At 59.8% G+C, this 115,343-nt stretch carries 100 protein-coding genes, 1 tRNA gene and 1 pseudogene (2 of these 102 running past the window's edge); 50 read left to right on the plus strand and 52 right to left on the minus strand.

The features are described 5' to 3' along the window. From hslU to ICY20_RS10585, 6 genes are all read left to right on the plus strand, one after another. On the plus strand, positions 1–923 hold the 3' portion of the coding sequence (gene hslU, locus ICY20_RS10560; protein WP_159960227.1) for an ATP-dependent protease ATPase subunit HslU. The gene continues 415 nt to the left of window position 1, outside the view; 923 of the gene's 1,338 nt are visible here — the last part of the coding sequence; its start codon lies off the left edge, out of view; its stop codon occupies positions 921–923. Positions 924–1,071: 148 nt separating this feature from the next. Then, a complete protein-coding gene (locus tag ICY20_RS10565) occupies positions 1,072–1,449 on the plus strand; it encodes a gamma-butyrobetaine hydroxylase-like domain-containing protein (protein ID WP_159960229.1) in 378 nt (125 codons plus the stop codon). Positions 1,450–1,700: 251 nt separating this feature from the next. Continuing rightward, on the plus strand, positions 1,701–3,380 hold the full coding sequence (gene phaC / locus ICY20_RS10570; RefSeq protein ID WP_159960231.1) for a class II poly(R)-hydroxyalkanoic acid synthase: 1,680 nt from the start codon (positions 1,701–1,703) through the stop codon (positions 3,378–3,380). A gap of 149 nt (positions 3,381–3,529) precedes the next feature. Next, the gene (phaZ, locus tag ICY20_RS10575; protein ID WP_159960233.1) at positions 3,530–4,375 is read left to right on the plus strand and encodes a poly(3-hydroxyalkanoate) depolymerase; all 846 of its coding nucleotides are present in this window, start codon (positions 3,530–3,532) and stop codon (positions 4,373–4,375) included. A gap of 88 nt (positions 4,376–4,463) precedes the next feature. Next, on the plus strand, positions 4,464–6,146 hold the full coding sequence (gene phaC / locus ICY20_RS10580) for a class II poly(R)-hydroxyalkanoic acid synthase (RefSeq protein WP_159960235.1): 1,683 nt from the start codon (positions 4,464–4,466) through the stop codon (positions 6,144–6,146). A gap of 27 nt (positions 6,147–6,173) precedes the next feature. Beyond that, the gene (locus tag ICY20_RS10585) at positions 6,174–6,794 is read left to right on the plus strand and encodes a TetR/AcrR family transcriptional regulator (protein ID WP_159960237.1); all 621 of its coding nucleotides are present in this window, start codon (positions 6,174–6,176) and stop codon (positions 6,792–6,794) included. Between the two features lie 41 nt (positions 6,795–6,835). Here the strand turns inward: ICY20_RS10585 and ICY20_RS10590 are convergent, their stop codons facing one another. After that, the gene (locus tag ICY20_RS10590) at positions 6,836–7,528 is read right to left on the minus strand and encodes a response regulator transcription factor (RefSeq protein ID WP_228758377.1); all 693 of its coding nucleotides are present in this window, start codon (positions 7,526–7,528) and stop codon (positions 6,836–6,838) included. A gap of 361 nt (positions 7,529–7,889) precedes the next feature. Between ICY20_RS10590 and ICY20_RS10595 the strand changes: the two genes are divergently transcribed. The 6 genes from ICY20_RS10595 (at position 7,890) to ICY20_RS10620 (ending at position 14,344) form a co-directional block, all read left to right on the plus strand. Next, positions 7,890–8,471, plus strand: a complete 582-nt coding sequence (locus ICY20_RS10595; protein ID WP_159960239.1) for a fimbrial protein — start codon at positions 7,890–7,892, stop codon at positions 8,469–8,471. Positions 8,472–8,561: 90 nt separating this feature from the next. After that, on the plus strand, positions 8,562–9,338 hold the full coding sequence (locus tag ICY20_RS10600) for a fimbrial biogenesis chaperone (RefSeq protein ID WP_159960241.1): 777 nt from the start codon (positions 8,562–8,564) through the stop codon (positions 9,336–9,338). 8 nt (positions 9,339–9,346) lie between these two features. Continuing rightward, entirely contained in the window at positions 9,347–10,114 is a 768-nt protein-coding gene (locus ICY20_RS10605) for a fimbrial biogenesis chaperone (RefSeq protein ID WP_159960243.1), read from the plus strand. Positions 10,115–10,287: 173 nt separating this feature from the next. Beyond that, positions 10,288–12,852, plus strand: a complete 2,565-nt coding sequence (locus ICY20_RS10610; RefSeq protein WP_194937444.1) for a fimbria/pilus outer membrane usher protein — start codon at positions 10,288–10,290, stop codon at positions 12,850–12,852. A gap of 2 nt (positions 12,853–12,854) precedes the next feature. After that, positions 12,855–13,799, plus strand: coding sequence for a fimbrial protein (locus ICY20_RS10615; protein WP_159960247.1), 945 nt, complete (start codon positions 12,855–12,857; stop codon positions 13,797–13,799). A gap of 17 nt (positions 13,800–13,816) precedes the next feature. Continuing rightward, positions 13,817–14,344, plus strand: a complete 528-nt coding sequence (locus ICY20_RS10620; RefSeq protein ID WP_194937445.1) for a fimbrial protein — start codon at positions 13,817–13,819, stop codon at positions 14,342–14,344. A gap of 71 nt (positions 14,345–14,415) precedes the next feature. Here ICY20_RS10620 and ICY20_RS10625 read toward each other — a convergent pair whose 3' ends face one another. The 3 genes from ICY20_RS10625 to ICY20_RS10635 all read right to left on the minus strand — a co-directional run bounded on the left by ICY20_RS10625 (position 14,416) and on the right by ICY20_RS10635 (position 16,167). Further along, entirely contained in the window at positions 14,416–15,351 is a 936-nt protein-coding gene (locus ICY20_RS10625; RefSeq protein WP_194937446.1) for a phasin family protein, read from the minus strand. 12 nt (positions 15,352–15,363) lie between these two features. Then, positions 15,364–15,786: a phasin family protein gene (locus ICY20_RS10630; RefSeq protein ID WP_159960253.1), complete on the minus strand. Its 423-nt coding sequence runs from the start codon at positions 15,784–15,786 to the stop codon at positions 15,364–15,366. Positions 15,787–15,891: 105 nt separating this feature from the next. Then, positions 15,892–16,167: a polyhydroxyalkanoic acid system family protein gene (locus ICY20_RS10635; protein ID WP_116627463.1), complete on the minus strand. Its 276-nt coding sequence runs from the start codon at positions 16,165–16,167 to the stop codon at positions 15,892–15,894. Positions 16,168–16,311: 144 nt separating this feature from the next. Between ICY20_RS10635 and ubiE the strand changes: the two genes are divergently transcribed. The 12 genes and pseudogenes from ubiE to ICY20_RS10690 all read left to right on the plus strand — a co-directional run bounded on the left by ubiE (position 16,312) and on the right by ICY20_RS10690 (position 26,388). Next, on the plus strand, positions 16,312–17,082 hold the full coding sequence (gene ubiE / locus ICY20_RS10640; protein WP_159960255.1) for a bifunctional demethylmenaquinone methyltransferase/2-methoxy-6-polyprenyl-1,4-benzoquinol methylase UbiE: 771 nt from the start codon (positions 16,312–16,314) through the stop codon (positions 17,080–17,082). Further along, entirely contained in the window at positions 17,082–17,705 is a 624-nt protein-coding gene (locus tag ICY20_RS10645) for a ubiquinone biosynthesis accessory factor UbiJ (protein WP_159960257.1), read from the plus strand. Before ubiE ends, ICY20_RS10645 begins: the two co-directional genes overlap by 1 nt. Next, positions 17,702–19,306 (plus strand): ubiquinone biosynthesis regulatory protein kinase UbiB, encoded by a 1,605-nt coding sequence (gene ubiB, locus ICY20_RS10650; protein WP_194937447.1) that lies wholly within the window; start codon positions 17,702–17,704, stop codon positions 19,304–19,306. Before ICY20_RS10645 ends, ubiB begins: the two co-directional genes overlap by 4 nt. A 41-nt stretch (positions 19,307–19,347) precedes the next feature. After that, positions 19,348–19,740, plus strand: coding sequence for a phosphoribosyl-AMP cyclohydrolase (gene hisI, locus ICY20_RS10655; RefSeq protein WP_135310692.1), 393 nt, complete (start codon positions 19,348–19,350; stop codon positions 19,738–19,740). Between the two features lie 2 nt (positions 19,741–19,742). After that, positions 19,743–20,075 (plus strand): phosphoribosyl-ATP diphosphatase, encoded by a 333-nt coding sequence (locus ICY20_RS10660; protein WP_159960259.1) that lies wholly within the window; start codon positions 19,743–19,745, stop codon positions 20,073–20,075. A 25-nt stretch (positions 20,076–20,100) separates the two neighbouring features. Beyond that, on the plus strand, positions 20,101–20,379 hold the full coding sequence (locus tag ICY20_RS10665; protein WP_017738835.1) for a twin-arginine translocase TatA/TatE family subunit: 279 nt from the start codon (positions 20,101–20,103) through the stop codon (positions 20,377–20,379). Between the two features lie 10 nt (positions 20,380–20,389). Further along, complete coding sequence (tatB, locus tag ICY20_RS10670; protein ID WP_194937448.1) at positions 20,390–20,791, plus strand: Sec-independent protein translocase protein TatB; 402 nt, start codon at positions 20,390–20,392, stop codon at positions 20,789–20,791. Further along, the gene (gene tatC / locus ICY20_RS10675; RefSeq protein ID WP_068933827.1) at positions 20,788–21,576 is read left to right on the plus strand and encodes a twin-arginine translocase subunit TatC; all 789 of its coding nucleotides are present in this window, start codon (positions 20,788–20,790) and stop codon (positions 21,574–21,576) included. Before tatB ends, tatC begins: the two co-directional genes overlap by 4 nt. Further along, positions 21,573–22,280, plus strand: coding sequence for a 16S rRNA (uracil(1498)-N(3))-methyltransferase (locus ICY20_RS10680; RefSeq protein WP_159960265.1), 708 nt, complete (start codon positions 21,573–21,575; stop codon positions 22,278–22,280). The genes tatC and ICY20_RS10680 overlap by 4 nt, the downstream gene beginning before the upstream one ends. A 192-nt stretch (positions 22,281–22,472) precedes the next feature. Then, positions 22,473–23,441 (plus strand): annotated as a pseudogene (locus tag ICY20_RS28410) (methyl-accepting chemotaxis protein); the annotation flags it as partial. A 144-nt stretch (positions 23,442–23,585) separates the two neighbouring features. Continuing rightward, positions 23,586–24,299: a methyl-accepting chemotaxis protein gene (locus ICY20_RS28415; RefSeq protein WP_407692621.1), complete on the plus strand. Its 714-nt coding sequence runs from the start codon at positions 23,586–23,588 to the stop codon at positions 24,297–24,299. Positions 24,300–24,480: 181 nt separating this feature from the next. After that, positions 24,481–26,388, plus strand: a complete 1,908-nt coding sequence (locus ICY20_RS10690) for a methyl-accepting chemotaxis protein (RefSeq protein ID WP_194937450.1) — start codon at positions 24,481–24,483, stop codon at positions 26,386–26,388. Positions 26,389–26,403: 15 nt separating this feature from the next. Here the strand turns inward: ICY20_RS10690 and ICY20_RS10695 are convergent, their stop codons facing one another. The 19 genes from ICY20_RS10695 to hutU all read right to left on the minus strand — a co-directional run bounded on the left by ICY20_RS10695 (position 26,404) and on the right by hutU (position 49,969). Further along, complete coding sequence (locus ICY20_RS10695) at positions 26,404–27,138, minus strand: amino acid ABC transporter ATP-binding protein (RefSeq protein WP_159960271.1); 735 nt, start codon at positions 27,136–27,138, stop codon at positions 26,404–26,406. Then, positions 27,131–28,090 carry an amino acid ABC transporter permease gene (locus ICY20_RS10700; RefSeq protein ID WP_122485612.1) on the minus strand — a complete coding sequence of 320 codons (960 nt, stop codon included), beginning with the start codon at positions 28,088–28,090 and terminating at the stop codon, positions 27,131–27,133. The genes ICY20_RS10695 and ICY20_RS10700 overlap by 8 nt, the downstream gene beginning before the upstream one ends. 131 nt (positions 28,091–28,221) lie before the next feature. Beyond that, positions 28,222–29,019 carry a transporter substrate-binding domain-containing protein gene (locus tag ICY20_RS10705; RefSeq protein ID WP_194937451.1) on the minus strand — a complete coding sequence of 266 codons (798 nt, stop codon included), beginning with the start codon at positions 29,017–29,019 and terminating at the stop codon, positions 28,222–28,224. 219 nt (positions 29,020–29,238) lie between these two features. Beyond that, on the minus strand, positions 29,239–30,039 hold the full coding sequence (locus ICY20_RS10710; RefSeq protein ID WP_159960273.1) for a transporter substrate-binding domain-containing protein: 801 nt from the start codon (positions 30,037–30,039) through the stop codon (positions 29,239–29,241). 185 nt (positions 30,040–30,224) lie between these two features. After that, positions 30,225–32,795 (minus strand): glucans biosynthesis glucosyltransferase MdoH, encoded by a 2,571-nt coding sequence (mdoH, locus tag ICY20_RS10715; protein WP_159960275.1) that lies wholly within the window; start codon positions 32,793–32,795, stop codon positions 30,225–30,227. Then, on the minus strand, positions 32,788–34,467 hold the full coding sequence (locus tag ICY20_RS10720) for a glucan biosynthesis protein G (RefSeq protein WP_228758402.1): 1,680 nt from the start codon (positions 34,465–34,467) through the stop codon (positions 32,788–32,790). Before ICY20_RS10720 ends, mdoH begins: the two co-directional genes overlap by 8 nt. 324 nt (positions 34,468–34,791) lie before the next feature. Next, the gene (gene dtd / locus ICY20_RS10725) at positions 34,792–35,229 is read right to left on the minus strand and encodes a D-aminoacyl-tRNA deacylase (protein ID WP_159960279.1); all 438 of its coding nucleotides are present in this window, start codon (positions 35,227–35,229) and stop codon (positions 34,792–34,794) included. Then, positions 35,226–36,197: a prolyl aminopeptidase gene (pip, locus tag ICY20_RS10730; protein WP_194937453.1), complete on the minus strand. Its 972-nt coding sequence runs from the start codon at positions 36,195–36,197 to the stop codon at positions 35,226–35,228. The genes dtd and pip overlap by 4 nt, the downstream gene beginning before the upstream one ends. A 103-nt stretch (positions 36,198–36,300) precedes the next feature. Beyond that, complete coding sequence (locus tag ICY20_RS10735; RefSeq protein ID WP_194937454.1) at positions 36,301–37,230, minus strand: alpha/beta hydrolase; 930 nt, start codon at positions 37,228–37,230, stop codon at positions 36,301–36,303. Between the two features lie 186 nt (positions 37,231–37,416). After that, a complete protein-coding gene (locus ICY20_RS10740) occupies positions 37,417–38,352 on the minus strand; it encodes a choline ABC transporter substrate-binding protein (protein WP_159960285.1) in 936 nt (311 codons plus the stop codon). Between the two features lie 198 nt (positions 38,353–38,550). Then, positions 38,551–39,351, minus strand: coding sequence for an N-formylglutamate deformylase (gene hutG / locus ICY20_RS10745; protein WP_194937455.1), 801 nt, complete (start codon positions 39,349–39,351; stop codon positions 38,551–38,553). 10 nt (positions 39,352–39,361) lie between these two features. Continuing rightward, the gene (gene hutI / locus ICY20_RS10750) at positions 39,362–40,567 is read right to left on the minus strand and encodes an imidazolonepropionase (RefSeq protein ID WP_194937456.1); all 1,206 of its coding nucleotides are present in this window, start codon (positions 40,565–40,567) and stop codon (positions 39,362–39,364) included. 144 nt (positions 40,568–40,711) lie between these two features. Beyond that, positions 40,712–42,244, minus strand: a complete 1,533-nt coding sequence (gene hutH, locus ICY20_RS10755) for a histidine ammonia-lyase (RefSeq protein WP_194937457.1) — start codon at positions 42,242–42,244, stop codon at positions 40,712–40,714. 24 nt (positions 42,245–42,268) lie between these two features. Then, positions 42,269–43,777, minus strand: coding sequence for a histidine ammonia-lyase (gene hutH / locus ICY20_RS10760; RefSeq protein ID WP_194937458.1), 1,509 nt, complete (start codon positions 43,775–43,777; stop codon positions 42,269–42,271). A 143-nt stretch (positions 43,778–43,920) separates the two neighbouring features. Beyond that, a complete protein-coding gene (locus ICY20_RS10765) occupies positions 43,921–44,745 on the minus strand; it encodes a quaternary amine ABC transporter ATP-binding protein (protein WP_194937459.1) in 825 nt (274 codons plus the stop codon). Further along, positions 44,742–45,593: an ABC transporter permease gene (locus ICY20_RS10770; protein ID WP_028615386.1), complete on the minus strand. Its 852-nt coding sequence runs from the start codon at positions 45,591–45,593 to the stop codon at positions 44,742–44,744. The genes ICY20_RS10765 and ICY20_RS10770 overlap by 4 nt, the downstream gene beginning before the upstream one ends. 72 nt (positions 45,594–45,665) lie before the next feature. Beyond that, positions 45,666–46,631 (minus strand): ABC transporter substrate-binding protein, encoded by a 966-nt coding sequence (locus ICY20_RS10775; protein WP_194937460.1) that lies wholly within the window; start codon positions 46,629–46,631, stop codon positions 45,666–45,668. 69 nt (positions 46,632–46,700) lie between these two features. Beyond that, on the minus strand, positions 46,701–48,149 hold the full coding sequence (locus ICY20_RS10780; RefSeq protein ID WP_159960299.1) for a purine-cytosine permease family protein: 1,449 nt from the start codon (positions 48,147–48,149) through the stop codon (positions 46,701–46,703). 149 nt (positions 48,150–48,298) lie between these two features. Continuing rightward, positions 48,299–49,969 carry a urocanate hydratase gene (gene hutU / locus ICY20_RS10785; protein ID WP_159960301.1) on the minus strand — a complete coding sequence of 557 codons (1,671 nt, stop codon included), beginning with the start codon at positions 49,967–49,969 and terminating at the stop codon, positions 48,299–48,301. 459 nt (positions 49,970–50,428) lie between these two features. On the opposite strand from hutU, the gene ICY20_RS10790 reads away from it, so the two are divergent. Further along, complete coding sequence (locus tag ICY20_RS10790; protein WP_194937461.1) at positions 50,429–50,827, plus strand: hypothetical protein; 399 nt, start codon at positions 50,429–50,431, stop codon at positions 50,825–50,827. Between the two features lie 42 nt (positions 50,828–50,869). Here ICY20_RS10790 and ICY20_RS10795 read toward each other — a convergent pair whose 3' ends face one another. Together ICY20_RS10795 and hutC are read right to left on the minus strand one after the other, a co-directional pair. Continuing rightward, positions 50,870–51,427: a HutD/Ves family protein gene (locus ICY20_RS10795; protein WP_194937462.1), complete on the minus strand. Its 558-nt coding sequence runs from the start codon at positions 51,425–51,427 to the stop codon at positions 50,870–50,872. Beyond that, positions 51,424–52,134: a histidine utilization repressor gene (hutC, locus tag ICY20_RS10800; protein WP_200846461.1), complete on the minus strand. Its 711-nt coding sequence runs from the start codon at positions 52,132–52,134 to the stop codon at positions 51,424–51,426. Before hutC ends, ICY20_RS10795 begins: the two co-directional genes overlap by 4 nt. A gap of 147 nt (positions 52,135–52,281) precedes the next feature. Between hutC and ICY20_RS10805 the strand changes: the two genes are divergently transcribed. Further along, a complete protein-coding gene (locus tag ICY20_RS10805; RefSeq protein WP_194937464.1) occupies positions 52,282–53,646 on the plus strand; it encodes a formimidoylglutamate deiminase in 1,365 nt (454 codons plus the stop codon). 115 nt (positions 53,647–53,761) lie between these two features. On the opposite strand, the gene ICY20_RS10810 is transcribed toward ICY20_RS10805, so the two are convergent. The 6 genes from ICY20_RS10810 to ICY20_RS10835 all read right to left on the minus strand — a co-directional run bounded on the left by ICY20_RS10810 (position 53,762) and on the right by ICY20_RS10835 (position 62,914). After that, on the minus strand, positions 53,762–54,331 hold the full coding sequence (locus ICY20_RS10810) for a lipocalin family protein (RefSeq protein ID WP_159960309.1): 570 nt from the start codon (positions 54,329–54,331) through the stop codon (positions 53,762–53,764). Positions 54,332–54,361: 30 nt separating this feature from the next. Next, positions 54,362–54,616 carry a hypothetical protein gene (locus ICY20_RS10815; protein ID WP_159960311.1) on the minus strand — a complete coding sequence of 85 codons (255 nt, stop codon included), beginning with the start codon at positions 54,614–54,616 and terminating at the stop codon, positions 54,362–54,364. Between the two features lie 176 nt (positions 54,617–54,792). Further along, positions 54,793–55,803: a class 1 fructose-bisphosphatase gene (locus tag ICY20_RS10820; protein ID WP_049710454.1), complete on the minus strand. Its 1,011-nt coding sequence runs from the start codon at positions 55,801–55,803 to the stop codon at positions 54,793–54,795. Positions 55,804–55,899: 96 nt separating this feature from the next. Beyond that, positions 55,900–57,249 carry a DUF3999 domain-containing protein gene (locus ICY20_RS10825; protein ID WP_194937465.1) on the minus strand — a complete coding sequence of 450 codons (1,350 nt, stop codon included), beginning with the start codon at positions 57,247–57,249 and terminating at the stop codon, positions 55,900–55,902. Next, the gene (locus tag ICY20_RS10830; protein ID WP_194937466.1) at positions 57,249–60,293 is read right to left on the minus strand and encodes a DUF2339 domain-containing protein; all 3,045 of its coding nucleotides are present in this window, start codon (positions 60,291–60,293) and stop codon (positions 57,249–57,251) included. Before ICY20_RS10830 ends, ICY20_RS10825 begins: the two co-directional genes overlap by 1 nt. Before the next feature lie 170 nt (positions 60,294–60,463). Further along, the gene (locus tag ICY20_RS10835; protein WP_159960315.1) at positions 60,464–62,914 is read right to left on the minus strand and encodes a glycogen/starch/alpha-glucan phosphorylase; all 2,451 of its coding nucleotides are present in this window, start codon (positions 62,912–62,914) and stop codon (positions 60,464–60,466) included. A 240-nt stretch (positions 62,915–63,154) separates the two neighbouring features. Here ICY20_RS10835 and ICY20_RS10840 point away from each other — a divergent pair, with 240 nt between their 5' ends. After that, positions 63,155–63,589, plus strand: coding sequence for a YkgJ family cysteine cluster protein (locus ICY20_RS10840; protein ID WP_017734855.1), 435 nt, complete (start codon positions 63,155–63,157; stop codon positions 63,587–63,589). A 193-nt stretch (positions 63,590–63,782) separates the two neighbouring features. On the opposite strand, the gene typA is transcribed toward ICY20_RS10840, so the two are convergent. Then, positions 63,783–65,603, minus strand: a complete 1,821-nt coding sequence (gene typA / locus ICY20_RS10845; RefSeq protein ID WP_032890153.1) for a translational GTPase TypA — start codon at positions 65,601–65,603, stop codon at positions 63,783–63,785. Between the two features lie 139 nt (positions 65,604–65,742). Beyond that, complete coding sequence (gene thiI, locus ICY20_RS10850; protein ID WP_159960317.1) at positions 65,743–67,197, minus strand: tRNA uracil 4-sulfurtransferase ThiI; 1,455 nt, start codon at positions 67,195–67,197, stop codon at positions 65,743–65,745. Between the two features lie 334 nt (positions 67,198–67,531). Here thiI and glnA point away from each other — a divergent pair, with 334 nt between their 5' ends. The 4 genes from glnA to ntrC all read left to right on the plus strand — a co-directional run bounded on the left by glnA (position 67,532) and on the right by ntrC (position 72,352). After that, positions 67,532–68,938 (plus strand): type I glutamate--ammonia ligase, encoded by a 1,407-nt coding sequence (gene glnA, locus ICY20_RS10855; protein WP_064054085.1) that lies wholly within the window; start codon positions 67,532–67,534, stop codon positions 68,936–68,938. Positions 68,939–69,108: 170 nt separating this feature from the next. After that, entirely contained in the window at positions 69,109–69,534 is a 426-nt protein-coding gene (locus ICY20_RS10860) for a cupin domain-containing protein (RefSeq protein ID WP_194937467.1), read from the plus strand. A 299-nt stretch (positions 69,535–69,833) separates the two neighbouring features. Beyond that, positions 69,834–70,919, plus strand: coding sequence for a nitrogen regulation protein NR(II) (glnL, locus tag ICY20_RS10865; RefSeq protein WP_159960321.1), 1,086 nt, complete (start codon positions 69,834–69,836; stop codon positions 70,917–70,919). Beyond that, positions 70,916–72,352 (plus strand): nitrogen regulation protein NR(I), encoded by a 1,437-nt coding sequence (ntrC, locus tag ICY20_RS10870; protein WP_048723367.1) that lies wholly within the window; start codon positions 70,916–70,918, stop codon positions 72,350–72,352. Before glnL ends, ntrC begins: the two co-directional genes overlap by 4 nt. 534 nt (positions 72,353–72,886) lie before the next feature. Here ntrC and ICY20_RS10875 read toward each other — a convergent pair. Further along, the gene (locus ICY20_RS10875; protein ID WP_159960323.1) at positions 72,887–73,327 is read right to left on the minus strand and encodes a hypothetical protein; all 441 of its coding nucleotides are present in this window, start codon (positions 73,325–73,327) and stop codon (positions 72,887–72,889) included. Here ICY20_RS10875 and ICY20_RS10880 point away from each other — a divergent pair. After that, positions 73,326–73,781: a tRNA (cytidine(34)-2'-O)-methyltransferase gene (locus ICY20_RS10880; protein WP_003171120.1), complete on the plus strand. Its 456-nt coding sequence runs from the start codon at positions 73,326–73,328 to the stop codon at positions 73,779–73,781. The two genes, ICY20_RS10875 and ICY20_RS10880, sit on opposite strands and share 2 nt — an antisense overlap. Positions 73,782–73,907: 126 nt before the next feature. Here ICY20_RS10880 and secB read toward each other — a convergent pair whose 3' ends face one another. Genes secB through ICY20_RS10895 form a run of 3 tightly spaced genes read right to left on the minus strand, consistent with a single transcriptional unit; the run spans position 73,908 to position 75,088 of the window. Continuing rightward, complete coding sequence (secB, locus tag ICY20_RS10885; protein WP_003171119.1) at positions 73,908–74,387, minus strand: protein-export chaperone SecB; 480 nt, start codon at positions 74,385–74,387, stop codon at positions 73,908–73,910. Positions 74,388–74,421: 34 nt separating this feature from the next. After that, positions 74,422–74,673: a glutaredoxin 3 gene (grxC, locus tag ICY20_RS10890; RefSeq protein WP_122485639.1), complete on the minus strand. Its 252-nt coding sequence runs from the start codon at positions 74,671–74,673 to the stop codon at positions 74,422–74,424. A 1-nt stretch (position 74,674) separates the two neighbouring features. Then, positions 74,675–75,088: a rhodanese-like domain-containing protein gene (locus tag ICY20_RS10895; RefSeq protein WP_159960325.1), complete on the minus strand. Its 414-nt coding sequence runs from the start codon at positions 75,086–75,088 to the stop codon at positions 74,675–74,677. Positions 75,089–75,238: 150 nt separating this feature from the next. Between ICY20_RS10895 and gpmI the strand changes: the two genes are divergently transcribed. The 5 genes from gpmI to ICY20_RS10920 all read left to right on the plus strand — a co-directional run bounded on the left by gpmI (position 75,239) and on the right by ICY20_RS10920 (position 82,110). After that, entirely contained in the window at positions 75,239–76,765 is a 1,527-nt protein-coding gene (gene gpmI, locus ICY20_RS10900) for a 2,3-bisphosphoglycerate-independent phosphoglycerate mutase (RefSeq protein ID WP_159960327.1), read from the plus strand. 260 nt (positions 76,766–77,025) lie between these two features. Further along, positions 77,026–78,321 (plus strand): murein hydrolase activator EnvC family protein, encoded by a 1,296-nt coding sequence (locus ICY20_RS10905; protein WP_159960329.1) that lies wholly within the window; start codon positions 77,026–77,028, stop codon positions 78,319–78,321. A gap of 30 nt (positions 78,322–78,351) precedes the next feature. After that, positions 78,352–79,668 carry a S41 family peptidase gene (locus ICY20_RS10910; RefSeq protein WP_159960331.1) on the plus strand — a complete coding sequence of 439 codons (1,317 nt, stop codon included), beginning with the start codon at positions 78,352–78,354 and terminating at the stop codon, positions 79,666–79,668. 1 nt (position 79,669) lies between these two features. Then, positions 79,670–80,455: a divergent polysaccharide deacetylase family protein gene (locus ICY20_RS10915; protein WP_159960333.1), complete on the plus strand. Its 786-nt coding sequence runs from the start codon at positions 79,670–79,672 to the stop codon at positions 80,453–80,455. Positions 80,456–80,520: 65 nt separating this feature from the next. Further along, positions 80,521–82,110 (plus strand): trypsin-like peptidase domain-containing protein, encoded by a 1,590-nt coding sequence (locus ICY20_RS10920; RefSeq protein WP_194937468.1) that lies wholly within the window; start codon positions 80,521–80,523, stop codon positions 82,108–82,110. Positions 82,111–82,303: 193 nt separating this feature from the next. Here the strand turns inward: ICY20_RS10920 and ICY20_RS10925 are convergent, their stop codons facing one another. The 7 genes from ICY20_RS10925 to ICY20_RS10955 all read right to left on the minus strand — a co-directional run bounded on the left by ICY20_RS10925 (position 82,304) and on the right by ICY20_RS10955 (position 88,159). Continuing rightward, complete coding sequence (locus ICY20_RS10925) at positions 82,304–83,059, minus strand: substrate-binding periplasmic protein (protein ID WP_159960337.1); 756 nt, start codon at positions 83,057–83,059, stop codon at positions 82,304–82,306. Positions 83,060–83,126: 67 nt separating this feature from the next. Beyond that, positions 83,127–83,897: an imidazole glycerol phosphate synthase subunit HisF gene (gene hisF / locus ICY20_RS10930; protein ID WP_003171107.1), complete on the minus strand. Its 771-nt coding sequence runs from the start codon at positions 83,895–83,897 to the stop codon at positions 83,127–83,129. Positions 83,898–83,906: 9 nt separating this feature from the next. Further along, positions 83,907–84,644 carry a 1-(5-phosphoribosyl)-5-[(5-phosphoribosylamino)methylideneamino]imidazole-4-carboxamide isomerase gene (gene hisA, locus ICY20_RS10935; protein ID WP_003187784.1) on the minus strand — a complete coding sequence of 246 codons (738 nt, stop codon included), beginning with the start codon at positions 84,642–84,644 and terminating at the stop codon, positions 83,907–83,909. A gap of 39 nt (positions 84,645–84,683) precedes the next feature. Next, positions 84,684–84,941, minus strand: a complete 258-nt coding sequence (locus ICY20_RS10940; RefSeq protein ID WP_159960339.1) for a DUF2164 domain-containing protein — start codon at positions 84,939–84,941, stop codon at positions 84,684–84,686. Continuing rightward, positions 84,942–85,580: an imidazole glycerol phosphate synthase subunit HisH gene (gene hisH / locus ICY20_RS10945; protein ID WP_159960341.1), complete on the minus strand. Its 639-nt coding sequence runs from the start codon at positions 85,578–85,580 to the stop codon at positions 84,942–84,944. Further along, complete coding sequence (gene hisB, locus ICY20_RS10950; protein ID WP_003218037.1) at positions 85,580–86,173, minus strand: imidazoleglycerol-phosphate dehydratase HisB; 594 nt, start codon at positions 86,171–86,173, stop codon at positions 85,580–85,582. Before hisB ends, hisH begins: the two co-directional genes overlap by 1 nt. A 324-nt stretch (positions 86,174–86,497) precedes the next feature. Continuing rightward, on the minus strand, positions 86,498–88,159 hold the full coding sequence (locus tag ICY20_RS10955; RefSeq protein WP_159960343.1) for an OFA family MFS transporter: 1,662 nt from the start codon (positions 88,157–88,159) through the stop codon (positions 86,498–86,500). Positions 88,160–88,485: 326 nt separating this feature from the next. Here ICY20_RS10955 and ICY20_RS10960 point away from each other — a divergent pair, with 326 nt between their 5' ends. The 5 genes from ICY20_RS10960 (at position 88,486) to ICY20_RS10980 (ending at position 93,657) form a co-directional block, all read left to right on the plus strand. Continuing rightward, positions 88,486–90,693, plus strand: coding sequence for an AsmA family protein (locus ICY20_RS10960; protein WP_194937469.1), 2,208 nt, complete (start codon positions 88,486–88,488; stop codon positions 90,691–90,693). After that, the gene (gene mutY / locus ICY20_RS10965; RefSeq protein ID WP_194937470.1) at positions 90,690–91,757 is read left to right on the plus strand and encodes an A/G-specific adenine glycosylase; all 1,068 of its coding nucleotides are present in this window, start codon (positions 90,690–90,692) and stop codon (positions 91,755–91,757) included. Before ICY20_RS10960 ends, mutY begins: the two co-directional genes overlap by 4 nt. Next, a complete protein-coding gene (locus ICY20_RS10970; RefSeq protein WP_135289115.1) occupies positions 91,754–92,026 on the plus strand; it encodes an oxidative damage protection protein in 273 nt (90 codons plus the stop codon). Before mutY ends, ICY20_RS10970 begins: the two co-directional genes overlap by 4 nt. A 103-nt stretch (positions 92,027–92,129) precedes the next feature. Beyond that, positions 92,130–92,205 (plus strand) — tRNA-Phe (locus tag ICY20_RS10975). Between the two features lie 291 nt (positions 92,206–92,496). Further along, positions 92,497–93,657, plus strand: coding sequence for a Fic family protein (locus ICY20_RS10980; RefSeq protein WP_194937471.1), 1,161 nt, complete (start codon positions 92,497–92,499; stop codon positions 93,655–93,657). An 11-nt stretch (positions 93,658–93,668) separates the two neighbouring features. Here ICY20_RS10980 and ICY20_RS10985 read toward each other — a convergent pair whose 3' ends face one another. From ICY20_RS10985 to relB, 4 genes are all read right to left on the minus strand, one after another. Continuing rightward, positions 93,669–95,261: an ArnT family glycosyltransferase gene (locus tag ICY20_RS10985; RefSeq protein ID WP_194937472.1), complete on the minus strand. Its 1,593-nt coding sequence runs from the start codon at positions 95,259–95,261 to the stop codon at positions 93,669–93,671. An 87-nt stretch (positions 95,262–95,348) separates the two neighbouring features. Further along, positions 95,349–96,314, minus strand: a complete 966-nt coding sequence (locus ICY20_RS10990) for an arsenic resistance protein (protein WP_159960356.1) — start codon at positions 96,312–96,314, stop codon at positions 95,349–95,351. A gap of 81 nt (positions 96,315–96,395) precedes the next feature. Beyond that, entirely contained in the window at positions 96,396–96,665 is a 270-nt protein-coding gene (locus tag ICY20_RS10995) for a type II toxin-antitoxin system RelE/ParE family toxin (RefSeq protein WP_159960379.1), read from the minus strand. Continuing rightward, positions 96,655–96,846 (minus strand): type II toxin-antitoxin system RelB family antitoxin, encoded by a 192-nt coding sequence (gene relB / locus ICY20_RS11000; protein ID WP_159960358.1) that lies wholly within the window; start codon positions 96,844–96,846, stop codon positions 96,655–96,657. Before relB ends, ICY20_RS10995 begins: the two co-directional genes overlap by 11 nt. Positions 96,847–97,189: 343 nt before the next feature. On the opposite strand from relB, the gene ICY20_RS11005 reads away from it, so the two are divergent. Beyond that, complete coding sequence (locus ICY20_RS11005) at positions 97,190–97,603, plus strand: hypothetical protein (RefSeq protein WP_194937473.1); 414 nt, start codon at positions 97,190–97,192, stop codon at positions 97,601–97,603. Positions 97,604–97,720: 117 nt separating this feature from the next. Here ICY20_RS11005 and gabP read toward each other — a convergent pair whose 3' ends face one another. Then, positions 97,721–99,112 (minus strand): GABA permease, encoded by a 1,392-nt coding sequence (gabP, locus tag ICY20_RS11010; protein WP_194937474.1) that lies wholly within the window; start codon positions 99,110–99,112, stop codon positions 97,721–97,723. 556 nt (positions 99,113–99,668) lie between these two features. On the opposite strand from gabP, the gene ICY20_RS11015 reads away from it, so the two are divergent. The 5 genes from ICY20_RS11015 to ICY20_RS11035 all read left to right on the plus strand — a co-directional run bounded on the left by ICY20_RS11015 (position 99,669) and on the right by ICY20_RS11035 (position 103,874). Further along, on the plus strand, positions 99,669–100,442 hold the full coding sequence (locus tag ICY20_RS11015) for an ABC transporter ATP-binding protein (protein ID WP_124419064.1): 774 nt from the start codon (positions 99,669–99,671) through the stop codon (positions 100,440–100,442). A gap of 13 nt (positions 100,443–100,455) precedes the next feature. Next, complete coding sequence (locus ICY20_RS11020; RefSeq protein ID WP_159960362.1) at positions 100,456–101,208, plus strand: ABC transporter substrate-binding protein; 753 nt, start codon at positions 100,456–100,458, stop codon at positions 101,206–101,208. 74 nt (positions 101,209–101,282) lie between these two features. Next, a complete protein-coding gene (locus tag ICY20_RS11025) occupies positions 101,283–101,978 on the plus strand; it encodes an ABC transporter permease (RefSeq protein WP_159960364.1) in 696 nt (231 codons plus the stop codon). Between the two features lie 38 nt (positions 101,979–102,016). Then, entirely contained in the window at positions 102,017–102,706 is a 690-nt protein-coding gene (locus ICY20_RS11030; protein WP_122485672.1) for an ABC transporter permease, read from the plus strand. Further along, positions 102,687–103,874: a methyltransferase gene (locus tag ICY20_RS11035; protein WP_159960366.1), complete on the plus strand. Its 1,188-nt coding sequence runs from the start codon at positions 102,687–102,689 to the stop codon at positions 103,872–103,874. The genes ICY20_RS11030 and ICY20_RS11035 overlap by 20 nt, the downstream gene beginning before the upstream one ends. Positions 103,875–104,102: 228 nt before the next feature. On the opposite strand, the gene bcsQ is transcribed toward ICY20_RS11035, so the two are convergent. Then, positions 104,103–105,077 (minus strand): cellulose biosynthesis protein BcsQ, encoded by a 975-nt coding sequence (gene bcsQ / locus ICY20_RS11040; RefSeq protein ID WP_194937475.1) that lies wholly within the window; start codon positions 105,075–105,077, stop codon positions 104,103–104,105. Positions 105,078–105,344: 267 nt separating this feature from the next. Between bcsQ and lapG the strand changes: the two genes are divergently transcribed. Then, positions 105,345–106,061, plus strand: a complete 717-nt coding sequence (lapG, locus tag ICY20_RS11045; protein WP_194937577.1) for a cysteine protease LapG — start codon at positions 105,345–105,347, stop codon at positions 106,059–106,061. An 11-nt stretch (positions 106,062–106,072) separates the two neighbouring features. Beyond that, positions 106,073–108,019 (plus strand): cyclic di-GMP receptor LapD, encoded by a 1,947-nt coding sequence (lapD, locus tag ICY20_RS11050; RefSeq protein WP_194937476.1) that lies wholly within the window; start codon positions 106,073–106,075, stop codon positions 108,017–108,019. Positions 108,020–108,065: 46 nt separating this feature from the next. Here lapD and ICY20_RS11055 read toward each other — a convergent pair whose 3' ends face one another. Together ICY20_RS11055 and ICY20_RS11060 are read right to left on the minus strand one after the other, a co-directional pair. Continuing rightward, on the minus strand, positions 108,066–108,404 hold the full coding sequence (locus ICY20_RS11055; protein ID WP_159960372.1) for a tryptophan synthase subunit beta: 339 nt from the start codon (positions 108,402–108,404) through the stop codon (positions 108,066–108,068). A gap of 121 nt (positions 108,405–108,525) precedes the next feature. Further along, on the minus strand, positions 108,526–115,343 hold the end of the coding sequence (locus tag ICY20_RS11060; protein ID WP_194937477.1) for a retention module-containing protein. Its footprint extends 13,501 nt past the window's final position; the window shows 6,818 of its 20,319 coding nt (coding positions 13,502–20,319); its start codon lies beyond the right edge, outside the window — the gene reads right to left on this strand; its stop codon occupies positions 108,526–108,528.

Consider the following 115,343-nt stretch of genomic DNA (forward strand, 5'->3'; position numbering starts at 1 on the left):
GCATGGGTTTCAACGAAGACGCTGCACCGGCCACAGATTCCAACACCCGCCAGCTGTTCCGCAAGCGCCTGCGTGAAGGCCAGTTGGACGACAAGGAAATCGAGATCGAAGTTGCCGAAGTGGCTGGCGTTGATATCTCTGCGCCACCTGGCATGGAAGAAATGACCAGCCAGTTGCAGAACCTGTTCGCCAACATGGGCAAGGGCAAGAAGAAAAGCCGCAAGCTCAAGGTGAAGGAAGCGTTGAAACTGGTGCGCGACGAAGAAGCCGGGCGCCTGGTCAATGAGGAAGAACTCAAGGCCAAGGCCCTGGAAGCAGTCGAGCAGCATGGCATCGTGTTTATCGACGAGATCGACAAGGTGGCCAAGCGCGGCAACTCCGGCGGCGTCGATGTGTCCCGCGAAGGCGTACAGCGCGACCTGCTGCCACTGATCGAAGGCTGCACCGTCAACACCAAACTGGGCATGGTCAAGACCGACCACATCCTGTTCATTGCCTCGGGTGCGTTTCACCTGAGCAAGCCAAGCGACCTGGTGCCTGAGCTGCAAGGCCGCCTGCCAATTCGCGTGGAGCTCAAGGCGCTGACCCCGGGCGACTTCGAGCGCATCCTCAGCGAGCCACATGCATCGCTGACCGAGCAGTACCGTGAGCTGTTGAAAACCGAAGGCCTGGGCATCGAGTTTCAACCGGACGGTATCAAGCGTTTGGCGGAGATCGCCTGGCAGGTTAACGAGAAGACCGAGAACATCGGTGCACGTCGTTTACACACCTTGCTGGAGCGTTTGCTGGAGGAAGTGTCCTTCAGTGCTGGCGATTTGGCCGGGGCGCAGAATGGCGAAGTGATCAAGATCGACGCTGAATACGTCAACAGCCACTTGGGCGAATTGGCGCAGAACGAAGATCTGTCGCGGTACATTCTGTAAGCCACACGCAGAACTGCTTTGCTCTAATGTGGGAGGGGGCTTGCTCCCGATGGCGGTCTGTCAGATAGAGATATGCTGACTGACACACCGCTATCGGGGGCAAGCCCCCTCCCACATTTTTAAGCCGGTTTCTTCAGGGTTATCTCCAATGTCCAAATTTCCTACTGCCGTAAACCTGCACAAAACCTCCAACACCCTCGGCCTCACCTACGGGCCCAACGAGGTGTACCAACTCCCCGCCGAGCTGCTGCGCACCCACTCGCCTTCCGCTGAGGTGCAAGGCCACGGCAAACCCATCCTGCAATTCGGCAAGCTCAACGTTAAGTTGACCAAGGTAGAACCCGCCGGTCAGTACGCACTGAAATTGACCTTCGACGACGGTCACGACAGCGGGCTGTTCACCTGGGACTACCTCTACCAACTGGCCGTGCGCCAGGATGCACTGTGGGCCGATTATCTGGCCGAACTTAAAGCCGCTGGCAAAACCCGCGATCCGAGTGAGTCGGTCGTGCGGCTAATGCTCTAGCCCAAGCGTCTTGCTCTTTAGAGGGCATTTTCTAATTTCATCTGTTTGAATGCCCTGTCGCGAGGCCAATGATCGGCCCGCTTGCGAAAAAAATTAAACTCGGGTAACCAATGGAACTGGCAAGTTCCCTGCATTTGACGATGCGGTATTAACGGTCACCCGAGTCGCAGTACCTGGCTTGTGTCGTGTATCGAAACCTGGTGCACAGAGCGGTAGCCGGTACTCGTCTTTCGGACAATGGAGCGTCGTAGATGAGTAACAAGAACAACGATGACTTGAAACGCCAGGCCTCGGAAAACACCCTGGGGCTCAACCCGATCATCGCGTTACGTAAAAAGGATTTACTCGCCTCGGCGAAGATGGTGCTGACCCAAGCCATCAAGCAACCGTTGCACAGCGTCAAGCACGTCGCCCACTTTGGCGTCGAATTGAAGAATGTAATGTTCGGCAAATCCCAGCTGGTGCCGGAAAACGACGACCGTCGCTTCCACGACCCGGCCTGGAGCCAGAACCCGCTCTACAAGCGCTACCTGCAAACCTACCTGGCGTGGCGCAAGGAACTGCACGACTGGATCGGCGACAGCAACCTGTCACCCCAAGACATCAGCCGCGGCCACTTCGTGATCAACCTGATGACCGAAGCCATGGCCCCCACCAACAGCGCGGCCAACCCGGCGGCGGTCAAACGCTTCTTTGAAACCGGCGGTAAAAGCCTGCTCGACGGTTTGTCCCACCTGGCCAAAGACATGGTGCACAACGGCGGCATGCCGAGCCAGGTCAATATGGGCGCCTTTGAAGTGGGCAAGAGCCTGGGCACCAGCGAAGGTGCGGTGGTGTTTCGCAACGACGTGCTGGAGCTGATCCAGTACAAGCCAATCACCGAACAGGTGCACGAGCGCCCGCTGTTGGTGGTGCCGCCGCAGATCAACAAATTCTATGTCTTCGACCTGAGCCCGGATAAGAGCCTGGCGCGCTTCTGCCTGCGCAATGGTCAGCAGACGTTTATCGTGAGCTGGCGCAACCCGACCAAAGCCCAGCGCGAGTGGGGCTTGTCGACCTACATCGAGGCGCTCAAGGAAGCGGTGGATGTAGTGACCGCGATCACCGGCAGCAAAGACATCAACATGCTCGGCGCCTGCTCCGGTGGCATCACCTGCACTGCACTGCTGGGCCACTACGCCGCGCTCGGGGAAAAGAAGGTCAACGCCCTGACCCTGCTGGTGAGCGTGCTGGACACCACCCTGGACACCCAGGTCGCGCTGTTCGTCGACGAGCAAACCCTGGAGGCGGCCAAGCGCCATTCCTACCAGGCTGGCGTGCTGGAGGGCCGTGACATGGCCAAAGTGTTCGCCTGGATGCGCCCCAACGACCTGATCTGGAACTACTGGGTCAACAACTACCTGCTGGGCAACGAGCCGCCGGTGTTCGACATCCTGTTCTGGAACAACGACACCACACGCTTGCCGGCCGCCTTCCATGGCGACCTGATCGAACTGTTCAAAAACAACCCACTGGTACGTGCCAACGCACTGGAAGTGTGCGGCACGCCCATCGACCTCAAACAGGTCACGGCGGATATTTATTCACTGGCCGGCACCAACGATCACATCACACCCTGGCAGTCTTGCTACAAGTCGGCGCAGTTGTTTGGCGGCAAGGTGGAGTTTGTGTTGTCCAGCAGCGGGCATATCCAGAGCATCCTCAACCCGCCGGGCAACCCCAAGGCACGTTACCAGACCAGCGACAGCCTGACGGCGAAACCACTGGAATGGCAGGAGAATGCGACCAAGCACACCGACTCCTGGTGGCTGCACTGGCAGGTGTGGCAGGCGGAACGGGCGGGTAAGTTGAAGAAGGCGCCGACGACATTAGGTAATAAAACGTACGTCGCAGCCGAAGCGGCGCCGGGTACCTATGTACACGAACGCTAAATTGAAATGAGATCAAAATGTGGGAGCGGGCTTGCTCGCGAATGCGGTGTGTCAGTCAACACATCTGATACTGATACACCGCTTTCGCGAGCAAGCCCGCTCCCACATTTAGACCGCATTCCGGCTGTCACACTTCACAGGGCTTGAGCATGCCGCAACCGTTCATCTTCCGCACCATCGACCTGGATGGCCAGACCATCCGCACGGCGGTGCGCCCGGGCAAGCCTCACTTGACGCCGCTGCTGATCTTCAACGGCATCGGCGCCAACCTTGAGTTGGTGTTCCCGTTCGTCCAGGCCCTGGACCCGGACCTGGAAGTGATCGCCTTCGATGTGCCGGGCGTGGGCGGTTCATCCACACCTAAACGGCCCTATCGTTTTCCCGGATTGGCCAAGCTGACCGCCCGCATGCTCGACTATCTCGACTACGGCCAGGTCAATGCCGTGGGCGTGTCCTGGGGCGGCGCACTGGCGCAACAGTTTGCCTACGACTATCCGGAGCGCTGCAAGAAACTGATCCTGGCGGCCACGGCAGCGGGTGCGGTGATGGTGCCGGGCAAGCCGAAAGTCCTGTGGCTGATGGCCAGCCCGCGCCGCTATATCCAACCGTCTCATGTGGTGCGTATCGCGCCGATGATTTATGGCGGCTCGTTCCGTCGCGACTCGAACCTCGCCGCTGAACACGCCAGCAAAGTGCGCTCGGCTGGCAAGCTCGGTTACTACTGGCAGTTGTTCGCCGGGCTAGGCTGGACCAGCATCCATTGGCTGCACAAGATCCGCCAGCCCACCCTGGTGCTGGCCGGCGATGACGACCCGTTGATCCCCTTGATCAACATGCGCGTGCTGGCCTGGCGCATCCCCAATGCGCAGTTGCACATCATCGATGACGGTCACTTGTTCCTGATCACCCGGGCCGAAGCCGTTGCGCCGATCATCATGAAGTTTTTGCAAGAGGAGCGCATGCGTGCAGTGATTCATCCGCGCCCGGCAGTGTAAGGACCGCACCGCCGCGCAACTTGCCAGGAACCGACTATGGTTCTGAATTGGCGTGCCTGTTGTTGCCTTGACGAAGGAGTGTTGGCTCATGCGAGAAAGACCCGTGACGAACCCGGCGCCCACCCCCGCTGCGTTCATCAATGCGCAAAACGCGATCACCGGCCTCAGGGGAAGGGACTTGCTCTCGACCCTGCGCAGCGTCGCCGCCCACGGCCTGCGCAACCCGGTGCACACCGCACGGCATGCCTGGGCCTTGAGCGGTCAGCTGGGCCGAGTGCTGCTGGGTGAGACGGTGCATGAGCCCAACCCCCACGACAGCCGCTTCACCGACCCCACCTGGAAACTCAACCCACTGTACCGCCGCAGCCTGCAAGCCTATTTGAGCTGGCAGAAACAGACGCGCCACTGGATCGATGACAGCTCCCTGAGCGCCGATGACCGGGCCCGCGCGCACTTTGCCTTCGCCCTGCTCAACGACGCTGTTTCACCGTCCAATACCCTGCTCAACCCGCTGGCCATCAAGGAACTGCTCAACTCTGGCGGCAACAGTGTGGTGCGCGGCGTGAGCAATCTGTTTGAGGACTTGCTGCACAACAACGGCCTGCCGCGCCAAGTGAGCAAGCACGCCTTCGAGGTGGGCAAAACCGTCGCCACCACCCCGGGCTCGGTGGTGTTTCGCAATGAACTGCTGGAGCTGATCCAGTACAAACCCATGAGCGAAAAACAGTACGCCAAGCCGCTGCTGGTGGTGCCGCCGCAGATCAACAAGTACTACATTTTTGACCTGAGCCCGGCCAACAGTTTTGTGCAGTACGCGCTTAAAAACGGGCTGCAAACGTTTATGGTCAGTTGGCGCAACCCGGATGTGCGTCATCGCGAGTGGGGCCTTTCCACCTACGTTGCCGCGCTGGAAGAAGCGCTTAACGTGTGCCGGGCGATTACCGGTGCCCGAGAGGTCAACCTGATGGGTGCCTGTGCCGGCGGCCTGGCCATTGCTGCGCTGCAGGGTCACCTTCAGGCCAAGCGCCAGCTGCGGCGTATCTCCAGCGCGAGCTATCTGGTCAGCCTGCTGGACAGTCAGATGGACAGCCCCGCCGCCCTGTTCGTCGATGAACAAACCCTGGAAGCGGCCAAGCGTCGCTCCTACCAGCAAGGTGTACTGGACGGCCGCGACATGGCCAAGGTCTTCGCCTGGATGCGCCCCAATGACTTGATCTGGAACTACTGGATCAACAACTACCTGCTGGGCAAAGAACCGCCAGCCTTCGATATTCTGTACTGGAACAACGACAACACGCGCCTGCCCGCCGCGCTGCATGGCGACCTGCTGGACTTCTTCAAACATAACCCGCTGAGCCACCCCGGCGGCCTGGAAGTGTGCGGCACCCCCATCGACTTGCAGAAGGTCACGGTAGACAGCTTCAGTGTGGCCGGCATCAACGACCACATCACGCCGTGGGATGCGGTGTACCGCTCCACCCAATTGCTGGGCGGCGACAAGCGCTTCGTGCTGTCCAACAGCGGGCATATCCAGAGCATCCTCAACCCGCCGGGCAACCCCAAGGCCAACTACGTCGAAAACCCCAAGCTGAGCAGCGACCCCCGCGCCTGGTACTACGACGCCAACCACGTCGAAGGCAGTTGGTGGCCGCAATGGCTGGAGTGGATCCAGCAACGCTCGGGCGCACAACGCGAGACCCTCACCGCCCTGGGCAACCAGAATTACCCACCGATGGAAGCAGCGCCGGGCACCTACGTGCGCGTGCGTTGAGCTCAACGATCAGATTAAGAAGACTGGATGAAGACCCGCGACCGTATCCTTGAATGTGCCCTGCAGTTGTTCAATCAGAAGGGCGAGCCAAACGTGTCGACCATGGAGGTGGCCAATGAAATGGGGATCAGCCCCGGCAACCTCTACTACCACTTCCATGGCAAGGAGCCGTTGGTGCTTGGGCTGTTCGAGCGCTTCCAGAACGAGCTGGCGCCGCTACTCGACCCACCGGCGGATGCGCAACTGGAAGCCGAGGATTACTGGCTATTCCTGCACCTGATTATCGAGCGCATGGCGCATTACCGATTTCTGTTCCAAGACCTGTCGAACCTCGCCGGGCGTCTGCCAAAACTGGCCAAGGGCATTCGCAACCTGCTCACGGCGCTCAAGCGAACCCTGGCTTCGTTACTGGCTCGGCTCAAAGCAGCAGGGCAATTGGTCAGCGGCACCCAGGCGCTGGGGCAGTTGGTGGAACAGATCACCCTGACGTTACTGTTTTCTTTGGACTACCAGCGGATACTCGACCGTGCAGGCGAAGTGCAAGTAGTGGTGTATCAAATCATGATGCTGGTGGCACCGCACTTGTTACCGCCGGCTCGGGAAGCAACGGAGCGATTAGCCTTGCGCTATTTGGATGACCAACACTAACACTCAATCAAACAGGAAGTTTCTTACATCAATAACACCCATCAGGGCTCCCCAAACTGCCGAGTAAACTTAAAAAGCTCACTGTCACTTCGAATACCCAACTTCCTGTAAGCCGATTGCTTTTGTGTGCTTATCGTACTTGCGCTGCGCGAAAACTTGGCCGCAATAGAATTGACGGACATCCCATCCAGAAAACAACGCAATACCTCCTGCTCTTTTGGAGTGAGGCACGCATTCAACTGCAACGGCACTGAAAACTCCACTTTCGATTTCATCTTCGCAATATCAAGAACCGGCTGCATCCCCTGTAATGGCGGCAACATACAGGGTTGTAAATAAATTCGACCTTGGGCCACCGTTCGGATAGCCGTAATCAATTCAGTCAGTTTTTGGGTTTTGCCCAAGACCCCCCAACTCCCCGCCTTCAACGCCATGGAAATAGTTGCAGGCGTGTAGTGAGAGGTGACAACCACAGGCCTGCACTTACTGAAACGTCGATTAAGCGCTTGGATCAAGCTGAGGCCGTCAATATCCGAAGGGCCGAGGATAAAATCCATGACGACCACATCTACAGGCCGCAAGGCGAGCGCCTCCATCAATTCCCTGCCCGTGCCAAAGGAACCAATCACATCGAGATCGGCCTCCTCGTTAAGGCCCAACTCGATGCCCTGTCGAACCATCTCGTGGTCATCTAACAACATGACGGTATAAACATTGGAGTTTGAAATAGGCATAAAAAACCCGCAGAGATGAACACAGCCGACCGCTTACAACCTTAAAGTTGTTGCGAGCACGTATATCTCAGCCACACCCTGGGATCAATACAGAAAAACAACACGCTGTATTCTTTCAGCATTGTCTTACGGCAACATCCCACACAGAAAAAAGAACACTCTATTTTTGAAAAACCCTGAATCAAATCAGGAGGCTTTCGAACAATCACGAGATAAAACTCGCTACTTCTCTATAGGCAACACCCGCTTACAAGAGACAGATTATGTACCCCGCCACTCTCTAGAGACGCGCAAAACAATGACAGGTGTAACAACTTGACTTGCGGCGGGCCACACCGATTACTCACACCATGGGAACACTATGAAATTCAATGCTCTCTCCACCCTTGCGGCAGCGCTTTCGCTGGCTGCCGTGGTATCGCAACCCGTGTACGCAGCAGCAGATGGCATCATCAATTTCACCGGCTTGGTCAACGATGTGACCTGCACCATCGAAGGCTCGCCACCGGGTACGGGTGCCGTGGTCAAGAACGTTAACCTGGGCGGCGTCTCTGCCGCACGCCTGGCGAATGCGGGGGATCGCGCCAACCTGACCGGTTTCACCATTCGCATTGGCGGGCCAGGCGAGGGCAGTTGCACCAACGGGCGTACTGCCATGGTTGCATTCGACCCAACCAGCCCGGCCATTGACGTGGCAACCGGTCGCTTGAACATCGACGGCTACAACGACCCATCCGACGCCACCAACGCCAAGAACGTACAGGTAGAAGTCACCAACCGTGACGGCTCGCCTATCAACGTTTACACCGAAAAATCCGCAGGTGTGGTCATCGTCGATAACCAGGCAGTCATCCCACTGGCCGCACAGATGTACGCCAGCGGCCCTGCCACCGAAGGTGCGGTCAACACCCGCGTAGGCTTTCTGGTCGTCTACGCCGATTAAGGGGCGAGCAAGCCTGTACTGACGGGCTTTGCACGCAATGGGCCTGCGCCTGCCGCGCAGGCCCCCCTTGATTCGAAGAGACCTCAAACCATGAAAAAAATGGCCTGCCTCGCGCTTGCCACCTGTGCTGTTGGATGGTTATCGCTGCAAGCGCTTACCGCCCATGCAGGCGTCATTATTTACGGCACCCGCGTGATTTACCCTGCCGAACAGCAGGAGGTTGTCGTGCGCCTGGAAAACAAGGGCAGCCGACCGGCGCTGGTACAAACCTGGCTGGACAGCGGTGATCTGCGCTCCACGCCTGCTACGGCACAGACGCCGTTCACCCTTTCACCGCCAATCTTCCGGATTGAACCCAGTCAGCAACAGGCACTGCGCCTGCGCTATTCCGGCGAACCGGTGCCTACAGACCGCGAAAGCCTGTACTGGCTGAACGTACTGGAAGTGCCACCACGTTCAGCCGACGCCGAGCAGAACAACCAAATCGAATTGGCATTTCGTAGCCGCTTGCGGGTATTCCTGCGCCCTGCATCACTGCCCTACCCCGTTGCCAGCGCCCCGGCAAAAGTGCAATGGAAACTGGTGGATCACGAGCAAGGTTTCGCCCTGCAAGCAACCAACCCCACCCCGTACCACATTTCACTTACAGCAGTTGATTTGCTGAACGATGGCAAACGGTTCAGCAAGGCGGCAAACAAGGAAGCCAACGACGGCCTGCTATTGCCAGCCGGTGACGTGAAACTGTTTGCGCTACCCCTGCTACGCAGCCGCCCAACTGGCACGACCAAAATCGAATTCACCACCGTCAGCGACTTCGGTGCCCGCGTGCGCCACTCAGTTGGCCTTACCTCTTCGTCCGCAAGATGATCGACTGTATGAAAGCCATTTTCACGCCACACCTGTCAGCCAAACTCATAACCTGTGCATTTGCACTGCTCGGTGCCGTCGCCGTGCAAGCAAGCGTTGTCATCAACAGCACACGCGTTGTTTACCCGCAGAACGACAAGGAAGTGACGATCAGGCTTGAAAGCAAGAACCAGGCGCCGGTTCTGGTACAGACATGGCTGGACAGCGGCGACGAGCACTCAACGCCGGAACTGGCCGCAGTGCCCTTTGTTGCCACCCCGCCGATCGTGCGAATGGAGCCGGGCAGTCAACAAGTCATACGCCTTGCCTATACGGGGGAGAATTTACCGTCAACGCAAGAAAGCCTGTTCTGGTTCAACCTGTTGGAAGTGCCCGCGCAATCGCCTGGTGCCCAACAAAGTAACCAATTGCAGCTCGCCTTCCGCTCGCGGATCAAACTGTTTTTCCGCCCATCGAACCTGCCACACGCAGTCGAGGCCGCCCCCGCAAAGCTGCAATGGCGTCGAGTACCGAGCGAGCAGGGCCAAGCACTGGAAGTGTACAACCCGACCCCTTATCACGTGACATTCGAGCACGTCGAAGTGCTGGAGTCAGGCGTGCGCCATGCCCGTGAGCCCGGCACTTCCAACAGCGAGAACATGGTGATTCCCGGTGGCCGCAACCGGTTTGAGCTGCCCAGCCTGAAATCGCCGCCAAGTACCGCAGCAACCGTAGAGTTCCAGACGCTCGACGACTTTGGCGTCAAGGTTCCCCACAGCGCGAAGGTTTCGTTATGACCCACAAAATCTGCGGCCATCCGCCCTGGTTTCCCACCGCTTAGCCATCGCCTGCTCAAGCAGGTTGAACCTATCAATTTTCGCGATCGCACACGTTTGGTAGATGCCCACTTTCGGGGCAGGGGCTCTGCATGCCGCCATTCGGACAGTACCTATTTCTGGGAACGGTAAACATGAGTTTGAACACCCCCGACAGGGTTAGAAATGGGGCCCTGAAACGCCATCGTCTGACACTCATGGCACGTAGCTTGTTGTTGTTGAGCGGCACTCACGCCATGGGCGTCCATGCAGTAGAAAATGTCCAGTTCAACCCGGCTTTCTTTCCCGATGGCGGAGGCGGTTTACAGGTTGATATTTCAAAATTCAACCAAGGCAACGTTGTGCTGCCCGGTAGCTACCGAACCGACGTTCACCTCAACGGCCAGTGGATTGGGCGTGAAACATTGTCCTTCACAGCGATTGAAGGCCAGAAAACGGCCCAATTGTGCCTGGAACGCGAAGCACTGCTCAGGTTTGGTATTGACCTGGATGCGGTCGAACAGCAATCGGTAGCAGCCGGCAACGCCGCGCCAGCGCCGTTTGAAAGCTGCGCAGACATCTCGACCTACCTGCCTGGCGCCAGCAGCCAATTCGACTCTGGCGAAAACCGCCTGGACCTACAGGTTCCGCAAATATTCCTGGCGCGCAAAGTGCGGGGCTACGTCGACCCTCGCCATTGGGATGGCGGAGTCGACGCCGCCTTTGTGCGCTATAACGCCAATACGTTTTCTACACGAACGAACGGGCGCTCAATCGGCTCTCATTACCTGGGCCTCAACACCGGGCTAAACCTGGGCGATTGGCACTGGCGCCACAATGGCAGCTACAGCCAGACCGACACCGCCGCTGGCTATCAAAGTAGCGCCACCTACGTGCAGCGTGACCTGAGCACACTAAAATCCCAACTGATGGTGGGCGAGATCTACACCCCCGGCGAGCTGTTCGACAGCGTACGCCTGCGAGGCGCCAGCCTGTTCAGCGACGACCGGATGCTACCGGACTCCCAGAACGGTTTCGCACCCGTGGTACGCGGTATCGCCGAGACCAACGCCCGAGTGACCGTACGCCAGCGCGGCGTATTGCTGGAAGAAGTGTCCGTAGCGCCTGGCCCGTTCGTGCTTAACGATTTATTCCCCACCGGCTATGGCGGCGACCTGAACGTCACGGTCACCGAGGCGGATGGGCGCCAGCGTGAGTTCATCGTACCGTTCGCCGCCAACGCTAACCTGTTACGCCCCGGCAGTAGCCGTTACTCATTGAGTGTCGGCCAACTGGATGAAATTGGCCTGCGCCATCCCCCCACAATGATGCAAGCGACTTACCAGCATGGCCTCAGCAACCTGCTGACGGGCTACACCGGCACGATGATCGGCGACGACTACCGTTCGCAGTTGCTGGGCGCGGCGTTCAACACCCCGTTGGGTGCACTCTCTTTCGACCTGACCAACTCCAGCGCCAACCTGCCGGGGCACGGCTCCCGTGACGGGCAAAGTCTGCAGTTTCGCTACAGCAAAAACTTTGCGGATACCGGAACACACTTCGCTCTCGGTGCGTACCGATACTCTACCGAAGGCTTCCTGACGGCTGGCGATGCAGCAAGGGTTCGCGACCACGCTATCGATGGGCTTAGCCTCGACAGCCTGTCACGTGTGCGCGACAGGATGGACATCAGCCTCAACCAGAGCGTGGGCAATGGTGCGGTGTACCTGACCGGCTCGTCGCAAAACTATTGGAACCGTACGAGTGGCAATCTGACCTTTACCGCCGGTTACAGCAATTCCTGGAATGGCATCCACTACACCGTCAGCGCACAGCAAACGCGTGACCTGCTGAGTGACCGGGTCGACAAGCAAGTGGACCTGACCTTAAGCCTCCCACTCGGCAGCAGCCCACGGTCACCTACCCTGACCACTACGGCCTACCGCGGCGACCAGAGCAGCGGCGAACGCCTGAACCTGGGCGGCAGCCTGGGCGAGCGCAGCGAATTCAGCTACGGCGTGGGCGCCAGTCGCACCCACGGCAGCGGCACCGCCACCAGCGCCGACATGAAATACCAGGCCAGCCATGGTGTGCTATCGGCCGGCTACGGCCAAAGCAACGCTTACCGCTCGACATCACTTGGCATTACCGGCGGCATCGTCGCCCACGCCGGCGGCGTGACCTTCGCCCCGGAGCTGGGCGATACCATCGGTATCGTCGAAGCGCCCGCGGCTCAAGGCGCTCGGATCAATGGCAACCACAGCGCCCAGGTTGGGAAAAGCGGCTTCGCGGTAGTGCCTCATCTGAGCCCATACCGCCAAAACGTCGTCGAGCTGGACCCCAAGGATCTTTCCGTCGACGTGGAACTCAAGACCGCCGCGCAAAACGTCGCCCCTCGCGCAGGCTCAGTGGTGAAGTTGCAATTTGAGACCGTCAGCGGCCAGGCCGTGCTGATTACGGCACGGCTCGCGGACGGTAACCCGCTGCCGTTTGGGTCGGATGTTTTTGATGAAGACGGGGCCAGTGTCGGAATTGTCGGCCAGGGCGGGAAAGCGTTTGTACGCGTGCCGCGTGAGCAAGGGCTATTGACCGTCAAGTGGGGAGCCGCTGCCAACGCATCTTGCCAATTGCAGTACAGCCTGACGCAGGAATCGACGGCTGATGCCCCTCAACGTTTGCGCAACCTGAACGCAGGCACTTGCGAAACAAATAAGGATTGAAGATGAAACACTCCATCAAACTCCTTTCAACACTGCTCACGCTTGGTCTGCCGGGCGTTGTTCAAGCGGCGTGTGATAGTTACATGAACTCTGAGCATGGCCTCACTTTGCCAGCCACCATTACCGTACCCGACAGCCTTCCTTTGGGCGCTGAAATCATCCGGCAGCCCTTCAGTGGCGTTGTTCCTGGTCGGTTCATGAATTGCCCAACTACCACCATCGCAACGGTTTATGGCCGTTACAGCGGAATGCTGAATCCAACCCCACCCGGCACCTGGCGCACCGAAGCGCCGGGCGTTGGAATTGTTATCAGAATCACCGACGCCCGCCCATCGACCAATGCCTATGCGTTCACCAGTGGCCAAACAACACTGCCTGTTGGAAGACACCCCATTTTCACGAATGCCGAGGCGATCTTCGTCAAAACCGGGCCAGTGACAGACGGGGTAGTACCAGCAGGTAACATCTTCTACTACAACTTGCGCAATGCCGGCCCCCCAGTGGGACATTTTCGGCTGAACATCAACAACTCGGTACGCTTCGTCAGGCCAGCCGCCACGTGCGACCTGGCCGCTGGCGACGTCAACCGCACCATTACGCTGCCCACCATCAAAGTCAGTGCTTTAAGAGACGCCGTCTACGCGGGCACACACAACTTCGATCTGACAGCCAACTGCACCAATGCAGCCAACGTCACCTTCCGCTTTACCGGCACCCCCGCCCCCGGAAACAGCGCGCTCTTTGCCAATACGGGCACTGCCAGCGGCATCGGTTTGTGGCTGTCTACACGCGGCCATGCGGCGACTATTGCTCCCAATAGTACCCGCCAAGTTGGTGTTTCCAGTAATCGCGCAATCTTGCCGCTCAGCGTTGCCTATCACCGAAACGGCACCGTCAGCCAAGGCACGCTCGTCAGTACCGCTACCGTGAACATTACCTATAACTAAACCCTGAGGAGTACCGGATGAAAGTTCAAGCAATGCCACTGCTGTTGGCAATCACCGCAAGCTTGGTGGTCAATACAGCCCACGCCGCCACCACAGGAACTTTGCAGTTTAGAGGACAGGTCAATGCTGGCACATGCAATCTAGCTTCAGGCGATGTGAACCGCACCGTTACACTGCCAACTATTAAAATTTCAGACTTTGGGGCACTACCCTATACAGGCGCTTTGAACTTCGAGATTTCTGCCGACTGCGAATCGGATATTCGCAATGTCACATTTCTGTTCGCAGGTACTGCCTCCGCCGGAAACCCCGCGCTGTTTGCCAACACAGGGTCGTCAGGAGGCACTGCCCTTTGGCTGAAACACCGCGCCACACCTCTTTACACCATCCCGGCCAACGGTACGGCTGCCCAGCGTAGCCGCACGATTGCCACCAGCGCCAGCAAGGCCGTGCTGCCACTCACCGTGGAATATCACAAGACTGGCGCCGCCGTTACCCAAGGCACTCTGGTCAGTGCCGTGACGGTTTCGATTACTTACAACTAAGCCACACATTACGAGCACACAAAAAAACGCCCGACCTTCACAGGCCGGGCGTTTTTTGTGCCCCGAAAAAATCAGGACTGACTGGAGGACGTCGGCGTTACCGGCGATGCAGTCGGGGAAGCAGCAGGCGTCGGCGGTGTCACCGAGTTGGCTGTTGAAGCGGTGGGGGCAACGGCGGTTTTGGCTACCGCAGCAGGCTTCGGCGCAGCGGGCTTTTTAACGGCCACTGGCTTCTTGACGGCGGGTTTTACTGCTGCCTTGGGCACTGCCGGTTTAGCAGCGGGTTTAGCAGCAACCGGCTTGGTAGCAGGTTTCGCTGCGGCGGTTTTAGCCGCAGGTTTGGCAGCAGCTTTTGTCGCAGGTTTGGCTGCTGGCTTGGCAGCCGCTTTTACCAAGGGCTTGGCTGCGGCCTTGACGGCCGGTTTGGCCGCTGCGGTTTTAGCCGCAGGCTTGGCAGCCGGTTTAGCGCCAGCTTTTGCCGCAGCTTTGGCTACTGGCTTGGCAGCCGCTTTTACCAAGGGCTTGGCCGCGGCCTTGGCAGCCGGTTTGGCCGCTGCGGTTTTAGCCGCGGGTTTGGCAACAGGTTTTGCTGCGGCCGTTTTCACGGGAGCCACTTTAGCGCCGGTGAGTTTCTCGATTTGCTTGGTCAGGGTATCGACCTTGCTGTGCAGCGTCTTCAGCTCTGCTTTGCTAGGCACGCCCAGTCGCGAGATGGCACTGTTGAGGCGCTTGTCGAAAGTCTCTTCCAACTTGCCCCAGGTGTCAGAAATGCTCGACTTGGCGGAACCGGCAGTTGCCTTGGCCGCTTCAACTTTTTTACCCACTGTGGTTTTGGTCAACTTCTCGGCCTTCTCGCCGTCCTTGACCAAAGTCTCGAAGTATTTACCGCCGTCACTGCTAACCTTCGAGTACACGCCTAAACCAGCAAGCCAGATCTTACGGGAATATTTTTCAACTTCCCCGACCCACGAGCTGCCTTCTTTCTGAGTAGTCTTTTTAACAGCCATCCCGATGTCTCCTTAGTGTTTACGCGCGACACGTTCTAGCAATGTCGTCAGCTCTTCGAGCTTAGCAGAGAGTGTCTCAACGTCATGTTTAGACGCAATGCCGATTCGATTCAAGGCACTGGCAACACGAGTATCAAAAGCTTTTTCAACTTTATCCAGCTGAACTTCTACCAGGCCTTTGACGGAGGAGACATTACTCTTTACTTGGTCAATCTGACTGTTGGCGGCCTCAAGTTGTTCAACTGCAACTTTTTTACCTTTACTTTCAACATGTTGACCAGCTTTAACGAGATCCTTGAAGTACTCGCTGCCCTCGCTTCCGACCTTGGCGTAGGCACCGAGGCCGGCCAGCCAAATCTTGCGGGCGTAGGATTTAACGTCACTCAGGGCAGTGGTTGGGGCGTCGATTTTTTTCTTCAAGATAACTTTGGCCATGGTGCACCTCACGCAGAATAGGGTGGAGGAACGGCCCGCAGGAGTTGAGGGCTTGGGCACAAAGTAGGTTGAAAAATTAGAATCGGCACCCTAAGAGCAGGTTAATCAGGCCAACGCCTTATCCAGAGCTTTCTCGATTTCAGACTTGATGGTGCCACTCATGGCCGACATCAACAGCCCCAATTCCACATCAATGCGCAGCGAATCATCGGCCACTAGTACGGTGCCTTTAACCCCCGAACGCTTGAGGTTCAAGGTATCGCCAGACCACGACGGCTCCAGACCATATTGCTCCTTAAGCTTTTGCGCCAACTTATCGGCCTTTGCCCGCGCGCCTTCTTTACCCAGGGAATGTGCACGCTCAACGGTTATACGGGCCATTGCAATGACTCCTCTTTATAGCGGTTTGGATACCTTCGATGCGGCAAAAGGTCTCGGTGGCCGCCCATCTTACCTTCAGCCTTGCCAAGACAAAGCAGGCCTTGGGGATTATCATGTGCCGCATTCTCTTTTGGTGACAGCGATATGACTGATCAGCGCAAAGGCAGCGATGCCGAACCCACCACTCACTTCGGCTTCAAGAACGTCCCGGAAAGCCAAAAGGCTGAAAAAGTCGCTGAGGTGTTCCACTCCGTCGCGGCCAAGTACGACCTGATGAACGACGTGCTCTCGGGTGGCATGCACCGCCTGTGGAAGCGCTTCACCATCGAGTTGTCGGGCGTACGCACCGGCAACCGCGTGCTCGACATCGCCGGCGGCACGGGCGACCTGGCGGCCAAGTTCTCCAAGCTCGTCGGCCCCACCGGCCAAGTCGTGCTGGCGGATATCAACGGCTCCATGCTCAAGGTCGGTCGCGACCGCCTGCTGGATAAAGGCGTGGCCGGCAATATCGAGTTCGTCCAGGCCGACGCTGAAAAGCTGCCGTTCCCCGACAACCATTTCGACTGTGTAACCATCGCCTTCGGCCTGCGCAACGTCACCCACAAGGAAGACGCGATCCGTTCCATGCTGCGCGTGCTCAAGCCGGGTGGCCGCCTGTTGGTGCTGGAGTTCTCCAAGCCGACCAACGCCATCATGTCCAAGGTCTACGACACCTACTCCTTCGCCTTCATGCCGTTGATGGGCAAGCTGATCACCAATGACGCCGAGAGCTACCGCTACCTGGCCGAATCGATCCGCATGCACCCCGACCAGGAAACCCTGAAGTCGATGATGGTAGACGCCGGTTTCGACCGCGTGACCTACCACAACATGACCTCCGGCATCGTCGCCCTGCACCGCGGCATCAAGCCCTGATGTTGCTCGCCGGCCTTCTCGCCAGCGTTGAGCACGGCCTCAACCGTGTGCTGCGCCTGGACAGCACGGCCCTGGCGCGGCTCGCGCACCTCAACGGCAAGATCATTGCCGTCGACTGCCGCAGCCCTGCCTTACAGCTGTTCATCCTGCCCAGCGATGAAGGCCTGCTGCTCGCCAGCGAATGGGCCGCCGAAGCCGATTGCACCCTGCGTGCACCGGCCTCAAGCCTGTTGCACCTGGCTCTGAGCCGCAACAAGACGGCGATCCTGCACAGTGCCGAAGTGGAGCTCGAAGGCGACAGTTCAGTGTTGATGGACCTCGCCGCCGTACTGCAAGACCTGGAACTGGATTGGGAATACGAGCTGTCACGTTGGGTCGGCCCGGTGGCCACTCAGTTGATCAGCGGGCACCTGCGCAGCCGCTCGCGTTGGTACCAGCAAGGCTTCGCCAGCCTCAACCAGAACCTCGCCGAATACCTGAGCGAAGAATCGCGCACCCTGGTCGGACAACGGGAAGCGCAAGCGCGCTTTCGTGAACTCGACAAGGCCAAAATCGACCTGGAACGCCTTGAGGCACGCTTCGAGCGCCTGAGCCGTTCCCTTGATCCAAGCGATAACGCATGAAGCTGCTCGCCGTCCGCCGTTTGTTTCGTATCCAGCGCGTCGTAATCCGCTACCAACTCGATGACCTGCTGTTTGCCCTGCCGCTGCCCTGGTTCTTGCTGGCGGTACGCTATGTGCTGCCATGGCGTTGGTTCCCGCGTAAAAAGCTGGAGCTCAACCGTGGCGCGCGCCTGCGCCTGGCGCTGCAGGACCTGGGGCCGATCTTCATCAAGTTCGGGCAGATCCTGTCCACGCGCCGCGACCTGTTGCCCGAAGACATTGCCGACGAGCTGATGCTCTTGCAAGACCGCGTGCCACCGTTCGATCCGCAGCTGTCGATGAAGCTCATCGAAGAACAGCTGGGTAAAAAGATCAGCGAGGTGTTCAGCCGCTTCGATGTCGAACCGCTGGCTTCGGCCTCGGTTGCGCAAGTTCACGCGGCGCAACTCAAGACCGGCGAAGAAGTGGTAGTGAAGGTCATTCGCCCCGGCCTCAAGCCAATCATCGGCCAGGACCTGGCGTGGCTGTTCATCCTCGCCCGCGCCGCCGAGCGCTTCAGCGCCGATGCACGGTTGCTGCACCCGGTGGACGTGGTCGCCGACTACGAAAAAACCATCTACGACGAACTCGACCTGTTGCGCGAAGCCGCCAACTCCAGCCAGCTCAGACGCAACTTCGAAGGCTCGCCCCTGCTGTACGTGCCGCAAGTGTATTGGGACTGGTGCCGCCCGAAAGTGCTGGTGATGGAGCGCATCTACGGTGTGCAGGTCACCGACCTCGCCACCCTGGCCGACCAGCGCACCGACATGAAGATGCTCGCCGAGCGCGGTGTAGAGATCTTCTTCACCCAGGTATTTCGCGACAGCTTCTTCCACGCCGACATGCACCCGGGCAACATCTTCGTCAGCACCGTGACCCCGTGGAGCCCGCAGTACATTGCGATCGACTGCGGCATCGTCGGCAGCCTGACCCCGGAAGACCAGGACTATCTGGCGCGCAACCTGTTTGCCTTCTTCAAGCGCGACTATCGCCGTGTGGCGCAGTTGCACATCGATTCGGGCTGGGTGCCGGCCGAGACCAAGCTCAACGAGTTCGAAGCGGCGATCCGTACGGTGTGCGAGCCGATCTTCGAAAAACCGTTAAAAGATATTTCCTTCGGCCAGGTGCTGATGCGCCTGTTCCAGACCGCACGACGCTTCAACATGGAAGTGCAGCCGCAGCTTGTCCTCTTGCAGAAAACCTTGCTGAACATCGAAGGCCTGGGCCGTCAGCTGTACCCCGACCTCGATTTGTGGAACACCGCGCAACCGTTCCTCGAACGCTGGATGCGCGAGCGCATGAGCCCGAAAACCGTGCTGGGCAACCTGCACAGCCAGATGGAGCAACTGCCGCACCTGGCCAACATGACCCGCGATTTGCTGGAGCGCATGTCCCAACCCCATGCCAAAGACCCCGCGCCGCCGTGGCAAAAGCGCAAGGATGATTGGTTCCTGCGATTGCTGGGCGCCGCACATCTGGTCGGCGGTGTAATGCTGGCGATTGGCGGACCATTGAATCAACTAGGCCACTGGCCGGCTGGCATCATGGTCGCCGTGGGTATTTATCTGATCGTGCGTCGATAGCCAATCCGGTTATACACTGTCGCAATTTGCCGGAGCCGAACATGAAAGACTGGCTGGACGAGATCAAATGGGACAGTGACGGCCTGGTGCCGGCCATTGCCCAGGACTACAAGACCGGGCGCGTGCTGATGATGGCCTGGATGAACCGCGAGGCCCTGAGCCTGACTGCCGCTGAGCAGCGCGCCATTTACTGGTCACGTTCGCGTGGCAAACTGTGGCGCAAGGGCGAAGAGTCCGGCCACGTGCAGACCCTTCACGAGCTGCGTCTGGACTGCGACGCCGACGTGGTGATCCTCAAGGTTGAGCAGATCGGTGGCATCGCCTGCCACACCGGCCGTCACAGCTGCTTCTATCGCGTGTTCGAGAACGGCGAGTGGAAAATCGTGGAGCCCGTACTCAAGGACCCGCACGCCATTTACTCGGCAGGACACTAGACATGAGCGATACCCTCAACCGTGTGGCCCAGGTGCTGGAAGAGCGCAAAGGCGCAGACGCCGACAGCTCCTATGTCGCCAGCCTTTACCACAAGGGCCTGAACAAGATTCTGGAAAAGCTCGGCGAAGAATCCGTTGAGACGATCATCGCCGCCAAGGACGCGCAAATCAGCGGCGACTGCAGCGACGTGATCTACGAAACCGCAGACCTTTGGTTCCACAGCCTGGTCATGCTCGCCCAACTGGGGCAGCATCCACAGTCAGTGCTGGATGAACTGGACCGGCGTTTTGGCTTGTCCGGGCATGCCGAAAAGGCTTCGCGCCCAACGACCTGAATAACTTTTACTGAGGATTGGCAGCATGGGCATTTTTGACTGGAAACACTGGATCGTCATTCTGGTGGTCGTGGTACTGGTATTTGGCACCAAGAAACTCAAGAACCTGGGCACTGACGTCGGCGAATCGATCAAGGGCTTTCGTAAAGCCATGAACGACGACGAGAAGCCGGCCGACCCTGCTGCCAACCCAGTGCCACCGGCTCAGCCGGTGCACCCGCAGGCCGCGCAGCCGATCACCGAACGTCGTACCTTCGACGTGCAGGCTGAAAAAGTCGAAGAGCCGACCCGCAAAGACTCGTGAGCACTGAATAATGTTTGGTATCAGCTTCTCTGAACTGCTGCTCGTCGGCCTCGTGGCCTTGCTGGTACTGGGGCCGGAACGCCTGCCCGGGGCAGCACGCACGGCCGGCCTGTGGATCGGGCGCCTGAAACGCAGTTTCAACGCCATCAAACAGGAAGTTGAACGGGAAATCGGTGCCGACGAGATCCGTCGGCAACTGCACAACGAACACATTCTGTCGTTGGAGCAGGAAGCCCGGAAGATTCTGTCGCCGGTGCAAGAACCGGAAAAGCCGGTTACGCCGGTGCCCGAGCACAGCATCGCACCTGCGCCCGTCGCCGAAGCCACCCCCGTCGCGCCCACCGAGCCAGCACCGGCGCCCGTTGCGCCGCCGGCTCCCCATGACCCTACTTTGCCGCCGCGAGCCCCATGAGCGCTGATAAACCGGAAAACGACCAGCATATGCCGCTGGTCTCGCACCTCACCGAGTTGCGTACCCGCCTGCTGCGGTGCGTAGCGGCGATCTTCATCATCTTTGCCGGGTTGTTCGCCTTTACCCAGCAGATCTACACCTTCGTCTCCACGCCTTTGCGCCAGTACCTGCCGGCCGGCGCGACGATGATCGCCACCGATGTGTCGTCGCCGTTCCTGACGCCGCTGAAGCTGACCATGATGGTGTCGCTGTTCCTGGCGATCCCGGTGATCCTGCATCAGATCTGGGGTTTTATCGCGCCGGGGCTGTACAAGCACGAGAAGCGCATTGCGGTGCCGCTGCTGGTATCCAGCATTTTGCTGTTCTACACAGGGATGGCGTTTGCGTACTTCCTGGTGTTCCCGCTGATCTTCAAGTTCTTCGCCGCCGCCACCCCGGCCGGCGTGGAAATGATGACCGACATCACCAGCTACCTCGACTTCGTGATGACGCTGTTCTTCGCCTTTGGCGTGGCCTTCGAAATCCCGGTGGCCGTGGTGCTGCTGGTGTGGATCGGCGTGGTCAACGTGGCGTACCTGAAGAAGATCCGCCCGTACGTGATCATCGGCTGCTTTGTGGTCGGCATGATCCTCACGCCACCGGACATCTTCTCGCAGACCTTGCTGGCCGTGCCGATGTGGATGCTGTTCGAGATCGGCATCCTGTTCAGCGGCCTGATCAGCAAGCGCGGCGAACACCCGGATGACCAAACCGACGACGACCAGCCGCCAGCGACCCAGCCGTGAACCTGCTGCTGCTCGAAGAGGCCGACTTCATCGCGGCCGACCGCGTGGTGCTGCGTGACCGGCGCTTGGTGCACATGCAGGAAGTCCACCGCGCCGCCGTCGGTGACAACCTGCGGGTCGGCCGTATTGGCGGGCTGATGGGCAGCGCCCAGTTGCTGCGCCTGGACGCAGGCGAGGCCGAGCTGCAAGTAAGCTTCGACCAACCACCGCCGGCCAAACTGCCCTTGACCCTGCTACTGGCCCTACCCCGCCCGAAAATGCTTCGTCGTGTGCTGCAGACTGTGGCCGCGATGGGCGTGCCCAAGGTGGTGCTGGTCAACAGCTATCGGGTCGAGAAAAGCTTCTGGCAAACCCCGTTCCTGGAGCCTGAGGCCGTGCGCGAGCAACTGATCCTCGGCCTGGAACAGGCGCGGGACACGGTGCTGCCCGAGATCATTATCGAGAAGCGCTTCAAACCGTTTGTCGAGGACCGCCTGCCGGCGATGGTCGAAGGCACTCTGGGGCTGATCGGTCACCCCGGCGACTACCCGTCATGCCCGCGAGGGCTGGATGAACCGGTCACCCTGGCGATTGGCCCCGAAGGTGGCTGGATCCCCTATGAAGTCGACCTGCTGACCAAGGCTGGCATGCAACCGGTACAACTGGGCGCGCGCATCCTGCGGGTTGAAACCGCCGTCACCGCCCTGCTCGCCCGCCTGTTCTAACCCCTTGCCCCCTCCCACATTTAGTCCCTTCCCTACAGAAGAGACCTACACGGCCGATAACCCTGGAATAAGTCCAAGCCTTGTTCCAGGGGAGTTTGCAGCATGTACCGTTGGTTAGCCGAAAAGTTGGGGAATGTCAGCGTCAAATCCAAGCTGGGTGTCGGTTTTGGCCTGGTATTACTGCTCACGCTGATGATCACCTTCACCGGCTGGACCGGCCTGGGGGATGTGATCAGTCGCGGCGACAAACTGGGGTATATCTCCAGCCTCAATGCGCTGAGCAAAGATCTGCGCATCGCCCGCCTCGACTACGAAATGCGCCGTGGCGAACAAGGCCCCAATGCTGTCAGCGACCTGCTGAACAAGCTCGACAGCGGCTTGAAGACGGCCAGCAGCCTGATCGAACAACCCGCCGACATTGCCCTGATCGACGACCAACTGGCGGCGGTAGACCAGTACAAGCGTGCGTTCAGCACCATGGTGCAGGCCGCCGCCCACCGTGAAGACGCCCGCAGCAAGTTGGGCGATACCGCAGACAACGCGGTGGCCAAGATCAACGAGATTGAAAAGTCTCTGCTGCAAGGCGATAGCGTCGTTCAGTTCAATAGCGTGGTGGAGCTGAGCAAACTGATCCAACAAGCTCGCTTCCAGGTACGCGGCTACACCTACAGCGGCAAGGTCGAGGCCGAGCAGCCCGCACTGGATGCCATCGACAATGCCTTGAAAAAGATCACCAGCCTCAACGGCCAGATACCTGATCAATATTCAATCAACCTGCAACAAGCCAGCGTCTCGCTGCAAGCCTACCGCGCAGCCGTCAGCCAATACCGCGACTCGCAATCGGCCAGCGCCGCCGCGCTCAAATCCATGGCCGCCCAGGGCGACCTCCTACTGAGCCACAGCGATAAACTGACGGTTTCCCAAACCGTGGTGCGCGATGCCGACGCCGCGCATGCCAAACAACTGCTGATGATGGCCACCGTACTTGCGCTGATCTTCGGCCTGGTAGCGGCCTGGGCGATTACCCGCCAGATCATCATTCCGCTGAACCAGACCTTGCAGGTGGCCGAGCGCGTCGCCTCAGGCGACCTGAGCCACAACCTGAACTCCACGCGCCAGGACGAGCTGGGCCAGCTGCAACGGGCCATGCAGAGCATGACCGTGGGCCTTCGCGAGCTGATCGGCGGCATCAGCGATGGCGTCACCCAGATCGCCAGCGCCGCCGAGCAACTGTCGGCCGTGACTGAGCAAACCAGTGCCGGCGTGAACAGCCAAAAAGTCGAAACCGACCAGGTCGCCACCGCCATGAACGAGATGGCCGCGACGGTGCAGGAAGTGGCGCGCAACGCTGAAGAAGCGTCCGAAGCTGCCGTGGCCGCTGACCAGCAGGCCCGTGAAGGCGACAAGGTGGTGGGTGAAGCCATCGCACAGATTGAGCGCCTGGCTACCGAGGTCGGCAACTCCACAGTCGCCATGGGCGATCTCAAACGCGAGAGCGACAAGATCGGCAGCGTACTGGACGTGATCAAGTCGGTGGCCCAGCAGACCAACCTGTTGGCGCTCAACGCAGCGATTGAAGCGGCACGGGCTGGTGAAGCCGGACGTGGCTTCGCAGTGGTCGCCGATGAGGTCCGTAGCCTGGCCCAGCGTACCCAGAAGTCTACCGAAGAGATCGAAGAACTCATTGTTGGCCTGCAAAGCGGTACCCAGCAGGTGGCAACCATCATGGACAACAGCCGCGGCCTGACCGACAGCAGTGTCGAACTCACTCGCCGCGCCGGCGCCGCGCTGGGCAATATCACCCGCACGGTGTCGACCATCCAGGCGATGAACTCGCAGATCGCCACGGCCGCCGAACAACAAAGCGCGGTGGCCGAGGAGATTAACCGTAGCGTGCTGAATGTGCGCGATGTATCGGAACAGACGGCTGCCGCCAGCGAAGAGACCGCCGCGTCGAGTACGGAACTGGCGCGCCTGGGCACACACCTGCAAGGACTGGTTGGCCGCTTCAGGGTCTGACGCACCTCACCCGCGGCGACCTGTCCTGGGTCGCCGCTTTCACTCTGTGAAATTTCCTACACGCTTATCAGCCTCACCCGACCGCCAAAAGCGCTAGCGTTCAAGTCACGTCACTGCACTCGCACACCTGCGGTGCGCTGCACGACGACTACATGCGCTATTCGCTTGTCGGAGGTTAATCATGCTCGGTCGAATGACTCACCTGCTGGGTGATGCCAGTGTCTCCCTCAAACTGGCCCTGGGTTTTTCCTTGATACTGGCCCTGAGCCTCGTCATTGCCGTGACCGGCTGGCAAGCCCTCGCGGCTTCCCTATACCGCTCGCAAACACTGACCGTGCTCGCGCAACTGGCAGTCGCTGGCGAGGAGTCGCGGACCGATAGAATCCTCTACCGCACGCTTGACGATGCCACGAGCCTCGATAAGTTGAGCGTGAGCTTGGGGAAAATCGATGGGTACCTGAAGGTTCTTTCCAGCCGACTCAAAGCACCCAAACCCCTTGAGTATCTGCAAAAGATGGCCCGTATTGGCGCATCGTTTGAAACCACACTCAAGGACATGCCCACGTTGGTTCAGGCACGCCAAAACACCCGCGAAGAACTGAAACAGAGCTCCGCACGGACGGGCGACGTACTGGCGCAACTGGCCAGTGATCTACCTGATCAAGAAGATGAAAAAGCCCTCGATGCCGTCGAAAACCTGCGCCAAGCCATAGAACAGGCGGAGGATCGTGCCCAAAGCCCTCCTTGGGCGGCCAGCTCGCTAGAGGTTTACGCACAGGCCGTAAGCGACGCAGAGCGCAACCTGGAGCTCGCCCACGCGGCTGTTGCGAAGCTGCCTGTCGATAGCGCTGCGCTGAAAAATGCTGTGTTGGATATCCGCTCCCGCCTGACACGACTCAAGGAAGCACAGCTTACGACCGAAAAATCGCAAGACCAGTTAGCGCAGCAGTTGGACCAGTTACTCGCACAGAGCGACCTGTTGAGCCAGGATCAAACTGAGCGACGCGACCTTGAAGCCGAGCGCGCCCGCAATCAGACCCTCGGCGTGACCGCTGCGGCATTGCTTTTGGGCGCTCTGGCGGCCTGGGTGATCGCGGGGCAAATAGTGAAACCACTGCGCAATGCGCTCTCAGTCGCCAATCGCATTGCCGAGGGCGATCTGAGCCACGAAATGCAGACCGACCGCCGTGATGAGTTGGGGCAGCTGCAACGCAGCATGAGTCAGATGACCCTGAACCTGCGTGGGCTGATTGGCAATATCAGCGATAACGCACGGCAAATCGCCAGTTCCGCAGAGGAGCTTTCCGCCGTCACCGAGCAAACCCGTGCGGGTGTGAATAATCAGCGAGCGGAAACCGAGCAGGTGGCCGCCGCCATGAATCAGATGCTGGCCACCGCCCAGGAAGTTGCACGCCACGCCGAGCAGGCTTCAATTGCCGCCGGCCAGGCCCACCACCAGACTGACCTGGGCGATCAGGTCGTGGCGGATGTCGTGGCGCAAATTGAGCACCTCGCCCAAGAGATGGCACGCTCAAGCCAAGCCATGCTGGCGCTGCAACAGGAAAGCCAGAAAATCGGCAGCGTGCTGGATGTGATCAAGTCCGTGTCGCAGCAGACCAATCTGCTGGCGCTCAACGCCGCGATAGAGGCGGCACGGGCCGGCGAGGCTGGCCAAGGGTTCGCGGTCGTCGCCGATGAGGTGCGCAGCCTTGCTCTAAGAACCCAGCAGTCCGCCGAGGAAATCGAAGGCTTGATTGGAGGCCTGCACAACGGCACGCAACAGGTCGCCGACATCTTGGACCATAGCCGCACGCTGACCGACAACAGCGTCGGCTTGGCACGCAACGCCGGGGACGCCCTGAGCGAAATCGCTCGCACAGTGATGGTCATCCAGGAAATGAACCCGCAGATTGCCGCAGCCGCCGAAGAGCAAAGTGCGGTGGCCGAAGAGATCAATCGCAGCGTATTGAAAGTTCGCGATGCCTCGGAGCAGACCGCCGCCGCCAGTGAACAGACGGCGACGGCGAGCATCGAACTGGCAAGACTGGGCACCGATTTGCAGCAGTGCGTGGGGCAGTTCAAGGTATGACCGCCCTCGCTGGCCCTACAACACCTGGCGCAAGAAGGCCTGGGCCCGAGGGTCTTTCGGCGCATCGAAGAACTGGGCTGGGGCCGCGTCTTCCAACAATTTACCGTGATCGAAGAACAGCACCCGGTCGGCCACTTCACGGGCAAAGCCCATTTCGTGGGTGACGCAAACCATGGTCATGCCTTCCAGGGCCAGGGTTTTCATCACGTCCAGCACTTCGCCGACCATTTCCGGGTCCAGCGCCGAGGTGGGCTCGTCAAACAGCATCACCTTGGGCTCCATCGCCAGGGCGCGGGCAATCGCTACCCGCTGCTGCTGGCCACCGGAGAGGCGAGAGGGAAACTCGTTGGCTTTCTGGGCGATGCCGACCTTTTCCAGCAAGGCCAGGGCCTTGGCTTCGCGCTCTTTCTTGCCGCGCTTGCGCACGACTTTTTGCGCCAGGCAGAGGTTTTCCAGCACGGTCATGTGGGGGAACAGGTTGAAGTGCTGGAACACCATGCCGACTTCGCGGCGGTAGGCATTCACATCGGTCTTCGGGTCGGCCAGTTGCAGGCCGTCGATGCTAACCGAGCCTTCATCAAACTCTTCCAGGCCGTTGAGGCAGCGCAGAAAGGTGGATTTACCCGAGCCCGACGGGCCGATCACCACCAACACTTCGCCCTTGGCCACCTGAGTGGTGACATGGTCGACCGCCCGTACCACATGGCCGCGGGTGTCGAAGACTTTTACCAGATCGCGGACTTCAATCACTTTGTGCGAGCCTCCGCTCAAGCCGGCTGGCCATTTTCGACAGCGGCAGGTTGATCAGCAGGTACAAGCCTGCAACGCAGAACAGGATTTCAAACGGCGAGAACGAGGTGGTGATCACTTCGCGACCGCTTTTTAGCAGCTCGGTAATCGCAATTACCGAGACCAGCGAGGTGTCTTTGACCAGGCTGATAAATTGCCCGGCCAGCGGCGGCAGCACGCGCTTGAACGCCTGCGGCAGCACCACGTGACGCATCGACTGGCTGGCGCTCAAGCCCAGGGACCGGGCCGCTTCGTTCTGGCCACGGGTGATGGATTGCACACCCGCGCGCACGATCTCCGCCACATAGGCGCCCGTGAACAACGACAGCGCGGCGATCCCGGCAAACTCCCGGGACAGGTTGAGTACCGTGCCGATAAAGAAATAGAAAATGAAGATCTGCACCAGCAGCGGCGTGCCGCGCACCAGCTCGACATAGATCGTCGACAGGTCCCGAAGCGTCGGGTTGCTGGACAAGCGGCACAAGCCCGTCGCCAAGCCGATCACCAGGCCCAGGATGCCCGACACCACCGACAGCCACAGCGTGGTCCACAAGCCCCACATCAACGGCCCCAACGCCCAATGCCGGGTCACACCCACCACGTCGCCTTCGGCCACATCGTCGCCGCGCGCCACTTGCAGGCTGTTGTCTGCCACGGTGAGCTTTTGCTCAACGCCTGCGTCATTGCGCAGGGTCACTTCAGCGACATCGCCTTTGCGCACCAACTCAATAACGGTGGAGATGTCGGCGGCACGCTGGGACTCTTCAGCCTGGTAGGCGAAATACTGCGGTACGCGGTTCCAGCGCCACTCGTAAGACATCAGCGAGGTGGCGTAGTACAAGGCGCCGGCCAAGCCGACCAGCACGACTACGGTCAGCAGGTGCCAGGGCCATTGGGCTTTTTTCTGTTTCATTTCACTTTCCGGGATGTGTATTGCCTGGCAGGCCGTCATCGCGGGCAAGCCCGCTCCCACATTTTGATTTGTGAACACCGTCAAATGTGGGAGCTGGCTTGCCTGCGATACAGGCAACGCGGTCTAAAGCCTTATTCCATATCCTTGAGCCACTCGGAGCTCTTGAACCACTTGTCATGGATGCGACCGTAAGTGCCGTCGTTACGGATCTGGTGCAGGAAGTTATTGATGAAATTGATGCTGTCGTAATCGCCTTTTTTCAGGCCAAACGCCAGAGGCTCGAAGGTGAAGGGTTCGTCGAGGAACACCAGCTTGCCGTTACCGACTTTTTTCTCGGCAACCACGTTGTACGGCGCGTCATACACAAAGGCATCGGCCTTGCCGTTGACCACGTCCAGCACGCCTTCCTGCTCGTTGTCGTAACCATGGTACTTGGCCTTGGAGATCAGCTTCTTGGCGACCATCTCACCGGTGGTGCCCAGCTTGGAGGTCAGGCGATATTTCTCATCGTTCAGGTCTTTGTAGGACTTGATGGTGCCTTCCAGGTCCTTGCGGATCAGCAAGGTCTGGCCGACCACGATGAAGGGTTCGCTGAAGTTCAGGCGCAGGTTGCGTTCCTGGGTCAGGGTCATGCCGCTGCCGATCATGTCGAACTTGCCGGTGAGGAAGGCCGGGATGATGCCGTCGTAACCGGTAGACACCAGTTCCAGCTTCACGCCCATGGACTTGGCCATGGCCTTGAGGATGTCGACTTCAAAGCCGATGATTTCGCCACGCTTGTCTGTCATTTCGAACGGCATGTAGGTCGGGTCCATGCCGACTTTCAGCGTGCCGCGCTTGACCGCATCATCAATGGCACCGGCCTGGGCCGCATTGGCCGCGACCAGCGCAGTGACGCCTAAAAGCAGCATCGAAAGATACTTTTTCATCATCAAGTCCCCTGAACGATTCTTATGAGTTCGGCGCGCAAAAGGGCTGCACCATTTCGGGGTGCGATCCTAACCCACTCGTTGCCCGTCACAAAGGTTTCACGGGTATTTGTTATCGGCGTATGTCGGAAAAGCCCCACAATTGCGCGGCAAACAGCAGCCGTAGACACGTGCGTGAGGCGCCCTACGGATCAACTGATGTGTAAGAAGTTATGAATTTCAGTCCATTTCCGCCATCCAGGCGGTGTCTTTGAACCACTTGTCATGCAGCCGATCGTAGGTGCCGTCCTGGGCAATCTGGCTGAGAAAGTGGTTGATCCAGTTGAGGCTGTCGTAATCGCCTTTTCTTAACCCAAAGGCCAGCGGCTCATAGGTGAAAGGCTGCTCCAGCGCCAGCAATGCACTGTTTTCCGGCCGGCTCGCGGCGATCAGGTTGTAGGGGGCGTCATGAACAAAAGCGTCGACCTGGCCCGCCGCCACCTGTCGTATTCCTTCTTCCGGCGTGGCAAAGCTGCTCAGCCGAGCAGCCCCCAAAAAGCGCTGTGCTGCCACCTGGCCAGTGGTGCCTTCGATGGTGGCGACCCTGTAGCCTGCGTTGTCCAGGTCTTCGATGCTGGCGACCATCCCGGCCAGGCTGGGGTGCAGCAACGCGGTCTGGCCGACCACCATAAATGAATCGCTGAAATTCAGCTTGAGGTTGCGCTCTTGCGTTACCGTCATGCCGCTGCCGATCAGGTCGAACTTGTTCGCCGTCAAACCGGCCAGCAGCTCGGTATAGGGCACCGCAACGAGCTCCAACTCCACCCCCAGCGCGCGACTCATCACCCGCAAAAGGTCGACTTCAAAGCCGATGATGCGCCCCCGCTTGTCCGTCATTTCGAAGGGCACGTAGGTCGGCGTGGTACCGACTCTCAGCGTGCCACGCGCCACGGCATCGTCCAGTGCCCCGGCGCTCGCCGAGGCGGCACCAAGCCATACGACCGCGCCAAGCAGCAATGCCGAACAATACCTGTTGATCATGAGTCCCCCCGTGACGTGTAGATTTGGGGGGCGATGCTACCCCAGCGGCGGGCACGGAAAAACGCTTCGAACAAAGGTCTTTTGTTTCGAAATAACAATAAGTTAAGTCTGATGAAAGACAGCAAAAAACGCTGTAGGAGCAGTGTTCAAAACGCCCCCGAGGGGAACCCTCGAGGGCGTCTGAATCAGGCCGGTTGGGCCTGGGACGTCAACGGTTGCAGCGGCAGCAACGGTGCGTGCGGGTCGGACTTGACGGAGTCGCGCCAGGCGGCGAGCCACTCTGGGTGCCCTTCACTCCAGACCTGCTCGTGCAGGCGAGCCAGGGCCACCGGATCGCTGAGCAAGGCCACGCGTTCGTTGTTGTTGAGGCCGGCAGGGCCGACTTTCAACGCATGGCGAACACGCTCCACGCGCAGGTACTCGATCGGTTCCGCCTCACGGTGACGCGAGGTCGCCAGAGCGCAAGCCAGGGCGTTCTGCTGCGGGTCAACCACCGCACGCACAAAGCCGTCGTTGAGCGCATGCCAACGGTTTTCGTGGGTGTATTTCTCGGTGGAGAGCAACGCTTGCGGCGGGTTGTATTCCTCAGGGATCAGGAACAGGCTCTCGTCGCGGGACTTGAGGCCCAGCTTGACCCGACTGGAGATCACCGACACCGGGATCGACAGCATCAGCGAACCAACGATCGGCACCAGCCACCACAGGAAGCTTGGGTTCAACCACACCACCAGCAGTGCCCACAAGAAGCCCAGCACGGTTTGCGGGCCGTGGCGCTTGACCGCTTCGCTCCATGGGGTGGAGTCGTCATCACGCTGCGGCGAGTTCCAGGTCGCGGCCCAGCCGAGGAACGCGGCCAGTACGAAACGCGTGTGGAAAATCATCCGCACCGGCGCCAGCAGCATGGAGAACAGCATCTCCAGCAGCATCGACAAGGTCACCTTGAACTTGCCACCAAACTCTTTCGCGCCCTTGGCCCAGATCAGGATGATGCTCAGCAATTTAGGCAGGAACAGCAACACGATGGTGGTGGAAAACAGCGCCACCGCCTTGTCGGGGTGCCATTGCGGCCACAGCGGGTACAACTGGCGCGGCGCCATGAAGTACTGCGGCTCCATCAGGGTGTTCACTGCCAGCAAGGCGGTGGACAACACCAGGAACAAGAACCACAACGGCGCCGACAGGTAAGACATCACACCGGTCAGGAACACCGCACGGTGCACCGGGTGCATGCCTTTAACCAGGAACAGACGAAAGTTCATCAAGTTACCGTGGCACCAGCGACGGTCACGCTTGAGTTCGTCCAGCAGGTTTGGCGGCAGTTCTTCGTAGCTGCCCGGCAGGTCGTAGGCAATCCACACGCCCCAGCCGGCACGGCGCATCAGCGCCGCTTCAACGAAGTCGTGAGACAGGATCGCACCGGCGAACGCGCCTTTACCCGGCAACGGCGCCAGGGCGCAGTGCTCGATAAACGGCTTCATACGGATGATTGCGTTGTGACCCCAGTAGTGGGATTCACCCAACTGCCAGAAGTGCAGGCCGGCGGTGAACAGCGGGCCGTAAACGCGGGTGGCGAACTGCTGCATGCGCGCATACAGGGTGTCCATGCCCGACGCACGTGGCGCGGTCTGGATAATCCCGGCGTCCGGCGTGGCTTCCATCAGGCGCACCAGGCTGGTCAGGCATTCGCCGCTCATCACGCTGTCGGCGTCGAGCACCACCATGTACTTGTAGTCACTGCCCCAGCGACGGCAGAAGTCGTCGAGGTTGCCGCTCTTGCGCTTTACGCGACGGCGGCGGCGGCGATAGAAGATCTTGCCGAAGCCGTTGGCTTCTCGGCATACGTCGAGCCAGGCTTGCTGTTCGGCGATGCAGATGTCGGCATCATTACTGTCGCTGAGCACGAAAAAATCGAAGCGGTCCAGGTCACCGGTAGCCGCCACCGACTCGAAGGTAGCGCGCAGGCCGGCAAATACCCGGGGCACGTCTTCGTTGCAGATCGGCATGACCAACGCAGTGCGGGCATCTTTCGGAATCGGCTCGTCACCGGCACTTTTACCGGAGATACGGTATTTATCGTGACCGGTTAGCAGTTCCAGGAAGCCCATCAGCGCCGTCCAGAAACCGGCCGACACCCAGCAGAACAAGATCCCGAACATGATCAGGATGCTGGTTTGCAGCGCGTAAGGCAGTACCTGGGTAGCGGTTTGCAGCAGGGTCTGGTTGCGGATTTCGTCGAAGTCCACCAGCGACCAGCCCTGGTACGGCATGATGCCTTTCATGTACCAGCCGGCAACGATGGTCTGGCCGAGCATCAGCACCAGCAGGATGTAACGGCGAATCGACCCCACGGTACGCCAGCGCGCAGCCGGCAGTACACGCTCGTCTTTCGGCGGCTTGGGCGGGTTGGTGCGACCGGTCATCCGGCGCCAACCGCGCACCAGGATGTTGGTGCGCCAAGGCTCGGGCACCACCTTGGTACGACGGATCGGCGGCGTAGCCTTGAGGCACACGCGACCGCTGGCGTCGAGCACGAGCATTTCGGCGTCTTGCAGTTCTTCAGCAGTACTGAGGCTCAAGCGGCGGCCAACCGACGCTTGGGCAGCGTCGGTTGGTGCGTCGAACGTCGAAGACGACAGGCGTTCATGCAACTCGGTGAAGGATGTGCAGCCCGCCAGTTCGGCGCGCTGCTCAGCGGTCATCGGTAGATGCGCCAGGTACTCGGACAGAGTTTCTGGCTGGACTTGAGAATTACTCATCGGCAGGCAACTGATAGCTCCAGGTTTCGGTCAGGACGTGTTCGGTCTTTTCCGGCTCCGGCGTGGCTGGGGCAGCTTCTGGCTGCTTGGCTTCCTGGTCTTTAGCGTCTTTCTTGGCGTGTTTCTCGTGTTGCTTGGCCAGCACTTTGTCGGCCTTGAGCACTTGGCTCGAAACCTTCTCAGGCTCAGGCTTCACAATGTCCTGGACCAGCGCGGCACGCATTTCGGTCGGCTTGCCTGCGTCTTTGATCTTCATACGCAGGGTCAGGCGCCAGCCTTTGGTGTGCTCGTTGTAGCGCACGCTGTTCTCAACCAGCTCAGCGTTATCGCCAACACTGACTTCGCTACGAACTGCGGCGTCTGACGGCAGTGCCTTGAGGGACGGGCCCTCGAAGTCCACCAGGTAAGCCACGCTGCCGTCTGGCTGACGGATCAGGTTGGACTGTTTCACGTCACCAGTGGAACGCAGGGTCTGCTTGACCCAGGCGCTGTCGGCCGGGTGCAGGGCTTTTTCGTCCATGGTCCAGTGCAGGCGGTAGGCCACGTCCAGCGGCTTGCCAACTTCAGGCAGGGTTTCCGGGCTCCAGAACGCAACGATGTTGTCGTTGGTTTCATCGGCAGTCGGGATCTCTACCAGGTTGACGGTGCCTTTGCCCCAGTCGCCTTCAGGCTCGATCCAGGCGCTTGGGCGCTTGTCGTAGTTGTCGTCCAGGTCTTCGTAGTGGCTGAAATCGCGACCGCGTTGCAGCAGGCCGAAACCACGTGGGTTTTCGACGGTGAAGTTGCTGACCGACAGGTGTTTAGGGTTGTTCAGTGGGCGCCAGATCCACTCGCCATTGCCGGCATGGATCGACAGGCCGCTGGAATCGTGCAGCTCGCGACGGTAGTTCAGCACTTTGGACGGCTGGTTCGCGCCAAACAGGTACATGCTGGTCAACGGGGCAACGCCCAGCTTGGTGACCTTGTCGCGCAGGAACATCTGGGACTTGACGTCGACAATGGTGTCGGTGCCAGGGCGCAGGGTCAGGCGGTAGGCGCCGGTGGCGCGCGGCGAGTCCAGCAGGGCAAAGATCACCAGTTGCTTCTCACCCGGCTTTGGACGCTCGATCCAGAACTCGGTGAAACGCGGGAATTCTTCGCCAGAAGGCAATGCGGTGTCGATCGCCATGCCACGGGCCGACAGGCCATACGACTGGCCCTTGCCTACGACGCGGAAGTAGCTCGCGCCCAGCATGGTCATGATTTCGTCTTGCTTGTCGGCCTTGTTGATCGGGTACAGCACACGGAAACCGGCATAACCCAGTTGTTCAGTGGCTTTAGGATCAAACTTCACGTCGCCGAAATCGAAACGACTCGCGTCGTACTTGATTTCGTTAACGCTGCTGGCCGTGACTTCGTTGATTTTCACCGGCGTATCGAAGTGCATACCCTGATGATAGAAGGACAGCTTGAACGGCGTGTCCTGATCGGCCCACTCGGCTTTTTCGCTGCGGAAACGAATCTTCTGATAGTCAGCAAATTTCATTTCGCGGAATTCGTTCGGCAGATTGCTGCGCGGAGCTTCGTACTTCTGCCCGGCCAGTTCTTTTGCCTTGGCCGACACATCATCCAGACTGAATGCCCACAGTTGACCCGCGCCGAACAGGCAGAACAGGGCAGAGCCCGTCACCAGTACGTTTCGTAACCGTTTGGCAGACAATTTTGGTGCATTACAGGGACTAACAATCACGAGCAACCCTCGCCGAAAACAGATCAAAAAACCAACGGCCAGCTATCTATATGCCAGGTTGGCGAGCATTGTTCCGACTCCCCTGGGTCAAAATGATTCCCCTGAGGCTATCGGACAAGTCTCTACCTAAGTCAAAAATGGACCAAACAACGCTGATCCCCGTAGCGCGCGATTATCTAGTAGCCCGCGAAACAACGCATCAGGGACAACGAAGTATTTGTAGTGAAACCCTGCGTTTTTAGGCATTAAAAGTCGTTTTTAATACATTTACGTCTGTAAGAGGAAGGTGACAGGCCCGTCATTGACCAAATGCACCTGCATATCCGCGCCAAAACGCCCCGACGCCACCTTGCCATGCAATTGTTGCGCTTGTAACAACAAATGGTCGAAAAGCGCCGCCCCAAGTGCCGGCGGGGCCGCGGTGGTGAAACTTGGCCGTAGCCCGCTCTTGGTGTCGGCCGCCAGCGTGAACTGCGAAACCAGCAGCAAACCGCCACCCACGTCCTTGAGCGACAGGTTCATCTTGCCCTCGTCATCGCTGAACACCCGGTAGTTAAGCAGCTTGTGCAGCAGTTTGTCGGCGCTCTGCGGGGTGTCCGCAGGCTCCACTGCCACCAACACCAACAAACCCTGATCAATGGCCCCGACAATTTCGCCGTCGACCTCAACCCGGGCGCCTCGCACCCGTTGCAACAGGCCCTTCATGCTTCTTCGGGCGGCAGGTCGAGCAAGCGACGGGCCATTTGGCTGGTCGCACGTACCAAGGCATCGGTGATACCAGGCTCGGAGGCTGCATGACCCGCTTCGCGAATCACCTGCAGCTCACTGTTAGGCCAAGCCTGGTGCAGTTCCCAAGCGTTATCCAGCGGGCAGATCATATCGTAGCGCCCGTGGATGATTACGCCAGGCAAATGGGCGATCTTGTGCATGTCTCGAATCAGCTGGTTGGGCTCAAGGAACGAGTTGTTGGTGAAGTAGTGGCACTCGATTCGCGCAATGGACAGGGCGCGTTGCGGCTCGGAAAACCGCTCCACATGCTGCGGGCTCGGGCACAGGCCCAACATGCGCCCTTCCCAACCGGACCAGGCTTTGGCCGCGTGCATCTGGGCGATCTGGTCGTTGCCGGTGAGGCGCTTGTGGTAGGCCGCGATCATGTCGTGGCGCTCGTCCTGCGGGATCGGCGCCAGGTAGTCCTGCCAGTAATCCGGGAACAAACGGCTGGCGCCGGCCTGGTAGAACCACTCGATGTCCTGCGGGCGCGCCAGGAAGATGCCGCGCACGATCAAGCCATGCACGCGCTCCGGGTGGGTTTGCGCATAGGCCAGGGCCAGGGTCGAGCCCCAGGAGCCGCCGAACAACACCCATTTTTCGATGCCCAGGTGTTCACGGATGCGCTCAAGGTCTGCGACCAGGTCCCAGGTGGTGTTGTTTTCAAGGCTCGCGCGCGGCGTGGAACGGCCGCAACCACGCTGGTCGAAGGTGACGATGCGGTACAGATTCGGGTCGAAATAGCAGCGGCTCTGGGCATCGCAACCGGCGCCGGGGCCACCATGGATGAAGACGACGGGCAAGCCTTCGGGGGAGCCACTTTCATCGACATACAGGGTGTGGGTGTCATCGACGGCCAGATCGTGCCGGGCGTAGGGTTTGATCTGCGGGTACCAAGTCTGCATTGCGCGCTCCGTAGGGGGTCGGGTTCATCCCTGGGGGGACGTCTTTTATTTTGCCGTCTGGCACTATAAACCCGAATTGTGCAATGAGCATGTCCTTGAGCGCTTAGACCTGTGTCAGCCCTTCGCGCCTCAGGTAGTCCAACAGGTAGTCGTAGAGCCGGTCCACCTCCGGCGCCTGGTGCCGAGCCCGCAGGCAGCCGTGGACCAGGCCTTTGCCGGGATACAGCACGCAGGCGACGCCCGCCGCTTGCAGGCGTTCGGCATAGAGCCTGCCGTCATCGCGCAGCGGATCGAACTGGGCCACGGCGATAAAGGCATTGGGTAAATGGCTGAAGTTTGTGGCCAACAGCGGCATGGCATAAGGCGGCGGTTGTTCGGTGCCCAGCAGGTACAGTGCCAGATAACCGTCAGCGTCGGGCGTGCTGAGCAAGGGTGCGTCCCTGCAGTCACGGCGCGAGGGCAAGTCGGCTGGGCCACCCAGCCCCGGATAAATCAGCACTTGAGCCGCTGGCAGCGATAAGCCCTCGTCCCGCAACCCCAAGCACAAAGCCGCCGCCAGATTGCCGCCCGCACTGTCACCCATCACCGCCAGGCGTTGCAGGTTGATGGGGTGCGGCCCCTGCCCTGCCTGCACGGCCTGCCACACCGCGCGACAGTCGTCGTAGGCGGCCGGAAACGGGTGCTCCGGTGCCAGGCGGTAGTCGATGGCGATCACCAGCACTTGCAGGGCACTGGCCAGTTCAAAGCAGATAAAATCGTGGGAATCCAGCCCGCCAACGACCCAGCCGCCGCCATGCATATATAGAAGGCAGGGCCAGCCGTTGGGTGGGGCTGGCGTTTCTGGCAGGTAACTGCGTACGCCAACGCCGCCCAGGCACAGGTTTTCGACGTGCAGCCCTGGTGGGGGTGGTGGGGTGAATGTCTGGCACATGCGGTCATAGCTCTGGCGTAAACCGGCCAGGGATGAGTCGTCGCTGGTGAAGGATTCGGTTTTGGCGACGAAAGCGGCTAACTGTGCAGAAATCGGATACATGCCCCAATATCCCTAACAATGAAGATCTGAAAATGTGGGAGGGGCGGTGCGACGATTCGACTTGCCCCCGATGGCAGTGTGTCAGTCGACATCTATTTGGCTGACCTAACGCTATCGGGGGCAAGTCGAATCCTCGCACCGCCCCTCCCACATTTGTCTTGTGTTGATTGGTCTGGTGAGTAGGGTTCAGGGTTTGAGGCTGGCCTGTACGGCCGCTACGCCATCCTTGCCATCAAACGCCGTGACTCCGGCCAGCCAGCGCTGCAAATCCTCGGGATGGTCGCGCAGCCATTGCCTGGCCACATCCTGGGGCGACTGGCGCTCCATGATCGGTACCATCAACTGGCTTTCCTGGGCGGCGGTGAAGGTGAGGTTTTCCAGCAGACGGTTGGCGTTGGGGCAGCGCTCGGCGAAGTCCGGCGCGGTGACGGTGGACACCGTGGCGCGGCCTTCGTCGGGGCCGAATACATCTTCACTGCCGGTGAGGTAGGCCATCTTCATATTGATGTTCATCGGGTGCGGGGTCCAACCGACAAACACCACAAACTCCTTGCGATTCACCGCCCGCTGCACCGCTGCCAACATGCCCGCCTCGCCGGACGCCACGAGTTTGAAACCACCGAGGCCGAAGTGGTTGGTGTCGATCATCTTTTGGATATCGGTATTGGCACCGCTACCGGGCTCGATGCCATAGAGCTTGCCGCCCAGCTTGTCTTTGAAGCGGGCGATATCGGCAAAGGTCTTCAAGCCCGCATCCGCCACGTATTGCGGCACGGCCAGGGTGGCCTGGGCATCGGCGAGGCTGGGTTTATCAAAGACCTTGACCTGCCCGGCCGCCACGAACGGTGCGATGTTGTTGTCCATGGCCGGCTTCCAGTAGCCGAGGAAGATATCCAGGCGCTTGTCGCGGATGCCGGCAAAGATGATCTGCTGCACCGCGCTGGTCTGCTTGCTGTCGTAGCCCAGGCCGTTGAGCAAAACGTCTGCCATACCGGAAGTAGCGACCACGTCGGTCCAGCTGACAACGCCCATGCGGATGGTTTTGCAGGAGGTCGGTTCGGCGGCCATGGCTTGTGCACTGAACAGTGCGGCGCCGATAAGGGGCAACAACAGTTTTTTCATGGGTGTGGGCTCACTCGGCTGTTTTTATTTCACAACCTTACGTAGTGAGGCGCTGGTCAACACGAACTGTGGCGACGGGCAGTTGCACGGTGGCGACCACAAGGGCCTCATCGCAGGCAAGCCAGCCCCCACATTTGACCGAGTTCCAACATGAGGATGCGGTCGAATGTGGGAGCTGGCTTGCCTGCGATAGCGATTTCAGCCGTAACGCTTTTGCCCCCAGGCTAAAAACGCTTCGAGCAGTTGCTTGAGCACCACCTGTGTCGGCCCCGCCAAATCCGGCCGATAGCGAAACGGCTCGAACTCTTCCATATAGGTGCTCTGGCACAACTCCAACTGCACCGCATGAATATCCTGCGCCGGGTCACCGTAATGTCGGGTGATATGCCCACCCTTGAAGCGCCCATTGAGCACATGGCTGTACTGCGGATGCTCGGCGCAGATGGCTTCCAACTGGCTGGCCAGTTGCGGGTCACAGGCGGCGCCATTGAAGGTGCCGAGGTTGAAGTCCGGCAGCTTGCCATCGAACAGGTGCGGGATGACCGAACGGATCGAGTGCGCGTCGAACAACAATGCATAACCAAACTCGGCCTTGAGGCGCGCCAGCTCCTCTTGCAGCGTGCGGTGGTAAGGGCCCCAGATTTTTTGCAGGTAACCGACGCGCTCGGCCTCGCTTGGCACCAGCCCTTCGCGGAACAACGGCACGCCGTCGAATAGCGTGGCCGGGTACAGGCCGGTGGTAGCGCCGGCATACAGGGGCTTGTCGTCGGACGGCCGATTAAGGTCGATCACAAAGCGTGAATACTCAGCGGCCAAGGTGCTGGCGCCTAGCCCCTCGGCAAAGTCGTACAGTGCAGGAATATGCCAGTCGGTGTCCGGCAGGCTTTGTGCCTCGGGGATCAACCCGGCCTCGACCGCAGGCGTCAGGCGCAGGCCGGCGTGGGGCATGCTGATCAGCAGGGGTACGCGACCTTGTTTGAAGTTCAGAACCTTATCCACAACGCACTCCTTAAACAGTGACGTCGACGCCATGGCGCACGACGCGTTTATCCAGCTCACCGCCCAGCCAATACGCCAGGTCGGCCGGGCGATCGATCTGCCAGGCGACAAAGTCGGCGACCTTGCCCACTTCCAGCGAGCCATGGGTGTCGCCCATCCCCAGCGCGGTAGCCGCGTGCTGGGTAGCACCGGCCAGGGCTTCTTCCGGGGTCATGCGAAACAGGGTGCAGGCCATGTTCAGCATCAGCCGCACCGACAACGCCGGTGAGGTGCCGGGGTTGAGGTCGCTGGCGATGGCAATCTTCACGCCGTGTTTGCGCAGGGCATCCATCGGCGGCAACTGGGTTTCGCGTAAAAAGTAGAACGCCCCCGGCAGCAACACGGCGACGGTGCCGGAAGCGGCCATGGCGATGGCGTCTTCTTCGGTCATGAATTCCAGGTGATCGGCCGACAACGCATGGTAACGGGCAGCCAGGCTGGAGCCGTGCAGCGACGAGAGTTGCTCGGCGTGCAGCTTCATCGGCAACCCCAGTTGTTGAGCGACGTTGAACACCCGCTCGACCTGCTCGGTGGAAAACGCCAGGTATTCGCAGAACGCATCCACCGCGTCCACCAGCCCTTCGGCCGCCAGTGCGGGCAGCATTTCGGTACAGATATGCTCGATATAGTCATCGGCGCGGTCCTTGTACTCCGGCGGCAGCGCATGGGCCGCCAAGCACGTGGCGCGCACGCTCACCGGCAACGCTTCGCCGAGACGACGGGCGACCCGCAACATCTTGCGTTCGTTGGCCAGGTCCAGGCCGTAGCCGGACTTGATCTCCACCGTGGTCACGCCGTCGCGCAGCAAACTGCGCAGGCGCTTTCGGCTGCTCTCGAACAGTTCATCTTCACTGGCAGCACGGGTGGCACGCACGGTGCTGGCAATACCACCGCCCTTGGCAGCGATGTCGGCGTAGCTCACACCCTCAAGGCGTTGTTCGAATTCGCCACTGCGATTACCACCGAACACGGTGTGGGTGTGGCAGTCGATCAGGCCGGGGGTGACCCACGCGCCTTGCAGGTCATACACCCGAGCGTAATCCGCCGTGGGTACTTGGTTGCGTGGGCCGACCCACTCGATGAGCGAACCTGCGGTAACCAGGGCGCCATCTTCGATGATCGAGTAGTTGCCGCCCGCCATGGTTGCGATGTGACAGTGTTGCCAAAGCGTTTTCATCAACGCCTCCGTAAGTGGTCGGTGAGACTGACCCCTGTGGGAGCTGGCTTGCCTGCGATAGCGGTGTTTCAAGCACTGCATCTCTATCGCTACTACCGCCGCCTTCGCAGGCAAGCCAGCTCCCACATTGGATCGCGTAGGCAGTTACAGGCTCGGCAGCAACCGGGCTGGCACCAGCTCATTCAGGCAGCGGCTGGCGAGCAGCTCGCTGGCGGCGTTGATGTCGGGGGCGAAGAAGCGGTCTTTGTCGTAGAACGCGACTTTGTTGCGCAGAATGCCGCGGGCTTTTTCCAGTTTTGGCGAGGTTCTCAGGCCTTCGCGCAGGTCCAGTCCCTGGCAGGCGGCCAGCCATTCCACGGCCAGTACGCCGCGTGTGTTCTCGGCCATTTCCCACAGGCGCTTGCCGGCAGCCGGGGCCATGGACACGTGGTCTTCCTGGTTGGCGGAAGTGGGCAGGCTGTCGACGCTATGGGGATGGGCCAGTGCTTTGTTCTCGCTGGCGAGCGCAGCGGCGGTGACCTGGGCAATCATGAAACCGGAGTTGACCCCGCCATTGCCCACCAGGAACGGCGGCAGTTGCGACATGTGCTTGTCCATCATCAGCGAAATACGCCGCTCGCTCAGGGAGCCGATTTCGGCGATGGCCAGTGCCATGTTGTCGGCAGCCATGGCCACAGGTTCGGCGTGGAAGTTACCACCAGAAATCACGTCGCCTTCGGCGGCAAATACCAGCGGGTTATCCGATACGGCGTTGGCTTCTACCACGAGCACGTCAGCGGCCTGGCGGAACTGGGTCAGGCAGGCGCCCATGACTTGTGGCTGGCAACGCAGGGAGTACGGGTCTTGCACCTTGTCGCAGTTCTGGTGCGACAGGGAGACCTGGCTGCTTTCACCCAGCAGATCGCGATAGGCCGCTGCCGAATCGATCTGCCCACGCTGGCCGCGAGCGGCGTGAATGCGCGCATCGAACGGCGAGCGCGAACCGAGCACCGCTTCCACGGTGAGGGCACCGCAGGCCAACGCGGCGGCGAACAAGTCTTCGCCTTCAAACAAGCCGCGCAGGGCATACGCGGTAGACACCTGAGTGCCGTTGAGCAGCGCCAGGCCTTCTTTGGCGGCGAGGGTCAGCGGCGTCAAACCGGCGACTTTCAGCGCCTCGGTCGCCTCCAGCCATTCGCCCTTGTAACGCGCCTTGCCTTCGCCCAGCAGCACCAGGGACATGTGCGCCAACGGCGCCAGGTCGCCGGAAGCACCGACCGACCCTTTCAACGGAATATGCGGATACACCTCGGCATTGATCAGCGCGATCAACGCGTCGATCACCTGGCGACGAATGCCGGAAAACCCACGGCTGAGGCTGTTGACCTTGAGCACCATGACCAACCGCACCAACGCATCGCTGATGGGCTCACCAACGCCGGCGGCATGGGACAGCACCAGGGAACGCTGGAGGTTCTCCAGGTCTTCGCTGGCAATGCGGGTCGAGGCCAACAGACCAAAACCGGTGTTGATGCCGTAGGCGGTGCGGTTCTCGGCGAGAATCTGCTCCACGCAGGCCACGCTGGCGTCGATCTGCGCCGTGGCGCTGTCATCCAGGCTAAGGGTTACGGGCTGCTGATAGATGGCCCGCAGTTGGGCGAGGCTCAGTTGGCCTGGGATCAGATTAAGCGCAGTCACATTCGTGCTCCTTGTGATTATTTTTTAGTGCAAATTCGGTAATGCGGTGGCTTTGAGCACCTGAGCGGCGGCCGCGATATCTGGCGCCAGCCAACGGTCCTGCTCATAGGCGGGGACCACTTCACGCAGCAAGCGCCAGGCGCGGTCGGTGCCGGCGCCGAAACGTTGGTCCTTCAAGAACTCAAACGCCTGGGCCGCCAGCAAATACTCGATAGCGAGGATCTGAGTGACGTTGGCCAACACCTGGTGCAGCTTGAGTGCGGCGTTGGTGCCCATGCTCAGGTGGTCTTCCTGCAGGCCCGAGGTGACAAAGTTGTCGAGCACCGCTGGTTGCGCCAGCTGGCGGTTTTGCCCGCACAGCGACGCGGCGACGTACTGCACGATCATCATCCCGGAGTTGACTCCAGGGTTGCTGACGAGGAACGCCGGCAGGCCGCTGACGTGAGGGTTGATCAGGCGGTCCAGGCGACGCTCGGCCACCGAGCCGATTTCGGCCATGGCGATGGCGAGCATATCCGCCGCCAACGCGACCGATTGCCCGTGGGGGTTGGCCTGGGACACCACGCGATAGTTGTCTGGGGCGCCAAGTACCAGCGGGTTGTCGGTGGCGCTATTGAGTTCGGTCTCGATCTGGCGGGTGGCATGCTCAACTTGATCGCGGGCCGCACCATGGATCTGCGGGATCGAGCGCAGGCTCAAGGCGTCCTGGGTACGGATGCCCTTGCTGCTGGCGATCACTTCGCTGCCATCGAGCAACGCTCGCAGGTTGATGCCAACGTGCTGCATGCCGGGGTGCGGTTTGAGGGCGATGATCTCTTCGTCGAACGCATCGATCTGGCCCCGCTGGGCCTCGAAGCTCATGGCACCGATCACGTCAGCCCATTGCAGCAAATGGTGGGCATCGGCCAGGGCCAAGCAGCTCAGGCCGGTCATGCACGGCGTGCCATTGACCAGGCACAGGCCGTCCTTTGCACCGAGTACCACGGGCTGTAAACCTTCGGCGCTCAGGGCCTGTTGCGCGGGGACGATCTGGCCTTTGTAACTCACCTTGCCCACACCCAACAGCGCCACGCCGACATGGGCCATATGGGTCAAATACCCCACCGAACCCTGGGATGGCACTTGCGGCGTAATGCCGTGGTTGAGCAGCGCCAGCAACGCGTGCACCACCTGCCGATGCAGGCCGGATTTGCCGAGGCTGTAGTTGATGATCGTGGCGCAGATGATTGCGCGGGTTTGCTCGTCGCTCAGCACTGGGCCGACGCCGCAGGCGTGGCTCAACAGGGTATTGCGCGAGAGCTGGCTGAGTTGCTCGCCCTCAAGCGACACGTTGCACAGCGCGCCCAGGCCAGTGTTAACGCCGTAGGCGCGTTCGCCGCTGCTGACGATGCGCTGCACGATGGCTTGGGCATTGTCGATGCGGGCCCAGGCTTGGCCTGAGAGTTCGAGCACCGCGCCGTGGCGGGCGACGGCGGTTACGTCCTGCCAACGTAAGGGGGTGTCGGCGATGATGATTTTTGTTGGCTGGGACATCTTCATACCTTCGTTAATTCTATTGCAGCTTCACTGGCCCCATCGCAGGCAAGCCAGCTCCCACATTTTGAACTGTGAACACTTTCAAAGGTGGGAGCTGGCTTGCCTGCGATAGGGCCAGCAGCCTCACCACAAAACCTGGCTCAAACCACCGCCGCCCGCCGCTGAACAAATCGGTTCACATACTCATCCGCCGGCGAATGCAGAATCTCTCGCGGCGTGCCGACCTGGATCAGCTTACCGTCCTTGAGGATCGCAATGCGGTTGCCGATGCGCACGGCCTCATCGAGGTCGTGGGTGATGAACACGATGGTCTTGTGCAGGGTCTTTTGTAGCTCCAGCAACTGGTCCTGCATCTCGGCGCGGATCAGCGGGTCGAGGGCGCTGAAGGCTTCGTCCATCAGGATGATGTCGGTGTCGGCCGCCAGCGCGCGGGCCAGGCCGACGCGCTGGCGCATACCGCCGGAGAGCTGGTGCGGGTATTTGTTTTCGTAGCCCTTGAGGCCCACGGTTTCGATCCAGTGCAGGGCGCGTTCGGCACACACCTGCTTGGTTTCGCCACGCACTTTCAGGCCGTAGGCAACGTTGTCGAGCACGCTCTTGTGGGGCAGCAGGCCGAAGCTCTGGAACACCATGCTGATCTTGTGCCGCCGAAATTGGCGCAGAGCTTCCATGTCCAGTTGCAGGATGTCTTCACCGTCCACCAGGATCGCGCCGCTGGTAGGGTCGATCAGGCGGTTGAAGTGGCGCACCAGCGTGGATTTGCCGGAACCCGAAAGGCCCATGATCACGAAGATCTCGCCGGTGCCGATGCTCAGCGACAGGTCGTTCACGCCAACCACGCAACCGGTCTCGGCCAGTACCTGGTCTTTGGTCTTGCCTTGGCCGATCAGCGACAGCGCCTCCTTGGAACGAGACCCGAAGATCTTGAAGACGTTTTTGACTTCGATTTTGCTGACAGTAGTCATTTGCTCGCCTCATGCCGTGGACGACCATAGGCCTGGGTTATGCGGTCGATGACCACCGCGAGAATCACGATCGCCAAGCCGGCTTCAAGGCCGCGCCCGACGTTGAGGGTCTGAATACCGACAAGCACGTCTTCACCCAAACCACGGGCACCAATCATCGAGGCGATCACCACCATCGACAGCGCCATCATGGTGGTCTGGTTGATACCGGCCATGATGCTTGGCAACGCCAGCGGCAGTTGCACGCCGAACAGTTGCTGCCAGCGGTTGGCGCCGAAGGCGTTGATGGCTTCCATGACTTCGCCGTCGACTTGGCGAATCCCGAGATCAGTGAGACGAATCAACGGTGGTGCGGCGTAGATCACCGTGGCGAAAATAGCCGGGACTTTGCCCAGGCCAAACAGCATCAGCACCGGGATCAAATACACGAAGCTCGGCATGGTTTGCATGATGTCCAGCAACGGCATCAGCACCGAACGCAGGCGATTGCTGCGCGCCGACAAAATGCCCAGCGGGATGCCGATCAGCACCGAGATCACCGTGGCGACCATCATCAGCGCCAGCGTTTGCATCAGCTTGTCCCACAGGCCAACCGCGCCCACCAGGAACAGCAAACCGACGATCACCGCCGTGGTCACCACCTTGCGCGTGGCATGCCAGGCAACACCGCCGACGATGGCCAACATCAACCACCAGGGCGCTGCGCGCAGCAGCCCTTCCAGGTTGACGATGGCCCACAGCAGGGTGTCGGAAATGTGCCGGAACACATCGCCGTAGTTGGTGACCAGCGAGTCCACCCAACCGTTGACCCAGTCGGCGATGGAAAACGTAAAACTCTCAGGAAACATAGCGTGCTCTCGATCCAATGGGTTGTGGCCAGGCGCCCGGCTTGCCCCTCAGGGTAGCCGGGCACGCTTGACCTACAAGGCCGCGTCGATTTTCTTGGCTGCGTCTTCACTCACCCAGGCGTGCCAGACTTCAGGATGTTCCTTGAGGAAGATCTTCGCCAGTTTCGGCGACTCAATACGCTCCTTGGCCATGCGACCCAGGTTCTGGTTCAGCAGGTCGATCGGCAGGTTGACCTTTTCCAGCACGGCCACCAGCTCCGGAGCTTGTTCGTGGAAGGTCTTGGACAAGCCGACCTTGATGCTCACGCTCTTATCCACGCCGGGTTTTTCTTCCAGCTTGACCAGGTCGACCTGGCCCATCAGCGGGGTTGGCGACCAGTAGTAGAACAGGATCGGCTCGCCGCGCTTGTAGCTCGACAGCACCGCTGCATCCAGCGCCGGGCCGGTGCCTGGGCGGAAGTTGGTATAGGAATTTTCCAGGCCGTAGCTTTTGAGCATTTCGCTGTTGTCCAGCTCACAGGTCCAGCCGGCCGGGCAGTTGTAGAAGCGGCCTTTGGACGGTTCTTCCTGGTCTTTGAATACGGCGGCGTACTTGGCCAGGTCGGCGATGTTTTTCAGGTCGGGGGCCTTGGCTTCGAGCTTGCGCTTGGCGTCGCCTTCGATCACGTAGCGCGGCACGTACCAGCCTTCAATCGCGCCGACGACTGGAGCACCGACGCCGACAACTTTGCCGGCCTTCTCGGCCTTGTTCCAGACTTCACTGCGGCCGACCCATTCCTCGGCGAACACTTGAATGTCGTTGCTGCTCAGGGCGTTTTCCATGGTGATGGAATTGCCCGGCAGGCTGTCGGTTTTGCAGTCATAGCCTTTTTCGAGCACGGTTTGCAGGATGTCGGTAAGCAACATGCCGCTTTCCCAGTTCAGGCCGGCAAATTTCACCGGCTTGCCGGACTCGCACCAACCGGCCGCCTGGGCGCCAGCCGAGGCCAGCACGCCCGCAGAGAACAACGTGGCCAACAGGGTCTTATGCATTTTCATTGTTGTGACGCTCCCAATCTTGAAATGGATTACGGCAGTCAGTAGGCATCCAGCCATGTCCACGTCCCGTCAGGCTTGTGCAGTCAGCCCGTTTGTCGTCGTTGGTGCGCTGCCCTGCTCTACCGGCAGGATCAGTTGATCGGGCACCGTGCCGTGCCATTTTTTTGCGCACAGGTAATACAGGGCGGCGGGCAGCACCAGGCCGATGATCCAGGAGATATCCACATCACCGAGCGCGGCCACCAGGGGGCCGGTATAGAACTTGGTGGAGATGAACGGTAACTGCACCAGCACGCCGAAGACATACACGCTGATACCCAGCAGGTTCCAACGGCCATAGCGACCATTTGGATCGGCCAGCGCCGGTACGTCATAGCGCTCACGGGTAATGCAGTAGTAGTCCACCAGGTTGATTGCGCTCCAAGGCGTAAAGAACGCCAGCAGGAACAGGATGAACGACTTGAATGCCCCCAGGAACGAGTGCTGGCCGAGCAGCGCGATCAGCGTCGCGGTACCGACAATCACCAGTACAAACACCAGCCGCTGCAAGCGCGTGACCTCCAGACGCCCGCGAAAGCCGCTGATGATGGTGGCGATACACATGAAGCTGCCGTAGGAGTTGAGTGTAGAGATGGTGACCTTGCCAAACGCGATGCTGAAATACAGCAGCGCAGCGGTGGCACCCGTACCGCTCAAGCCGACGATATACGCCACTTCATGGCCGGCGAATTGGCCGTTGGACATGGCCGCGGCAAACACGCCAAGGACCATCGCCACCTGTGCGCCAATCACAGAACCGGCGCCAGCCGCGAGAAAGGTTTTCACCGACGATGTGCTGCTCGGCAGGTAGCGCGAGTAGTCCGCCACGTAAGGGCCGAAGGCGATCTGCCAGGAAGCCGCCAGCGACACCGCCAACAGAAAACTGCTCCAGCTGAAGTGGCGAATCTGCATGAGCGCGCCGACGTCGGTCTGGCTGATCAAACGGCTGAACAGGTAGACAAAAGCAATCACGCCGATGACGCTGGCCACACGCCCGATAAAGTGGATCACCCGGTAGCCCAGCACCGTGACCAGCACGATGACACTGGCGAAAATCAGGATGCCGACACTGTCGCTGACGCCAAACAACTGGCCCAGCGCCTGGCCCGACAGTACGGTGCCGGTGGCGGTGAAACCCAGGTACATCAGGCACACCAGCACGATCGGAATCGCCGCGCCATAGACACCAAACTGCACCCGGCTGGAGATCATCTGCGGCAAGCCCAGCTTGGGCCCTTGCGCCGCATGCAACGCCATCACGCCACCGCCGATCAATTGGCCGATCAACAGACCGATCAACGACCAAAACACATCACCGCCCAGCACCACGGCCAAGGCCCCGGTGACAATCGCGGTGATCTGCAGGTTGGCGCCCATCCACAGGGTGAACTGGCTGAATAGACGGCCGTGTCTTTCCGCTTCCGGGATGTAGTCGATCGAACGTTTCTCGATCAACGGGGTGGTGTCATTTGCGGCCATGTCGGTTCAACCTCTGATGGATTGTTATGCGTACACATTGCTCTTCTGTGGGAGCTGGCTTGCCTGCGATGGCATCATCTCGGTTTGACTGACAGACCGAGTCGTCTGTATCGCAGGCAAGCCAGCTCCCACAGGAACCGAGCCAATCGTTACTTGATCATTGGCAGGTTCAAGCCCTGCTCCTTGGCGCAATCGATGGCGATCTGGTAACCCGCATCGGCATGACGCATCACCCCAGTCGCCGGGTCGTTATGCAGCACCCGAGCAATCCGCTCAGCCGCTTCATCGGTACCGTCACAGACGATCACCATCCCCGAATGCTGCGAGAAGCCCATGCCCACGCCGCCACCGTGGTGCAGCGACACCCAGGTCGCGCCGCTGGCGGTGTTGAGCAAGGCGTTGAGCAGTGGCCAGTCGGACACAGCGTCGGAGCCGTCCTGCATGGCTTCGGTTTCGCGGTTGGGGCTGGCTACCGAGCCGGAGTCGAGGTGGTCGCGGCCGATGACGACCGGTGCCGACAACTCGCCGCTGCGCACCATTTCGTTGAACGCCAGACCCAGCTTGGCGCGCTGGCCCAGACCAACCCAGCAGATACGCGCCGGCAGGCCCTGGAAGCTGATGCGCTCGCGGGCCATGTCCAGCCAGTTGTGCAGGTGAGCGTCGTCGGGGATCAGCTCTTTGACTTTGGCGTCGGTCTTGTAGATGTCCTGCGGGTCGCCAGACAGCGCCGCCCAGCGGAACGGGCCAATGCCACGGCAGAACAGCGGGCGGATGTAGGCCGGTACGAAACCTGGGAAATCGAAGGCGTTTTCCACGCCTTCTTCCTGAGCCATCTGGCGGATGTTGTTGCCGTAGTCGAAAGTCGGGATGCCTTGTTTCTGGAAGTCCAGCATGGCTTTGACGTGCACGGCCATCGACTGCTTGGCGGCCTTGATCACGGCCGCCGGCTCGGTCTTGGCGCGGGCGCGGTATTCGTCCCAGGTCCAGCCGGCCGGCAGGTAGCCATTAAGCGGGTCGTGGGCGCTGGTCTGGTCGGTGACCATGTCAGGGCGCACGCCGCGCTTGACCAGTTCCGGCAGGATCTCGGCAGCGTTACCCAGCAGGGCGATGGAGATGGCCTTGCCTTCCTGGGTGTACTTGGCGATGCGCGCCAGGGCGTCGTCGAGGTCGGTGGCTTGCTCGTCGACATAGCGGCTGGCCAGACGGAAATCGATGCTGACCTGCTGGCACTCGATGTTCAGCGAGCAGGCGCCGGCCAGGGTTGCCGCCAATGGTTGCGCGCCGCCCATGCCGCCGAGACCTGCGGTGAGCACCCAGCGACCTTTTAGGTTGCTGTCGTAATGCTGGCGACCGGCTTCGACGAAGGTTTCGTAGGTGCCTTGGACGATGCCCTGGCTGCCAATGTAGATCCAGCTACCGGCGGTCATCTGGCCGTACATGGCCAGGCCCTTGGCATCCAGTTCGTTGAAGTGCTCCCAACTGGCCCAATGCGGTACCAGGTTGGAGTTGGCGATCAGTACGCGCGGGGCGTTGCTGTGGGTCTTGAACACGCCGACCGGCTTGCCGGATTGCACCAGCAGGGTTTCGTCGTCGTTCAAATGGGTGAGGCTCTCGACGATCTGGTCGTAGCACTCCCAGTTGCGCGCCGCACGGCCGATACCGCCATACACCACCAACTCTTTCGGGTTCTCGGCCACTTGCGGGTCGAGGTTGTTCATGAGCATGCGCAGCGGTGCTTCAGTCAGCCAGCTTTTGGCAGTGAGCTTGTTACCGTGGGCGGCGCGGATTTCGACATCACGGTATTTAGTAGGCTTGGTCACAGCAAGAACTCCTCAGCGATCGATGCGCATGCTTGATGGGGGGGGCGAAGACGACTCTTACGCACACACCTTTACTTGTACATACAAGCATATGCAATCAGGCGGCCAACTTTAGGAAGCTATCATTCGGATTTTTTGTGAAGAGGGGTGTAAGCCTTGGAAATTAAGGCTTTGAGGCTTGATGAAATTTCTTGCAGAGGATTCTTGCGGGGAGAGGTGCTTGTCACCACGACGCAGCCTTGCGCCGCACTGGGGCATTCGGTAACAAAATGGTGCACACGCTTGGGAACCGTTGATGGGCTGTGTAGCGGTGGAATAGCGCGCCTGACCTGTCAGCTCAAACCCGCACCCTACACACGACCTTTCTGAGTTATCTGTAGCGCAGCGAAAACGGAATTTTTCTTATATTCAGTGGTTTAGAGTCGGTTTTCACAAACACACCTCCATGGAAGACTTATCGTGACCACTCTAGAACGAGCAGGCATTTTTATCGCACTCCTGGCGACAAGCATGACTTCAGTCCATGCCAGTGCCGACACCTTTACTGCGACCATTGATAAAACAGGAAAAATGACTGCGCAGTCCCCCAAGTGGATCAAGGACGTGAAACTCACCGCCCAACCTGATTACTTCAGCGATTACAAAGTCAGGTTTGTGCCGGGAGTGTTCAAAGATGCGCCACGGTTTTGCTCCGTGTCAGTGACGGACGTCAGCTCCAATGATCACATTTTCCACGGCCACGCCAAGTTGGGGGGCATCCCGGCGATCAACTACGTCAACGTTTTAACGTTAAAAGTGGGAGACAACAAACCTGCGGGCGATTCTTCGATGGGCTTTCAACTGATGTGCGTTCAATAAGCTAATCCCCCCACAATAGCTGAGGGTCGGTCATACAAGCGCTCAGCTATTGCTCAGCTCGATAACACAGCAGCGGCCGCTGACGGCAACCTCCAGCAGGCCCGCGTTACCGTCAACTTGCAGGCAGTCGTGATGGCCCAGCTTCTGATCCAGTACCTTCACCTCATCCGCCACGCTGAACACCAATACCGTCTGCGCCGTGGTGAAAAACCGCTGCTCGCCATCAATCCACTGCAACCGCGCGTGATAACGCTGTGGCGAATAGATCAGGTTGAAATCGCGGATCGGCCCGGTGATCAAGCGGCATGTAACCTGCCTGTCACCCTTGAACGCAAACGCTTGCAGCGGTAACAACCCGCGCTGCTCTTCGCCATCCACGGTCAGCACCATGCCCGCTCCCTGGATCACGGTGATCACGCGTTGGTAGCCAGGGAAGGTGGAGAAGCCGCCGGATTCGGCGATATCGGCAATCGACAGGCGCCAGCCAAAACCCTCCAGCCCAGTGCCGGCATCACGGGTGATTTCTTCGGTGCTGCCGCCGCCGTTTTTCCACGGCATGCGCACGTAGTCAGCGGCGCGCCAGACTTTTACTGCACTCATTTACTGAAGCGTCCTTCCAGGCTGTGGCGCGAGCCTGGGTGGATCAAACGCGCGGCGGTCACTGGCTGGCGACCCGACCAAGTGCGCCGACGAATCAAAAGGCACGGCTCGGTGGTTTCGATCTGCAACAGCGCGCACTCGGAGGCATCGGCAAGAATGGCTTCAACCACGTGCTCGCCTTCAGTCAGCGGTGCCACCTGGTTCAAATAGGCGTAAGGGGTTTGCTGGGTGAAATCCTGTTGCAGGTATTCCGGCGCAACCAGCGCGTTGACAAAACGGTCTTCGATTTGCACGGGAATATCGTTTTCGAAGTGCACGATCAACGAATGGAACACCCGCCCGCCTTCGCGCATTTCCAGGGCAACGGCGCGCTCGGAACCCGCAGCCTCTTCGCCCAGGTGGATAACCTGGCAGGTGTGCCGATGACCGCGGGAAGCGATTTCATCGGCAATGTTGTGCACCTCAAACAGTGCTGACTGGCTCTTGGGCTCGGCAACAAAAGTACCGACACCTTGCATACGCACCAGCAACCCTTCGGCGGTAAGCTCACGCAGGGCGCGGTTAATGGTCATGCGGCTGAAGCCCAACTCACTGACCAGCTCGCTCTCGGAGGGTACGCGGTAGTGGGGCGGCCAGTTGCCGTTGAGGATCTGCTGGCTGATCATTTGTTTAACGCGGGCATACAAGGGCGCCGGACTTTCGTCCATGTGGGCAGCCAGCGAAGAGTTGGCGGGCGGAGTCGGCACGGGGAATCCTTGCAGAGGGAAAAGATGCATAGATTGCCGGAGTTTACCGAGCAGGCAAACGTCTGTATATGTATATACAAATAAACACACGACCGGGGTGCTCTGATCATGTCCGCTTTCTTTGCCGAACGCGCACTGCTGCCTAATGGATGGGCCAATGATGTACGTCTTGAAGTCAGCGCCGAGGGGCTGCTGACACTGGTTGAGGCCAATGCCAACGCAGAGGGCGCCGAACGGCTGAGAGGCCCGGTTTTGGCGGGCATGCCCAATTTGCATTCCCACGCGTTTCAACGCGCCATGGCCGGTTTGGCCGAAGTGGCCGGTAACCCCAATGACAGTTTCTGGACCTGGCGCGAGCTGATGTACCGCATGGTTGGCAAGATCAACCCGGACCAATTGCAGGTGATCGCACGCCAGCTGTATATCGAGATGCTCAAGGCCGGCTACACCTCGGTGGCCGAGTTTCACTATGTGCATCACGATGTCAGTGGGCAGCCGTATGCTGACCGTACCGAGTTGTCGCGCCAGATCAGCCAGGCGGCGGCCAGCAGTGGGATTGGGTTGACGCTGTTGCCGGTGCTCTACACCCACGCAGGCTTTGGCGGGCAGGCACCGAATGAAGGTCAGCGGCGGTTTATCAACAGCACTGAAAACTACCTGAACCTGCAGGCGCAGTTGAAACCCCTCCTCGCCGCGCAACCGGCGCAGCAGTTGGGGTTGTGTTTCCACTCCTTGCGCGCCGTCACGCCGCAGCAAATCAGCGAAGTACTGGCCGCCAGCGACAAGGCCTGCCCAGTGCATATCCACATTGCCGAACAGCAAAAGGAAGTCGACGACTGCCTGGCCTGGAGCGGCAAGCGTCCGCTGCAATGGCTATATGACAATGTTGAGGTGGATGAGCGCTGGTGCCTGGTGCACGCCACTCACGCCGATGCGGATGAAGTGACACGCATGGCCAAGAGCCGTGCGATTGCCGGTTTGTGCCTGACCACAGAGGCCAACCTGGGCGACGGGATTTTCCCGGCGGTGGATTTTCTGGCGCAGGGTGGGCGCATGGGCATCGGCTCCGACAGCCATGTGTCACTGAGCGTGGTGGAAGAACTGCGCTGGCTGGAATACGGCCAACGCCTGCGTGATCAACGGCGTAATCGGCTGTATCGCAGTGATCAGCCGATGGTGGGGCGTACGTTGTTTGATGCGGCGTTGGACGGCGGCGCCCAGGCGTTAGGGCAGCCGATTGGTCAGTTGGAAGTGGGTAAACGTGCGGACTGGCTGGTGTTGGACGGTAATGATCCATACCTGGCGACGGCGACCGCGGATGGGATTCTCAATCGCTGGTTGTTTGCGGGCGGAGACCGGCAGGTGCGGGATGTACTGGTGAATGGGAAATGGGTGGTGCGGGATGGGCATCATGCTGGCGAGGAAGAAAGCAATCGCGCCTTCACTCAAGTCCTGAAGGACTTACTCGGTTAAAAATGTGGGAGGGGGCTTGCCCCCGATGGCGGCGTGTCAGTCAACTTATGTGTAACTGACCCACTGCTATCGGGGGCAAGCCCCCTCCCACATTTTGATCCCGGTTGACTCAGGACTACTGCGAGGTTTTGGCCATCTGCTTATCCGACGTACGCCAGATCAACCGCGTGGTGTCATACCCCTGCTGCCGCGCCCTGCTCAGCAGGTCTTCGCGAGTGTCGGCACTCACTGTCGGCGTGCGCGACAAAATCCACATATAGCGTCGGCTCGGGCTGCCAACAATCGCGGTTTTGTAGTCATCGCTGACATACAGCACCCAGTAATCGCCCTTGGCGACGCCCGGCAGCAGTGACGTGAACCAGTTATTGAATTCCACCCAAAGCTTATCGGTCTTGCCCGGCACTTGCGCCGTGGCGGTGCCCTTGGCTTCTTCCCACTTCCATTCGGTCGTCAGGCAGCGGTTAAACACCGACATGTCGCCATCGGGCAACAGGGTGTAACGGGCTTCAGACTGGGCGCAGTTGCGCTGGAAGTACATCGGCAAGCGCGCCAACTCATACCAGGTGCCCTGATAACGCTTGAGGTTGACGTTGCCAGCGGTCTTGGGTTGCAGATCATCGCCAGAATGGCTGGCGCAGCCCGCCAAAAACAGGCTGGCGCAAAGAAACAAAACAAAACGCATCATTCTTCTTCTCCCGCAGGCTCGCGCCCCGGTTTACTTCAGGCCTTGCCCGGAAAACATCAGAACCTTGTCACCGGCATATTGCACGCTGATAAAGCTGGTTTTATCGCCCCAGGTGCAACTGGACATGCCCAACGCGCCGGAACAATCGGTTGGCTTACCCAGCAACGACTCCACCTCAGTCTTGGCCATGCCAGCCGAGAGTTTTGCGTAGTTTTCTTGATTGACCTTGCTGCAAGCGGCCAACAGCACGCAAAAAGTCAGCAAAGCGAGACGGCGTAACGACATGGAAACACTCCTGGAGGGACGAAGCAGCGTGGGTATCTGCCAGAAGCTTAGAAGGAAAAAGAGGTGTCTGGTTCCCGACGAACAAAAACAAAAAAGCCCCGCAAACGCTGAAACGTTTCGGGGCTTCTTTAAGGGTGATACGGCTCACAACAACAGCGATAACCTATCGCCGCACGTTATGCCTTGTGGTAGGCCGTGACACGCTCAACTTCTTCCTTCGAACCCAGGAACACTGCCACACGCTGGTGCAGGCCTTCGGGCTGGATGTCGAGGATGCGCTGGTGGCCGTCGGTTGACGCGCCCCCCGCCTGCTCAACCAGGAACGACATCGGGTTGGCTTCGTACATCAGGCGCAGTTTGCCCGGTTTGGACGGCTCGCGGCTGTCACGTGGGTACATGAACAGGCCACCACGGGTCAGGATACGGTGCACGTCGGCCACCATCGCCGCCACCCAACGCATGTTGAAGTTTTTCTTCAGCGGGCCTTCTTCACCGGCCATCAGCTCGCCGACATAGCGGGTCACCGGTTCTTCCCAGTGGCGCTGGTTGGACATGTTGATGGCAAATTCCTGGGTAGACGCAGGAATGGTGATGTCTTCGTGGGTCAGTACGAAGCTGCCCATTTCGCGGTCGAGGGTGAAGCCTTTGACGCCGTCGCCCAGGGTCAGTACCAGCATGGTCTGCGGGCCGTAGATCGCGTAGCCGGCTGCGACTTGCTCGGTGCCTGGCTGCAAAAAGGCCTTTTCGTTCAGGGCTTCGTTCTGGCTCAGGTATTCGTTAGGGCAACGCAGTACCGAGAAGATGGTGCCGACCGGGGCGTTGATGTCGATGTTGGACGAGCCGTCCAGTGGGTCGAACACCAACAGGTAGGCGCCTTTCGGGTATTTGCCCGGGATCTGGTAGGCATTGTCCATTTCTTCGGACGCCATGCCAGCCAGGTGACCGCCCCATTCGTTGGCTTCGAGCAGGATCTCGTTGGAGATCACGTCGAGTTTCTTCTGCACTTCGCCCTGCACGTTTTCAGTGCCCATGCTGCCCAGGACACCGCCCAGAGCGCCTTTGGACACGGCGTGGCTGATTTCCTTGCAGGCACGCGCCACCACTTCGATAAGGAAGCGCAGATCGGCAGGCGTGTTGTTGCTGCGGGTCTGCTCAATCAAATAGCGACTCAAGGTAACGCGGGACATGTAAGGCTCCGGAGAATGGGGGGCTTGAAAACCCGCGCAGTTTAGCGCGAGTCGGGGCTGATTTCCTCTAATCAGAGGATTTAACACCAATAGAGTTCACGGTTTGCCCTGGGGTTTGCGCAACAAACTGTAGGCCATGGCCCCCAGTACCGCCACACCGAGCAGGAGCACGGCCCAGAGCCCGAGTTTTTTCCAGTTTGGCCCGGCATCCCTGGCCGCTACTGCGACAGGCGAGGTGACCGCGACGTCCCCGTCTACCTTGGCCAGCCCCAGGGCCTTGAGACGCTCGGCGCTGTAGTCAGGTATCAGGGTAGAAAGCGGCAGGTTGGCCGCCTTGACCGACGCATTGCCCAGCACCAGGGTGAACGGCGGTTCGCCCCGCGCCAGGAACACCAACTGGGTCGCATGCACGGCAAACCGCAGGGCCGGCGCTTCAGCACCCAGGCCGCCGCCGCGCTCGTCCACCTGTAACTTGAGTTCGTTGACGGTCTGACCGGGCAACTGCAATTGATCCTGCACCACATCCTGGCCGTTCTGGGTCAGGCGATACAGCAGGCCATTGCTCAGTGGTTGCCAGGCCTGCTTGCTGTCGCGACGACCGGCCAACGTAACGGGCGCCAAGGTATTGGGCTGCCTCAGCTCGATGCGCAGTCGCTCGACACTCAAGGCGGTGGGCAACTGCCAGGTGTATTCCCCGGCCTTGAGTCGCGCTCCCGCCAATGGCTGCGACCACACCAGCGGCGTCGACAAGCGGCTGCTGGTCGCACTCACTAACGTGGCCGATGTCAGCTGCGGCGCCGCCTGATCCTTCCACACCAGGCGCAGGTAACGCGCCGGTTGGCCCGGCAGGTTCACGTCATGCTGCTCTACCCGCTCATCGGCAAACGACAGGCGCGCCACTTGCCCATCGCCCCAGGCTTGCCAGTGCTGCAAGTCGTCGCTGGCTTCAATGCTGAAACGCTGGAAACCGTCCTGCTCATGGCTCCAGTCCAGGGTCAGCTGCTGCAACGGCGCCTTGATCGCGCTGGCATCCAGCACCCAGCCGCGCAGTACTTGCTGGCTTTTGACCGAGGGCGGGCGAACCTCCAGCAAAGTGCCCTCGGCAGTGGATTTCATCACCACGCCTGGCAACGCTTCCTGCGTATCGGCGGCGTACAGCGGGAACCACTTCACCTCAGTGACGTTGCGGCTTTCGGTGCGCTGTGAAACCTGGCGCGACAGCGAATAGGCCTGCGGCTCACCCGCTGCGTTGAAAATGCGCACGTCACTGAGATCGGCCTGGCGGGCGTTCAACTGCACCGCCAACGGCAACTCCAATCGGTACCAGGGGCCATTGCCACTGATCGACAAAGGGACTTGAGCCGCGAAATCCGTTGGTGCTTCCAACGCATAAGCCGCCGAACACATCCCCCATACCGCTAAGCCACCCAAACTCAGCTTGCCCATCAAGAAGACGCTCCCTCAGTTTCAACACGCTTGGGCGGCAGCGGTGCGAAGTAGCCCACCACCAGCAACAACCCGCCCACACCGATAAACGACACGATCCGCGCCAGCCCGCCACGGTTACTCAATTCGACAAAAAACAGCTTGGCCACCACCACGGCAATCAGCGCCGCACCGATCAGCCACACTTCGCGACGATGGCGCAGGTGGCCGCCGATCATCAGGCCGAGGGCGATCAGGGTCCACACGATCGACAAGCCGGCTTGCACCAGCATCGATTCAAGCAAAGCGTCGAGGTGGAACGGCACGCCGCCCCAGTGGTGCGCAGTGCGCATCACCAAGGCCGTAAAGAACGCAAACAGCGAGAGCCCCGCCACACCCTGGGCGATCTGTTCATGTTGTGGCGCGACGCTGCGTGCCCACAGGTAAACGCCCAAAAGCGCGAACAGTAGGCCCAAATCCAGCGGGTTTAGCAGTGGCACATAAGGCAGCGGCTCGGCCGTGCCGTCGCTGAAGGTGTTGGCCAGCCAGAACCAGCCAAGCATCAGTGCGGCCAACGGCAAGGCGGCGAGTACGCGGTATTGCCTTGGATACGCCGACACCGGCCACGGCCAAGTGCGCGGCGTGGCAGCCAGCACCAGATACAGGCTGGGCAGAATCGCCCAGCCCAACCAGCGCCAGGCGTTGTAGTGATCCGAGAGCAACATCAGGCCGTAACGCATTTGCAACGCCAACACGCCGATCAGCATCCAGCAGCCCAACACGTGGGCAGCGCTCAGCACTTTTTCGGGCACCAGCGCCGCCAACCGCCGCAGCGAGATGAAATGCACGGCGAACACCGCCAACCAGGCCAGCCAGCCGAACTGCGCGGCGGGGTGGTAATACTCGCTCCACGCCTCCAGTAACGCGAGGCCCGCCGCTGGCATCAACAGCGTGCTGGCAACACCCAACGCCGCCCAGCGCAAACGTAGCGCCAGAGCCGTCCAGAGCACCGCGCTCAGCGCCGCCGCCAGCAGCAACAGTGGGGTGTGCAAAGCCGCAGGGGCTGTGCGCCACACTTCAATGATCGCTGCCAGTGCCCACCAGGCCACGCCCCAAGCGAGCAGGCCCTCGGACAAACGGCCACGGGGCAAGCGCCAGGCGCCGAGCATTGCTGCCAAAGCGATGATCAGCGGTGTCCATGCGTTGTTCACTGGGTCGAGCGCAAATAACGCGCCGGCCAGCACTTGCACGGCGATACCACAACGCACGACCGCTGCCGAGCCGATGCGCTGGCCGGCCCACAGGGTTGCAAGCCCCGCCAACGCCCAACTGATGATGCTGCCCTGCGTCGAAAACAACAGCGGCGCCAGCAGATAAGCGCAGCCAAGGCCCAGGGCGGCGAGCCACGGAGCGCCCAGGCGTTCCCAGCGCCGGGTGTGTTCCGGCGCGGCTTCGTGTATTTGATAAAAGCTGAACAGCAGTGCCGCGCCCAGCAACAAAGCCCCCAAGGGTGCGCCTTGCAGCAAGGTATCCTGGCCATCGCGCAGTTCGCTGAGGAAGGCCAGTAACGACCCCAGTTGCAACAACAAAGCGAACGCCCGTGCAACGGTTCGCTGCTGGCGCATCCCGAGCCAGAAGATCCCGGCGCCTTCGACAGCCCACGCTGCCGCCGTCCAGCGCGCATCGAGGCCCAGCGGAATCGCAAGGCTCGCGAAAATCACGCCAAGCGCCAGGCAGGTTTGCGTCAGAAGCACTGCGCGCCCGCCGCTGAGCACGCGGGCCAGCACCATGTAAATAATGCCCAGGCCCAGCGCACTGAACGCAGCGGCGAATTCCAGGTGTTGCACCAACGCGAACTGCAAGCCAAAGCCTACCAACGGCGGGCCGAACAATAAGGTGCCGTCGACATAGTCGCCCTTGCGCAATTGCGCACCCAGGCTATCGCCCTCGCTCGACTCCAGCAGTTTACGTCGGGCAAACAAGAGGCCGATGGCCAGGTACATCACGAAGAACAAGATCAGAAACGGCTCGGTGCTCCACAGCAGTTCCGGGGTAAAGGAACGCGCGCCCCAGGCGAACCCAATACCAAAGGTGCCGACAAAACCGATCACGTTCAACGTGCGCCAAGCCTTGAACCAGGCAATCGCGAGGATGCTGGCATTGAGCAACGCAAAGTAGCTGAACAGCGCCACATGGCTACCCGCGCCGGTGGACACCAGGATCGGCGCTGCAAAACCGCCCAGCGCAGCCGCACAGGCCAGACCCAACGCATCCTGGGTGATCGCCAGAATCGCCGAAAAGACCGTGACCGCTACCAGCAAGCCCATCGCGGCAGCCGGATCAATCAGCGGGTGCAAACGCATCGCCGCAAACACCGTGAGGTACAACACCGCAATGCCTGCGCCTTGCAGCATCAAGCCGTAGTTGCCGTTGCGCAGCCGCAGCCACCAACCCAAGCCCAGCAGGCCAACGGCCGCCGCCGCAACCCCGGCATAACGCAGTTCAATGGGCACCACCATGCCTTCGGTGGCATAACGCAGCAGGAATGCCAGGCCGAGGAACAGCAGCACCACACCTACCCGCAGCACGGTATTGCCGCCCAGCAGCCAGTTGCGCGCAGCGTTGACGGCACGTTGAATCAGGTCAGGTTCGCGGGGGGTAGCCGGTTGTTCAACGCGCGGCTTGGGAGCCGGAGCCCATACATCCGCCGGTAGCGCTTGGCTGGCTTCAGCGACCGTGGCTGTGGGCTGCAAATCGACAGGCAGTTCCCAGACAAGGTCGGGGGCCTTGGCGACGGGTGTGGGTTCGGGAGTGGAGGGTTCGACGATGACACTGCTTGTGGGCGCCGGCACTTCCAGCTGCCGCAGGCGGTCACCCAGCGCGATCAGCGCCTTTTGCGTGGTTTCCAGCTGAGCTGCCTGTTTGTGGGCTTGGGCCGCCAGTTGCGACAGGCGAATAGCCTGGCCGATGCCGAGGCCCAACAGCGCACCGATGCCCGCATCGCTGAACGACTCATCGAGTGTCCAGCCGAGCGCGAGGCCAATCAGCATGAAAATCCATTGCATGGTCGATATTCCCTGGGCAAACCGGGGCTCAGTATATCGACGCAGGGCTAATGTGGGAGGGGCTTATGTGGGAGCGGGCTTGCCCGCGATTGCGGCGTACCAGTCGACATATTTGTTAACTGGCATACCGTAATCGCGGGCAAGCCCGCTCCCACAGGGTATTGCGATGCTTAGTCGAGCGCTTTCCAGATCTCGGTGGCGTATTCCCTGATCGTGCGATCAGACGAGAACCAGCCCATCCTTGAAGTATTCAGCACCGCCGAACGCCACCACGCCTTTGAGTCATGCCAATGTGCTTCGACCCGCGCCTGGGCATCCCAGTAGGAATCGAAGTCGGCACACACCAGGAAGCGGTCGTAGTCGATCAAGCCGTCGATCAGCCCTACATAGCGACCAGGATCATCCGGCGAGAACACCCCGCCGCGAATCGCTTGCAACACATCATTGAGGCGATGGGACGCAGCAATATCCTGACCTGCGTTGAACTCACCGGCGTGCTTGCGGGCTTCCACCTGCTGGGCACTAAGGCCAAAGATAAACATATGCTCGGCGCCCACGCGCTCGTGCATTTCCACGTTGGCGCCGTCCATGGTGCCGATGGTCAGCGCGCCGTTGAGGCCGAACTTCATGTTGCTGGTGCCCGAAGCCTCGAAGCCTGCTGTAGAGATTTGCTCCGACAAGTCGGCCGCCGGGATGATGCTTTCCGCCAGGCTGACGTTGTAGTTGGGCAGGAACACCACCTTGAGCAAGCCGCGCACGGTCGGGTCGTTGTTGACGGTGCGGGCGATGTCGTTGGTCAGTTTGATGATCAACTTGGCCTGGTGATAACTGGCCGCTGCCTTGCCCGAGAAGATCTTCACCCGTGGCACCCAGTCGGTGCCCGGCTCGGCACGAATCGCCTGGTACAACGCCACGGTGTGCAGCAGGTTGAGCAGTTGGCGCTTGTATTCGTGGATGCGCTTGACCTGCACGTCGAACATTGCCGCCGGGTTCACCGAAATGCCCAGACGCTCATGGATGATATCTGCCAGTGCACGCTTACTGTGCAGACGCTGGTCGGCGAAGGCTTTGCGGAACGCCTGTTTCTCGGCAAACGGCTCAAGCTCAATCAGGCGTTGCTCAGGCTTATCGAGAATGTCCGGGCCGAGGGCTTCCACCAGCATGTCGGTAAGCTTGGGGTTGGCCTGGTACAGCCAGCGACGGAAGGTGATGCCGTTGGTTTTGTTGTTGATGCGCTCGGGGTAAAGCTTGTGCAGTTCGGAGAACACCGTGCTGCGCATCAGCTGTGTATGCAGGCCAGACACGCCGTTGACGCTATGGGAGCCAAGAAACGCCAGGTTACCCATGCGCACGCGGCGGCCGTTGTCTTCTTCGATCAACGACACGGCGCGCAGCACGTCAAAGTCGTGGATGCCTTTGGCGCGCAGCGAGTCGATATGCTGGGCGTTGATCAGGTAGATGATCTGCATGTGCCGGGGCAGCATGCGTTCCATCAGGCCTACAGGCCAGGTTTCCAACGCTTCGGGTAGCAGGGTGTGGTTGGTGTAGGACAAAGTTTCAACGGTCACATCCCACGCGGCGTCCCACGGGATATCGTGAAGGTCTACCAACTGGCGCATCAACTCGGCCACGGCAATGGACGGGTGGGTGTCGTTGAGCTGGATCGCCGCGTGCTCGCCCAGGCTCAGCACCGAGCCGTGCATGTTTTTGTGCCGGCGTATCAGGTCTTGCAACGAGGCGGCGACAAAGAAGTATTCCTGGCGCAGGCGCAGTTCCTGCCCCGCTTCAGTGCTGTCGGCCGGGTAAAGCACTCGAGAGATGCTTTCGGCACGGGCCACTTCGGCGACGGCGCCCAAGTGGTCACCGGCGTTGAAACGTTCCAGATGCAGGTCTTCGACGGCGCGGGCACGCCACAACCGCAGGGTGTTGACGCTGGCGCCACGCCAGCCGACCACCGGGGTGTCGTAGGCAATGGCGCGCACGGTTTCGTTGGGCGTCCACACTTGGATCAGTTTACCGGCAGCGTCCGGCTTGGTCTCGACGCTGCCGCCAAAGCCGATGGGGTAAACCACTTCAGGGCGTTCGAACTCCCAAGGGTTGCCGAAATCGAGCCAGTGTTCGGTCTGCTCCTGCTGCCAGCCATCGACAATCGCCTGGCGGAACAACCCGTGTTCATAGCGGATGCCGTAGCCGTGGCCAGCAACACCCAGGGTCGACATGCTTTCCATAAAGCACGCTGCCAGGCGGCCCAGGCCACCGTTGCCGAGCGCCGCATCGGGCTCCAGCAGGCGGATGCGCTCCAGGTCTACGCCCAGCTCCGAGAGGGCTTCGCGGGCGATCTCCAGCACGCCAAGGTTGCTCAGGCTGTCGTAGAGCAAACGACCGATCAGGAACTCCAGGGACAGGTAGTACACCCGCTTCTGGCCCTTGCGGTAGATGCGCCGCGTGTGGTCCATCCAGTGATCGACCATCTGGTCGCGCGCGGCCAGGGCAATGGCTTCGAACCAGTCGTGGTCGAAGGCGTGATCCGGGTCCTTGCCCACCGCATAGGTGAGTTTGGTCAAGACGGCATCGCGAAATGCGGCTACCTCTGCTTCTCGTGCAAGTGGTTCCTGAGACATCAATTGCGACCTCGGGCGAGATAGAAGGAGTTGCTAGAGCCTAGACGGTCTGACAAACGGTGACCGCTCTGGTTCGGCACTTTTTTAACGCATTTACCTTTGCGGGGTTTTGATGCATTGGCCGTGCCTGCTTTTGAGACAAGCGCACCTTTTGGCCGAAACCCTGAAAATATTGTTCAAAAAATCACCAATCCCGGTATGATCGCGCGCCCGGATACAGCCCCACCTTTTGGAACCCTGATGAAGCCTCAATTGATCGCCGCCGCGGAACTCGACCGTCTTGAAACGTGGCAGAAATATTCCGCGCATATGTGCGGTGGCTGCGTGTCCAGCTGCTGCACACTGCCGGTGGAAGTGAAGGTCAAGGACCTGATCCGCATCGGCCTCGTCGATGAGTTCGAGCTGGGCGACCCGGCGAAAAACATCGCCAAGCGGTTGCAGAAGGAAGGCATCGTTGAGCGCTTCAATTCCAAGTCCGAGATTTTTACCCTACAGCGCATGAGCAACAACGATTGCCTGTTCCTGGATCGTAAGACGCGCTTCTGCACTATTTATGACAAGCGCCCGGATACTTGCCGCAACCACCCCAAGATCGGGCCGCGGCCGGGGTATTGCGCGTATAAACCGAAAGAAGTGGTGCGTGAGACCAAGTTCAAGACGCTCGATAAGTTCTGATCCAAATCTTGTAGTGGCTTCAAGGGCCTCATCGCAGGCAAGCCAGCTCCCACATTTGGATTTGTGAACACATTCAAGTGTGGGAGCTGGCTTGCCTGCGATGGGGTCAATAGAGACAACACACAAACTGCAGGCACAAAAAAACGCCCCCGGCCTTTCGACCGGGGGCGTTTTTCATTCAGCCTGAGTTAACTCAGTTCTTGGCTTTCTTGGCAGCGCGGGTACGCTCGCCTTCGTCCAGGATCTTCTTACGCAGGCGGATCGACTTAGGCGTAACTTCGCACAGCTCGTCGTCCTGGATGAATTCCAGGGCCTGTTCCAGGGTGAAGCGAACAGGTGGAACCAGAGCGATGGTTTCGTCTTTGCCCGAAGCACGCATGTTGTCGAGCTTCTTGCCTTTGGTTGGGTTGACGCCCATGTCGTTGTCACGGCTGTTCAGACCAACGATCTGACCGTTGTAGATCTCTTGACCGTGTTCAACGAACAGCTTGCCACGCGCCTGGAGGGTTTCCAGGGAGTAGGTCAGCGCCTTGCCGGTTTCTACCGATACCAGAACACCGTTCTGACGGCCGGACATGTCGCCGGACTTCATGGTGTCGTAGCGATCGAAGATCGAGGTCAGGATGCCAGCACCGTTGGTCAGGGTCAGGAACTGGTTACGGAAACCAATCAGGCCACGAGCAGGGATGTTGTATTCCAGACGTACACGGCCTTTGCCATCCGGCACCATGTTGGTCAGGTCGCCTTTACGCAGACCCATTTCTTCCATCACCTTGCCCTGGGATTCTTCCGGGGTGTCGATGGTGACGTTTTCGAACGGTTCCTGCTTCACGCCGTCAACCTGACGGATGATCACTTCTGGACGACCAACGCCCATTTCGAAGCCTTCGCGACGCATGGTTTCGATCAGTACCGAGAGGTGCAGCTCACCACGGCCGGAAACCTTGAACTTGTCAGCCGAGTCGCCTTCTTCAACGCGCAGTGCAACGTTGTACAGCAGCTCTTTGTCCAGACGTTCCTTGATGTTACGGGAAGTCACGAACTTGCCTTCTTTACCGCAGAAAGGCGAGTCGTTTACCTGGAAGGTCATGGAAACGGTTGGCTCGTCAACGGTCAGAGGCTTCATCGCCTCGACGTTGTCTGGCTGGCACAGGGTGTCGGAGATGAACAGGGAGTCCATACCGCTCACGCAAACGATGTCGCCAGCGAAAGCTTCTTCAACGTCGATGCGGTGCAGGCCGTGGTGACCCATCAGCTTCAGGATGCGACCGTTACGCTTCTTGCCGTCGGCGCCGATAGCAACAACCGGGGTGTTCGGCTTGACGCTACCACGAGCGATACGGCCAACGCCGATAACACCCAGGAAGCTGTTGTAGTCCAGTGCCGAGATTTGCATCTGGAACGGGCCGTCACGGTCAACTTTTGGAGCCGGTACGTTGTCGACGATCGACTGGTACAGCGGGGTCATGTCTTCAGCCATGTCGGTGTGTTCCAGACCGGCAATGCCGTTCAGGGCCGAGGCGTAGACGACTTTGAAGTCCAGCTGTTCTTCGGTAGCACCCAGGTTGTCGAACAGGTCGAAGATCTGGTCCAGAACCCAGTCCGGACGCGCGCCTGGACGGTCAACCTTGTTGATGCACACGATCGGACGCAGGCCGGCTTCGAACGCCTTCTTGGTCACGAAACGGGTTTGCGGCATAGGGCCGTCTTGGGCATCAACCAGCAGCAGAACGGAGTCAACCATCGACATTACACGTTCAACTTCGCCGCCGAAGTCGGCGTGGCCCGGGGTATCCACGATGTTGATGTGGTAGCCGTTCCAGTTGATGGCGGTGTTTTTCGCCAGGATGGTAATACCGCGCTCTTTTTCCTGGTCGTTGGAGTCCATCACGCGCTCGTCGTTGAGCTCGTTGCGCTCCAGGGTGCCGGATTGACGCAGGAGTTTGTCTACCAGGGTGGTTTTACCGTGGTCAACGTGAGCAATGATGGCGATGTTACGTAGATTTTCGATCACTTGTGTATCTCGATCAGAGGATTCGGTGTGCTGACAGGTCGTGGCAGCGATTAACAGTAGAGTCAGGCCTTGCCGTTACAGCTTGACGGCAGAGTCGGGGGGCCGGTGACGCAGGCCACAGGCATACAGCCCCGGGCTCTTAGCTCGGTCGATAAACGCGCACATTGGCATACCCCTCACTGAGCAAATGGTGGGCATGCAGGCGACTCATCACGCCTTTGTCGCAATACAGCAGGTACTGACGGCTGTTATCCAGTTCCTTGAAACGCGCGTTCAATGCATAGAACGGCAGCGTTTGTACGTCGATGCCAGCGACTTCCAGTGGCTCATCTTCAGCGGCATCCGGGTGACGGATGTCGACGATGATCTGGCCGGCCAGGGCTTCGCTGACTTCTTCGATCTGCACATCCTGGCCCAACTCGTCGATTACGCGATCGATCGGGACCAGCTTGGCGTTCTCGAGCGCACGCTCCAGAATCGCCATATCAAACTGTTGTTCTTCGTACTCCACGCGGTTGCGCTTGGCGTGGGTCTTGGGGTTCACCGAGATGACCCCGCAATATTCAGGCATGTGCTTGGCAAAATCCGCCGTGCCGATTTCTTCGGCCAGGTCGATGATGTCCTGCTTATGACTGGCGATCAGCGGGCGCAAGACCAGCTTCTCAGTGACGCAATCGATCAGCGACAGGTTGGGCAGCGTTTGGCTGGACACCTGGGAGATTGCTTCACCGGTCACCAAGGCGTCGATCTGCAACTGATCGGCGATCCGGGACGCAGCGCGCAACATCATACGCTTCAATACTACGCCCATATGACTGTTATCGACTTTGCCTAGGATTTCGCCCAGCACTTCCTCGAACGGCACGCTTACAAATAGCACGCGTTGGGAGCTGCCGTACTTCTTCCAGATAAAGTGCGCGACTTCCATCACGCCCAATTCGTGTGCACGCCCGCCCAGGTTAAAGAAGCAGAAGTGGCTCATCAGGCCGCGACGCATGATCTGGTAGGCCGCCACCGTGGAATCGAAACCGCCAGACATGAGAACCAGGGTCTGTTCCAGGGCGCCCAACGGGTAACCGCCGATGCTGTTGTGCTGGCTATGGATGACAAACAACCGTTGGTCGCGAATTTCCATGCGCACTTCAATTTGCGGCGCTTTCAGGGAAATTCCGGCAGCGCCGCACTCACGGCGCAGCTTGCTGCCGACGTATTTTTCGACATCCATGGAGCTGAAGGTGTGCTTGCCAGCACGCTTGCAGCGCACCGAAAAGATCTTGCCCTCGATCTCACTGCCGAAGTGCTGTTTGCACTTCTCGGTGATGTCGTCGAAGTCGCCCAGCGGGTACTCATCCACCTGCAGGAAATGCGCGATGCCCGGCATGCAGCTCAGGCGCTCGGTCATGTCCTTCAAGGCTTTGGCGTCGGTGATGCGGGTTTCCAGTTCGAGGTTGTCCCACACGCCGTTCACCACCACAGCCGGGTCCAGGTCTCGGAGCACGGCACGGATGTTCTTGGCCAATTGACGGATGAAACGCGTCCGTACCGGTCGGCTTTTGATGGTGATCTCGGGGAAGACTTTAACGATTAATTTCATGGAAACAGCGCGCGCCGGGCCTGCTGAAAAAGGGGGGCGCGGATTATAGCGGAAATCGCTCAAGGTTTAACCAGTTAATATGCACCCGACTGTCATCGCACTAAATAGGTGCGTTTGCACGCAGTGGCGCCACATTGCGGTGCGCTATTTTCGAGCTTTTGTCGCATTGCACCTTTATAGGGGCGTTTTTGGACCAAAAAACCCATGTTGGCGCACTGGCATGCAATTTGCTCTCTTGTGAGGCAGGTTGCCATGGCGGAGTATCCGCGCCGGCATCACCCACATTCTAAGGGCTAACTCCACTACCCCAGCCCGAAGCCACCCGGAGGACACTATGTCGAAGTCGGTTCAACTCATCAAAGATCATGACGTTAAATGGATTGATCTGCGCTTCACGGACACCAAAGGCACTCAGCACCACGTGACCATGCCGGCTCGCGACGCGCTGGATGATGCTTTCTTCGAAGAAGGCAAAATGTTCGACGGCTCCTCCATCGCTGGCTGGAAAGGCATCGAAGCCTCCGACATGATCCTGATGCCGGACGACAGCACTGCCGTACTGGACCCGTTCACCGAAGAGCCAACCCTGATCCTGGTTTGCGACGTGATCGAGCCTTCGACCATGCAAGGCTACGACCGCGACCCACGTGCGATCGCCAAGCGTGCCGAGGAATACCTGAAGTCGACCGGTATCGGCGACACCGTATTCGTAGGTCCAGAGCCAGAATTCTTCATCTTTGACCAAGTGAAGTTCAAGTCCGACATCTCCGGCTCCATGTTCAAGATCTACTCCGAACAAGGTTCGTGGATGTCCGACCAGGACGTGGAAGGCGGCAACCATGGCCACCGTCCAGGCATCAAAGGTGGTTACTTCCCAGTTCCGCCGTTCGACCACGACCACGAAATCCGTACCTCCATGTGCAACGCCATGGAAGACATGGGCCTGGTCATCGAAGTGCACCACCACGAAGTGGCCACTGCCGGTCAGAACGAAATCGGTGTGAAGTTCAACACCCTGGTTGCCAAGGCTGACGAAGTTCAAACCCTGAAGTACTGCGTACACAACACTGCCGTAGCTTACGGCCGTACCGCTACCTTCATGCCTAAGCCTCTGTACGGCGATAACGGTTCGGGTATGCACGTTCACCTGTCCATCGCCAAAGATGGCAAGAACACCTTCGCTGGCGAAGGTTATGCCGGCCTGTCCGACACTGCCCTGTACTTCATCGGCGGCATCATCAAGCACGGTAAGGCCCTGAACGGCTTCACCAACCCGTCGACCAACTCCTACAAGCGTCTGGTCCCAGGTTTCGAAGCTCCGGTAATGCTGGCCTACTCGGCTCGCAACCGTTCCGCGTCGATCCGTATTCCTTACGTGTCCAGCCCTCGCGCTCGCCGTATCGAAGCTCGCTTCCCGGATCCAGCAGCCAACCCGTACCTGGCCTTCGCTGCCCTGGTAATGGCCGGCCTGGACGGTATCCAGAACAAGATCCACCCAGGCGATGCCGCCGACAAAAACTTGTACGACCTGCCGCCTGAAGAGGCCAAAGAGATCCCACAAGTGTGTGGCAGCCTGAAAGAAGCCCTGGAAGAGCTGGACAAGGGCCGTGCGTTCCTGACCAAAGGCGGCGTGTTCAGCGACGACTTCATCGACGCTTACATCGGCCTGAAAAGCGAAGAAGAAATCAAGGTTCGTACCTTCGTACACCCACTGGAATACGAGCTGTACTACAGCTGCTGATCCGGTAGCGCTGCTTAACGTGGCGTGATGAAAAAAAGACCTCCTTCGGGAGGTCTTTTTTTTGCCCGTTTTTTAAGCAGGGTTCCTACTTCTTTTTAGGCCCCTTCCGGCATCCCCGCCAAGTTCGGTACACATAGCCTTACCGGCCAATTCCCTGACTGGACGGAACCATGGACACTTTCAAATGCTTAATTGCGACCGCAGCCTGTCTGTCTGTACTCGGCTGCAGCAGCCAACTCAAAGAGACGCCACAAATCGAGCGAGAAATCCTGCTCGAGAGCAGCGAATCATGGGACGGAACGCCTTATGAAGCGTATCCCGCCGGCGCGCCGCAACTCACCCTGCTACGGCTCAAGATCCCTGCGAATACGCAGCTGCCCTGGCACAGCCACCCAATGCCCAACGCCGCCTACATCGTCTCGGGAGAGTTGATCGTTGAAACCCGCGATGGAACGCTCAAGCGCACCTTGAAGCAGGGGCAGACCCTGGCCGAGATGGTCGCAACCGTGCATCGCGGCATGACGGGCAACGCACCTGTGGAACTGCTGGTCTTCTATGCCGGAACACAAGGCATGCCACTGTCACAGCCTCACTGACCCTCCCCCCTAGAGGTTGATTACGCGCAAGCGAGCATCAAAAAAGATCAACCTCAACACTTCCTGAACAACCTTCACAAAATCGCACTATATTGGTGCGATAGATTGCACCCTTCCCACCTGCCCAGCCCATTTTGGTTCGAAACTTCCCGAGCAAGCTGGCAGAACGCCACAGTTTCGCGCCTAAAACCCCCATTTCAGGCCTTTAGCGCTTCTTTTCGGAGCCTTGGTTTGGTTTTTGCATTTTCCTTGTATCAGCGTGTGCCTCAAGCCCGCGCCTTGCTCCAAAAGAGGTCCTGATGACCATCAGCGATGCACTGCACCGTTTGTTACTCGACAACCTGACCACCGCGACCATCTTGCTCAATGACGATTTGCGCCTTGAGTACATGAACCCGGCGGCGGAGATGCTCCTGGCCATCAGCGGCCAGCGCAGCCATGGGCAGTTCATCAGCGAATTGTTCACCGAGTCGGCCGAAGCCTTGAGCTCGCTGCGCCAGGCGGTGGAGCAGGCACACCCGTTCACCAAGCGCGAAGCGATGCTCACGGCCCTCACCGGCCAGACGCTGACCGTCGACTACGCCGTGACCCCGATCCTGAGCAACGGCGCCACCCTGCTGTTGCTCGAAGTTCACCCTCGCGACCGTCTACTGCGCATCACCAAGGAAGAGGCGCAGCTGTCCAAGCAGGAGACCAGCAAGATGCTGGTGCGCGGCCTGGCCCACGAAATCAAGAACCCCCTCGGCGGTATTCGCGGCGCGGCGCAGCTGCTGGCCCGCGAGCTGCCAGAGGAGCACCTCAAGGACTACACCAACGTCATCATCGAAGAAGCCGACCGCCTGCGTAATCTGGTAGACCGCATGCTCGGCTCCAACAAGCTGCCTTCGCTGGCGATGACCAACGTGCACGAAGTGCTGGAGCGCGTTTGCCACCTGGTCGAGGCCGAGAGCCAAGGCTGCATCAACTTGGTGCGCGACTACGACCCAAGCATTCCCGACGTGTTGATCGACCGTGAGCAGATGATCCAGGCGGTGCTCAATATCGTGCGCAACGCCATGCAGGCCATCAGCAGCCAGAACGAACTGCGCCTGGGCCGCATCAGCCTGCGCACTCGCGCCCTGCGCCAGTTCACCATCGGCCATGTGCGCCATCGCCTGGTGACCAAGGTCGAGATCATCGACAACGGCCCGGGCATTCCTGCGGAACTCCAGGAAACCATTTTCTTTCCCATGGTCAGCGGCCGCCCGGACGGTACCGGGCTGGGCCTGGCCATTACCCAGAACATCATCAGCCAGCACCAGGGACTGATCGAATGTGAGAGCCATCCCGGCCACACCACGTTCTCGATCTTTCTGCCTCTGGAACAAGGAGCCCCATCGACATGAGCCGTAGTGAAACTGTCTGGATCGTCGATGACGACCGTTCTATCCGCTGGGTCCTCGAGAAAGCCTTGCAACAGGAAGGCATGACCACCCAGAGCTTCGACAGCGCTGACGGCGTGATGAGCCGCCTGGCGCGTCAGCAGCCGGACGTGATCATCTCCGATATCCGCATGCCCGGCGCCAGCGGCCTGGACCTGTTGGCCCGCATCCGCGAGCAGCACCCGCGCCTGCCGGTGATCATCATGACTGCGCACTCGGACCTGGACAGCGCTGTCGCGTCCTATCAGGGCGGCGCTTTTGAGTACCTGCCAAAACCGTTCGACGTGGACGAGGCGGTGGCGCTGGTCAAGCGCGCCAACCAGCACGCCCAGGAACAACAAAACCAGGAAGCCCCGCCAGCCCTGACCCGCACCCCGGAAATCATCGGCGAAGCGCCGGCGATGCAGGAAGTGTTTCGCGCCATCGGGCGTTTGAGCCACTCCAACATCACCGTGCTGATCAACGGCGAGTCGGGCACTGGTAAAGAGCTGGTGGCCCACGCCCTGCACCGTCACAGCCCACGGGCGGCCTCGCCGTTTATCGCGCTGAACATGGCAGCGATTCCGAAAGACTTGATGGAGTCCGAGCTGTTCGGCCATGAGAAAGGCGCATTCACCGGCGCGGCCAACCTGCGTCGCGGGCGCTTTGAGCAGGCCGACGGCGGCACGCTGTTCTTGGATGAAATCGGCGACATGCCGGCTGATACCCAAACGCGCTTGCTGCGGGTGCTGGCAGACGGCGAGTTTTATCGCGTGGGCGGGCACACGCCGGTCAAGGTCGACGTGCGCATCATCGCGGCAACCCACCAAAACCTGGAAACCCTAGTGCACGCGGGCAAGTTCCGTGAGGACTTGTTCCACCGCCTCAACGTCATCCGTATCCATATCCCGCGCATGTCGGACCGTCGCGAAGACATCCCGACCCTGGCCCGCCACTTCCTCAGCCGCGCCGCCCAGGAGCTGGCCGTCGAGCCCAAGCTGCTGAAAAGCGAAACCGAGGAATACCTGAAGAACCTGCCGTGGCCCGGCAACGTACGCCAGCTGGAAAACACCTGCCGCTGGATCACCGTAATGGCGTCCGGCCGCGAAGTGCACATCAGCGACTTGCCGCCGGAGCTGTTGAGCCTGCCGCAGGATTCGGCACCGGTGACCAACTGGGAGCAGGCCTTGCGCCAATGGGCCGACCAGGCCTTGGCACGCGGCCAGTCCAACCTGCTGGACAGCGCCGTGCCGGCGTTCGAGCGAATCATGATCGAGACTGCGTTGAAACACACCGCCGGCCGCCGCCGCGATGCTGCGGTATTGCTGGGTTGGGGGCGTAATACCCTGACGCGCAAGATCAAGGAGTTGGGGATGAAGGTCGATGGTGGGGATGATGACGAGGGTGACGACGCCTGACACCGCTCTAACATCCAACAAAAATCAATGTGGGAGGGGGCTTGCTCCCGATAGCAGTGGGTCATTCACAGCACCTGTGCCTGATACACCGCCATCGGGAGCAAGCCCCCTCCCACATTTGGGTCTCCATAAGTTTTGGGACTGTGCACCGCTTCAATGCACCATGAACCGGCATCGGGCACTGATCCAAAAACTGAAACTACGGCCTCGCTGAGAAAATTTTGAAACCCAAAAACACCAAAGCCCCGTATCCCGGGGCTTTGCGCTTTATGAAGAAATTTTTTGGCACAACTTGGCGACTCTGGCACGCGCCCTGCAATAACCCCTGTACAACCCAGTTTCGGGGACCTTGGTACAGGCAGGCCGAGAATCCCCTCTTTACACCCGGGGTGCTAGATGCGAACCGCGTCGCGCCCCACACCCGTTTCGGGAACCTCGGTACAGGCAGGCCGGGGATTCCCTCTTTAACACCGAAGCCTTTGGCTTCACCCCGTTTTGGGAGCCCTGGTACAGGCAGGCCGGGAACTCCCTCTTTTATTGCTCTTGGAGATGGATCTCCAGCCGCCAGCGGTCATCGACCTCTTCGCCCTTCCACTCCCCGCGCAATGGCCGAGCCGCCACCAGGTTTAATAGCAAGCCACCATCGGTCTTGCGCACGCGCCAGTTCACATCCTTGTCATTGACCTTGAGTTGCCCGCTGGCAGCCTTGCCCTGCGCGTCGAACAGCAACGCCACGGTGCCGTCGATATGTTCGCCGTGCAGCTTGGGCTCGCTGTTGAACCACACCACCACGCCGCCTGCCGCCGTCTCGACCTGCTGCAACTCAACAGGGTCCGAAGTGGTCAAGCGACCGATCATCAGGCCCACCATCACGCCGACAATCGCCAATGAGCCCATGACCTTCGGCATTAGCTTCGGTCTTGGGTCCTCTTCGGGGGTAGAATGCAGCGCATCTTTACCTTCGGAGCCGTGCATGTTTCACGTCATCCTTTTTCAACCAGAGATTCCGCCGAATACCGGCAACGTTATCAGGCTATGCGCCAACAGTGGCTGCCACCTGCATTTGATCGAGCCCCTGGGCTTCGACATGGACGACAAGCGCCTGCGCCGCGCCGGGCTGGACTACCACGAGTACGCCACGCTCAAGCGCCACGCCGACTTGGCCAGTTGCCTGGAAAGCCTGGGGCATCCACGGTTGTTCGCGTTCACCACCAAGGGCTCGCGGCCGTTTCATGATGCCAGCTTTGCAGAGGGCGATGCCTTTCTGTTCGGCCCGGAAAGCCGTGGCCTGCCAGCTGAGGTGCTCGACGCGTTACCTGACGGTCATCGCCTGCGCTTGCCGATGCGTGAGGGCTGCCGCAGCTTGAACCTGTCCAACACCGTTGCTGTTGCCGTCTACGAAGGCTGGCGCCAACTCGGTTTCAAGTAGCACACATAACAAATGTGGGAGGGGGCTTGCCCCCGATGACGGAGTGTCAGTCGACATCTATGTGACTGATCCACCGCTATCGGGCGCAAGCCCCCTCCCACATTGGGTTCTGCATCGCGTTCGAGATTACTGAACGGTCGACGAACCTTCCTGTTGCATGCGCTGCAGCTCTTGAGCGTACAAGGCATCGAAGTTCACCGGAGCCAGCATCAACGCCGGGAACGAGCCACGGGTGACCAGGCTGTCCAGGGTCTCACGGGCATACGGGAACAGGATGTTCGGGCAGAACGCGCCCAGGGTGTGGCTCATGGATGCTTCGTCCAGACCCTGGATCAGGAAGATACCGGCCTGTTGCACTTCAGCAATGAACGCCACTTCTTCACCGTTCTTGACGGTCACCGACAGGGTCAGCACGACTTCGTGGAAGTCGCCTTCCAGAGCTTTTTGACGGGTGTTCAGGTCGAGCGCGACGCTTGGGGTCCATTCCTGGCGGAAGATGGCCGGGCTTTTCGGCGCTTCGAACGACAGGTCACGCACGTAGATGCGCTGCAGCGAGAACTGTGGGCCTTGGTCTTGCGCAGCTTCGGTGTTCTGTTGGTCAGTCATCGCAGATCCTTGTGATCTTGGGGTCTTTTAGGGGTTAGGCGAGCAGCGCATCAAGCTTACCGGCGCGCTCCAGGGCAAACAGGTCGTCGCAACCACCGATGTGCTTGGTGCCGATCCAGATTTGCGGCACGGACGTGCGCCCCGCCTTCTGGGCCATTTCGGCACGCACCTGGGGTTTGCCGTCGACCTTGATCTCTTCGAAGGCAACGCCCTTCTTCTCCAGCAAAGCCTTGGCCCGCATGCAGTAAGGGCACCAATCGCTGGAGTACACGACAACCTGGCTCATGTCACTTCACCAGCGGCAGGTTATCGGCCTTCCAGCTGCCGATACCGCCGGACAGTTTGGCGGCAGTGAAACCGGTCTTGAGCATTTCGCGGGCGTGGGTGCCGGCGTGCTGACCTTGAGCGTCGACCAGGATGATGGTCTTGGCCTTGTGTTTTTCCAGCTCGGCCAGGCGTGCGATCAGCTTGTCCTGTGGGATGTTCAGGGCGCCGACGATATGGCCAGCGGCGAAATCCTTGGCTGGGCGGATATCAACCACCACGGCTTCATCCTTGTTGACCAGCGCGGTCAGCTCCGCCGTGCTCAGGCTGCGGCCACCACGGCTCACTTCATGAGCAATCAGCAGCGCCAGCAGGATGACGAAGGCACCCACGAGCAGGTAGTGGGCAGTGGCAAATGCAATCAGGTGATCAACCATCAAGGAGGTTCCAGGGCGTTAAAATGGCGGTAAGTATACACAGCCGTCAGGGGGGGCCAACCCCCGTAAAGCGGTGACGTGGTCGGAACTTCGCTTTAAACTGCCACTCCCTTTTCAATCGCCTTCCTTATTACTGCCACGAGAGGATCTATGACTACTACGCCTAAACCTTTGGTCCTGATAATTCTCGATGGCTTCGGACACAGTGAAAGTCACCACGACAACGCGGTATACGCGGCCAGGAAGCCGGTCCTCGACCGCCTGACCGCCACCGTACCCAACGGTCTGATCTCCGGCTCCGGCATGGATGTGGGCCTGCCGGACGGCCAGATGGGCAACTCGGAAGTCGGCCACATGAATCTGGGCGCCGGACGAGTGGTCTATCAAGACTTCACCCGCGTGACCAAAGCGATCCGCGATGGCGAGTTCTTCGAGAACCCGACCATCTGCGCCGCCGTCGATAAAGCTGTCGCTGCCGGCAAGGCCGTGCACTTCATGGGCCTGCTGTCCGATGGCGGCGTACACAGCCACCAGGACCACTTGGTCGCCATGGCCGAATTGGCCTTCAAGCGCGGCGCCGACAAGATTTACCTGCACGCCTTCCTCGATGGCCGCGACACCCCGCCCAAAAGCGCGCAATCGTCCATTGAGCTGCTGGACGCCACCTTCGCAGCGCTGGGCAAGGGTCGCATCGCAAGTATCGTGGGCCGTTACTTCGCCATGGACCGTGACAACCGCTGGGACCGCGTATCCCAGGCCTACAACCTGATTGTCGACGGCCAGGCCGAATTCAACGCCGCCACCGCCCAGCAAGGCCTGGAAGCCGCCTACGCCCGTGGCGAAAGCGATGAATTCGTCAAAGCGACCACCATCGGCGAGCCAGTGAAAGTCGAAGATGGCGACGCCGTGGTGTTCATGAACTTCCGCGCCGACCGCGCCCGCGAGCTGAGCCGCGTGTTTGTCGAAGACGGTTTCACAGAGTTCGAGCGCGCCCGCCAGCCGAAAGTGCATTACGTCGGCCTGACCCAGTACGCCGCGAGCATCCCTGCACCGGCCGCTTTCGCACCGGGCAGCCTGGAAAACGTGCTGGGTGATTACCTGGCCAAAAACGGCAAGACCCAACTGCGCATTGCCGAAACTGAAAAGTACGCCCACGTGACCTTCTTCTTCTCCGGCGGGCGTGAAGAACCGTTCCCAGGCGAAGAGCGCATCCTGATCCCGTCGCCCAAGGTCGCCACCTACGACCTGCAGCCAGAAATGAGCGCGCCGGAAGTCACCGACAAGATCGTCGACGCTATTGATAACCAGCGTTATGACGTGATCGTGGTCAACTATGCCAACGGCGACATGGTGGGCCACAGCGGCAACCTGGCAGCGGCGACCAAGGCCGTGGAATGTCTGGACACCTGCGTCGGCCGCATCGTTGAAGCACTGGAAAAAGTCGGCGGCGAAGCGCTGATCACCGCCGACCACGGCAACTGCGAGCAGATGTCGGATGAATCCACCGGCCAGGCGCACACAGCGCACACCACCGAACCGGTGCCGTTCATCTATGTTGGCAAGCGTGATTTGAAAGTGCGTGAAGGCGGCGTGCTGGCGGATGTGGCGCCGACCATGCTGAAGCTGATGGGGCTGGAAAAGCCTGTTGAAATGACCGGTACTTCGATCCTGGTGTGATCTAAAGCACACCGCATAACCAGTGTGGGAGCGGGCTTGCTCGCGAAAGCGGTAGTTCAGTCGATATCTTCGGCGACTGACACTCCGTATTCGCGAGCAAGCCCGCTCCCACATTGGTTTTGTAGCGCTTTCAAAGATGTCTTTCTGCCATCCCGCCGCCACTCGGCGCCTAACTTACTCCCCACCCCGAATTGGGCGTTTTTTTTGCAGCGCTTGCCGGGCATACTAGGCCGTCCATTTCCCTGGTGTCGCCCGCCTCTATGCTTCGCGCCTTGATTACCCTTGCTCTTGTCTGCCTGCTCCAACCGGCGTTTGCCGATGAGCGTGCACAAACCCAACAACAGTTGGACGCTACGCGTCAGGACATTACCGAGCTGAAAAAACTGCTCGGCAAGCTCCAGGAAGAAAAATCCGGGGTGCAAAAAGACCTGCGCGGCACAGAAACCGAGATGGGCAAGCTGGAGAAACAGGTCCAGGAGCTGCAAAAAGAACTAAAGAAGAGCGAGTCGGAACTGGAGCGACTCGACGCTGAGAAAAAAAAACTCCAGAGCGCACGCGTTGAACAGCAACGCCTGATCGCGATCCAGGCTCGCGCTGCTTATCAGAACGGCCGTCAGGAATACCTCAAGCTGCTGCTCAACCAGCAGAACCCCGAGAAATTCGCCCGCACCCTCACGTATTACGACTACCTGAGCAAGGCACGCCTGGAGCAATTGAAAAGCTTCAACGAGACCCTGCGCCAACTGGTCAACGTTGAGCAGGAAATCGCCAATCAGCAGTCGCAGCTCGAAGACCAGCAAAACGCCCTCACCGCCCAGCGCGACGAGCTGGAGAAGGTGCGCAAGGAGCGCCAGCTGGCCCTGGCCAAGCTCAATGACGACGTAAAGGCCCGCGACGCCAAGTTGCAGGCCCGCGAGCAAGACCAGGCCGACCTGGGCAAAGTGCTCAAGACCATCGAAGAAACCCTTGCCCGTCAGGCACGTGAGGCAGAAGAAGCGCGGCAGAAAGCGCTGATCGCCCAGCAGGAAGCCGAAAAAAAGCGCCAGCGTGAGGCCGAGCTGGCCGCCACCTCGGACGCCCCGGCCCCGCGTAAACCGGCACATGCAGCGCCTGGCCCGCTGGTTTCCAGCGCCGGCGAGTCGTTTGGCGGTGCATTTGGTTCAGCTCGCGGCAAACTTCCATGGCCCGTTGATGGTCGACTACTGGCACGCTTCGGTGAAACCCGTGGTGATGACACCCGCGCCAAGTGGGATGGCGTGATGATCAGCGCCTCCGCCGGCAGCCAGGTGCACGCCGTTCACGGTGGGCGCGTGGTGTTTGCCGATTGGCTGCGCGGTGCCGGTTTGTTGGTGATTCTTGACCACGGTAATGGCTATTTGAGCCTTTACGGCCACAATCAGACTTTACTCAAGTCGGCAGGTGATGTTGTAAAAGCCGGTGAATCCATCTCCACTGTCGGTAACAGTGGTGGCCAGGACACCCCGGCGCTGTACTTCGCTATTCGTCAGCAGGGTCGCCCGAGCGATCCTGCACAATGGTGCCGTTCCCAAGGATAGGGCCGCATCTACATTAGGAGTTCGTTCGACATGCTGCATTTGTCCCGCCTTACATCGCTGGCTCTGACGATCGCCCTGGTGATCGGCGCGCCTTTGGCTTTTGCCGACCAGGCCGCCCAGACTGCGCCTGCTGCCACGGCCGCGACCACCAAGGCGCCATTGCCGCTGGACGAGTTGCGCACCTTTGCCGAGGTCATGGACCGCATCAAGGCAGCCTATGTCGAACCCGTAGACGACAAGACCCTGCTGGAGAATGCCATCAAGGGCATGCTCAGCAACCTCGACCCGCACTCCGCCTACCTCGGCCCGGAAGATTTTGCCGAGCTGCAAGAAAGCACCAGCGGCGAATTCGGCGGCCTGGGCATTGAAGTCGGCGCCGAAGACGGCAACGTGAAGGTAGTGTCGCCAATCGACGACACCCCGGCGTCGAAGGCCGGCATCCAGGCTGGCGACTTTATCGTCAAGATCAACGGCCAGCCAACACGTGGCCAGACCATGACCGAAGCCGTCGACAAGATGCGTGGCAAAATCGGCCAGAAGATCACCCTGACTCTGGTACGCGACGGCGGCAACCCGTTCGACGTGACGCTGACCCGCGCAACCATCGTGGTCAAGAGCGTGAAGAGCCAGCTACTGGAGTCGGGCTACGGTTACATCCGTATCACCCAGTTCCAGGTCAAGACCGGCGACGAAGTGGCCAAGGCCCTGGCCAAGCTGCGCAAGGACAACGGCAAGAAACTCAACGGCATCGTGCTCGACCTGCGTAACAACCCAGGCGGCGTGTTGCAGGCGGCGGTCGAGGTGGTAGACCACTTCATCACCAAAGGCCTGATCGTCTACACCAAAGGCCGCATCGCCAACTCCGAGCTGCGCTTCTCGGCCACCGGCAACGACCTCAGCGAGAACGTGCCATTGGCCGTGCTGATCAACGGCGGCAGCGCCTCGGCCTCGGAAATCGTCGCCGGCGCCCTGCAAGACCAGAAGCGCGGCGTGCTGATGGGCACCACCAGCTTCGGCAAAGGCTCGGTACAAACCGTGCTGCCGCTGAACAACGAGCGTGCGCTGAAGATCACCACCGCGCTGTACTACACGCCGAACGGCCGCTCGATCCAGGCCCAGGGCATCGTGCCAGACATCGAAGTACGCAAGGCCAAGATCACCAACGAGATCGACAGCGAGTACTACAAAGAGGCTGACCTGCAAGGTCACCTGGGCAATGGCAACGGCGGTGCCGACCAGCCAACCGGCAGCAGCAAGAAAGCCAAGCCGATGCCGCAGGACGACGACTACCAACTGGCCCAGGCGCTGAGCCTGCTCAAGGGCCTGAGCATCACGCGCAGCCGTTGATATGCGCTTTGCCCTGATCATCGCTGTACTGTGCAGCTTGGCCGGAGTCGCCCACGCGACCCCGGCCAGCGAGCCACACAAAGCCTACCTGACCCTCATCATCGACGACCTTGGGCAAAACCTGCCCAGGGATCGCCGCGTGCTGGCACTGCCCGGCCCCGTGACCACGGCAATCATGCCAGACACCCCCCACGCCGCCGAATTCGCCCGCGAAGCCCACAAGGCCGGCAAGGTCGTGATCCTGCACATGCCGATGGACCCAGCCACCGGCCCGTTCGCCTGGCACCCCGAGTTGCCTATCGAGGAACTGGGCAAGCGCCTGGATGCCGCCTTCAAGGCCGTGCCCTATACCGCCGGCATCAACAACCATATGGGCAGCCGCATGACCGCACAGCCCGCGGCCATGGCCTGGCTGATGGCCGAGCTGCAACGACGCAACAAGTTTTTTGTGGATAGCCGCACCAGCGCGCAAACCGTCGCCGCCGCCGAGGCGCAGAAGATCGGCCTGGCCAGCGTCTCGCGGGACGTATTCCTGGATGACGAGCGCACTGAAACAGCCATCACCACGCAGTTGCAGACGGCCATCAAACTGGCGCACAAACAGGGCTCGGCGGTGATGATCGGCCACCCGTATCCGCAAACCCTCGCGGTGCTGGAGCGCGAACTGCCCAAGCTCAAGGCCCAGGGTGTGGATTGGATCGATATCAAGCTGATGATCAGTGTGCGCAGCAACCAGGCGATGGCAGGGCATGGCAAGGATGGCACCTACCGACCTGCTGCTAGATAAGTACCGCTTGCGCCCTGTCCCAACCCTGAATAGTGAGCCCTTCACCTCACGATTCAGGACCCCTCATGAACATCACCCACATTGCCCTTACCGGGCTGCTGCTTGGCAGCCTGCCAGCTGCGCTGATGGCCACACCCAAGGACTTCGGCGAAGGCTTGGTCAACACCACCCCCGCGCGCCTGCTCACCAATGCTCGCCATGAACACGCGCATTGGAACGGCGTCGGCCGCATCCGCAACGAAGCCCAGACCCTGTGTACGGCCACATTGCTGGACACCCGTGACGCCACCGGAAAGTCCGGCCCGGCGTACGTGCTCACCAGCAGCCATTGCCTGCATCGCCTAAATGGTGCCGTGCAAAAAGACCTGCCGATCAAGGGCAGCATCAGCTTCAACTATTTCGACGACACCCTGGAGTCGATCAAGACCTACCCGCTCAAGACCATGAAATGGGGCAGCAGCCAAGGCGTCGACCTGGCGATTATCGAATTGAAGGCCACGTTGGCGGATCTGCTCAAAGACGGCATCAGCCCGCTGAAGCTCGCCGATGAAGTACCCGCCGATGGTAACGACATCCTCGCACTCGCCGCCCCCGAATGGGACACCCTGCACCTCTCGGCCTGCGCCCAGCAAAGCTCCCGGGAATTGGTGGAGCAACCGTTCGTATGGCGCGTCACCATGAAAAACCAATGCCAAGGCATCGCTCACGGCAGCTTTGGCGGGCCGTTGCTCGACCGGGCAACCAATACGGTGTTCGGCATTCTCAGCACCAGCACTGCAGGCCAACCCGAGGAGCGCAAATGCCAGCGGGACTCGCCCTGTGAAATCAATAACGGGCAGCCCACCTGGCACCCTGACACGAACTACGGCAGCCCCGTGGTGTTCCTCAACCAGTGTTTTGCAGGCGGGGTGCTGCAGACCGACAACGAGCACTGCGACCTCTATCCGATCACTTCGATCACCTTCAGAAATCCGGAGCCGATCCAGCAGTACTTCGTGAAGAAGCCCGGCGGCAAAAGCAAAGATATCGTGCCCCGCTGGAACTTGACGTTCACCACCAATACCCCTTTCTACCGCTACAAAACCACACGACGCGCCATTGAATGCGAAAACCCGGTGAACTACAGCTCACCGATCACTGCCGAGAACGCCTACATCAACAGCGCTATCGGCCCACAGACGGGCATGCATATGCTGTGCATCGTCGGCGTAGCCTCCGCCGAGCAACCGGTCACCAACGGCATGATGAGAAATGCCCTTACCCTCGCGGTAGAACTCGCCGAACCCGGCCCTGCGCGCACCCCCAACCTGACCATCAGCCTCGATAGGATTGGGCTCGGCGCCTACACCTTGATCTGGAACCTGGCGCCGCCTTTTATGCAGCGCTACACCTATAAATACGGGCCCGCAGCAACCACCGACTGCCTGCGCCCCGCCGGTTTCCTGCCGATCCCTGCCCCGCCCTTGACCGACGATGAGGACGACGAGGAGCCCATCGAACTGGTGTATCCACTTAACGATTCCCCCGCCATGCCCCCGGAGCAATTCGCCCAAGTGATCAACGTCAGAAGCGCGCCCATCAAGGTCTGTACGTATGCGTTCGACCAGGCAGACCAGCCATCGACCCTGCGGGTCGACCTGCTTAAACCCCGTTGAGTGAAGCCTGCATAGCTATCACTTCGCACTGCCCGGACTGATCAAAAGTGAGTCCTCCAAACCACCGGAGAGTTCACCGATGTCCCCATTGCAATTCAAGGACCTGTTCATCAGCCTCACCTGCGAGCTCTTGCCACTCTGGAACGACAAGCGCTAAGGCCCCCGTATCGAAGAGCCTGCCGTGGAACCGGCGTCAGAGGTAGCCAGCCATGATCCGGTCAACAACGCCCTCGCCCCGTAACTGATCGAGTGCCGCCTGTAATTTGGCCACCACCTCATCCGGCACCTGCTTGTTAAGCGCCAGGTACAACTGGGCACTGTTGAAGCGCAGTACGGTCTTCAGGCCTGTCACCCCCACCTGGCGCGCCAGGTAACGCCCGGCAGGGTCGCCGGTGGCCCAAAGGTCGATCTGGCCATCCAGCAGCTTTTGCGCGTTATCCTGATCGCGTAGCACCACCACCGGGTTAAGGCCCTGCTTTTCAAGGGTCTGGGCGATGGCATCGCCCTTGTAGGCGCCGATCTTATAGCGACGGGCGTGCTCAAGGTCGGTCAGTTGGATCTTGCTGTCGGCCTTGGCCAGCAGCACCCAATCGTCCGGGCCGATGGGGCCGACCCATTTGAACAGGGCTTCGCGGTCCGGCAGGCGGGCCATTACGAACACGCCGTAGCCGGGTTTTTCCAGGGCGAGTTTGTAGATTCGCTCCCAAGGAAAACGCAGGGTGAGGTTGTAGGAAATGCCGGCACGCTTGAAGGTCTCGCGCACGATATCCACGGCGATGCCTTCGATGTTGTCTTCCTTGGCGAAGTTCTTGCCGTTCTTCGCCATGTTGTACGGCGGGAAGTTTTCCGTCAGCAGCACCAGGGCAGTACCGGACGGCTCCTCGGCATGGGCCGAGCCCGTCAAAAGGATGGACGTACTGGCGAGGGCAAGCAGAAGCTTTTTGAACATGAAGGGCTACCGGAATCCATGGCAAGCGCAGAGAGTGCCGCGCACTTGCCACGGTGTCCAGCAGCGTTTAGCGAACGACGATACCGCGCGCCGCCATGTAGGCCTTGGCCTCGGGAACGGTGTATTCGCCAAAGTGGAAAATACTCGCCGCCAACACCGCACTGGCATGGCCTTCGATCACGCCGTCGGCCAGATGCTGCAGGTTGCCGACGCCGCCTGAAGCGATCACCGGGATGCCCAGCGCGTCGCTGATGGCGCGGGTTACGCCGAGGTCGAAGCCGTTCTTCATGCCGTCCTGGTCCATGCTGGTCAGCAGGATTTCCCCGGCGCCCAGGCCTTCCATCTTCATCGCCCACTCCACCGCATCCAGACCGGTAGGCTTGCGACCGCCGTGGGTGAAGATCTCCCAACGCGGGGTTTCGCCCGGGCCCGAGACCTTCTTGGCGTCGATGGCCACCACGATGCACTGCGAGCCGAAATGCTGCGCCGCTTCGCCAACAAACTCGGGGTTGAACACCGCTGCTGTGTTGATCGAGACCTTGTCCGCACCGGCGTTGAGCAGGTTGCGGATGTCTTGCACGGTGCGCACGCCACCGCCCACGGTCAGCGGGATAAACACCTGGCTGGCCATGCGCTCGACGGTATGCAACGTGGTGTCGCGCCCGTCAACGCTGGCGGTGATGTCGAGAAAGGTAATCTCGTCGGCACCTTGCTCATCGTAGCGACGGGCAATTTCCACCGGGTCGCCGGCGTCGCGGATGTTCTCGAACTTGACGCCCTTGACCACGCGACCGTTGTCGACGTCCAGGCAAGGGATGATGCGTTTGGCCAGCGCCATGGTCAGTCCTCAGCCGTTGTAGGCATCGCAGTAAGCCTGGGCTTCGGCGACGTCCAGGGTACCTTCGTAGATCGCACGGCCGGTGATCGCGCCGATGATGCCAGGGGCCTTGGCGTCCAAGAGTGACTTGATGTCGCCCAGGTTGTGGATACCGCCCGAAGCGATCACAGGGATCTTGGTCGCGGCGGCCAGCGCAGCGGTGAACGGCACGTTGCAGCCCTGCATCATGCCGTCTTTGGCGATGTCGGTATAAACGATGGCAGACACGCCATCAGCTTCGAACTGCTTGGCCAGGTCGATCACTTGCACGGTGCTGATCTCAGCCCAGCCGTCGGTGGCGACGAAACCGTCTTTGGCATCCAGGCCGACAATCACTTTGCCAGGGAAGGCGCGGCAGGCTTCGGCAACGAAGGCCGGATCTTTCACGGCCTTGGTGCCGATGATCACGTAGCTCACGCCCGCCTTGACGTAGTGCTCGATGGTTTCCAGGGAGCGGATGCCGCCGCCGATCTGGATCGGCAGGTTCGGGTAGCGCTTGGCGATGGCGGTAACCACTTCGCCGTTGACCGGCTGGCCTTCGAAGGCGCCGTTCAAGTCCACCAGATGCAGGCGACGGCAGCCTCCTTCTACCCATTTGGCAGCCATGCTCACCGGGTCATCGGAGAACACGGTGGAGTCTTCCATACGGCCTTGGCGCAGACGTACGCAGGCGCCGTCCTTGAGATCGATAGCGGGGATAATCAGCATCTGGCAAACCTTATTCGATATTCAGCAATGCTTGGGAAATCAGGGTTTCTCAAGCGACCACAGGTCGCTTTCGATGCTTTCGAACCTTTCTTTAAGGAGCGTCTGTGCATCGAAAACCGCCCGGTTGTAATAGTGAGGGGCCACTTCGGTGGTGAATAACTCAAGAATCTCGGCGACCTCGAACGAGCCCAGCTTGAGCTCGAAGCGCTCTTCCATGAACCGCTTGATCTTGAGGGTAGCCTCACTCTCCTGCTCGGGAGTGAGGTTCAAGACCGGCACCTTCGGCTTCTTGGCCATTTACCAGCGACCATCCCAAGCGGCGAAGTTCTGCAGCAATTGCAGGCCATGGGTATGGCTCTTCTCCGGGTGGAACTGCACGGCAAAGCGCGAACCTTCGGCCAGCGCGGCAGCAAAATCGACGCCGTAGTGCCCGCCACCTACCACCTGGCGCGGGTTACCGGCGGCGATGTAGTAGCTGTGCACGAAGTAGAAACGCGCCAGATCGGGGATGTCGTGCCACAGCGGGTGGTCGACGGTCTGGCTGACTTCGTTCCAACCCATGTGCGGGACTTTCAGGTGGGCGCCGTCTTCATGCAGGTCCTTGCCGAAGAACTTCACCTGGCCTGGGAACAGGCCAATACAATCGACGCCGTCGTTCTCTTCACTGCGGTCGAGCAAGGCTTGCATGCCCACGCAAATACCGAGAAACGGGCGGTCCTGGCTGACTTCACGTACCAGGCTGTCAAAGCCCAGGCGACGGATCTCGGCCATGCAATCGCGAATCGCGCCAACACCGGGAAACACCACCCGGTCGGCTTCGCGAATCACCTTGGCATCGCTGGTGATCAGCACCTTGCCGGCACCTACGTGTTCGAGGGCCTTGGCCACCGAGTGCAGGTTACCCATGCCGTAATCGATAACCGCGACCGTCTGCATTACAAAACGCCCTTGGTCGAGGGCATTTGCCCGGCCATGCGGTCATCAAGCTCTACGGCCATGCGCAGGGCGCGGCCGAAAGCCTTGAACACGGTTTCGATCTGGTGGTGGGTGTTGGTGCCGCGCAGGTTGTCGATGTGCAGGCTGACAAGTGCGTGGTTGACGAAACCCTGGAAAAATTCCTGGAACAGGTCGACGTCAAAACCGCCCACGGTGGCGCGGGTGTAGGGCACGTGCATCTGCAGGCCTGGGCGGCCAGAGAAGTCGATGACCACACGAGACAGCGCTTCGTCCAGCGGGACATAGGCGTGGCCGTAGCGACGGATGCCTTTTTTGTCGCCGATGGCCTTGGCAAATGCCTGGCCGAGGGTGATGCCAACGTCTTCCACCGTATGGTGGTCGTCGATATGCAGGTCGCCCTTGCTGACGATATCCAGGTCGATCAGCCCGTGACGGGCGATCTGGTCCAGCATGTGCTCAAGAAAAGGTACACCGATATCAAATCGGGCCTTTCCGGTGCCATCCAGGTTGATCGAGGCTTTGATCTGGGTTTCCAGAGTGTCGCGCTCGACGGACGCCTTACGTTCGGCCATCACCAGCTCCGCAAAATCATTGGGCGAAAAAGGCAGCCATTATAGGCACGCGGGCGCTAAACAGAAACATCGGAGGGGATAAGACTGATGGAGTGTCGGGGATAGACATGTGCATACATGTGAGCGCCCCTGCCTGAGGGCTAGCTTGTTGTGGTGAGCGGGCTTGCCGCGCGCTGGGCTGCGTAGCAGCCCCCATGACACCACCGCGCGCTTTCAGGTAGAGCGCGACGGCGGCATTTGGGGCTGCTGCGCAGCCCAGCGCGGGGCACGCCCGCTCACCACATAAGCCCATTCACCACAACAATCCCATAGGGATGCTCAGTGTTAGTGGAACAATACCGCCGTCTTCTGCAAGGTCACCCACACACCCCATGCCAACGGAATACCCACTACCAGCCAGGCCGCAATGGCCAATGGCACGCTACCGGACGCTGCTTTCCACTCCAGAGACGTGGTGGCATCTGCGCCCTTGTCATGACCCAGCGCCTGTTCGGCCGCCAGTTCGGCGTCGGTCATGAAGTACTTGTCGGCCACCGGGCGCACCAGCATGTTGCAGATGAAACCCAGCACCAGCAGGCCCGCGAGGATATACAAGGTGATGTCATAGGCCGCAGCGCGTTCAACGCCGATGCTCAACTGATATTCACGCAAGTAGTTCACCAGTACCGGGCCCAGCACACCCGCCGCCGCCCAGGCAGTCAGCAGACGACCGTGGATCGCGCCCACCATCTGCGTGCCGAACAGGTCGGCCAGGTACGCAGGCACCGTCGCAAAACCACCGCCGTACATCGACAGGATGATGCAGAACGCGGCCACAAACAGCGCCACGTTGCCCAAGTGCCCCAGGTTCGGGATCAGCGCGTACAGGGCAAAGCCCAGGGCGAAGAACACGAAGTAGGTGTTTTTGCGGCCCAGGTAGTCGGAGAACGACGCCCAGAAGAAGCGGCCACCGATGTTGAACAGGCTCAACAGGCCGGTGAAGCCCGCTGCAATAGCGGCGATGGACGCCAGTTGACCCGCATCCAGTTGACCAAACGGCACATCCACACCCAGCAACTTGCCGCCGAACACTTCTTGCAACAGGGGCGAAGCCATGCCGAGGATGCCGATACCAGCCGATACGTTCAGGCACAGCACCAGCCACACCAGACGGAATTGCGGGGTTTTCCAGGCCACGTTCACGTGCACGTGACGGTGGGTGATCATCGAATTGCTGGCTTTTTTCGCCGGTGCAGTCCAGCCCTCAGGCTTCCAGCCGGTTGGCGGAACGCGGTAAGACAACGCGCCGCCAATCATGAACACGAAGTAGATCGCGGCCATCACCAGGAAGCTCTGCCATACACCAACGCTGTCAGGCGTGGCGAAGTGGCCCATCAATGCTGCCGCCAACGGAGCGCCCACCATGGCGCCGCCGCCGAAGCCCATGATCGCCATGCCGGTAGCCATACCGCGTTTGTCCGGGAACCACTTGATCAGGGTCGACACCGGCGAGATATAGCCCAGGCCCAGGCCGATACCGCCAATGACCCCGGAACCGACCCACATCAGCCAGATCTGGTGGGTATAGATACCCAACGCCGAGATCAACAGGCCGCCACACCAGCACAACGCCGATACAACGCCCGCCTTGCGTGGCCCGGCATGTTCCAGCCAACCGCCCCAGATCGCTGCCGAGCAGCCCAGGAAGATGAAGAACAGGGTGTAGATCCAGCCCAGCATGGAGATGGGCCAGTCGCATTGGGACGAGAAGACTTGAGTGATAAAGCTCATGTCCGGCGCGCAAGCGACCGGTTTGGTGATGCCCAGCGCCTTGGACAACGGCAGCCAGAACACCGAGAAACCGTAAGCCATGCCGATGCACAGGTGGATGGCCAACGCGGCCGGCGGAACCAGCCAGCGGTTGAAGCCGGGCTTGGCGATGATGCGTTCCTTGGACAGGAACGCAGGCTGTGCGGCAGTTGAAGCTGCCACAGTGCTAGTGCTCATTGGTGTTTCCCCCAGTTGTTAGTATGTGTCCGTCAGGCGCTCTCTCCCTCGGCCTTGCACGCAGAGCGTTGGCCGTTGTTGTTGAGTAAAGCTCCATTTGAGCGCGACGCTATGTCGCAGAAGGCAGACGAACCCGCGCAGATTAGCACCTGTGGATGACAGAAAAACCAAACTGATATCACCTTTTTCGGGATATCTGTTTTGTTTGACGCCAAATTCCCGTTTTGCGGGTCGTGGATACAATGTAACGATCTACGAACTGACGTACGGTGCCGGGCGTTATACTCTGCGACCAAATTTTTAAATCGACATACAAGGACTCGCCCATGAAAGCGTTCGGCAAAATCCTGGGTCTGGTACTTCTCGGGCTGTTGCTGATCATTGTGGCGCTGGGCTTTGCCCTGACCCACCTCTTCGATCCCAACGACTATAAAGACGAGATTCGCCAGATTGCCCGCGACAAGGCCCACATCGAGCTGACGCTCAATGGCGACATCGGCTGGAGCCTCTTCCCCTGGCTTGGCCTTGAGCTGCACGAAGCCAGCGTGGCGACGCTGACCAACCCGACCCAACCGTTCGCCGACCTGCAGATGCTCGGCCTGTCGGTACGCGTGCTGCCGCTGCTGCGCCGTGAAGTGCAGATGAGCGACGTACGCGTCGAAGGCCTGAACCTGCGCCTGAACCGCGACAAGCAGGGCCACGGCAACTGGGAAGACATCGGCAAGAACGTTTCCCAGACAACAGCTGGCGCACCCGCAACCGTCGAGCAGCCCGCCGACGAGCCGCAAAAGGCGTCCAAACCCATCCGCCTGGACATCGACAGCCTGACCATCAACAACGCCCGCGTCGAATACAACGACGAGCAGACCGGCAAGCAGTTCAGCGCCGAGAGCATCCAGTTGAGCGCCGGTGCCGTGCATGAAGGCGCCAGCATTCCGGTGAAACTCACGGCCTTCTTCGGCAGCAACCAGCCGGTGATGCGCGTCAAGACCGAGCTCAATGGCAACCTGCGCATCGAGCGCGCCCTCAAGCGCTATCAGTTCGAAGACATGAAAATCAGCGGCGAAGCCACGGGCGAACCGCTGCAAGGCAAGACCGTGACCTTCTCCACCCAGGGCCAGCTGTTGTTGGACCAGGCTGCGAACATCGCCGAATGGACCAACCTGAAACTGTCGGCCAACCAACTGCGCGCCCTGGGCGAGCTGAAGGTCAACAGCCTGGACAAGACCCCGCAACTGAGTGGCGCCCTGTCCATCGCCCAGTTTGACCTGGCCAAGTTCCTCGACAGCGTCGGCAGCCCGTTGCCGCCAATGGCCGAGGGCAGCCTGAGCAAGGTCGAACTGGTCAGTCGCCTCACCGGCACGCCTACCAGCCTGGCGCTGGACGACCTAAACCTGAAACTCGACGGCAGCACCTTCACCGGTCGTCTCGCGGTGGAAGACTTCGCCAAGCAGTCGCTACGGGTTCAGCTCAAGGGTGACACCTTCAACGCCGATAACTACCTGCCCGCCAAGTCCGAATCCGCTAAAGGCGCAACGGCCGCTCGCCAGGCCGAGGTGCAAAACAGCGAAGCCGGAGCCATGGCCGCCGGTGGCACTACCCCGCTGCCAGATGCACCGACAAAAGGTGCCTGGAGCACCGACAAGCTGTTGCCACTGACGCGCCTGCGTACGCTGGACGTCAACGCTGACCTGTCCTTCGGCCAACTGACCCTGAGCAAACTGCCGATCCAGGACGCTACGCTGAAAGCCACCGGCCTCGACGGCCAGCTCAAGCTCGACACCCTCAGCGGCGGTCTCTACAACGGCACCTTCCAGGCCAACGGCAACCTTGATGTGCGCCAGGATATTCCGGTGCTGGCGCTGCAAACCTATATCAAGCAAGTCCCGGTCGAGCGCATCCTGCAAGCCCAGGGAAAAACGCCGCCGGTGAAGGGCCAAATCACCCTCGACAGCAACCTCACTGGCCGTGGCAACAGCCAAAAAGCCCTGATCGACAGCCTCAACGGCACTGCCAGTTTTGTGATCAACAACGGCGTGCTGCTCAACGCCAACCTTGAACAGCAACTGTGCACCGGCATCGCGCTGCTCAACCGCAAGACCTTGAGCACTACGCCACAAGGCAAGGACACCCCGTTCCAGGAATTGAAGGGTAACCTGACATTCCGCAACGGCGTAGCCAGCAACCCAGACCTAAAAGTGCGTATTCCTGGCCTCACCGTGAACGGCAACGGCGACATCGACCTGCGTGTACTGGGCATGGATTACCGCGTCGGCATCATCGTCGAAGGTGACCAGCGCGACGTGCCGGACCCAGCCTGCCAGGTGGGCTCCAACTTCCAGAACATCGAAGTACCGCTGCGCTGCCGTGGCCCGTTGGAACTGGGCGCCAAGGCCTGCCGCCTGGACAAGGATGGCCTCGGCCAGGTCGCGATCAAGGCGGCGGGTAATCGCCTCAACGAGAAGCTTGAAGAGAAGCTCGACAAGGTCAATCCGAAGCTCAAAGACGCACTGAAAGGCCTGTTCAATCGATGAGAAACGAGCAATTTTCAGAGGCGGTCCTCAATTGGTACGACCGCCACGGTCGCCATGACCTGCCCTGGCAACAGGGCATCACGCCTTATCGGGTGTGGGTCTCGGAGATCATGCTGCAACAGACCCAGGTGAGCACCGTGCTCAATTACTTCGACCGGTTCATGGCCTCGCTGCCGACGGTCGAAGCCCTGGCCGCTGCGCCAGAAGATGAAGTGCTGCACCTATGGACCGGCCTGGGTTACTACACCCGGGCGCGCAACCTGCAGAAGACCGCGAAGATCGTGGTGGCCGAATACGGCGGCGAGTTTCCCAAGGACGTGGAAAAACTCACCGAGTTACCAGGCATCGGCCTGTCCACGGCCGGTGCGATCGCCAGCCTGAGCATGGGCCTGCGCGCGCCGATCCTCGACGGCAACGTCAAACGCGTGCTGGCACGCTTTACCGCCCAGGAGGGCTACCCAGGCGAGCCCAAGGTGGCCAAGCAGTTGTGGGCCACCGCAGAGCGCTTCACGCCCTTTGATCGCGTCAACGCCTACACCCAGGCAATGATGGACATGGGCGCCACCCTGTGCACCCGCAGCAAGCCAAGCTGCCTGCTGTGCCCGCTGGAAAAAGGCTGCGAAGCCCACATGCTCGGCCTGGAAACACGCTACCCGATCCCCAAGCCACGCAAGACCATCCCGCAGAAGCGCACGCTGATGCCGCTACTGGCGAATGCCGAGGGCGCGATTCTGCTTTACCGTCGCCCCTCTACGGGCCTGTGGGGCGGTTTGTGGAGCTTGCCAGAGCTGGACGACCTGCAAGACCTGGAACACCTCGCCCACCAGCACGCGCTGGAGCTGGGTAAGCAACAGGCACTGCCGGGGCTGATCCACACCTTCAGCCACTTCCAACTGGCCATCGAACCCTGGCTGGTCCAGGTCGAGGAATCCGCCCACCACGTGGCCGAGGCCGACTGGCTCTGGTATAACCTCGCCACCCCGCCGCGCCTGGGCCTTGCCGCCCCGGTGAAAAAACTGCTGAAGCGCGCGGCCGATGTATTGAATGCAGGAGTGTCGTCATGACCCGCACCGTAATGTGCCGCAAGTACAAAGAAGAACTGCCAGCCCTGGAACGCCCTCCCTACCCAGGCGCCAAGGGCCAGGACATTTACGACCACGTCTCTGCCAAGGCTTGGGCCGACTGGCTGAAACACCAGACCCTGCTGATCAATGAAAAGCGCCTGAACATGATGAACGCCGAAGACCGTAAATACCTGGCGGGCGAAATGGACAAGTTCTTTTCCGGCGAGGATTACGCCAAGGCCGACGGCTACGTTCCACCTGCTCAATAATTGATCAAAAACCGGGGTCGGTACGTAAGCGACGGTAATAATTAAATATTTTTTGAAAACTTGCTTGACGACCCCCTGAAAAACCCGTTTAATGCGCCCCGTTGCCCAGATAGCTCAGTCGGTAGAGCAGGGGATTGAAAATCCCCGTGTCGGCGGTTCGATTCCGTCTCTGGGCACCACTAATTAGTTTTAGGTGGTGCTAACACCATCTGAAACACACGAGAAACCCGCCTAGTGCGGGTTTTTTGTTGCCTGGGATTTTATCCTCCCAACCCCACCCCATACGCCTGCTTCCCGATCTGGAAGAGAGGCCGTGCAAAATGCAGTTCCGTTTCAGATGTTTTTCACTTATCTCAAATTCAATTTTGAGATAGTGTTGGGCCTAATCAGGCCCTCAACGCCCACTTTACGGGCGTTTAAGCGCACTATTTTTGAGATAACCAAAAACCAATCTTGAGATATTTCCCAATATGCCCGAGTTTCTTCACCACGATCTTGAGCTTTTGAACCCCTCGTTCGACTCAGGCCTGGTTGACGTACTGGGCGAACTGGAACATCTGAGGCGCCTGCAATTGGGTGGCGACACACCGCCCGCCGTGTTCTTCCAACTCAAAGACCTGTTCCACACACTGGAAAGCCTAGGCTCCGCCCGCATTGAAGGTAATCACACCACGCTGGCCGACTACATCGAAAGCAAGGTTGACGGGACAGCCGAGGGTTCCGATCAGCTACGAGAGATCGCGAACATCGAAAAGGCCATGGACTACGTTGAAAGCATTATCCAGCCAGGCTCAGACCTTACCGAATTTGCCATTCGCGAAATTCACGCAATAACAGTCCAAGGGCTTCAGCGCGAAGGTGATCGGACGCCCGGCGCCTACCGAGAAGCAGGTGTACGCATAGCCCAGTCAGACCACCTCCCCCCGGATCCCGTGATGGTGCCGGGATACATGCAAGAGCTGGTCACCTTCGTCAATAAGCAGGATGCCCCCAAATACGATTTGATGAAGGTTGCCCTGGCTCATCACCGATTTGGCTGGATTCACCCCTTTGGCAACGGCAACGGCAACGGCCGTGTCGTACGCCTTCTTACGTATGCACTATTGATGAAATACGGCTTCAATGTCAGCACAGGCGGCCGAGTACTCAACCCCACCGCTGTGTTCTGTATTAATCGAGAAAAATATTACGAAATGCTGTCCACCGCAGACACGGGCACCAAAGAAGGCCTTGAAGCCTGGTGCACCTATGTGCTCGCAGGCATCAAGGATGAACTGGAGAAGGTCAGCAGACTGACCGATTACGGGTATCTGACCAAACACATCCTTGCCCCAACGATTGCACTGGCAAAAGATCGCGAATGGATAACGCCGCTGGAGGAAAAAATCCTTATCACGGCCATTCAACTGAAAGTCGTCAAAGCTGGCGATATCGCCGACGCCCTTCCAATGCTGTCAGCCCCACAAAGAACCTATCAGATAAAAAAACTGGTGGATCAAGGCATGCTGCTCCCTATCAACCCAGGCGCACGGCAGTACACCATTGGCTTCTCAAACAACTACTTGATCAGAGGCGTAATCAAATCTCTGCGCGACGAGGGCTTCATCCCAGAGCAACTGGATCAACCCTAGACTGCAGTTTTTCATCTCAGCAAAAACACCATCAACGGATTGTCATTCAGCCGCCCCTCAAAATCCGGCACCTGACTCTCCAGTGGCGTACCACGCAACAGCGCCGCCTCCTTACGCGCCACAATCACCCATGCCGGCCGTGGCAGCGCACTCAATCGCCCAAGCTGGTCACTACCAACAAACGCCGGCTGCTCGTCGTGATCCAGGTTCATCATGTAGCGCACCGCCCAGGTGTCCCGCCCCAGATCGATAAACACCAATGGCCCAGGCTGCGTGACACGCAGCGTCTCGACCTGAGCGACAAAGGCCCGGGTATCGAACTGCAAGTCCTTGGCCGGCTCCACCACTTTCACCAGCAACAGCCACTGCGCAATCAACGCGATAAGGCTAAGCCACACCAACCGCCCCGCGCGCCGCCACGCAACCAACGCCGCCCCTTGCAGCACCACCAGCACGCCAATCAATAACGGCAGCGAAACGTTCGGCCAGTAATCGTGCCTCTGCCACTCATGCCGGCACACAAACACTACAACCACGCATAACGCCGGTAGCGCCACGACAAGCGCTTCGTAGCATCGACGCACGCCCGCGAGCCATCCTTGCGCCTGGAGCAGCCCATAGGCGGCGACAGCTGCAAACATCGGCACCATCGGCAAGATGTAATACGCGCGCTTGAAGTGCGGTATCGACAACCCGAGTAAAATCATCAGGCCGCAAGCGCCCAACCGCGCCACCATTTGCATATCGCCCGCGAACCGCTCAGGCCAGCGATGACGCAGCCCGATCATTGCCGCCAATGCCAACGGCACCACCGGGAAATAGCGGTAAAGACTTAGTTGAAAGTAGAAATAGAACGGCTCGCCGGCTTCATCCAGGCGCCCACCAACTTGCATCTTGAACACTTCGTCAGCGAACGCGTCACCACCGCTGATGCGCGCCAGCTTCACCAACAACCACCAACAGGCTGCCAGCAACACCAAACCAACGACGCCATGGATCAACACCTGCTTAACCCGCTCCCCAGGCCTGCCCAGCGCCCAATACACGCACACCACGCCACACACCTCGATCAAGCCCAGCGGCCCGCGTATTGCAAAGCCCAGGATGAACAGCGGGAACACCGCCAACCGTCTCCAGCGCCCACCGCTGTGCAGCAGGTAGAAACTGCCGACACAGAGCAGCGCCACCATCTGGTCCAGGCACACAGAGCGGGATTTTTCGAGCAACTGGGTCGTGAGTAGGGTCAACAACACTGTGAGCAACGCCCACTGGCGGCTGGACGGCACCAGCAAGCGATAGATCAGCGCAACCACGCCGGCGGACGCCAGCGCAGTGGGCAACACGTTCGCCAAATGATTGGGCGCACCAAACAGCCGGGCGAATACATAACTTAAGAAAGTAGCGGTGCCAGGGTAGTCCGCGTAGGGCTGGCCGTAAGTCGTAGGGAAAAGACTTGCTCCATGGCGAAACATTTCCTGCAGGAACAACGCCCAGCGGCCGTCAAAGCCTTGGGGCTGCTGATCCCAGATGCCAAGGGTGAACAGCAACAGGGCGAACAGGAAAATCCCGAAGGACTCCAGGCGAAAACGGCTGCGGTGATCCATCGGTTGACCTGTCAGGTGAGGGGCGCCGACCTATGGTGCCGACCACCCTGCTGAATAGCGCCTGAACAGGGTTGAACATTCCCGCGCTTACCGACCTGTGGGCCACACCAGCGCAGGGATCAGGCGGATGTAGATCAACTCCCCGACCAACTCGACCAAGGTTTGCAGGATCACAACCGTGGCGGCCAACCCACGCACATCCTCGGGCAAGGCCAGCGCCAGGGGCAGCACCACCAGCGAATTGCGCGTCGACGCACTGAACGTTACCGCCCGTGCCGTCACCGCGGGCAATGCCAACAACCGCGAAGCCAGCATCCCCAGCAGCGGGGCCAGCAGCAGGAAGCCGACGTACACCGGGATCACCGGCAATAGCAGGTCGATATCGCGCACCACCGACGTAATCTGCGAAGCAATCACCACCCACAACACCAGCGCCATGGCCGGCACCGGCAGCCAGGCCCAGGCGTCGTTCCAGGCCCTGACCACACCGGATCGCTTCGCCAGTGCAGTGGTTAGAACCGCCAGCAGCATCGGCACCACGATCAACAGCAGAAACGCCTCAACAAACGGCCCCGCCTGCACCACCACCTCAGACTGCGCGCCCAACATCAACCCCAGGTACACCGGCAACAGCGCCAACTGCAACAGCAACAGCACCGGCGTTGCCGCCAGCATCAATCGCGAATCGCCCTTGCCGATATGGGTAAACACCACCACGTAGTCGATGCACGGCGTGAGCAATACCAACAACGCCCCCATCAGCAACGCCGGGCGCTCTACCAGACCACGGGTCAACGCCCACACCAGCACGGGCACCAGAATGAAGTTGGCCAATAGCAGCGCTGACAAGAAACGCTTGTTACTCAGGCTACTGCGCAACTCGAGAAACGGGATTTGCAGGAACATCGCGTACATCAGCACGGCGATGGCGGGTGTGACCAGTACGTTGAGACCGTGAGCCAAGGAAGGTTCGAACAAACCGAAGGCAGCGGCCAGGAGGACGGCGACGAAGTAGAGAGGGATCTGGTTGTGTTCGAGGGTGTCGCGGGTCATCGAGTAGCTCTGCTGGCTTGCAATCACGCAAGGCTATTCGGCTAGAGGATCAAGGTCGAGAGAAAAAAGGCAACCAGGCTCTCAAGGATATTCCTGACGAGCATGCAATACCGTCACCACTTCGATCCAATCAGTTATTCGATACACCACCAAGTAGTTAGGGTGCACAACAATTTCTCGAGTACCTGGAATCCTACCCATGCGGTACAGATATGGATGATCAGGAAGCGCAGTTGTGGCAGCCTCAATGGCTTCGTTCAAATCGCTGGCTGCAGCAACATTACGTTCAATTATGTATTCAAGAATTACCCTGAGTTCAGCACGGGCCTCGGGCCGCCACTCAACCCGCATCGTGCGTTTTTCTCTTCGATTCAATCAAAGCGCGCATTTCAGCCATTACCCGATCATGCGGGATATTTGGACGAGGATCATCAATCGACGCCTGCACCTTGGCACGAAACCAACGGTCATAGCTGGCAGCCTGCTCTTCTGTTTCAAACTCTGAAACGATTGGAGAAAGTGGGATGCTCATAAAGACCTCCGTAGTGGACGCCTGCAAGTCTAATCGGTCCATGGTTTGCTGTCGTTCCTCTCAGATGTATGGCCTTATCAGTGAGCGCCGAAGATTAGTGACCTCACCGCAGGACGCACAAGTGCTGGCAAACTGAACAACTGTTACCAAAAAACAAGAATCGAGGGCCGCAAAAAACAGGTGGCACATTTCGCATTCTTGCGCAGCGAGTAGCAAGACAGTCTGTTGCCCATTGCATTGGCATGACTTCAAAACGGCCAATTAACGCCAGACACCCTTGGGATTTGCCTCAACCTGCGCTTCAATACCCAACCTAGATCCAGAACCCAAGGACGTTGAGCCTATGGCCTCGCCAAACAAGCAGCAAAAACGCGCCCAACGGGCCAAGACCAAGGCCAAGCAGAACCGTACCCAGCGTGCCGTCGCCACCAAGCCGGATGCATTCGCCGGCGATGACAGCCGTATCGACCTTGAGTCGGTGGATTTGATCGACCTGTTTATCGAGATGCGTGCCGCCGGCGAGACCAGCCAGCAGGCGCTGTGTGCGGTATTCCTGGCGCACCCGTTGCTGGCATTGGTGCTGGAGCAGGAAGGTGAAGAGGAAGCCACTGACTTTATCTTTGCGGTGCTGATCGAGTATCACCAGTGGGCAACCGATACCGACGATGAAGCGAGCGCACTGGCGTGGATCGAATCGCCGCAGTTCCAGGCCGATTACGTGGCAGCCTCCCAGGCACTGGCCAGCGCTGAAGACTGATACAAAACCAGTGTGGGAGGGGGCTTGCCCCCGATTGCAGTGTGTCAGCCAGCCTATCAGGCACTGATACACCGCCATCGGGGGCAAGCCCCCTCCCACATTTTTGAGCGCATTTCGTCAGCTAGTTACAGCGGCACCCACCTTCTGCACCTTGCGACGGCTCGACACAAACAACCCTGCCGCCACCACCAGCAAGCTCAGCACGCCAGTCGCGATGATCTCCACGCGGTGCGCTTCCTGGAACAGCATGATGGTCAACGTACCGACGATGAACACCATCACCGCATAGGTCAGGCCTGGGAACAGCCACATCTTGAAGACGATTTTCTCGCCTGCGGCCGTGCGCTTCTGGCGCATGCGCAGTTGCGACACTGCGATCACCAGGTACACCAGCAACGCAATGGCGCCAGAGCTGGCCAGCAGGAACTCAAACACAGCAGCCGGGGCCACATAGTTGGCGAATACCGCCAGGAAGGCTGCGCCGGTGGACAACATCACCGCCCAGTAAGGCGTACCGCTCTTATTGGTGCGCTTGGCCACAGCCGGTGCGTCACCGCGACGACCCAAGGAAAACAGCATGCGTGAAGCGGTATACAGCGCCGAGTTCAGGCAGCTGGTCACGGCAACCAATACCACCAGGTCGACAATCAGCTTGGCATTCGGGATGCCCATGCGTTCCAGCACGGTCTGGTAAGAACCCACCGCTGCCAGGGTCGGATCGTTCCATGGCACGAGGGACACCACGATGAAGATCGACAGCAGATAGAACAAACCAATCCGCCAGATCACCGAGTTGGTGGCCTTGGTGATTTGCTGGCCAGGGTTCTTCGATTCAGCGGCGGCGATGGTGACGATCTCGGTACCCATGAACGAAAACATGGTAGTCAGGATTGCCGCCAATACCGCGCCCATGCCGTTGGGCATGAAGCCTTGAGTGTCGAACAGATGGGAAACACCGCTGACTTGGCTGGTAGGCAGGAAGCCGAAAATCGCGGCCAGGCCCAGGATCACAAAGCCCACGATGGCCACGACCTTAATCAGGGCAAACCAGAACTCGAATTCGCCGTAGTTCTTCACGCTGAACAGGTTGGTTGCCGTCAACAGCAGGGTAATGATCAGGGTGAAGGCCCAGATTGCGATATCAGGGAACCAGGCATGCAGGATGGTCGCGGCGGCGTTGGCTTCCAATGGAATTACCAGCACCCAGAACCACCAGTACAACCAGCCGATGGTGAAACCGGCCCAGTGACCGATGGCGCGGTCTGCATAAGTCGAGAACGAACCGGTGTCTGGCGATGCCACGGCCATTTCGGCCAGCATGCGCATGACCAATACCACCAGAGTGCCCGCAGCGGCATACGCCAGCAGTACGGCAGGCCCGGCGGCAGCAATCGCGTGGCCGGAGCCAACAAACAAACCGGCACCAATAACGCCGGCAATCGACAGCATGGTGACGTGACGCGGTTTGAGCCCCTGTTCGAGGTCATTGGAGCTTTGCGTACTACTCATTGACACACCTTTACGAGGAATTGCGAAAACGGTCCGCCCGGCCTGGGAGCTCTCTCGTGAAAAGAAACCAACAGGGCGTTCTTTATTTTTTACGCAAGATTTGCGCCAAAATATTACAAAGCCGTAATTGACGCGGGCTGTAGGACGTTCCAACAAGCATCGCAAGTCATTGAGAACAATGGCATTCCGCTATAGCGTTACCGAGCGACTCACTTTCAAGACGAAAATGCGCACCAAAAACACACACAAAAAGTACGTGACGCCCCATATGAGGGCTGATAAGCACCGTTTGCCCGATTGACCCTTCCAACACCCGGCCAAAGCTGGCACCATCGCGCCCTTTTTTACGCGAAGCCTGCGGTTTTATTCGGTTCAAACGGATGTTCGGTTGTTGATGGCGCGACACCCTGCTGTGCCGATGCGACACCCTGCCGCACACCGCCCGCTTACCGCCTGCCGCGCTGTTGGCTGCCAGATAAACGCTATGCTAGCTTGGCGCCTCGCCAGGAAGGCGGCCCAACAGCGTCGAACGCAACGAACACAATGAGGACCCCCCATGGCCGAGGCCGCGCCCGCGCTAGAAATCCGCAACTTGCATAAACGCTATGGTGAGCTGGAGGTACTCAAAGGTATCTCGCTGACCGCTCGCGACGGCGATGTGATCTCGATCCTGGGTTCCTCCGGTTCCGGCAAGTCCACGTTCCTGCGCTGCATCAACCTGCTGGAAAACCCACACCAGGGCCAGATCCTGGTAGCCGGCGAAGAACTCAAGCTCAAGGCGGCCAAAAACGGTGAGCTGATGGCCGCCGACGGCAAGCAGATCAACCGCCTGCGCAGCGAAATCGGTTTTGTGTTTCAAAACTTTAACCTGTGGCCGCACATGAGCATCCTCGACAACATCATCGAGGCCCCACGCCGCGTGCTTGGCCAGAGCAAGGCCGAAGCCATCGAAGTGGCCGAAGCCCTGCTGGCCAAGGTCGGCATTGCCGACAAGCGCCACGCCTACCCTGCGCAACTGTCTGGCGGCCAACAGCAACGGGCAGCCATCGCACGTACCTTGGCGATGCAGCCCAAGGTCATCCTGTTCGACGAGCCCACTTCTGCCCTTGACCCGGAAATGGTTCAGGAAGTACTTAATGTGATCCGCGCACTGGCCGAAGAAGGCCGCACCATGCTGCTGGTCACCCACGAAATGGGCTTCGCCCGCCAAGTGTCCAGCGAAGTGGTGTTCCTCCACCAAGGCCTGGTCGAAGAGCAAGGATCGCCACAGCAGGTGTTTGAAAACCCGCTTTCGGCGCGCTGCAAACAATTCATGTCCAGCAACCGCTAACGGAGCAACATGCATGCAGAACTATAAAAAATTCCTTCTGGCCGCGGCCGTCTCGATGGCGTTCAGCGCCACGGCCATGGCAGAAACCTTGAAGATGGGGATCGAAGCGGCTTACCCGCCGTTCAACAATAAAGACGCCAGCGGCAACGTGGTCGGCTTTGACAAAGACATCGGCGACGCCCTGTGCGCCAAGATGAAAATCGAAAAGTGCGAAGTGTACGTGTCCGACTGGGACGGCATCATTCCGGCCCTGAACGCCAAGAAGTTCGACTTCCTGGTGTCTTCGCTGTCGATTACCGATGAGCGCAAGCAGGCTGTCGACTTCACCGACCCGTACTACTCCAACAAGCTGCAATTCATCGCGCCTAAAGCCACCGCCGACTTCAAAACCGACGCCGGCTACCTGAAGGGCAAAGTCATCGGTGCACAGCGCGCAACGCTGGCCGGTACTTACCTGGAAGACAAGCTGCCAGACACCGAAGCCAAGCTCTACGACACCCAGGAAAACGCCTACCTCGACCTGACGTCCGGCCGCCTGGACGGTATCCTCGCCGACAAGTACGTGCAGTACGAATGGCTCAAGAGCAAAGACGGTTTGGCCTACGAGTTCAAAGGCGACCCGGTTGTAGAAAGCGACAAGATCGGTATTGCCGTACGCAAGGGCGACCCACTGCGCGAACGCCTGAACAAAGCCCTGGCAGAGATCAAGGCAGACGGCACCTACAAGAAGATCAACGACAAGTACTTCCCTTTCAGCATCGAATGATCTGAACGGTATGCCCGGCGCGCTCACGTGAGCGCGTCGGCTTTTAGCAATGCCTGCCGCGATATGAAAAAACCATGAATTTCGATCTCTACGGATTCGGCCCGGCGCTTGCTGCTGGCGCGCTGATGACCGTCAAACTGGCGCTCACGGCCCTGTGCCTGGGGCTGGTGCTCGGCCTGGCCGGCGCCTTGGCCAAGACATCCCCGTACAAGCCGTTGCAATGGCTGGGCGGCGCTTATTCGACCATTGTTCGTGGCATTCCCGAACTGCTCTGGGTGCTGCTGATTTACTTCGGCACGGTCAACCTGATGCGTGCCCTTGGCGAGTTTTTCGGTAACCCCGACCTTTCCCTCAGTGCCTTTGCCGCCGGGGTCATTGCCCTTGGCCTGTGCTTTGGTGCCTACGCCACGGAAGTGTTCCGGGGCGCGATCCTCGCCATTCCCAAGGGCCACCGCGAAGCCGGTGTGGCGTTGGGGCTGTCGAAGTTTCGGATCTTCACCCGCCTGATCATGCCGCAGATGTGGCGCATCGCCCTGCCGGGCCTGGGCAACCTGTTCATGATCTTGATGAAGGACACCGCGCTGGTGTCAGTCATCGGCCTGGAAGAAATCATGCGCCATGCTCAGATTGGCGTGACGGTGACCAAGCAGCCGTTCACCTTCTTCATGGTCGCGGCATTCATGTACCTGGGCCTCACCGTGATAGCGATGACCGGCATGCACTTCCTGGAAAAACGCGCCGCCCGCGGCTTTGCAAGGAGCACCCAATGAGCGGCGAATACAGCTGGCTGGCGCATTTCGACCTGGGCTTGAATTGGGCCGTGATCATCAAATGGCTGCCTAAACTGGCCCAGGGCGCGACGCTGACCCTGGAGTTGGTGGCGATCGCCGTGATCGCCGGCCTGCTGCTGGCCATTCCATTGGGCATCGCTCGTTCGTCCCGACGCTGGTATGTCAGCGCCCTGCCCTACGCCTACATTTTCTTCTTCCGTGGCACGCCGCTATTGGTGCAGTTGTTCCTGGTCTACTACGGCCTGGCGCAGTTCGATGCCATACGCACGAGCTTCATGTGGCCCTACCTGCGCGATCCGTTCTGGTGCGCCACCGCCACCATGACCCTGCACACTGCCGCCTACATTGCCGAGATCCTGCGCGGCGCGATCCAGGCCATCCCGCCAGGCGAGATCGAAGCGGCGCGTGCCTTGGGCATGTCCAAGCCCAAGACGCTGTTCTACATCATCCTGCCACGCGCCTCGCGCATCGGCCTGCCGGCCTACAGCAATGAAGTGATCCTGATGCTCAAGGCCAGCGCCCTGGCCAGTACGGTGACCTTGCTGGAACTGACCGGCATGGCACGCACGATCATCGCCCGCACCTACTTGCCGGTGGAGATCTTCTTCGCCGCCGGCCTGTTCTACCTGTTGATGGCCTACATTCTGGTACGCGGCTTCAAACTGCTGGAACGTTGGCTGCGCGTCGATGCATGCCAAGGGCGTTGAAGCGCGCTTCGCGGCGCTGGATAGGTTTCTGACCGAGCACCAAGGGCTGTGGCGACCACGGCCCTTTACGCATCTGCATCTCCCCTGGGAAACCCAACACCCTGAGTTGGCCCAGTGGCTGCGCCAACGTTCGCTGGCCGATGCCGAAAGCGCCCATAACCACCCCCACGATTTACCCGCCCCTGCGCCTTTTCCGCAGCTTGCCGCGCAAGCTCGTCAGCTCAGTGCTGTGGATAAGTTACCGAGCCTGCCCCTGGCACCCGCACGCCATCGCTTGAACGTCGATGTACCGGGCCGCAAATGGCAACAGATTGAAGCCTTCGGCGCCGCCCTGACGTTCAAACACACACCCACGCACTGGCTCGACTGGTGCGCCGGCAAGGGCCACCTGGGTCGTCGCCTGCTGCAAACCGGGCAACACCTCACCTGCCTGGAATACGACCCGGCGCTGATCGCCGCTGGCCAGGCCCTGAGTGATCATCACGGTTTGCCCGTAACCCATTGCCAACAAGACGTGATGGCCAACGTGGCGCTCAGCCCCGACCACACCCCCGTCGCCCTGCACGCCTGCGGCGACCTGCATGTACGCCTGCTGCAACTGGCCAATGCCGTCGGCTGCAAACACCTGGCGGTAGCGCCCTGCTGCTACAACCGCATCAACGCCGACACCTACCAGCCGCTCTCCAACGCAGGCCGCGCTTCAACCCTGCAATTGTCGGTGGATGATCTGGGCCTGCCGCTCAGCGAAACCGTCACCGCCGGTAACCGCGTGCGCTTGCAACGCGATACGTCCATGGCACGGCGTTTGGGTTTTGATCAGTTGCAACGCCAACTGCGCGGCTGCGACGAGTACCTGCCCACGCCCTCGTTGCCTGCTGGCTGGCTGGACAAACCGTTTGCCGACTATTGCCGAGAGCTAGCGAGCCGCAAGGGGTTATCCACAGGTCAAGAAAATTGGGAGGCGCTGGAAGCTTACGGCTGGCGTCGCTTGGCCGAGGTCAGAAACCTGGAACTGGTGCGTGGTCTGTTTCGGCGCCCGCTGGAGCTGTGGCTGGTACTGGATCGGGCATTGTTTCTTACCGAAAACGGCTACAGGGTCGAGGTTGGCAGCTTTTGTGACGCGACACTGACGCCACGCAACTTGATGGTGCTTGCCGAGCGCGATTAAGGGGCGAAATTGTCGCAGTCCAGCCTGTGGATAACTCTGTTGATGGAATATTTACAGAGCCCGCTGCTGTCTGCATTACGGGTTAAAAGCATCACTGATCATTTTTTGTTCAGGCGATAAAAAGGCACGTAAAACAGGCAGTTGCGACGTGTTGAGAACAGCTCCACAAAATGGCTGTTCGATGACAAGTGCATCCAACCAATTGTGCATAAGCATCTGACGTAACGCCTATAACGCCCCAGCAGCCCGTGCGCTTCGGGCCGCGAGTAACAGCCGACACAGCTCGTGAATGTCATCGCTGGCCGAGCTTTTGGCCACGTTATCCAGTGGGTCTGTAGCAAAGGCTAACGCTTCGCCGATAGACGGATCACGATGAACGACCTCAAGCAGGTTTTCATTCAGGCGCTGCTTGAACGCATCGACCATGTCCAGGTTGAAAGCAGAATGCTCATCCAACTGGTTGATCACAAAATGACAGCGCGGCGAGCGCTCACGTTCAAGGTAGGGTGCGAGCAGTATGTCCATCTGTTCCAACGTACCGAGGCACGCGGCGTCCGGCTGAACCACCACCAACACATGGTCGGCCAGGTTCAATGCCTGGTGCAGGTAGACGTTATTACCCGCGGGCGTGTCGATGATCACAGTGTGGCGCTCGCTCAGCCCAAGCACCGACAAGTGCTGCGCCAACCAATTGGGCTCTCGGGTCATCCAGCGCTGAAGGTTTTCTTGCTGTTGGATATCGATATCGCCAAAGGGCATCACCTGGCAACCGGCGAACCCGGTTTGCAGGAGGGTTTCCCATTTGACGTTGATCAGGCTGCTGCGGCCAATGCCGGGCAGCTCGTGGTCCACCCCAAAGTGCTGACGCAAGGCATTCTGAGGGTCGAGGTCCAGCGCCACTACGGACTCACCGAGGCGCTGCAAGCCGCTGCTCAGGGCCGTGACCAGGGTACTGCGGCCGACCCCGCCATTGATGGAGACGAGTGCCACCACGGCAGGGCGCGGTGTGTTTGCATCGAAAGGCTGGAGGTACTCATGGCCGTAAGGGGCATTGGCGCTAAAGCGCGAGCCATCCTTCCTGTTCGCGCGAGTGCCATCATCGAACGGGATGGTCCCAAAAAAATGCAGTCTCGCATTGCGCCCTTTAGGGTCACGGGAAACGCCCTTACCAAAGAGGGCGAACAAATCATCAGTGCGGCTCATGGCCGAAGCTCCTTCACGGCGCGTTTAAAGACGTGGGAGGTCGGCAAGAAAACAAGATTCACCGCAGTCTTTTTGTAAGCGCTTTCGTTGGATCATTTTGTGTCAGCTTCGGACGGGTGTCATTATTTTGATGAAATCTTGATCAACCTTTCAGACGAGCGGAAATCAGCCAATTTACTGACGCCCGCATACCACAAAAAGCGTCAAAGTGATTTCACCGTGCCATTGTTTTTTACCCGCTATCACCGCACCATTGCCGCACCTTCAATGCTGCAAGCTTGGGTAATCGCAGTGGCGATACGCTTTAAACCCCCTCGGATTCTCTACGGTTTTGCCATCACGCTGATGCTGGGTGGCGGGCTGCTGGGCGATTTGCTTGCCGATTGGGATTTCAGCCAGATCAGCCAACGCGCGCAAACGCTTTACGGACCACTGGGTGCCGGGCGCCAACGCATCGATGCCTGGCAACAACTGTTGTCGACCCAACGCCAGATCGGCGAGCTTGAGCAGCTTAAGGTGGTCAATCTGTTCTTCAACCGGCAGATGAAATACGCAGAAGATATCGACCTGTGGCATGAGGTTGATTACTGGGCCACGCCCATTCAAAGCCTGTTGAAAGGCGCCGGCGACTGTGAAGATTACGCCATCGCCAAATACTTCAGCCTGCGCCACCTCGGCATCCCGGCGGACAAGCTGCGCATCACCTACGTAAAAGCCCTGCGCCAGAACCGTGCGCACATGGTACTGACCTACTATGCGAGCCCCGAAGCCATGCCGCTGGTGCTCGACAGCCTGATGGACCCGATTTTGCCCGCCAGCCAGCGTACCGATCTGTTGCCCGTGTACGCGTTCAATGGTGAAGGCCTGTGGCTGACCGGCGCGGCGGGCAACAAGAAAGTCGGCGATACCAAACGCCTGTCACGCTGGCAGGATGTGTTGAAAAAAATGACCGCCGAAGGGTTTCCGGCCAGTTCGGATAATTAACAGGAGCAACAATGTCTCTGTTCAAACAATTGCTGATCGCTATCTGTGTGTTCCTGGTCGTCGCCTTCAGCGGTAGCTTCGTGGTCAGCCTGGAAAGCTCGCGAACCCAGTACGTCAACCAGTTGCGCTCCCACGCCCAAGACGCGGCCACCGCACTGGCGTTGTCGTTGACCCCCAACATCGACGACCCGGCGATGACCGAGTTGATGGTCAGCTCGATCTTTGACAGCGGCTACTACGCCAGCATCCGCGTGGTCGACCTGAGCAATGACCAAGTGCTGGTGGAGCGTGCGGCCGAGCCGGACGCCAGTGGCGTACCCGCCTGGTTCGTGAACATGATCGGCCTCGCGCCCGCCGGTGGTGACGCCATCGTCAGCCGTGGCTGGCAGCAGGCGGCGCGGGTGGAGGTGGTGAGCCACCCGATGTTCGCCATTGCCAAACTGTGGCAGAGCGCCTTGGGCAGCCTCGGCTGGCTGCTGCTGTGCGGCGCGGCGAGTGCGGTACTCGGCGCCCTGCTGCTGCGTCGCCAGCTCAGGCCTCTGGACTATATGGTCGAGCAATCCCACGCCATCGCCCGCCGCGAGTTCCTTAGCCTGCCCGACCTGCCCCGCACCCCGGAACTGCGTCGCGTGGTGCAGGCCATGAACCAGATGGTCGAGAAGCTCAAGGCGCTGTTCCACGAGCAGACCGAACGTAGTGAAAAGCTGCGCGTGGAGTCGTATCAAGACAGCCTGACCGGGCTGGCCAACCGTCGCTATTTCGAGATGCAGCTCAGCGCCCGAGTCAGCAACCTGGAAGAGGCCAGCTCCGGTTATCTGCTAATGCTTCGGGTCAACGACCTGGCCGGCCTGAACCAGCGCCTCGGCGGGCAACGCACCGACCAATTGCTGCAAGCCGTCAGCCAGCAACTGGTGCGCACCTGCGCCAAATACCCGGAAACCCACAACCTGATCACCCGCAGCCGTGGCGGCGAGTTCGCCGTGCTCGCCCCAGGGCTGGTACGCGATGAAGCCCGGCAGTTGGCCCAGGAACTGGAAACCACCTTGCAGAGCCTGTACGAAACCGGCGCCACCGACATGCCCACCGTGGCCTACATCGGCCTGGCCCCCTACAACCCCGGCGACGCCTCAGCCGACCTGCTGATGCTGGCCGACCAAGCCCTTGTGCAGGCAGAAGCCAGCAGCGGCCAGAGCTGGGTTTGCCTGGAGCACCAGACCCCCGACACCGTCAGCGATGACCCACACAGCTGGCACAACCTGCTCGACACGGCCCTGACCCAGGGGCGCTTCCGACTGTTCTTCCAGCCGGTAGTCAGCAGCACCGATACCCAGCAGGTGCTGCATTACAAAGTGCTGTCGCGCTTGCTCGACAATCAGGACCAGACCATCGCCGCGGGCCACTTCCTGCCGTGGCTGGAGCGCTTCGGCTGGACCGCCCGCCTCGACCAACTGATGCTCGACCTGGTGATCAAACAACTGGCCCAGCACAACCAGTCGGTGGCACTGAACCTCTCTGCCGCCACCTTGAACGACCCGCAGGCCCTTGAGCATATCTTCGAGCGCCTGGCCCAGCACCCGGCGCTCGGCCCGCGCCTGATCCTGGAAATCGGCGAAGAACAAGTGCCCGAACAATCCCAGCTTGAGCTGATGATCCGGCGCATGCGCAACCTCGGCTACAGCCTGGGCCTGCAACGTTTCGGCGGGCGTTTCAGCATGATCGGCAACCTGGCGCACCTGGGCCTGGCCTACCTGAAAATCGACGGCAGTTATATCCGCGCCATCGACCAGGAAAGCCACAAGCGTATCTTTATCGAAGCGATCCAGCGGGCGTCCCACAGCATCGACCTGCCGCTGATTGCCGAGCGCGTGGAAACCGAGGGTGAATTGCGGGTAATCCGCGAGATGGGCGTAGAAGGGGTGCAAGGCCAACTGGTCGGTGAACCGGCGCCCTGGAAGTAAAACGCGCCTCCTTGACGCTTATGCCGTGAAGGAGGGGGTGCCCGGTTCAGATCAAACCGGTCTCGTCATCATTGATCAGCTCACTCAACCCACCCAGTGCCGCCCGAGCCTGGGTACGCTCCAGAAACTTGGCCTGCGCCGCTGGCGGCAAATCGGTGATGCGAATCACGCCTTTGGCCGTCAGCACCTGGATCAAGTCGTCCAGCACGCGGATCATCTCAAGGTCACTGCTCTTGAGTTGCTTGAGGCTGGTTTCAATCTCGTCCCCGCCAAACCACGCCTGAATCTCATGGTGGTCAGCCGGTAGCGTCTCGGTGGCTTCCGCGTAGGCCTGCGCCTCGACACGTACCAAAGCGTTGTTTTGATCGCGTTGCACGTAGAACATCAGCGTTCTCCCAATAAAAAATCCCTGCAGGCGCCGCGCACGACGCCCACAGAGATTACACACATTTTCCCGAACCCGATGCCAATGGGGCGCCAATCCTGAAAGATTGGCGCCCTGTGGATCAGTCGTGGTGCTTGACGGTCAGGTCGCCACCGGCGATCAGGTTATTGATCGCGGTGCTGCCACTGCCCCAATTGGCGCCATCGACCTTGATCGTCACATCAGCCGTACCACCGCTGGTGGTGAACGAACCGCTGCTGCTCACGCTCAGTGTCGAGTTGCCAGAAGAGTCGGTGGTCAGCTTCAGGTACTTGTCCAAGTTGGCGTCGGTATTGCCTTGCAGCAAGTCGGACAGGTCCAGCTTGTCGCCTTCGCTGTGCTTGAAGTCCGTGATCTGATCAAAGCCGCCGTTGGTGTTCGTGTCACCTTTGAGCCACACGAAGGTATCGGCACCTGCGCCGCCGGTGAGGACGTCATTGCCCTTGCCGCCGACCAGAATGTCGTTGCCCGCGCCGCCGCTGAGGGTGTCGTTACCGCCCTGGCCGAACAGGATGTCGTTGCCGGCATTACCGATCAGGGTGTCGCCGCCATCGCTGGTGCCGTAGATGTTCGACGCGTTGGCCAAAGCACCCACGTCCTGTACGTGCTCAGTGATGTACTGGTGCAAGGTGCGATCATCAATTTGGTCGACCGTGGTGGCCAACTTCTCGGCAGCGAAAGCCTTGAGGGCGGCATTGCCTTCCTGGCCTTTGTAGCTGATCAGGTCACCGAACAGGATGTCGTTACCCGAACCACCGTACACATTGTCCGCGCCGGTATCGGCGTTGTGGCCAGTGATGGCATCCGCCAGCTTGGCGGTGTCGATGGTGGAAACCGACTTGTCGGTATCGAACTGCTTGAGCACCGCAGCATCGATGCTCGAACCCAAGCCGATCGCCTCGACCACGACTTTGTCGCTTACCGAGTTGACCAGATCGCTGTAGGCCGTCTTGGCGTTCTCCAGTGCCGTGCTGTTGCCGCTGTAGACCGAAGCAACGTCGAAGCCGCCATTGCTGTTGGCTACAACCATACCTTCATAGGTCGAGTTGCCGCGGCTGTCGTAGGAGTAAACCTTACCGCTGCCATCGACAACCATCCGCCAGCTGCCGTTGATAAATGCGTAGGCGGGATTGCTCTGGCCCAGGACGTAATTGGAGCTGTTCACGACGTTGTCAAAGTAAACGGACGAACTCTTGCCCGAGTAGAGGTCCGGGTTGCCCCGCACGTCGGTGTACACGTTCGGCGAACCGTCGGTGATGAAGTACGTGAGGTTTTTCGCGCCTGCGTTGCTGGTGGCATCGCTGCTCTTGAACCAATCAGAGGCTGCTTTGAACGCGTCCTGGTAGTTGGTCATGTCGCTCGAATTGGACACCATCTGGTTCAACACGGCCTGCAAGGCGTCCTTGGCGGCAGACTTGTCCGCCAGATTGACCGAGACCTCAGACTGGACGCGGGTGTCAAAATCCACCAGCAGCACTTTCACAACACCCGAATCTTTAGTGCTGGCATTGGCAATCAAGGTATCGAAGATGCTTGAGAGTTGGTCCTTGATCGACTTCATGGCGCTGGAGCCGATACTGCCCGACGTGTCCACAAGGAACGCGATATTGTAGTTGGTGCCCGGGTTGGTAATACCGCCTTTGTCGCCAACCACGATGTTGTTGGCCGAGCTGGAACCCAGGTCGATCGTATCGACACCCGCACCGCCTTCCGTGGTCAAGGTGTAAACCTGAGGTTTAACCGTGATGGTGCTGGAAGCCACCGACGAACTCAGGCTGTCGGAACCGGCATTGTCTTTCACCGAGATATCGATGAGACGGTCACCGGTCGCCGGGTACTTGCTGGTGCTGGAGTACTGGAACGACTCGAGCAACGTCTTGTAGGTAGCCGAATCCGCCACGCCCGAGAGCGTCAGGGTGATTTTGCCGCTGGTGTCAGTACCCGCGCTGGTCACGGTGATGCCTTTGTACGTGCCACCCACCGTCACCAGGCTGGAGGTGAGCTGGTCACCCGTGCTGGCGTTTTTCAGGGTGATGGTCGCACTTTGCATCTGAGTGTTGTCGACGTCAGCAATGGCCACGATGCCGGTGATCGCAACGCCAGTAGCGGCGCGCTCGGTGTACGAGGCGTTGTAGCCGGTGGCGACAGCGCCGTCGGCGGTGCTGAGGTCCAGGGTTGGCGCATCGTTGACCGGGGTGACCACGATGCTCACCTTGCCAGTCGACGTTACCGTTTCACCGGTGCTCACCTCGGTGGTCGTCGCCTTCACGGTCAGGTCGAAGCTGGTGGTGGAGTCCTTGGACGGCTTGACCGTCAGGGTGCTCAGGTTCCAGTTGGTGACGTCGTAAAGCGCAGTCGTACCGGTCGACGTGTAGCTATGACCCGTGACGCCATCTGTAATCACGGTGCCTGCCGGCATGCCACTGATTTCGACCTTGTGCGTCTCCGAACCGTCATTGTCGTAGAACGTGGCGGTAATCGGGCTGACCTTGATAACCGTGTCTTCCAGGCCGCTGTTGTAGACGTAGCCGGTGTAATAGCCTTCGCCATTGACCACATGGCTCTCGCCCAGCACCGCACCAGCGGCTTTCAGCGCCTCGATGCTGGTGTAGGTCTGGATGCCGCTGCTGCCCAACGACACCGACGGGGCGTTGTTGATCGACACGTTGACGTTGTAGTTGCCCGCGCCGGCCTGGTTGTAGTGGTAGATGTCGAGGGTGTAGTAGCCCGACTCGGTTGGCGTGTAAGCCGTGCCGGCAATCGTGCTGCCGTTCGTACCCCAGGTTTCGGTCGCGACCAACTTGCCGCCCACGGTGACTGCCAGACTGTCGTCGGCCGTACCGGTGAAGGTGTAGGTCTTGCCGGCTTCCAGGTAGATCAGGCCCGAGACTTTGGTCGCGGTGGCTACGGCGACGTTATCGTTGCTCACCGTATGGATCACGCCGGTGGAAGCAGCGCTGGCCGCGGTTTTGGCGTCGATCACACTGATCAAATCGCTGGATTTGCTAACGCCGTTACCGTTGGTGCCCAACGCGGTAGGCAGGTTGCCACCGGTCCAGGTTTGGATCGTCAGGCCCTGCGCTGCGGCGCCGGCTTGGCTCACGGTCAACACCGCTGCATCCGCCACCGGGTGGATATCCACGGTGATGGTTTTGGTGGCGCTGTTGGAGTTGCCGTCGGTCGCCTGGAACTTCAGCTCGGCGTAGTCGCTTTGCTTGTTACCCACGCCCGTGCTGGTGAAGCTGTTGTCGCCCGATTCGTTGGCTGTCGGCTTGAAGCGCACGTTTTGGCTATCAAAGTCAGCCTGGCTGAACCCCTTGCCAGCCGAAGTGGCGGTGGCCAGATCTGCGCTGGTGAGTGCGACCCACACGCCGTTGACCTTGTACTCGATCGAACCGGCAACAGGCAGGCTGGTGAACACCACTTTCGGCGTGGAATCCACATCATTGACGCCGAAGGTCGACCATTGCAGCACGATCGGGGTGTCTTCGTTGCCGTCGACGGAGCCATTGGTGGCTGTCGGTGCATCGTCGACCGGAGTCACGGTGATTACACCGCTGGCCGCCGTCGAGCTCAGCTTGTTAGTACCGTCAGCGTTGCCGCCGTCGTTAGCGGTGTAAGTGAAGTTCACCGTGCCGTTGAAGTTCTCAGCTGGCTTGAAGTACACGGTGGCTTCGCCATTGCTGGCAGTCACCGGGCCGGTAACTTTGATAGTCATGGCTGCGTTGGTGTAGAACTCGCCATTGCTTGGCGTGCCAACGGTGAAGGTCTTGATGTTGGCCAAGCCATCAACGTCGGTTGCGCTCAATTTAACAGCGATACCAACAGCCGGATCTTCAGCGCCGGTTGCGGTAGTGGCGTTAGCCACTGGCGCGTCGTTGACCGGGGTAACTACGATGCTGCCGTTGACCGCAGGCGACGTCAGTACACCAGTGCCGTCAGCGTTGCCGCTGTCGGTGGCGGTGTAGGTGAAGTTCACCGTGCCGTTGAAGTTCTCAGCTGGCTTGAAGTACACGGTGGCTTCGCCATTGCTGGCAGTCACCGGGCCGGTAACTTTGATAGTCATGGCTGCGTTGGTGTAGAACTCGCCGTTGCTTGGCGTGCCGACGTTGAAGGTCTTGATGTTGGCCAAGCCATCAACGTCGGTTGCGCTCAATTTAACAGCGATACCAACAGCCGGATCTTCAGCGCCGGTTGCGGTGGTGGCGTTAGCCACTGGCGCGTCGTTGACCGGGGTAACTACGATGCTGCCGTTGACCGCAGGCGACGTCAGTACACCAGTGCCGTCAGCGTTGCCGCTGTCGGTGGCGGTGTAGGTGAAGTTCACCGTGCCGTTGAAGTTCTCAGCTGGCTTGAAGTACACGGTGGCTTCGCCATTGCTGGCAGTCACCGGGCCGGTAACTTTGATAGTCATGGCTGCGTTGGTGTAGAACTCGCCATTGCTTGGCGTGCCAACGGTGAAGGTCTTGATGTTGGCCAAGCCATCAACGTCGGTTGCGCTCAATTTAACTGCGATACCAACAGCCGGATCTTCAGTGCCGGTTGCGGTGGTGGCGTTAGCCACTGGCGCGTCGTTGACCGGGGTAACTAGGATGCTGCCGTTGACCGCAGGCGACGTCAGTACACCGGTGCCATCAGCGTTGCCGCTGTCGGTGGCGGTGTAGGTGAAGTTCACCGTGCCGTTGAAGTTCTCAGCTGGCTTGAAGTACACGGTGGCTTCGCCATTGCTGGCAGTAACCGGGCCGGTAACTTTGATAGTCATGGCTGCGTTGGTGTAGAACTCGCCGTTGCTTGGCGTGCCGACGGTGAAGGTCTTGATGTTGGCCAAGCCATCAACGTCGGTTGCGCTCAATTTAACTGCGATACCAACAGCCGGATCTTCAGTGCCGGTTGCGGTGGTGGCGTTAGCCACTGGCGCGTCGTTGACCGGGGTAACTACGATGCTGCCGTTGACCGCAGGCGACGTCAGTACACCGGTGCCATCAGCGTTACCGCTGTCGGTGGCGGTGTAGGTGAAGTTCACGGTGCCGTTGAAGTTCTCAGCTGGCTTGAAGTACACGGTGGCTTCGCCATTGCTGGCAGTCACCGGGCCGGTAACTTTGATAGTCATGGCTGCGTTGGTGTAGAACTCGCCGTTGCTTGGCGTGCCGACGGTGAAGGTCTTGATGTTGGCCAAGCCATCAACGTCAGTAGCGCTCAATTTAACAGCGATACCAACAGCCGGATCTTCAGTGCCGGTTGCGGTGGTGGCGTTAGCCACTGGCGCGTCGTTGACCGGGGTAACTACGATGCTGCCGTTGACCGCAGGCGACGTCAGTACACCAGTGCCATCAGCGTTACCGCTGTCGGTAGCGGTGTAGGTGAAGTTCACGGTGCCGTTGAAGTTCTCAGCGGGCTTGAAGTACACGGTGGCTTCGCCATTGCTGGCAGTAACCGGGCCGGTAACTTTGATAGTCATGGCTGCGTTGGTGTAGAACTCGCCGTTGCTTGGCGTGCCAACGTTGAAGGTCTTGATGTTGGCCAAGCCATCAACGTCGGTTGCGCTCAATTTAACTGCGATACCAACAGCCGGATCTTCAGCACCGGTTGCGGTGGTGGCGTTAGCCACTGGCGCGTCGTTGACCGGGGTAACTACGATGCTGCCGTTGACCGCAGGCGACGTCAGTACACCGGTGCCATCAGCGTTACCGCTGTCGGTGGCGGTGTAGGTGAAGTTCACCGTGCCGTTGAAGTTCTCAGCTGGCTTGAAGTACACGGTGGCTTCGCCATTGCTGGCAGTAACCGGGCCGGTAACTTTGATAGTCATGGCTGCGTTGGTGTAGAACTCGCCGTTGCTTGGCGTGCCGACGGTGAAGGTCTTGATGTTGGCCAAGCCATCAACGTCAGTAGCGCTCAATTTAACTGCGATACCAACAGCCGGATCTTCAGTGCCGGTTGCGGTGGTGGCGTTAGCCACTGGCGCGTCGTTGACTGGGGTAACTACGATGCTGCCGTTGACCGCAGGCGACGTCAGTACACCGGTGCCATCAGCGTTACCGCTGTCGGTGGCGGTGTAGGTGAAGTTCACCGTGCCGTTGAAGTTCAGGCTTGGCTTGAAGTACAGAGTTGCCGCGCCGTTAGCAGCATCAATGCTGCCAGTGAACGGTTTGGTCATCGCCGCGTCGGTGAAGAACGAACCTTGTTTCGGATCGATGCTGGTAACGGTGAACGACTTAACGTTCGCCAGGCCATCAACATCAGTCGCGTTCAGGTTAACCACGATTGCAGTCGTCTGATCTTCAGTGCCAGTAGCAGTGGTCGCCACGGCTACTGGCGCATCGTTTACAGCAGCTACAGAAATGCTGCCGCCAACCGCTGGCGAAGTCAGTGCACCCGAGCCATCAGCGTTGCCGCTGTCGGTCGCGGTGTAAGTGAAGTTCACCGTGCCGTTGAAGTTCTCAGCTGGCTTGAAGTACAGAGTTGCCGCACCGTTGGTGGCGTCGATGGAGCCGGTAAAAGGCTTGGTCATCGCAGCGTCGGTGAAGAACTGACCTTGTTTTGGATCGATGCTGGTAACAGTGAACGACTTAACGTTTGCCAGGCCATCGACATCGGTCGCGTTCAGGTTAACCACGATTGCAGTTGTCTGATCTTCAGTGCCAGTGGCAGTAGTTGCCACAGCAACCGGCGCATCATTCACAGCAGCTACAGAAATGCTGCCGCCGACCGCTGGCGAAGTCAGCGCACCCGTACCATCAGCGTTGCCGCTGTCGGTGGCGGTGTAGGTGAAGTTCACGGTGCCGTTGAAGTTTTCAGCAGGTTTGAAGTACAGAGTGGCCGCACCGTTAGCAGCATCAATGCTGCCAGTGAACGGTTTGGTCATTGCCGCGTCGGTGAAGAACGAACCTTGTTTCGGATCGA

Origin of the sequence: Pseudomonas pisciculturae, assembly GCF_015461805.1 — a bacterium.
In the GTDB taxonomy this organism is placed as follows: Bacteria; Pseudomonadota; Gammaproteobacteria; order Pseudomonadales; family Pseudomonadaceae; genus Aquipseudomonas; species Aquipseudomonas pisciculturae.

Coding starts and splice junctions, on each gene's coding strand:
- ICY20_RS10565 (WP_159960229.1), top strand. CDS start 1,072: ATGTCCAAATTTCCTACTGCCGTAAACCTGCACAAAACCTCCAACACC.
- phaC (WP_159960231.1), top strand. CDS start 1,701: ATGAGTAACAAGAACAACGATGACTTGAAACGCCAGGCCTCGGAAAAC.
- phaZ (WP_159960233.1), top strand. CDS start 3,530: ATGCCGCAACCGTTCATCTTCCGCACCATCGACCTGGATGGCCAGACC.
- phaC (WP_159960235.1), top strand. CDS start 4,464: ATGCGAGAAAGACCCGTGACGAACCCGGCGCCCACCCCCGCTGCGTTC.
- ICY20_RS10585 (WP_159960237.1), top strand. CDS start 6,174: ATGAAGACCCGCGACCGTATCCTTGAATGTGCCCTGCAGTTGTTCAAT.
- ICY20_RS10590 (WP_228758377.1), bottom strand. CDS start 7,528: ATGCCTATTTCAAACTCCAATGTTTATACCGTCATGTTGTTAGATGAC.
- ICY20_RS10595 (WP_159960239.1), top strand. CDS start 7,890: ATGAAATTCAATGCTCTCTCCACCCTTGCGGCAGCGCTTTCGCTGGCT.
- ICY20_RS10600 (WP_159960241.1), top strand. CDS start 8,562: ATGAAAAAAATGGCCTGCCTCGCGCTTGCCACCTGTGCTGTTGGATGG.
- ICY20_RS10605 (WP_159960243.1), top strand. CDS start 9,347: ATGAAAGCCATTTTCACGCCACACCTGTCAGCCAAACTCATAACCTGT.
- ICY20_RS10610 (WP_194937444.1), top strand. CDS start 10,288: ATGAGTTTGAACACCCCCGACAGGGTTAGAAATGGGGCCCTGAAACGC.
- ICY20_RS10615 (WP_159960247.1), top strand. CDS start 12,855: ATGAAACACTCCATCAAACTCCTTTCAACACTGCTCACGCTTGGTCTG.
- ICY20_RS10620 (WP_194937445.1), top strand. CDS start 13,817: ATGAAAGTTCAAGCAATGCCACTGCTGTTGGCAATCACCGCAAGCTTG.
- ICY20_RS10625 (WP_194937446.1), bottom strand. CDS start 15,351: ATGGCTGTTAAAAAGACTACTCAGAAAGAAGGCAGCTCGTGGGTCGGG.
- ICY20_RS10630 (WP_159960253.1), bottom strand. CDS start 15,786: ATGGCCAAAGTTATCTTGAAGAAAAAAATCGACGCCCCAACCACTGCC.
- ICY20_RS10635 (WP_116627463.1), bottom strand. CDS start 16,167: ATGGCCCGTATAACCGTTGAGCGTGCACATTCCCTGGGTAAAGAAGGC.
- ubiE (WP_159960255.1), top strand. CDS start 16,312: ATGACTGATCAGCGCAAAGGCAGCGATGCCGAACCCACCACTCACTTC.
- ICY20_RS10645 (WP_159960257.1), top strand. CDS start 17,082: ATGTTGCTCGCCGGCCTTCTCGCCAGCGTTGAGCACGGCCTCAACCGT.
- ubiB (WP_194937447.1), top strand. CDS start 17,702: ATGAAGCTGCTCGCCGTCCGCCGTTTGTTTCGTATCCAGCGCGTCGTA.
- hisI (WP_135310692.1), top strand. CDS start 19,348: ATGAAAGACTGGCTGGACGAGATCAAATGGGACAGTGACGGCCTGGTG.
- ICY20_RS10660 (WP_159960259.1), top strand. CDS start 19,743: ATGAGCGATACCCTCAACCGTGTGGCCCAGGTGCTGGAAGAGCGCAAA.
- ICY20_RS10665 (WP_017738835.1), top strand. CDS start 20,101: ATGGGCATTTTTGACTGGAAACACTGGATCGTCATTCTGGTGGTCGTG.
- tatB (WP_194937448.1), top strand. CDS start 20,390: ATGTTTGGTATCAGCTTCTCTGAACTGCTGCTCGTCGGCCTCGTGGCC.
- tatC (WP_068933827.1), top strand. CDS start 20,788: ATGAGCGCTGATAAACCGGAAAACGACCAGCATATGCCGCTGGTCTCG.
- ICY20_RS28415 (WP_407692621.1), top strand. CDS start 23,586: ATGAACGAGATGGCCGCGACGGTGCAGGAAGTGGCGCGCAACGCTGAA.
- ICY20_RS10690 (WP_194937450.1), top strand. CDS start 24,481: ATGCTCGGTCGAATGACTCACCTGCTGGGTGATGCCAGTGTCTCCCTC.
- ICY20_RS10700 (WP_122485612.1), bottom strand. CDS start 28,090: ATGAAACAGAAAAAAGCCCAATGGCCCTGGCACCTGCTGACCGTAGTC.
- ICY20_RS10705 (WP_194937451.1), bottom strand. CDS start 29,019: ATGAAAAAGTATCTTTCGATGCTGCTTTTAGGCGTCACTGCGCTGGTC.
- ICY20_RS10710 (WP_159960273.1), bottom strand. CDS start 30,039: ATGATCAACAGGTATTGTTCGGCATTGCTGCTTGGCGCGGTCGTATGG.
- mdoH (WP_159960275.1), bottom strand. CDS start 32,795: ATGAGTAATTCTCAAGTCCAGCCAGAAACTCTGTCCGAGTACCTGGCG.
- dtd (WP_159960279.1), bottom strand. CDS start 35,229: ATGAAGGGCCTGTTGCAACGGGTGCGAGGCGCCCGGGTTGAGGTCGAC.
- pip (WP_194937453.1), bottom strand. CDS start 36,197: ATGCAGACTTGGTACCCGCAGATCAAACCCTACGCCCGGCACGATCTG.
- ICY20_RS10735 (WP_194937454.1), bottom strand. CDS start 37,230: ATGTATCCGATTTCTGCACAGTTAGCCGCTTTCGTCGCCAAAACCGAA.
- ICY20_RS10740 (WP_159960285.1), bottom strand. CDS start 38,352: ATGAAAAAACTGTTGTTGCCCCTTATCGGCGCCGCACTGTTCAGTGCA.
- hutI (WP_194937456.1), bottom strand. CDS start 40,567: ATGAAAACGCTTTGGCAACACTGTCACATCGCAACCATGGCGGGCGGC.
- hutH (WP_194937458.1), bottom strand. CDS start 43,777: ATGTCCCAGCCAACAAAAATCATCATCGCCGACACCCCCTTACGTTGG.
- ICY20_RS10765 (WP_194937459.1), bottom strand. CDS start 44,745: ATGACTACTGTCAGCAAAATCGAAGTCAAAAACGTCTTCAAGATCTTC.
- ICY20_RS10770 (WP_028615386.1), bottom strand. CDS start 45,593: ATGTTTCCTGAGAGTTTTACGTTTTCCATCGCCGACTGGGTCAACGGT.
- ICY20_RS10775 (WP_194937460.1), bottom strand. CDS start 46,631: ATGAAAATGCATAAGACCCTGTTGGCCACGTTGTTCTCTGCGGGCGTG.
- ICY20_RS10780 (WP_159960299.1), bottom strand. CDS start 48,149: ATGGCCGCAAATGACACCACCCCGTTGATCGAGAAACGTTCGATCGAC.
- ICY20_RS10795 (WP_194937462.1), bottom strand. CDS start 51,427: ATGAGTGCAGTAAAAGTCTGGCGCGCCGCTGACTACGTGCGCATGCCG.
- hutC (WP_200846461.1), bottom strand. CDS start 52,134: ATGGACGAAAGTCCGGCGCCCTTGTATGCCCGCGTTAAACAAATGATC.
- ICY20_RS10805 (WP_194937464.1), top strand. CDS start 52,282: ATGTCCGCTTTCTTTGCCGAACGCGCACTGCTGCCTAATGGATGGGCC.
- ICY20_RS10810 (WP_159960309.1), bottom strand. CDS start 54,331: ATGATGCGTTTTGTTTTGTTTCTTTGCGCCAGCCTGTTTTTGGCGGGC.
- ICY20_RS10815 (WP_159960311.1), bottom strand. CDS start 54,616: ATGTCGTTACGCCGTCTCGCTTTGCTGACTTTTTGCGTGCTGTTGGCC.
- ICY20_RS10820 (WP_049710454.1), bottom strand. CDS start 55,803: ATGTCCCGCGTTACCTTGAGTCGCTATTTGATTGAGCAGACCCGCAGC.
- ICY20_RS10825 (WP_194937465.1), bottom strand. CDS start 57,249: ATGGGCAAGCTGAGTTTGGGTGGCTTAGCGGTATGGGGGATGTGTTCG.
- ICY20_RS10830 (WP_194937466.1), bottom strand. CDS start 60,293: ATGCAATGGATTTTCATGCTGATTGGCCTCGCGCTCGGCTGGACACTC.
- ICY20_RS10835 (WP_159960315.1), bottom strand. CDS start 62,914: ATGTCTCAGGAACCACTTGCACGAGAAGCAGAGGTAGCCGCATTTCGC.
- ICY20_RS10840 (WP_017734855.1), top strand. CDS start 63,155: ATGAAGCCTCAATTGATCGCCGCCGCGGAACTCGACCGTCTTGAAACG.
- thiI (WP_159960317.1), bottom strand. CDS start 67,197: ATGAAATTAATCGTTAAAGTCTTCCCCGAGATCACCATCAAAAGCCGA.
- glnA (WP_064054085.1), top strand. CDS start 67,532: ATGTCGAAGTCGGTTCAACTCATCAAAGATCATGACGTTAAATGGATT.
- ICY20_RS10860 (WP_194937467.1), top strand. CDS start 69,109: ATGGACACTTTCAAATGCTTAATTGCGACCGCAGCCTGTCTGTCTGTA.
- glnL (WP_159960321.1), top strand. CDS start 69,834: ATGACCATCAGCGATGCACTGCACCGTTTGTTACTCGACAACCTGACC.
- ntrC (WP_048723367.1), top strand. CDS start 70,916: ATGAGCCGTAGTGAAACTGTCTGGATCGTCGATGACGACCGTTCTATC.
- ICY20_RS10880 (WP_003171120.1), top strand. CDS start 73,326: ATGTTTCACGTCATCCTTTTTCAACCAGAGATTCCGCCGAATACCGGC.
- ICY20_RS10875 (WP_159960323.1), bottom strand. CDS start 73,327: ATGCACGGCTCCGAAGGTAAAGATGCGCTGCATTCTACCCCCGAAGAG.
- secB (WP_003171119.1), bottom strand. CDS start 74,387: ATGACTGACCAACAGAACACCGAAGCTGCGCAAGACCAAGGCCCACAG.
- grxC (WP_122485639.1), bottom strand. CDS start 74,673: ATGAGCCAGGTTGTCGTGTACTCCAGCGATTGGTGCCCTTACTGCATG.
- ICY20_RS10895 (WP_159960325.1), bottom strand. CDS start 75,088: ATGGTTGATCACCTGATTGCATTTGCCACTGCCCACTACCTGCTCGTG.
- gpmI (WP_159960327.1), top strand. CDS start 75,239: ATGACTACTACGCCTAAACCTTTGGTCCTGATAATTCTCGATGGCTTC.
- ICY20_RS10905 (WP_159960329.1), top strand. CDS start 77,026: ATGCTTCGCGCCTTGATTACCCTTGCTCTTGTCTGCCTGCTCCAACCG.
- ICY20_RS10910 (WP_159960331.1), top strand. CDS start 78,352: ATGCTGCATTTGTCCCGCCTTACATCGCTGGCTCTGACGATCGCCCTG.
- ICY20_RS10915 (WP_159960333.1), top strand. CDS start 79,670: ATGCGCTTTGCCCTGATCATCGCTGTACTGTGCAGCTTGGCCGGAGTC.
- ICY20_RS10920 (WP_194937468.1), top strand. CDS start 80,521: ATGAACATCACCCACATTGCCCTTACCGGGCTGCTGCTTGGCAGCCTG.
- ICY20_RS10925 (WP_159960337.1), bottom strand. CDS start 83,059: ATGTTCAAAAAGCTTCTGCTTGCCCTCGCCAGTACGTCCATCCTTTTG.
- hisF (WP_003171107.1), bottom strand. CDS start 83,897: ATGGCGCTGGCCAAACGCATCATCCCTTGCCTGGACGTCGACAACGGT.
- hisA (WP_003187784.1), bottom strand. CDS start 84,644: ATGCTGATTATCCCCGCTATCGATCTCAAGGACGGCGCCTGCGTACGT.
- ICY20_RS10940 (WP_159960339.1), bottom strand. CDS start 84,941: ATGGCCAAGAAGCCGAAGGTGCCGGTCTTGAACCTCACTCCCGAGCAG.
- hisH (WP_159960341.1), bottom strand. CDS start 85,580: ATGCAGACGGTCGCGGTTATCGATTACGGCATGGGTAACCTGCACTCG.
- hisB (WP_003218037.1), bottom strand. CDS start 86,173: ATGGCCGAACGTAAGGCGTCCGTCGAGCGCGACACTCTGGAAACCCAG.
- ICY20_RS10955 (WP_159960343.1), bottom strand. CDS start 88,159: ATGAGCACTAGCACTGTGGCAGCTTCAACTGCCGCACAGCCTGCGTTC.
- ICY20_RS10960 (WP_194937469.1), top strand. CDS start 88,486: ATGAAAGCGTTCGGCAAAATCCTGGGTCTGGTACTTCTCGGGCTGTTG.
- mutY (WP_194937470.1), top strand. CDS start 90,690: ATGAGAAACGAGCAATTTTCAGAGGCGGTCCTCAATTGGTACGACCGC.
- ICY20_RS10970 (WP_135289115.1), top strand. CDS start 91,754: ATGACCCGCACCGTAATGTGCCGCAAGTACAAAGAAGAACTGCCAGCC.
- ICY20_RS10980 (WP_194937471.1), top strand. CDS start 92,497: ATGCCCGAGTTTCTTCACCACGATCTTGAGCTTTTGAACCCCTCGTTC.
- ICY20_RS10985 (WP_194937472.1), bottom strand. CDS start 95,261: ATGGATCACCGCAGCCGTTTTCGCCTGGAGTCCTTCGGGATTTTCCTG.
- ICY20_RS10990 (WP_159960356.1), bottom strand. CDS start 96,314: ATGACCCGCGACACCCTCGAACACAACCAGATCCCTCTCTACTTCGTC.
- ICY20_RS10995 (WP_159960379.1), bottom strand. CDS start 96,665: ATGCGGGTTGAGTGGCGGCCCGAGGCCCGTGCTGAACTCAGGGTAATT.
- relB (WP_159960358.1), bottom strand. CDS start 96,846: ATGAGCATCCCACTTTCTCCAATCGTTTCAGAGTTTGAAACAGAAGAG.
- ICY20_RS11005 (WP_194937473.1), top strand. CDS start 97,190: ATGGCCTCGCCAAACAAGCAGCAAAAACGCGCCCAACGGGCCAAGACC.
- gabP (WP_194937474.1), bottom strand. CDS start 99,112: ATGAGTAGTACGCAAAGCTCCAATGACCTCGAACAGGGGCTCAAACCG.
- ICY20_RS11015 (WP_124419064.1), top strand. CDS start 99,669: ATGGCCGAGGCCGCGCCCGCGCTAGAAATCCGCAACTTGCATAAACGC.
- ICY20_RS11020 (WP_159960362.1), top strand. CDS start 100,456: ATGCAGAACTATAAAAAATTCCTTCTGGCCGCGGCCGTCTCGATGGCG.
- ICY20_RS11025 (WP_159960364.1), top strand. CDS start 101,283: ATGAATTTCGATCTCTACGGATTCGGCCCGGCGCTTGCTGCTGGCGCG.
- ICY20_RS11035 (WP_159960366.1), top strand. CDS start 102,687: ATGCATGCCAAGGGCGTTGAAGCGCGCTTCGCGGCGCTGGATAGGTTT.
- bcsQ (WP_194937475.1), bottom strand. CDS start 105,077: ATGAGCCGCACTGATGATTTGTTCGCCCTCTTTGGTAAGGGCGTTTCC.
- lapG (WP_194937577.1), top strand. CDS start 105,345: ATGCTGCAAGCTTGGGTAATCGCAGTGGCGATACGCTTTAAACCCCCT.
- lapD (WP_194937476.1), top strand. CDS start 106,073: ATGTCTCTGTTCAAACAATTGCTGATCGCTATCTGTGTGTTCCTGGTC.
- ICY20_RS11055 (WP_159960372.1), bottom strand. CDS start 108,404: ATGTTCTACGTGCAACGCGATCAAAACAACGCTTTGGTACGTGTCGAG.